The 115,343-nt window shown below is 50.2% G+C and carries 89 protein-coding genes; 52 read left to right on the top strand and 37 right to left on the bottom strand.

What is annotated here, in order from left to right; all coding sequences use genetic code 11:
* The first annotated feature begins 365 nt into the window (after positions 1–365).
* From HI950_RS17290 to HI950_RS17305, 4 genes are all read left to right on the top strand, one after another.
* Positions 366–794, top strand: a complete 429-nt coding sequence (locus tag HI950_RS17290; RefSeq protein WP_169084223.1) for an SRPBCC family protein — start codon at positions 366–368, stop codon at positions 792–794.
* Position 795: 1 nt separating this feature from the next.
* Entirely contained in the window at positions 796–1,179 is a 384-nt protein-coding gene (locus HI950_RS17295) for an ArsR/SmtB family transcription factor (protein WP_169084224.1), read from the top strand.
* A 586-nt stretch (positions 1,180–1,765) separates the two neighbouring features.
* On the top strand, positions 1,766–5,581 hold the full coding sequence (locus tag HI950_RS17300) for an S-layer homology domain-containing protein (protein ID WP_169084225.1): 3,816 nt from the start codon (positions 1,766–1,768) through the stop codon (positions 5,579–5,581).
* A gap of 324 nt (positions 5,582–5,905) precedes the next feature.
* A complete protein-coding gene (locus tag HI950_RS17305) occupies positions 5,906–6,184 on the top strand; it encodes a hypothetical protein (RefSeq protein WP_169084226.1) in 279 nt (92 codons plus the stop codon).
* A gap of 153 nt (positions 6,185–6,337) precedes the next feature.
* Here HI950_RS17305 and HI950_RS17310 read toward each other — a convergent pair whose 3' ends face one another.
* The 8 genes from HI950_RS17310 to HI950_RS17345 form a co-directional block, all read right to left on the bottom strand.
* Positions 6,338–7,180 carry a 1,4-dihydroxy-6-naphtoate synthase gene (locus HI950_RS17310; protein WP_169084227.1) on the bottom strand — a complete coding sequence of 281 codons (843 nt, stop codon included), beginning with the start codon at positions 7,178–7,180 and terminating at the stop codon, positions 6,338–6,340.
* Entirely contained in the window at positions 7,177–7,890 is a 714-nt protein-coding gene (locus HI950_RS17315) for a futalosine hydrolase (RefSeq protein ID WP_169084228.1), read from the bottom strand. Before HI950_RS17315 ends, HI950_RS17310 begins: the two co-directional genes overlap by 4 nt.
* A 90-nt stretch (positions 7,891–7,980) precedes the next feature.
* On the bottom strand, positions 7,981–9,348 hold the full coding sequence (locus tag HI950_RS17320; RefSeq protein ID WP_169084229.1) for a TrkH family potassium uptake protein: 1,368 nt from the start codon (positions 9,346–9,348) through the stop codon (positions 7,981–7,983).
* A 37-nt stretch (positions 9,349–9,385) separates the two neighbouring features.
* Positions 9,386–10,981: a histidine kinase N-terminal 7TM domain-containing diguanylate cyclase gene (locus HI950_RS17325; RefSeq protein ID WP_169084230.1), complete on the bottom strand. Its 1,596-nt coding sequence runs from the start codon at positions 10,979–10,981 to the stop codon at positions 9,386–9,388.
* A gap of 138 nt (positions 10,982–11,119) precedes the next feature.
* On the bottom strand, positions 11,120–13,387 hold the full coding sequence (locus HI950_RS17330) for a PAS domain S-box protein (RefSeq protein ID WP_169084232.1): 2,268 nt from the start codon (positions 13,385–13,387) through the stop codon (positions 11,120–11,122).
* Between the two features lie 155 nt (positions 13,388–13,542).
* Entirely contained in the window at positions 13,543–14,034 is a 492-nt protein-coding gene (locus HI950_RS17335; RefSeq protein WP_169084234.1) for a hypothetical protein, read from the bottom strand.
* Between the two features lie 118 nt (positions 14,035–14,152).
* Complete coding sequence (locus HI950_RS17340) at positions 14,153–14,656, bottom strand: hypothetical protein (protein ID WP_169084236.1); 504 nt, start codon at positions 14,654–14,656, stop codon at positions 14,153–14,155.
* A 115-nt stretch (positions 14,657–14,771) separates the two neighbouring features.
* On the bottom strand, positions 14,772–16,892 hold the full coding sequence (locus HI950_RS17345; protein ID WP_169084238.1) for a multicopper oxidase family protein: 2,121 nt from the start codon (positions 16,890–16,892) through the stop codon (positions 14,772–14,774).
* Between the two features lie 282 nt (positions 16,893–17,174).
* On the opposite strand from HI950_RS17345, the gene HI950_RS17350 reads away from it, so the two are divergent.
* The 5 genes from HI950_RS17350 (at position 17,175) to HI950_RS17370 (ending at position 24,274) form a co-directional block, all read left to right on the top strand.
* Positions 17,175–17,393, top strand: a complete 219-nt coding sequence (locus tag HI950_RS17350; protein WP_169084240.1) for a hypothetical protein — start codon at positions 17,175–17,177, stop codon at positions 17,391–17,393.
* 152 nt (positions 17,394–17,545) lie between these two features.
* Positions 17,546–19,000, top strand: a complete 1,455-nt coding sequence (locus tag HI950_RS17355) for an MATE family efflux transporter (RefSeq protein ID WP_169084242.1) — start codon at positions 17,546–17,548, stop codon at positions 18,998–19,000.
* A gap of 230 nt (positions 19,001–19,230) precedes the next feature.
* Positions 19,231–19,764 carry a YceI family protein gene (locus HI950_RS17360; RefSeq protein WP_169084245.1) on the top strand — a complete coding sequence of 178 codons (534 nt, stop codon included), beginning with the start codon at positions 19,231–19,233 and terminating at the stop codon, positions 19,762–19,764.
* Positions 19,765–19,888: 124 nt separating this feature from the next.
* On the top strand, positions 19,889–21,886 hold the full coding sequence (locus tag HI950_RS17365; protein ID WP_169084247.1) for a GTP-binding protein: 1,998 nt from the start codon (positions 19,889–19,891) through the stop codon (positions 21,884–21,886).
* Between the two features lie 330 nt (positions 21,887–22,216).
* Positions 22,217–24,274, top strand: a complete 2,058-nt coding sequence (locus tag HI950_RS17370; protein ID WP_169084248.1) for a GxGYxYP domain-containing protein — start codon at positions 22,217–22,219, stop codon at positions 24,272–24,274.
* A gap of 104 nt (positions 24,275–24,378) precedes the next feature.
* Here the strand turns inward: HI950_RS17370 and HI950_RS17375 are convergent, their stop codons facing one another.
* The 4 genes from HI950_RS17375 to HI950_RS17390 all read right to left on the bottom strand — a co-directional run bounded on the left by HI950_RS17375 (position 24,379) and on the right by HI950_RS17390 (position 28,252).
* Complete coding sequence (locus tag HI950_RS17375; RefSeq protein ID WP_169084250.1) at positions 24,379–24,945, bottom strand: hypothetical protein; 567 nt, start codon at positions 24,943–24,945, stop codon at positions 24,379–24,381.
* A gap of 268 nt (positions 24,946–25,213) precedes the next feature.
* The gene (locus HI950_RS17380) at positions 25,214–25,765 is read right to left on the bottom strand and encodes an NADPH-dependent FMN reductase (RefSeq protein ID WP_169084252.1); all 552 of its coding nucleotides are present in this window, start codon (positions 25,763–25,765) and stop codon (positions 25,214–25,216) included.
* A gap of 151 nt (positions 25,766–25,916) precedes the next feature.
* A complete protein-coding gene (locus tag HI950_RS17385) occupies positions 25,917–26,573 on the bottom strand; it encodes a response regulator (RefSeq protein WP_169084254.1) in 657 nt (218 codons plus the stop codon).
* Entirely contained in the window at positions 26,570–28,252 is a 1,683-nt protein-coding gene (locus HI950_RS17390; protein WP_317618393.1) for a GAF domain-containing sensor histidine kinase, read from the bottom strand. Before HI950_RS17390 ends, HI950_RS17385 begins: the two co-directional genes overlap by 4 nt.
* Before the next feature lie 404 nt (positions 28,253–28,656).
* On the opposite strand from HI950_RS17390, the gene serS reads away from it, so the two are divergent.
* Positions 28,657–29,937 carry a serine--tRNA ligase gene (gene serS, locus HI950_RS17395; protein WP_169084255.1) on the top strand — a complete coding sequence of 427 codons (1,281 nt, stop codon included), beginning with the start codon at positions 28,657–28,659 and terminating at the stop codon, positions 29,935–29,937.
* Between the two features lie 55 nt (positions 29,938–29,992).
* Here the strand turns inward: serS and HI950_RS17400 are convergent, their stop codons facing one another.
* From HI950_RS17400 to HI950_RS17410, 3 genes are all read right to left on the bottom strand, one after another.
* Positions 29,993–30,412 (bottom strand): DUF1284 domain-containing protein, encoded by a 420-nt coding sequence (locus HI950_RS17400; RefSeq protein WP_169084257.1) that lies wholly within the window; start codon positions 30,410–30,412, stop codon positions 29,993–29,995.
* Positions 30,413–30,518: 106 nt separating this feature from the next.
* Complete coding sequence (locus HI950_RS17405) at positions 30,519–31,037, bottom strand: DinB family protein (protein WP_169084259.1); 519 nt, start codon at positions 31,035–31,037, stop codon at positions 30,519–30,521.
* A 71-nt stretch (positions 31,038–31,108) separates the two neighbouring features.
* Positions 31,109–33,412 (bottom strand): AraC family transcriptional regulator, encoded by a 2,304-nt coding sequence (locus tag HI950_RS17410; protein WP_169084261.1) that lies wholly within the window; start codon positions 33,410–33,412, stop codon positions 31,109–31,111.
* A gap of 146 nt (positions 33,413–33,558) precedes the next feature.
* Between HI950_RS17410 and HI950_RS17415 the strand changes: the two genes are divergently transcribed.
* The 6 genes from HI950_RS17415 to HI950_RS17440 all read left to right on the top strand — a co-directional run bounded on the left by HI950_RS17415 (position 33,559) and on the right by HI950_RS17440 (position 40,635).
* Positions 33,559–35,076 carry an extracellular solute-binding protein gene (locus HI950_RS17415; protein ID WP_169084263.1) on the top strand — a complete coding sequence of 506 codons (1,518 nt, stop codon included), beginning with the start codon at positions 33,559–33,561 and terminating at the stop codon, positions 35,074–35,076.
* A 251-nt stretch (positions 35,077–35,327) separates the two neighbouring features.
* Positions 35,328–36,884 (top strand): extracellular solute-binding protein, encoded by a 1,557-nt coding sequence (locus HI950_RS17420; RefSeq protein WP_169084265.1) that lies wholly within the window; start codon positions 35,328–35,330, stop codon positions 36,882–36,884.
* 98 nt (positions 36,885–36,982) lie between these two features.
* Entirely contained in the window at positions 36,983–37,933 is a 951-nt protein-coding gene (locus HI950_RS17425; protein ID WP_169084267.1) for an ABC transporter permease, read from the top strand.
* Between the two features lie 40 nt (positions 37,934–37,973).
* Entirely contained in the window at positions 37,974–38,849 is an 876-nt protein-coding gene (locus HI950_RS17430) for a carbohydrate ABC transporter permease (RefSeq protein WP_169084269.1), read from the top strand.
* Between the two features lie 18 nt (positions 38,850–38,867).
* Positions 38,868–39,368, top strand: coding sequence for a hypothetical protein (locus HI950_RS17435; protein WP_187768119.1), 501 nt, complete (start codon positions 38,868–38,870; stop codon positions 39,366–39,368).
* Between the two features lie 103 nt (positions 39,369–39,471).
* A complete protein-coding gene (locus tag HI950_RS17440; RefSeq protein ID WP_223285344.1) occupies positions 39,472–40,635 on the top strand; it encodes a glycoside hydrolase family 88/105 protein in 1,164 nt (387 codons plus the stop codon).
* 301 nt (positions 40,636–40,936) lie between these two features.
* Here the strand turns inward: HI950_RS17440 and HI950_RS17445 are convergent, their stop codons facing one another.
* Positions 40,937–41,659, bottom strand: coding sequence for an amino acid ABC transporter ATP-binding protein (locus tag HI950_RS17445; RefSeq protein ID WP_169084273.1), 723 nt, complete (start codon positions 41,657–41,659; stop codon positions 40,937–40,939).
* On the bottom strand, positions 41,652–43,151 hold the full coding sequence (locus HI950_RS17450; protein ID WP_169084275.1) for an ABC transporter substrate-binding protein/permease: 1,500 nt from the start codon (positions 43,149–43,151) through the stop codon (positions 41,652–41,654). Before HI950_RS17450 ends, HI950_RS17445 begins: the two co-directional genes overlap by 8 nt.
* Positions 43,152–43,411: 260 nt before the next feature.
* Here HI950_RS17450 and HI950_RS17455 point away from each other — a divergent pair, with 260 nt between their 5' ends.
* From HI950_RS17455 to HI950_RS17465, 3 genes are read left to right on the top strand one after another with little or no spacing between them, the layout of a single operon-like run.
* Positions 43,412–43,735 (top strand): hypothetical protein, encoded by a 324-nt coding sequence (locus HI950_RS17455; protein WP_169084277.1) that lies wholly within the window; start codon positions 43,412–43,414, stop codon positions 43,733–43,735.
* A complete protein-coding gene (gene yidC, locus HI950_RS17460) occupies positions 43,705–44,529 on the top strand; it encodes a membrane protein insertase YidC (RefSeq protein WP_169084279.1) in 825 nt (274 codons plus the stop codon). Before HI950_RS17455 ends, yidC begins: the two co-directional genes overlap by 31 nt.
* A gap of 14 nt (positions 44,530–44,543) precedes the next feature.
* Positions 44,544–45,368, top strand: coding sequence for a sugar phosphate isomerase/epimerase family protein (locus HI950_RS17465; RefSeq protein ID WP_169084281.1), 825 nt, complete (start codon positions 44,544–44,546; stop codon positions 45,366–45,368).
* Positions 45,369–45,901: 533 nt separating this feature from the next.
* On the opposite strand, the gene chrA is transcribed toward HI950_RS17465, so the two are convergent.
* Genes chrA through chrS form a run of 3 tightly spaced genes read right to left on the bottom strand, consistent with a single transcriptional unit; the run spans position 45,902 to position 47,555 of the window.
* On the bottom strand, positions 45,902–46,447 hold the full coding sequence (chrA, locus tag HI950_RS17470; RefSeq protein WP_169084283.1) for a chromate efflux transporter ChrA: 546 nt from the start codon (positions 46,445–46,447) through the stop codon (positions 45,902–45,904).
* Positions 46,434–47,069 (bottom strand): chromate efflux transporter ChrB, encoded by a 636-nt coding sequence (chrB, locus tag HI950_RS17475; protein WP_223285345.1) that lies wholly within the window; start codon positions 47,067–47,069, stop codon positions 46,434–46,436. Before chrB ends, chrA begins: the two co-directional genes overlap by 14 nt.
* 3 nt (positions 47,070–47,072) lie before the next feature.
* Positions 47,073–47,555: a chromate efflux transcriptional regulator ChrS gene (gene chrS, locus HI950_RS17480; protein WP_169084286.1), complete on the bottom strand. Its 483-nt coding sequence runs from the start codon at positions 47,553–47,555 to the stop codon at positions 47,073–47,075.
* Between the two features lie 256 nt (positions 47,556–47,811).
* Here chrS and ggt point away from each other — a divergent pair, with 256 nt between their 5' ends.
* The 5 genes from ggt (at position 47,812) to HI950_RS17505 (ending at position 52,851) form a co-directional block, all read left to right on the top strand.
* Positions 47,812–49,392: a gamma-glutamyltransferase gene (gene ggt / locus HI950_RS17485; protein WP_169084288.1), complete on the top strand. Its 1,581-nt coding sequence runs from the start codon at positions 47,812–47,814 to the stop codon at positions 49,390–49,392.
* Positions 49,393–49,426: 34 nt separating this feature from the next.
* Positions 49,427–50,620, top strand: coding sequence for an amidase (locus HI950_RS17490; protein ID WP_169084290.1), 1,194 nt, complete (start codon positions 49,427–49,429; stop codon positions 50,618–50,620).
* Between the two features lie 16 nt (positions 50,621–50,636).
* A complete protein-coding gene (locus tag HI950_RS17495; RefSeq protein WP_169084292.1) occupies positions 50,637–51,497 on the top strand; it encodes a fumarylacetoacetate hydrolase family protein in 861 nt (286 codons plus the stop codon).
* 168 nt (positions 51,498–51,665) lie between these two features.
* Positions 51,666–52,364 (top strand): pirin family protein, encoded by a 699-nt coding sequence (locus tag HI950_RS17500; protein ID WP_169084294.1) that lies wholly within the window; start codon positions 51,666–51,668, stop codon positions 52,362–52,364.
* A gap of 160 nt (positions 52,365–52,524) precedes the next feature.
* Positions 52,525–52,851 (top strand): hypothetical protein, encoded by a 327-nt coding sequence (locus HI950_RS17505; RefSeq protein WP_169084296.1) that lies wholly within the window; start codon positions 52,525–52,527, stop codon positions 52,849–52,851.
* Between the two features lie 208 nt (positions 52,852–53,059).
* On the opposite strand, the gene HI950_RS17510 is transcribed toward HI950_RS17505, so the two are convergent.
* Positions 53,060–53,191: a DUF4023 domain-containing protein gene (locus tag HI950_RS17510; RefSeq protein WP_169084298.1), complete on the bottom strand. Its 132-nt coding sequence runs from the start codon at positions 53,189–53,191 to the stop codon at positions 53,060–53,062.
* A 269-nt stretch (positions 53,192–53,460) separates the two neighbouring features.
* Between HI950_RS17510 and HI950_RS17515 the strand changes: the two genes are divergently transcribed.
* Positions 53,461–54,135, top strand: a complete 675-nt coding sequence (locus HI950_RS17515) for a hypothetical protein (RefSeq protein ID WP_169084300.1) — start codon at positions 53,461–53,463, stop codon at positions 54,133–54,135.
* Positions 54,136–54,287: 152 nt separating this feature from the next.
* A complete protein-coding gene (locus HI950_RS17520) occupies positions 54,288–54,518 on the top strand; it encodes a cold-shock protein (protein WP_053373644.1) in 231 nt (76 codons plus the stop codon).
* An 86-nt stretch (positions 54,519–54,604) separates the two neighbouring features.
* On the opposite strand, the gene HI950_RS17525 is transcribed toward HI950_RS17520, so the two are convergent.
* Positions 54,605–56,227, bottom strand: a complete 1,623-nt coding sequence (locus HI950_RS17525) for a response regulator transcription factor (RefSeq protein WP_169084302.1) — start codon at positions 56,225–56,227, stop codon at positions 54,605–54,607.
* Positions 56,224–58,080 carry a sensor histidine kinase gene (locus tag HI950_RS17530; protein WP_169084304.1) on the bottom strand — a complete coding sequence of 619 codons (1,857 nt, stop codon included), beginning with the start codon at positions 58,078–58,080 and terminating at the stop codon, positions 56,224–56,226. Before HI950_RS17530 ends, HI950_RS17525 begins: the two co-directional genes overlap by 4 nt.
* 187 nt (positions 58,081–58,267) lie before the next feature.
* Here HI950_RS17530 and HI950_RS17535 point away from each other — a divergent pair, with 187 nt between their 5' ends.
* The 3 genes from HI950_RS17535 (at position 58,268) to HI950_RS17545 (ending at position 61,453) form a co-directional block, all read left to right on the top strand.
* The gene (locus HI950_RS17535) at positions 58,268–59,155 is read left to right on the top strand and encodes a carbohydrate ABC transporter permease (RefSeq protein WP_169084306.1); all 888 of its coding nucleotides are present in this window, start codon (positions 58,268–58,270) and stop codon (positions 59,153–59,155) included.
* Positions 59,155–59,988 (top strand): carbohydrate ABC transporter permease, encoded by an 834-nt coding sequence (locus tag HI950_RS17540; RefSeq protein ID WP_169084308.1) that lies wholly within the window; start codon positions 59,155–59,157, stop codon positions 59,986–59,988. Before HI950_RS17535 ends, HI950_RS17540 begins: the two co-directional genes overlap by 1 nt.
* Before the next feature lie 148 nt (positions 59,989–60,136).
* Positions 60,137–61,453 carry an ABC transporter substrate-binding protein gene (locus HI950_RS17545; RefSeq protein WP_169084310.1) on the top strand — a complete coding sequence of 439 codons (1,317 nt, stop codon included), beginning with the start codon at positions 60,137–60,139 and terminating at the stop codon, positions 61,451–61,453.
* Between the two features lie 82 nt (positions 61,454–61,535).
* On the opposite strand, the gene HI950_RS17550 is transcribed toward HI950_RS17545, so the two are convergent.
* Both HI950_RS17550 and HI950_RS17555 read right to left on the bottom strand, forming a co-directional pair.
* On the bottom strand, positions 61,536–62,816 hold the full coding sequence (locus tag HI950_RS17550; RefSeq protein WP_169084312.1) for a glycoside hydrolase family 125 protein: 1,281 nt from the start codon (positions 62,814–62,816) through the stop codon (positions 61,536–61,538).
* Positions 62,817–62,837: 21 nt separating this feature from the next.
* Positions 62,838–65,597 (bottom strand): alpha-mannosidase, encoded by a 2,760-nt coding sequence (locus tag HI950_RS17555; protein WP_317618394.1) that lies wholly within the window; start codon positions 65,595–65,597, stop codon positions 62,838–62,840.
* A gap of 429 nt (positions 65,598–66,026) precedes the next feature.
* On the opposite strand from HI950_RS17555, the gene HI950_RS17560 reads away from it, so the two are divergent.
* From HI950_RS17560 to HI950_RS17570, 3 genes are all read left to right on the top strand, one after another.
* Entirely contained in the window at positions 66,027–66,941 is a 915-nt protein-coding gene (locus HI950_RS17560) for an ABC transporter permease (RefSeq protein WP_223285361.1), read from the top strand.
* 19 nt (positions 66,942–66,960) lie between these two features.
* Positions 66,961–67,872: a carbohydrate ABC transporter permease gene (locus HI950_RS17565; RefSeq protein WP_169084318.1), complete on the top strand. Its 912-nt coding sequence runs from the start codon at positions 66,961–66,963 to the stop codon at positions 67,870–67,872.
* Positions 67,873–67,992: 120 nt separating this feature from the next.
* The gene (locus HI950_RS17570) at positions 67,993–69,603 is read left to right on the top strand and encodes an extracellular solute-binding protein (protein ID WP_169084320.1); all 1,611 of its coding nucleotides are present in this window, start codon (positions 67,993–67,995) and stop codon (positions 69,601–69,603) included.
* A gap of 104 nt (positions 69,604–69,707) precedes the next feature.
* On the opposite strand, the gene HI950_RS17575 is transcribed toward HI950_RS17570, so the two are convergent.
* On the bottom strand, positions 69,708–72,041 hold the full coding sequence (locus HI950_RS17575; protein WP_317618395.1) for a helix-turn-helix domain-containing protein: 2,334 nt from the start codon (positions 72,039–72,041) through the stop codon (positions 69,708–69,710).
* A gap of 133 nt (positions 72,042–72,174) precedes the next feature.
* On the opposite strand from HI950_RS17575, the gene HI950_RS17580 reads away from it, so the two are divergent.
* The 4 genes from HI950_RS17580 (at position 72,175) to HI950_RS17595 (ending at position 79,978) form a co-directional block, all read left to right on the top strand.
* The gene (locus HI950_RS17580; RefSeq protein WP_169084322.1) at positions 72,175–75,294 is read left to right on the top strand and encodes a beta-galactosidase; all 3,120 of its coding nucleotides are present in this window, start codon (positions 72,175–72,177) and stop codon (positions 75,292–75,294) included.
* 401 nt (positions 75,295–75,695) lie between these two features.
* A complete protein-coding gene (locus HI950_RS17585; protein ID WP_169084324.1) occupies positions 75,696–76,943 on the top strand; it encodes a PP2C family protein-serine/threonine phosphatase in 1,248 nt (415 codons plus the stop codon).
* A gap of 205 nt (positions 76,944–77,148) precedes the next feature.
* Positions 77,149–77,544, top strand: coding sequence for a hypothetical protein (locus HI950_RS17590; protein ID WP_169084326.1), 396 nt, complete (start codon positions 77,149–77,151; stop codon positions 77,542–77,544).
* 130 nt (positions 77,545–77,674) lie between these two features.
* Entirely contained in the window at positions 77,675–79,978 is a 2,304-nt protein-coding gene (locus HI950_RS17595; RefSeq protein WP_191296922.1) for an ATP-dependent DNA helicase, read from the top strand.
* A 10-nt stretch (positions 79,979–79,988) separates the two neighbouring features.
* On the opposite strand, the gene HI950_RS17600 is transcribed toward HI950_RS17595, so the two are convergent.
* Positions 79,989–80,471, bottom strand: coding sequence for an HPP family protein (locus tag HI950_RS17600; RefSeq protein ID WP_169084328.1), 483 nt, complete (start codon positions 80,469–80,471; stop codon positions 79,989–79,991).
* Positions 80,472–80,673: 202 nt separating this feature from the next.
* On the opposite strand from HI950_RS17600, the gene HI950_RS17605 reads away from it, so the two are divergent.
* Positions 80,674–81,180 (top strand): Crp/Fnr family transcriptional regulator, encoded by a 507-nt coding sequence (locus HI950_RS17605; RefSeq protein ID WP_169084330.1) that lies wholly within the window; start codon positions 80,674–80,676, stop codon positions 81,178–81,180.
* A 10-nt stretch (positions 81,181–81,190) separates the two neighbouring features.
* On the opposite strand, the gene hmpA is transcribed toward HI950_RS17605, so the two are convergent.
* Entirely contained in the window at positions 81,191–82,426 is a 1,236-nt protein-coding gene (gene hmpA, locus HI950_RS17610; RefSeq protein ID WP_169084332.1) for an NO-inducible flavohemoprotein, read from the bottom strand.
* 627 nt (positions 82,427–83,053) lie between these two features.
* Between hmpA and HI950_RS17615 the strand changes: the two genes are divergently transcribed.
* Positions 83,054–84,799 (top strand): ABC transporter ATP-binding protein, encoded by a 1,746-nt coding sequence (locus HI950_RS17615; protein WP_169084334.1) that lies wholly within the window; start codon positions 83,054–83,056, stop codon positions 84,797–84,799.
* A gap of 22 nt (positions 84,800–84,821) precedes the next feature.
* Entirely contained in the window at positions 84,822–86,849 is a 2,028-nt protein-coding gene (locus tag HI950_RS17620) for an ABC transporter ATP-binding protein (protein ID WP_169084336.1), read from the top strand.
* A 63-nt stretch (positions 86,850–86,912) separates the two neighbouring features.
* Here HI950_RS17620 and HI950_RS17625 read toward each other — a convergent pair whose 3' ends face one another.
* Positions 86,913–88,658, bottom strand: a complete 1,746-nt coding sequence (locus HI950_RS17625) for a methyl-accepting chemotaxis protein (RefSeq protein ID WP_169084338.1) — start codon at positions 88,656–88,658, stop codon at positions 86,913–86,915.
* A 309-nt stretch (positions 88,659–88,967) separates the two neighbouring features.
* Between HI950_RS17625 and HI950_RS17630 the strand changes: the two genes are divergently transcribed.
* A complete protein-coding gene (locus tag HI950_RS17630) occupies positions 88,968–90,122 on the top strand; it encodes an SHOCT domain-containing protein (protein WP_169084340.1) in 1,155 nt (384 codons plus the stop codon).
* 87 nt (positions 90,123–90,209) lie between these two features.
* Here the strand turns inward: HI950_RS17630 and HI950_RS36735 are convergent, their stop codons facing one another.
* Positions 90,210–92,846: an EAL domain-containing protein gene (locus HI950_RS36735; RefSeq protein ID WP_169084342.1), complete on the bottom strand. Its 2,637-nt coding sequence runs from the start codon at positions 92,844–92,846 to the stop codon at positions 90,210–90,212.
* 313 nt (positions 92,847–93,159) lie between these two features.
* Here HI950_RS36735 and HI950_RS17640 point away from each other — a divergent pair, with 313 nt between their 5' ends.
* Together HI950_RS17640 and HI950_RS17645 are read left to right on the top strand one after the other, a co-directional pair.
* Positions 93,160–93,600, top strand: a complete 441-nt coding sequence (locus HI950_RS17640; RefSeq protein ID WP_169084344.1) for a MarR family winged helix-turn-helix transcriptional regulator — start codon at positions 93,160–93,162, stop codon at positions 93,598–93,600.
* A 24-nt stretch (positions 93,601–93,624) separates the two neighbouring features.
* Positions 93,625–96,840, top strand: a complete 3,216-nt coding sequence (locus HI950_RS17645) for an MMPL family transporter (protein ID WP_169084346.1) — start codon at positions 93,625–93,627, stop codon at positions 96,838–96,840.
* Between the two features lie 104 nt (positions 96,841–96,944).
* Here the strand turns inward: HI950_RS17645 and HI950_RS17650 are convergent, their stop codons facing one another.
* Positions 96,945–97,517, bottom strand: a complete 573-nt coding sequence (locus HI950_RS17650) for a PadR family transcriptional regulator (protein ID WP_169084348.1) — start codon at positions 97,515–97,517, stop codon at positions 96,945–96,947.
* 196 nt (positions 97,518–97,713) lie between these two features.
* Here HI950_RS17650 and HI950_RS36740 point away from each other — a divergent pair, with 196 nt between their 5' ends.
* The 4 genes from HI950_RS36740 (at position 97,714) to bcp (ending at position 102,065) form a co-directional block, all read left to right on the top strand.
* Positions 97,714–99,270, top strand: coding sequence for a helix-turn-helix domain-containing protein (locus tag HI950_RS36740; protein WP_169084350.1), 1,557 nt, complete (start codon positions 97,714–97,716; stop codon positions 99,268–99,270).
* A gap of 148 nt (positions 99,271–99,418) precedes the next feature.
* Positions 99,419–100,744, top strand: a complete 1,326-nt coding sequence (locus tag HI950_RS17660) for an ABC transporter substrate-binding protein (RefSeq protein ID WP_169084352.1) — start codon at positions 99,419–99,421, stop codon at positions 100,742–100,744.
* A 156-nt stretch (positions 100,745–100,900) separates the two neighbouring features.
* A complete protein-coding gene (locus tag HI950_RS17665) occupies positions 100,901–101,581 on the top strand; it encodes a VOC family protein (RefSeq protein WP_169084354.1) in 681 nt (226 codons plus the stop codon).
* A gap of 13 nt (positions 101,582–101,594) precedes the next feature.
* Positions 101,595–102,065 carry a thioredoxin-dependent thiol peroxidase gene (bcp, locus tag HI950_RS17670; protein ID WP_169084356.1) on the top strand — a complete coding sequence of 157 codons (471 nt, stop codon included), beginning with the start codon at positions 101,595–101,597 and terminating at the stop codon, positions 102,063–102,065.
* Positions 102,066–102,140: 75 nt separating this feature from the next.
* Here the strand turns inward: bcp and HI950_RS17675 are convergent, their stop codons facing one another.
* Positions 102,141–104,003: an LTA synthase family protein gene (locus HI950_RS17675; protein ID WP_169084358.1), complete on the bottom strand. Its 1,863-nt coding sequence runs from the start codon at positions 104,001–104,003 to the stop codon at positions 102,141–102,143.
* Between the two features lie 341 nt (positions 104,004–104,344).
* Between HI950_RS17675 and HI950_RS17680 the strand changes: the two genes are divergently transcribed.
* Positions 104,345–105,247 (top strand): M15 family metallopeptidase, encoded by a 903-nt coding sequence (locus HI950_RS17680; RefSeq protein WP_169084360.1) that lies wholly within the window; start codon positions 104,345–104,347, stop codon positions 105,245–105,247.
* Positions 105,248–105,344: 97 nt separating this feature from the next.
* Here HI950_RS17680 and HI950_RS17685 read toward each other — a convergent pair whose 3' ends face one another.
* Entirely contained in the window at positions 105,345–105,500 is a 156-nt protein-coding gene (locus tag HI950_RS17685; RefSeq protein WP_169084362.1) for a DUF1540 domain-containing protein, read from the bottom strand.
* Between the two features lie 72 nt (positions 105,501–105,572).
* On the opposite strand from HI950_RS17685, the gene HI950_RS17690 reads away from it, so the two are divergent.
* Positions 105,573–106,544: a nucleoside hydrolase gene (locus HI950_RS17690; RefSeq protein WP_169084364.1), complete on the top strand. Its 972-nt coding sequence runs from the start codon at positions 105,573–105,575 to the stop codon at positions 106,542–106,544.
* 123 nt (positions 106,545–106,667) lie between these two features.
* Here HI950_RS17690 and HI950_RS17695 read toward each other — a convergent pair whose 3' ends face one another.
* The gene (locus HI950_RS17695; RefSeq protein WP_169084366.1) at positions 106,668–107,984 is read right to left on the bottom strand and encodes a deoxyguanosinetriphosphate triphosphohydrolase family protein; all 1,317 of its coding nucleotides are present in this window, start codon (positions 107,982–107,984) and stop codon (positions 106,668–106,670) included.
* Positions 107,985–108,222: 238 nt separating this feature from the next.
* Here HI950_RS17695 and cls point away from each other — a divergent pair, with 238 nt between their 5' ends.
* The 4 genes from cls (at position 108,223) to HI950_RS17715 (ending at position 113,120) form a co-directional block, all read left to right on the top strand.
* A complete protein-coding gene (cls, locus tag HI950_RS17700) occupies positions 108,223–109,671 on the top strand; it encodes a cardiolipin synthase (protein ID WP_169084368.1) in 1,449 nt (482 codons plus the stop codon).
* A 558-nt stretch (positions 109,672–110,229) separates the two neighbouring features.
* Entirely contained in the window at positions 110,230–110,622 is a 393-nt protein-coding gene (locus HI950_RS17705; RefSeq protein ID WP_169084370.1) for a Fur family transcriptional regulator, read from the top strand.
* Positions 110,601–111,494: a winged helix-turn-helix transcriptional regulator gene (locus HI950_RS17710; RefSeq protein WP_169084372.1), complete on the top strand. Its 894-nt coding sequence runs from the start codon at positions 110,601–110,603 to the stop codon at positions 111,492–111,494. The genes HI950_RS17705 and HI950_RS17710 overlap by 22 nt, the downstream gene beginning before the upstream one ends.
* Before the next feature lie 171 nt (positions 111,495–111,665).
* Positions 111,666–113,120: a catalase gene (locus tag HI950_RS17715; protein WP_169084375.1), complete on the top strand. Its 1,455-nt coding sequence runs from the start codon at positions 111,666–111,668 to the stop codon at positions 113,118–113,120.
* Positions 113,121–113,245: 125 nt separating this feature from the next.
* On the opposite strand, the gene HI950_RS17720 is transcribed toward HI950_RS17715, so the two are convergent.
* From HI950_RS17720 to HI950_RS17730, 3 genes are read right to left on the bottom strand one after another with little or no spacing between them, the layout of a single operon-like run.
* Positions 113,246–113,548, bottom strand: a complete 303-nt coding sequence (locus tag HI950_RS17720; RefSeq protein WP_169084378.1) for a putative quinol monooxygenase — start codon at positions 113,546–113,548, stop codon at positions 113,246–113,248.
* Positions 113,549–113,553: 5 nt separating this feature from the next.
* Positions 113,554–114,543, bottom strand: a complete 990-nt coding sequence (locus HI950_RS17725; RefSeq protein WP_169084380.1) for a helix-turn-helix transcriptional regulator — start codon at positions 114,541–114,543, stop codon at positions 113,554–113,556.
* 51 nt (positions 114,544–114,594) lie between these two features.
* Positions 114,595–115,296: a DinB family protein gene (locus HI950_RS17730; RefSeq protein ID WP_223285347.1), complete on the bottom strand. Its 702-nt coding sequence runs from the start codon at positions 115,294–115,296 to the stop codon at positions 114,595–114,597.
* Positions 115,297–115,343 lie beyond the last annotated feature (47 nt).

Raw genomic sequence — 115,343 nt, forward strand, 5'->3', positions numbered from 1 at the left:
GTAACAAGGGCCGCAGCTGATTCAGACCGGACATTCGTGCGTGCATAAGACGATATGTGAGGGCTGGCGTATGCCGGCCCTTTTTTATATTGCTGCAAAGCTAAAGAAACGATGCCATCTGTTCTATTATTTGTACTTGCTGCTGTTATTTTCGTCCTTCAAAGTGGGGAGCTAGCGCAGTTTCCAGGTTTTCAATAACGGATGAGCAAGGTGGCATAGGGTATCGGCAAAAGGGCAGACTAGCGGATGAACTGTACTTTCATTTGACATGAAACCTATGGGTGTCCTATAATGACGATACGAAACCAAATGGTTTCATATTATCGAAAATAGAAGTTATGGACAATATTGATGGAGGTCATCAAATGGGGAACAACAATACGCAAGGAGCTTTGCCCGATATTCGCCAAACGCTTGTACTTAACGCGCCAATTCAGAAGGTATGGGATGCGGTGGCAACGTCTGAAGGCATCGCGGCATGGTTTATGCCAAATAATTTTCAGCCCGAGATCGGCTATGAGTTTCATTTGGAAGCAGGGCCATTCGGTAAGTCGCCTTGCAAGGTAACGGTGCTTGATCCGCCGAATCGCCTTACGTTCGAATGGGGCAAAGACTGGTCACTAACATTTGAGCTTGTTGCTCTGGAGAGCAAAACGGAATTTACGCTTATTCATGCAGGCTGGGATGCAGATAAGGTTACTGAATTCGGACAGCCACATGATGTGGTTCGCGACACCATGTCGGGAGGCTGGGTCGGTATCGTACAAAAACTCAGCAAGTATGTAGAGGCTTAAGATGGCAGATGCCGCACCGAAGCATGATGTGTTCCAAGCGATTGCCGATCCGACCAGACGCAGGCTGCTGCATCTGCTAGGTGACGAGGAGCTGCCAGTCACCGTTTTAAGCGGCCATTTTACGATGAGCCGTACGGCTGTGTCGAAGCATTTGCGCGTATTGGCGGATGCCGGGCTCGTGAAGGAACGCAAGGTTGGACGGGAAACGCGCTATCGGCTGGACCCGGAGCCGCTGCTTGAGCTTAAGCGCTGGCTGGCCTATTACGAGCGCTATTGGGAAAATAAATTATTGGCGCTTAAACGTTTTGTTGAAGCCGATGGGGATAACGCTGCTGGGGAGACATTTGGCCCGCTTACATTGGCAGACCGGGATTCCGGCAAATAATCGGTTATAAAAGCAGGGGCTGTCTAACAAGGTTATTGACCTTGAAAGGCAGCCTCTGTTTTTTTCCTTTTGTCTTGAGTGTTGAGTCACCTAATCCGAATTCCGATCTGAGAGATGCTCCTCCCATACTTGCTCCATTTGCAAAAATAAGTCTAGGTAATAGATCTAATGCGGCATCGAAGTTCCGCCCAAATAACCTCTAGGCGCTGTGTGGTCAAATATGTCCCCTTTGCCTCATTTTTGAGCTGTAGCTGCGGCTTTCGGATTATTTTAGAGGCTGTTAGACAGGAAATATAGGTGCTTTTGTACGGTAAAAACGTTGTTTATCCGTCTACTCGTGTCGAGCAAGCTCGAAAGTCAAATAATCAGCTGATTTTAGAAGGAATAATTCAGGTAGTTTACGCATGCGGACTCGCTAATAATTAAAGCTAATCGCTTAGCTGCAGATTTTGGTAATCGCTTACACCGAAAAATGATAGCGATTACAAAGTCGGCGATTCGTCTAATGGTCGATCATCAAGCAGAGCAAAGGGGGACGGCGGCTGTCATCTGAATGCTACAAAAAATGATTAAAGGAGTATGAAGAATGATAAAGAAGCTATGTAGTTTAGTGCTTGCCGCTGCATTGGTAATGCCGGCAATAGGCGTCAACGCGACCGTATTTGCGGAAGCTCAGACTTCTGCGCAGGCCTCATCAAATCAAAGCTATGAATGGGGCAGAGCTAAGGTTGTAGGCGGTGGTTTTGTTCCAGGCATTATTTATAACGAGAGCGAGAAGGATTTGATCTATGCGCGTACCGATATGGGCGGCGCTTATCGTTGGGATCCGGAAACGAGCAAATGGATACAGCTAATGGATTTTGTAAGCTTTGACGAGTGGAATATGCTTGGGGTGGAGAGCTTAGCGACAGACCCTGTCGATCCTGATCGGGTTTATATCGCATCGGGAACGTATACGAATGATTGGACAGACATGAATGGCGTCATGCTGCGTTCAACCGACCGCGGAGATACGTGGCAGCGTACAGAGATGCCGTTCAAAATGGGCGGCAACATGCCGGGCCGCAACATGGGGGAGCGATTGTCCATCGATCCAAACGATAACCGTATTTTATACTTCGGAGCCCGAAGCGGCAACGGCCTATGGCGAAGCGCGGATTACGGGGAAACCTGGAGCAAAGTCGACAGCTTCACCGCTGCGGGCAATGTTGTTGATTATTACAACGACAAGGTTGGCGTGGCTTGGGTTGTTTTTGATAAATCGACAGGTACGGCAGGGCATGCCACGCAAACGATCTATGTCGGCGTGGCGGACACCGGCAATAGCATATATCGCAGCGTAGACGGAGGTGCAACGTGGGAAGCGGTGCCGGGCCAGCCAGCCGAGGGCTTCTTGCCAAACCATGGCGCGCTCTCTTCAACGGGCATGCTGTACGTCACCTATGCGAAGGAGCTTGGCCCATACAACGGCGGCGAGGGCTCCGTGCATAAATTAAATACGAAGACGGGCGAGTGGCAGGCGATAAGTCCGACTAAGGATACGGCCAATCCATACGGCGGCTTGGCGATTGATGCGCAGCATCCGGACACCATTATGGTTGCGACGATGAACAAATGGTGGCCAGACGAGTTTATTTATCGCAGCACCGATGGCGGCGCGACTTGGGAGGATATGTGGACGCTCGATTATGGAAGGAATCCGACGAGGGTCAACAACTACACCCTGAACTATGAAATTGCTCCATGGCTCGATTGGGGCGAGGAAAAAAGCTTGCCGGAATCATCTCCTAAGCTGGGTTGGATGATCGGCGATCTCGAGATCGATCCTTTTAATTCGGATCGTATCATGTACGGGACAGGCGCGACGCTGTATGGCTCGACGAATATGACGAATCTTGACCATGATGGCATCGTCGATATTGAGGTTTATGCCGACGGGATTGAAGAAACGGCCATACTTGGCCTTGTAAGCCCACCTTCCGGCGCGCCGCTGCTAAGCGCAATGGGGGACATTGGCGGCTTCCGTCATGAGGATTTGAATAAAGCGCCGGAGATGATCACGAATCCATATTTAGGCTCCAGCACGGATATTGATTTTGCGGAATTGAACCCGGATATCGTCGTGCGTGTGGGCAATCACGGCGGGGATGGCGCGGAGAGGCGAATGGGTGTATCGACCGACAATGGCAAGACGTGGACGCCTGCTGCGAATGCTTGGGCGCCGCTTGCGGGGGATCAAACGGACGGCGGCTGGGTAGCTGTCGGCGCTGACGGCTCATCGATTGTATGGAGCCCATCGAATGCGCCCGCTGCTTCGCCAAGACCAGTGAGCTACTCCAACGATTTGGGCGCAACCTGGACGGCTGCTGCAGGCATTCCTGATGGCGCGCTTGTCTCCTCTGATCGCGTGAACCCGAATAAGTTTTACGGTTTTGCGAAGGACAAATTCTACTATAGCGAGGATGGCGGAGCTACGTTCACGGAATCTGCAGCGACAGGTTTGCCGAGCGCTATTACGAGCAAATTCAAAGCAGTGCCCGGCAAGGAAGGCGACATTTGGCTCGGATCGGCTAAGGACAACAGCGATATCGAAAACGCTTATGGCCTTTTCCGTTCGACAGATTCCGGCAAAACCTTTGTAAAGGTCAGCAATGTGGAGGAAGCAGCTACGATAGGCTTTGGGAAAGCGAAGCCGGGCGAGGACTATATGGCTCTTTACTCTTACGCTAAAGTGAATGGCCAGTATGGCATTTATCGTTCCGATGATGAGGCTGAGTCATGGGTTAGGATCAATGATGACAAGCACCAATTTGGTGCGGCTAACCGTACCTTGACAGGCGATCCACGGGTTTATGGCCGAGTCTACGTTGGAACGAACGGCCTTGGTATCGTAATAGGAGAAGCCGCTGCTTTGCCTGATGAAGTAAGCAGTGCAAGCGTGACGGCTGGTGACAGCATGCTGAGCGTAGCGTGGGTCGATCCAAGCAACGATAATTTGGCTAAAATAAAGCTTACGACGTCGAGCCCATCGGTTGCGGAGTCTGTCTATTTCAGCCCTAAAGGCGCGCTGCAAGCCGTTCTATCAGGTTTAACGAACGGTACGGAGTACACGGTGAAAATTCAAACGATTGATACAAGCGGCAAAGAATCGGAAGGCATTCTCGTCAAAGGCACGCCTCAAAGAGCGAGCACAGGCAACAACGGAAATGAAGGCGGCAACGGAAGCGGGAGCATCTCGGTGCCAGGCTCTTCGGTCGTGAACAATACGATTACAATGCAAGCGGCGGCAAATGCACAAGGCGAGGCAAGTGTTACGATATCGTCCGATGATTTGCTTAAGGCGATTCGGCAGTCAAACGATCAATCGATCACTGTAACGATCAGTACAGACGCGGCTTCTAACAAAGTACAAGTCAATGTCCCGATTGCTCCATTTACGGGCAGTAAGGAGCAGCGGATTCAATCCATTCGGATCGATACGGGCTTTGCAGCTGTGAAAATGTCCTCGAGTCTCCTGCAAGACGGAAAGGATAGCTTCCGGCTCACGGTTGGGAAAACAGCTTCGGCAGCTCTGCCTGCTGATATTCAGCAAAAGCTGGGTGGGAGTATCGCTTATGCTTTTGAGCTTAATGTTGATGGAGAGAAGGCAGCGAAGCTGCTGGGCAAGAACGACCTAACGGTGGAGCTGCCATATACGCTCAAGGCTGGCGAGAAGCCGAATAAGGTCGTAATCTACGAGTTGGACGACACTGGAAAGCTGCAAATCGTTCGCAATGGAAAATATGATGCACTTACAGGCAAGGCAACGTTCAAGCCAAAGCATCTCGGTCAATATGCCGCTGCTTATGTAGAGGCTTCATTCAACGATCTTACTGATGCGCCATGGGCGGCGGAAGCGGTAGAAGCGCTTGCCGCAAGAGGCGCGGTCAATGGCGTTGGCAATGGCAGCTTTGCGCCAACAGGCGAGGTAACGCGTGCAGCGTTTATCACGATGCTGATGAATGCGTTTGAGCTTGCGCATAAAGAGGCTCAAAGCGCGCTGTCAGACGTGGAGCAGGGCACATGGTATTACGAGGCCATAGCGGCTGCGGAGCAGCTGGGCATTGCAACTGGAAAGCCAGGCGGCAGCTTCGGTGTTAATGACCCGATTACGAGACAGGATATGGCGGTTATTATAGCTAGGCTGGCGGATGTGCTGGATTTGGAGCTTGGCGATGCCGAACAGGCCGCAGCATTTACGGACGAAGCAGATACTTCGAGATATGCAGCAGAGGCGGTAGCTGCTATTCAGAAGGCAGGGCTCATCAACGGTCTTGGCGATGGCCGCTTTGGACCGAAGGAAATATCGACGCGCGCGCAGGCCGCGGTCATTATTTATCGATTATTCGAAAGAATGAGCTAGTCGAAAAAGCAGGAAGAAAGGGCTATTCCTAAAGGCTTATGACCTTTTGGAATGGTCCCTTTTTTTGTCTATGCACATATCGGCACTAATGCGGAAGCGAGGCGTTTTACGATTAAAGTTAGTCCATATGGACGGTTTAAGTTATTATATATACATCATAAAATTTAGTTCCTAAAAATGTTTAATTAACCCATTTGATGGATGATGAATCATTCAATTGAACTTCAAATTTCTTGTCTAATACGGAAAACAGTACTTATTTAAAGCTTCGGGATTTAAGTGAATAAAGGGGATTAGTAATGATAATCAGGGGTGCTTTAGAAGTTGAATCCAAAAAAGAGTCGTTTCATTGCAATCGGAGCAGTTATTTCAACCGTGATCTTGTTCACGCTGGATGGTTTTTTTGTTCATCATGGTCATTGGTTCGAAGGGCTTGGTATTTTATCATCTTTTATAATCCCACCCATAGGCGTCATATTTGCAGTTATTGCATTGAAAAAAACGGATGCTACGAGAGATATAATGCTTATCTTTCTTAATATTATTGCCTTCTTCCTCTTCTTTATTGTTATGTTCTTCGGTACATTGTTCTTCGGCCCTTAAATAGTGAAAGGGTTAAAAAACTTCGTTAGATACTAATGTTCTGGTGCTGTAACAGCAACAGTAATGATAGGATTTGAATTCCGAAATAAGAAGAGGAAGCCCCTGCAAGTAATGGGACTTCCTCTTGTTCTGTACGGGAAGAATGAGCACTCGTTATCGCAATAGCGAAAGGTCGAAGCTTGGCACGAGGCCTTCTTCTGCCGCGCGGCCAAGCAGGGCGGTTATCGCGGCGTATCCATCTTCGCCTAAGTTTGCAGTGAATTCATTGACGTAGAGATCGATGTGCGCTTGAGCGACATCTGTGGAAAGCTCTTGGGCATGCATCATAATATAGGCTTGCGAAGCCTCTGGGTGAGTCCAAGCGTAATCGACGGATGCGCGAATCCAATCGGTGATAGCATCGGTATCGAGCGAGCGCCGGGCAATGATAGCCCCGAGCGGAATAGGCAGTCCCGTATCGGATTCCCACCAGCTACCGAGATCCGTCAGCATGCTGAGCCCATAAGAGGGATAAGTAAATCTGGCTTCATGAATAACGAGTCCGGCGTCGATCTGGCCATCGCGGACGGCAGGCATAATTTCATGGAAGGGCATGACGACAATTTCGCCTACGCCGCCGGGAACGTGGCGGGCAGCCCACAGTCGAAAGAGAAGATAGGCGGTTGAGCGTTCGCTAGGAACCGCGACACGTTTGCCGGAAAGCGCGGCGGGATTATTCGCCTCATCCTCGCCGTTGCTGTTAGTTAATACGAGCGGGCCGCAGCCTCTGCCAAGAGCGCCTCCGCAAGGCAGCAGCTTATACTCGGACAATACCCAAGGCAGCGCCGCGTATGAGATTTTCATCACTTCCGGGCCTTTGGATTTGGCTGCCCAATTATTCGTTATATCGATATCTGCATAGGTCACGTCCAGTTCTGGCGCGCCGGGGATAAGACCGTGCGTCCAGGCGTGGAAGACAAATGTATCATTTGGGCATGGAGAAAATGCGATATTCATTGTAATACCTCCCGTATTGCTTTACTTGCTGCTTCTAAGGCAGCTAATGCTTCACCGATACGCCATGCGGCGCGGTCACGCGGACCAACTGCATTCGAGATGGCCCGAATTTCGGCAACCGGAATGCCAAGCTTGGAAGCGGCGACTGCAACGCCATGCCCCTCCATCCCTTCGGCCGCTGCGCCGTGGATCCGCTCAGCAAGCGCAGCAGTGGTCTCGGCGGTGCCAGTTGCAGTCGTAACGGTGAGAATAGCACCGCTGCAAACCGACAATCCAGCCGTTTCAACAGCAGCAATCAAACGTTTATTCCAATCTGCAGCTGCCTCAACGCGAGCCGAGCCGAAGCCGAGCTCGTCTACACTGAGAAAACCATCCTGCGTCTCGGCCCCTAAATCGGCCGCGACAATAAAATCTGCAACGACTAACGAGCCGATCGCTGCTCTTCGGGCAAAGCCGCCGCCTATTCCGGCGCTTATGACAAAGCGATAGTCGGCCGTTGCTGAAGCGAGCGCGAAGGCCGTACCAGCCGCCGCTGCTGCTGATCCTACTCCCGCCGCGATAACGTCAACGCCTGCCATTCCTTGCAGGCCGCGAAGCACGGCATCCCGCTCGGCATCAACGGCGGTTACAATCAGAACACGCTTTCCGCTTTCTAGCGGCTCATTTTCGAATGCTTGATCAGCATCGTTATGTGAATGTGATGATATCATTCTGTAATCTCCTTTAGCAGCCTATCATCTTGCCTTCTTGCTATCGTATCACTCGCTAGATTGCGGATGCAAATGCAAGGCAAATGCCACCTAGCCGATCGTGATTTTGCCTTCAGGGTAGCGATAGAGTTCCTTCTTCGAGCGTGTGTTGAGCGCGAAAGCTAGTGTAACCGGCCCAAGACGCCCAACAAACATCAGCAAAATGATAATGATTTTGCCAATGTCGCTTAGATGACTCGTTAATCCCGCCGACATGCCAACCGTACAATAGGCGGAAGTCGCCTCGAACAGGATAGCAAGAAATGAACCGGTCTCTGTTATGCTGAGAAGCATCGTCGCCCCGCAAATAATCGAGAAGGCAATCATCGTAAACATAATAGCCTGATGAATTTGCTGCTTCGCAATGCGGTAGCGGAACAGCACGACATCGTCTTTTCCGCGAATCATCGCAATGATCGCTCCGATCAGAATCGCAAAGGTTGTCACGCGTATGCCGCCGCCAGTTGAGCCGGGACCTGCGCCGATAAACATAAGCAGGATAATGAAAAACTGCGTAACCTCTCTAAGCAAGCCAGGATCGAGGGTGCTCAGACCAGCCGAACGTGCCGTAACCGATTGAAATAGCGAGCCTAAAATTTTACCCATGCCGGATAATGACTGAAGCGTATTCGGATTGGAGAGCTCAAGCGCAAAAATGACGACAGCCCCAAAGGCAGTTAGCCAGCCGGTAACCGTCAATACGACCTTGCTATGTAAGCTGAACTTTCTGTTTTTTGGATAGGTGACGAGCTCGGAGATGACGATAAAGCCAATTCCGCCGAAGAAAATAAGCAGCATGGAGACGATGTTAACGAACGGGTCCTCGACATAATGGATGAGACTGCTCGCCCGATCGGGAAATTGGGAGAACAAATCAAAGCCCGCATTGTTAAAGAACGAAATGCTGTGGAATATGCCGAAATAAATCGACTTTCCTACGGGCATTTCCAGCATGAAATAGCTGCTTAGCAGCAACGCTCCCGACAATTCAATGACTAGGGCGTAGAGCAATACTTTGCGGATTAGGCGTACGATCCCCTCTGTAGAGCCATAGTTCATCGATTCCTGGAGCACAAGGCGCTCGCGGAACGAAATGCGTTTCCGGAACAGCAGGGCAAACAAGGTGGCCATCGTCATAAATCCTAATCCCCCGATTTGGGCAAGCACGATAATAACGACTTGTCCAAAAGTGGAAAAATGCTCGCCTGTGTTAAGAACGGTCAACCCTGTCACGCATGTGGCGCTTGCAGACATAAATAAGGCGTCAAGATAGGAAATGGATCTGTCGCCGGTAAATGATATCGGCCTTGATAGGAGCTGGGCTCCAATCAAGATGATCAAAATAAAGCCGAAGGTCATCACTTGGGGCGGACTTGGTCGAAAACGCAGCTTGTCGCGTAGGGATGCTAGATTTGGCATTACGTCAACTCCACCTGTCTCTTTCGTGCTAGTATGGTTATTTTTCTTCGTTTGCATGTGCTTGCTCGGCATTTGCCAGATGAACGGCGTTTCGTCCGTAATGCTTGGAGCGATAGAGGGCGATGTCGGCTTCACTCAGCAGCGCTTCCAGAGGTACGTCAGCGGTTTTGGCCTGCGATACCCCGAAGCTGGCTGTGATCGTAATCGCTTTGGCTGAGCTATACATCGGATTCCCGGCTATTTCCTTGCGGAGCTGCTCAGCGGCTTGTCCGGCCTCGGCAAGAGTAGCACCCGGCAAGCCGATGGCGAACTCCTCGCCGCCGTAACGTCCAAGCAACGCGTCCTTAGGGAGCGTTTGCTGGCAAATCGAGACGATATGCTGAAGAGCAAAATCGCCGACGCTATGGCCATAGCGGTCATTGATTTGCTTGAAATAATCGATATCGAACAATATAAAGGAAATCGGCTGCCCGGTTTGATGGGCGGCGTTTAGCAGATGCCTGCTTTTCTCCATAAAAGAAGTACGATTATAAATAGACGTCAGCCCGTCGATCTCAGCGAGATGGCGCAGCTTGTTCTGAAGCAGCGTATGCTCCGTTACATCGATCATAACGATCGTTTTGCCTGCAAGCTGCCCATTGGGCTTCAATAGGTTCGATGCTCTTATCCGGTAATAGAACGTTTCTCCGCCGCGTATCCATTTGAGCTCCTGCTCATGCAATACCGAGGGGTCTACGCCAAATGAGAATGCGCCGGATTCGGCGCCTCGCTTCCAAATATCATCCAGCTTTTGGCCGATCGCCAATGGAGTTAGCGCTGGAATGATTTGCGTGGCGGCACCGTTAAAGTCCATAATCTGATTTTCTAAATTAAGCACCAGCACGCCGTCGCGCATACTCTCGAAGATATGCTCGCGTGCAATCGGTGCCACGGTTAACAGCGATGTCGAGAAGATGGACGCGAGGTACAGCGCCGACGTTATGCACATCAGAATCGGAACGGGATCCATCCCAAGCGGGGTGAGTCCCAGCACATAAGAGAGGGAGCCCAGTACTGGGAGTGATATGCCGATAGCGAGCGTAATCATTTGCTTGCGATAGATCGACTTCGTCTTCCTCCAAGAGCGTGCCAAAATAAATAGGCTTGCAAACAGAGATCCGGATGAATAGCTGCCATGCATGTAGTACCAGAGACCAGGTACTACATCAACCATTGGCGTTGGAGTATTCGGTCTCAAATAAAGCGCCTTATAGAACCAATGGTGATAATCATTGGTTATGACCATCAGCAGCGTGATGGCTGGAATGACGAACAACCCCCAAGTTTTTTTGGGAGTGATGAACTTATCGAGCCCTACGTAATGCATGACCATCAGCAGACAGCAAGGAGCGATAAACGGCATGCCAATATATTCAATATTTATCCAAAAACGAATTTCGCGAAGCGATTCGCTTGCTAACTCAAAGGCATAAGCAAAGGAATATACGGCCGACAAAATGGTCGACCACATAAATACTTTCATGCCTTTGAAATTTGTCTTGTTGTAGTAAGCATATATGGCAAGCAGCACGCTAAGAACGCCGGAAATAATGACAAAAATAATATATTGGGAAATAGGGGAATTAAACGTCATTGACATAAGTGGCTCCCGGGTGTAGCGGAATTAGTTGTTTCTTCTCGTCGTATAAGAACAATGGCTACGGACACATTTTACCATAGTAGCTTGTTCTTCTTCAAAATATTATGAAAGCAGGCAGCTTGGGTAATTTCCCTAGCTGCCCGTTGGTAGTGAAATTTCTACGCAGGTTCCTTTGCCAAGCTTGCTGCGAAAGACGATTGAGCCCTTATGTGCGGCAATAATTTGTTGGCTGACCATAAGGCCAAGACCGTTGCCGTTCGCTTTTTTCGTAAAGAAAGGCTCCCCTAAACGGTGAACGTCATCCTCGGCAATACCGCAGCCTTGATCAATAAATTGCAAAGAAAGCGTATTGTCCGCGGTATGCTCAAGCTTCACGGTAAGCACGCCGCCGCCATGCATCGCTTCAATGCCGTTTTTCATCACATTCACGAAAACCTGCTTTAACTGATTAGCCTCGCCAATAACCTCAGGAAGATTGGGACCAGCGATCAAGGCAAGCTGGACGTTGCTCATTTTAGCTTCTGAATCCAAAAGCATCATAATATCGCCAACGATGCCGAGCACGTTTATCGGCTGATGCTGGTTGGCTTGCGGCTTGGCGAACACGAGAAACTCGCTTACGATCATGTTGATTTGATCAAGCTCGCCAAGCATTACCTTGAGATGGTCGGCCGACAAAGAGCCGGTCTGCTGCTGCAGCTGCACGAAGCCGCGAAGCGTTGTGAGCGGATTGCGAACCTCGTGCGCGACGCCTGCCGCAATCTGGCCAACGACCGAAAGCTTCTCGGAGCGCCTAATAATCTCTTCGGTCTGCTTCCGGGATGTAATATTTCTAGAAATAGTGGCTATTGCAATAATCTCACCCTGTTCGTCCCGGATTGGCGAGATCGTGATGCTTAGATCGATGAGTTTGCCGCTCTTGCTGTACCGGACGGTCTCGAAATCGGTAACGGAGCCGCCTTGAAGCACAGTGGCTTGAAGCTCATAGTGAGAGCTGAGATAGTCGTCGGGCACATTTTCCAGCGGCTTGCCTAAAGCTTCTTCCTCCGTCCAGCCGTACATCGTCTCGAAGGCTCGATTGACCTGAATGACATCGCCCGTCAAATTCGCTACGTGAATCGCATCGGATGTGTGATTTACGAATGATTCCAAATACTGCTTCGTGCTTCTCAGCTCTTCGGCCGCATCCTTAAGCTGCGTCGTATAGCTGTGCAAATTGCTGCCCATCGTATCGATGCGCGACGCGAGCAAGCCGAATTCATCATTACTGCGAATCGTAATGGCTACACCAAAATTTCCGGCAGCGATCGCATTAACTTTGTTCAAAATTTGATTCAAGCCGCGGATCATGAAGCCTGCAATGAAATAGCTTGCGAACATCGTGACAAGAACGAGTCCGAGGGAGATGAGCGATTGCATAAGAAGCTGTCGATTGAGCGGCTTAAGAATTGAATTTTGATCAAAGCTTATACAGATAACATACGTTTTGTCGATCGTAATCGGGATAAACGTTTTCATAACACGCTTGCCCATTAGAGCGCTTTTTGCCGTAACGGCTTTGCCGCTTTCCAAGGCGTATTGGATGTTGACGGAATCGTTTTCCTGATCCTTATAGGTGTATTGTCCAAAGGGAATATCGCGAACGTCCAGGTTGTAAACGGGAATGCCTTTTTTAATTTTTATAATCGGGCTTTTGCCAAAAAATTGAGGATCAAAGCCGGTAATTTCAAGGATATCCTGTTGATCTGCAATGATTTTGTTAACGATGGCATCCGTCCCGATCGTATAGTCGAAATCAAGCAGCACCTGCGCGTTCACGTAGGGATTGATGATGTAGTTAGTCGTGCCGTCGTTATAGCTGCCCCATTTTCTAATCTTTTTGGGATCTGAAGTGGAGAAATTAAACGGGCCCGACCAATAGTTTTCAAGCTTCTGCCCCTCGGGAATGGTAACATTGTGGTTTTCGAAAAGCTGAAGAAACGCACGGTACCAATAATCCCATGTTTTGGAGCTCAGATTAATCTCGTTCGGATCGGATGATTTAAGAACGACTACGTCATCGCCGACCTTTTTCCAGAGCGTAATATGATCGACGCCAAGCTTATGGCTTATCTCCACCAGCTGCTCGTTTTTGACATTATCGATATCGGGATCAAGCTGCTCCTTTGCTGCGATCGCAGCCATCCGAAGTTTCTCGCCAATCGTATCCTCCATAGACTGCCGCGCACTCTCCGATGCTTCAAGCGTGAGGCTGATTTGCTTTGCTATATTGTTTACTTGCTGCTCAAGGCCAGATTGTACCTCGGCTTTGGATGAAACATAGTAAATCGATATATAGAGCGCCAGAATAATGGCGACAATAATGGAAATTGAAAAAGATAGTTTAACTTTTATGGACATCAGGATCCCCCCCAGAATCTATGGTGCACATACTACAATTTGACATGGGTCGACAAAATCCTGTATTTTTTTGCAATAAAAAAAGGAGAAACAGAAATATGTTTCCCCATCGGTATTTACTGTTTTTACACACAGCAAAGCAAAAATGATTCGTTTTACTCCGTTGCGCGTGAGAACTGCTCTTCTTCCAAGTACTGCTCCGCTTCCTCGTAAGTCTCGAAGGCAGATTCCAGATTAAGATCGGCATACAAATACCAGAGATCCTCTTCGAATAGAAGCGTTAGCACGGCATTATTTGGCCCGATCCAGCGTTCCTCTTTTGGGGCGCTGCGTTTTTTCTTTTTCTTCGATTCCGGCTTCTCCGGCGGTGCGATCGCAAGGGAACTGATCGATTTCTCGATAAGCGAGCGAAGCTCTTCCTCGCCGTAATCCCGGATATTGACTAGTCCTTTATCATCGGTTGCGACACCCTTCACCAAGCCGGCGAATACATAGCCATTGCCGTTCGGGTGAAGATGGTGCACGACCGATTTTTTCTCGTGGGCGCTCTCTTCATAATGGAAGTTCGTGCGGCCGAGAGAAACATCCTTTCGCTGCAATTCGGGAAAGGACTCGATTATAGCAAGCTTTTGTTCAAAAGATAGCATAGGTTGATTTTTTCCTCCTAAAAGTTTGCGATAGCAAACCACTTCGTAAGCATTCGCTTAGGTTTGCGCAGCAGTTGTTGCGATGCTTGTGATTATACCACACAGCAGGAGGGAGCTGCTAAATATCCTTCTTCTTCATCAGCAGCATGACGGCGCCGGCGAGAATGAACACGATGGCGAAGATCGGCTGGCTAAGCACGAACTTGTTGTAGATGGAGCCAAACGAGAATACTGCGAAGAAGAGAAGCGAGAGAACGGTCAAAATGTTGATCGGAATAAGCAGCCATTTGTTTCGGTTGCCGAACCAATAAAATTCGAACAAGCCGACAGCAACAGCAAGGATAAAGCCGGGCCACATGTATGACCAGCCATTGAAGAGCATAGCGATCTGGCTAACTAGGCCTGCCGTGAGCAAGATGCCCCCAGGTATTAAGACGCCAACTCCTTTTCTGCCGATCATGACGAAGTACAGCCAGTGGAAAAATAGTCCGAGCGGGATGACGAATATCGATGGCCAGAAGTAAGCAAATATTTTGCCTGGACCAAACGTTTCGCCTTGATTCAGAAATAAACAAGCTCCGAGCAGCAGGAGGACGAGCCCGCCAATTGTTCTTACATTCATTTTTTTTTACACTCCAATCGTCGTTTTATTAGCTGCTTTCAGCATAGCATACCATGAAAATAGCTGTCCTCCTGCTGTAGGTAAAAAGGGGAGCTAGACTAAAGTCCAGTTTCACCTACTCCGGATGATTGTGGGTAGCCGTGCCGACCTCGAAGGGCGATGTAACGCCTTCATACATAAGATGCATGGTCATGCCCGCAGACGCATGGACCAGGTTATGGCAATGATCCATCCAGATGCCGGGATTATCGGCGCGGAAGGCGACCTCATACACTTCGCCCGGTGCCACATCGAGCGTATCCGACCACCACAGGCTGCCGGTAACCGGCTCTTCGTTGCGGGATAAGACGAGCATATGGTGGCCGTGCAAATGCATCGGATGCTCAACGGAGCTGCGGTTGACGATCGTTGTTTTTACAAGCTCGCCCTCCTTCACGACGAACATTGGCGTATTCGGAAATACTTCTCCGTTAATGGTATCGTAGGCTGCAAACCCTCCATTATAGAAGGCGAAGCGATTATCGAGTATCATCACGAATGCCCGATCGAAATGGCTGTTTATGTCAAAGGGAGCTTTCGCTGTCGCTTTCCCGTAATGGGTGGGATCGAAGGTAGTCGTCGCAGGAAGCTCGGGGATATCTCCACTGCCATCCTTGCTCATCAAGATGCCTAAGGACTTGCCTTTCCCTACGCGAAGGAAGACGGGATGCTCAGGCATTATGAATTCCACATCATATCGTCCGCCAGTCAGCAGATCCAAGCTCGTATCTCGCAATTCAGTTGGCCCGGTAAGATCGGTACCGTCAATGGCCGTTACTTTAAAGGGTGCTCCGGTCAAAATATAAGATTGCCGTACCCAATCATCGGTATTAATCAGACGCAGCTTAACGAGTGTTCCGGGCGCAATAGCTCTCTGCTGCACCGTTTGATCGGCTCCGATTGACATGCCTGCTCCGCGCCAGTTATGCGTAATGACGGTAATGTCTTCGTAGGCTTGCGCCGCAGCTTCCTGAGGCTCAACGATAAGTGCGCCGAACAGCCCCTTTTCCACGGCTAGCTTGGAGCTTTGGTGAGAATGGTACCAGAAGGTGCCAACCTGCTCCGCTACAAAGCGGTATGTGAAGGATTCCCCGGGCATAACGGCATTTTGTGTTGCCCCGGCAACGCCGTCTTCCGCGTTTGGTACATCTAGCCCATGCCAGTGGAGCGTCGCGCCGCCTTCAATATCTTTGTTGATGAGTGTAACCTCAATAAGCTCTCCTTCCTTCATGCGAAGCTCAGGACCAGGGATTTCGCCATTGTATGTCCATGCCTCTAACTGCTTCCCAGAGCTCAAGGTAATGGACTTATGCTGCGCGGTTAGCGTGAATTTGCGGTCCGGCTCTCCGGCACGCGGGCCAGTTAACTCCGTGACGGGAGTCGAAGTAATCCCCTCTGACGTACTAGCTGGTTTTGCGATTTGGTTGTGCTGGTGCTGGTGGGCGATCAGCTTTTCGCGCTGCGATGCGTTTGCGGGCAAACCATAATCCGCTTTGCCTGCCATCATGCTCAAATGCTCAGGCAGCTTGCTGCTCTCCATTGCCGTGAGGAATGGGATGCTGAGGATAGCTGCGATAGCGAGAAGCAGGCCGGTATGCTGCAATCTGCGCCGCCATGGGCGATAAACGAGCGGAGCTTGTGCGGCAAGCTGGTTGCGGCGAGTTTGAAGCATCCAAAGCAAGCAGGCGATAAACAGAAGAACGGTTGTGGGCATCGTTACAGCTGTCCAGCGGAATGGAATAGGCGGAACAAACGCAAAGTAAAACAATGCCACTGCGCATAGAGCCGCAAGCTGAAACGGAACGATAAACGCGGGGTCGGAGGCTTGGCGGCGGCGGGCGGTATCTGGCGCTATTTCTGTGCGCCCATGTGTGCGGTGCAAAAGCTTGCGCATTCTAGGGAAGGAGCCGATCCAAATAAGGAGGACGGGAAGTATGGCAAGCGGTGTTCGAATGAGCAGCCGGTCCATCCAAAACAAAGGATGAGCGGTTGCGGCCAGCATCGTATCGGCCGTGGCCACCGCAGCGGCGAGCAAGCTGAGGCTGATCGTCCAAAAGAGGAGCTTGCGCGTTTTGCGGTAAAGCATTTTCTCTGTATCGAAATATACGAGCTTGGATGCTTTGCCGGCGGCTATAAATGAGAAAATAACAAAAAGCATTGTGGCGCCGAGCTCTAAATTAGTGAGTAGTGAATACATCGTATTAGCCTCCTGAGGGTGGAATTACCTATGCCTTGGAATCGGGATGAGAAACCGTTTACTAGTCGCTCTTCATCTTATCTAGTTCACTAGCTGCGCAAAACCGCCGTAAGTCGGAACGCAGTCCTAGACCTCTGACGGGGAGTATTAGTCGAATGAACGCGAATGAACGCGAACGCTACATAATACGAAAATAGTTCCTATGAAATGACATTTTACACCTCTTGTTTAGTTCTATGAAAGCGCTACAATTAAGGTATTAAGAAGTAGGAGGTGAATGATATGAGCCAAGAAGAAGAAGTCGTTCAAGAAGGTGCGGAAGAGTCTCTAGAACTGATTTCCGAAGAGGCTCCAGCGGAAGAAGCGGTAGAAGCTGTTGAGGCTGAATTGGAAGAGGAAGTAGAAGAAGCGGCTGCTGCAGTTGAGGAAGAAGCTGCAGAGGAAGCGGAAGAAGAGGCGGCTGAGGAAGAAGCTGCTGAAGAAGAGTCCGAAGAGCAATAATGATATCTATCATTTTAAATTATAAAAAGGGAAGACTGTTCTGAGATCGTTTGGGCGATCAGGGTACAGTCTTTTTTTATGCGTTTTCATAGAAACTGCCATCATTTTGTTCCTGTAAATAAGCAAAACATACGTGCAATAGATATCCTAATATGCTACGATACCTTGTGCTTTACTTTTCCTATTTAGAAGAAGGTGACATCATGACAACGGCAGAGGCCGGTAAGGAACAAGGGCAGCATGAGCAGAAAGGCATGAATCTATTTTTTCTGACGTGGCCTATTTTTTTAGAAATCTTTTTGTTTATGCTTATGGGGATTGCAGATACGCTGATGCTGAGCGCCATTTCGGATAATGCGGTATCCGGCGTCGGGGCATCCAATCAATATTTGCATATTGCGATTTTGCTGTTAGAGGTAATCGGCAACGGGGCATCGATCGTAGTCGCGCAATATATCGGTTCAAGGAAGTTTATTGAAGCGGCGAAAATATCAGCGCTGGCCGTTACGCTCAATCTCGTAGTCGGGCTGATGATCAGCTTAACGTTCGTGCTGTTTGGCGGACATTTGCTGCAGACGCTGAATTTGCAGGGCGAGATACTCGTTCATGCCAAAAGCTATCTATCCATTGTTGGCGGAATGATCTTCCTGCAGGCGATTATTAATTCCATTTCTGCCATCATTCGCGTGCATGGATTTACGAAGGAAGCGATGTACGTATCGCTCGGCATGAACGTCGTTCATATCGCGGGCAACTACCTGCTTATTTTTGGGAAGTTCGGCTTTCCGGAGATGGGCGTTCAAGGCGCGGCAATTTCTTCGGTTATCAGCCGTGCGCTGGCGCTGGTCGTCTTCTTCTGGCTGCTGTACCGGATTATGTCGGTGAGAGTAGAGCTGCGCTACTATATCTCGCTGTCGAAGGAGTATATCTCCAAAATTTTAAAAATCGGCATTCCGTCTGCGCTCGAGCAGGTCATGTATCAGGCATGCCAAATCGTCTTCCTCTATTATGCGACCTATCTTGGCGCTGCTTCCCTGGCAGCCAAAAACTATGCGAACAACATTTCGATGTTTACGTATTTATTCGCCTTCGCAATCGGCATGGGAACGTCGATCATCGTCGGCAGACTTGTTGGTGCAGGCGAGCAAACGCCAGCCTACCATCGCGTATGGAAAAGCGTACGGTGGGCAAGCGGCGTAACGTTGTTCGCGGTTTTGCTCGTTATTGCATTCCGCGAGCCGCTTATGCACATGTTCACGGATGATGAGGAGATTATTCGGCTAGGGGTAAACGTGCTGCTGCTTAGTATCGTGCTGGAGACCGGGCGAACGATCAATATCGTGCTCGTTAACTCGCTGCGGGCGACAGGCGATGCGAAATATCCGCTCTGGGTCGGCATGGGCTCGATGGTGGCGATGAGCTTGCCGCTCGGCTACTTTTTTATTTTTACGCTCGATATGGGCTTGGCGGGCATTTGGCTTGCGATTGCAGCAGACGAATGGCTGCGCGCGTTTATTATGTTTTTCCGTTGGAAGAGCAGAGCGTGGGAGAAGCATGCGCTGGTCAAGCGCGAGAGCAAGGAAAAGGCGGCTGTCCTGCATTCCTAATTGGATGACAAGTATTTTAGCGTAAATAAAAGGATGTTTAAGAAGTTATTTTTACTTCTTGGACATCCTTTTTATTATCTTTGCATCCGGGTATATTATCCAAATTATTTTTCGGAATGCAATTGACAGAAACAGGTCTGAACCATAAAATATAAACATACATAATATAAGTTAGTACATTGTAAAAAGTAAGTAAATAATAAATTGGACATTCATAGGAGGCATTTAGAATGGCAAAATCACAATGGACGGTTGACTCGACGCACAGCAGCATTGATTTTTCAGTAAAGCATATGATGATCGCTAAGGTAAAAGGAACTTTTCACTCATTTGAAGCCAATGTGGTCGCTGACGCGAATGACCTGACTTCAGCAGACATTCAGCTCACGATTGATCTAAACAGCGTGGATACGCGCAACAAAGACCGCGACGCACATCTTCGCACCGCTGATTTCTTCGATATCGAAAAATATCCATCACTCGTTTTCACATCGACGGCGATTACGAAAACAGACGATGGCGAATATTCCGTTGTCGGCGATGTGAGCCTGCATGGCGTGACGCGTTCCGAGAAATTTGCCGTTAGCTTCGAAGGCGCTGGCAAAGACCCATGGGGCAATGAAAAAGTCGGCTTTAGCGCAACGGGCAGCTTGAAACGCAGCGATTATGGTTTAACTTACAATGCTGTACTGGAGACAGGCGGCGTTCTTATTGGCGATGAAGTAAAAGTAACCATCGATATCGAAGCGATTCAACAAGGCTAATTTTGAATAGCGCTCCTATGATACGGCTTACCGTGCACTTGCCGCGGTTAGCCGTTTTTTGTTGCTGTTATGCGCTTTCAGAGGTACGATAAGGAAAGGAACAGCAAGTAAGGAGACATGTAAGATGGAGTCTATTGCTTCAAAAAATATACGGAATATCGGCATATTCGCCCATGTCGACGCAGGGAAGACGACGACGACGGAGCAGATCTTATTTCGCAGCGGACGCATCCGGTCGCTTGGCAGCGTGGATGCGGGCACGGCGCAGACGGATTTTCTGGAGGTTGAACGCTCCAGAGGGATTTCGGTACGTGCAGCAGCGACACGTTTTAATTGGCAAGGCGCTACGATCAATTTGGTCGATACGCCGGGACATGTCGATTTTCTCTCAGAGGTTGAGCGGTCGCTGCGCGTGATGGATGGAGCGGTGCTTATTCTTTCGGCGGTCGAGGGCGTGCAGGCGCAGACGGAGATCATTTGGCATGCCTTGCGGGAGCGAAATATTCCGACGATTATTTACGTGAATAAGATGGACCGTATCGGAGCCGATCCGCTTGGCACGATAAAGCAAATTCGCCGTTTGCTTTCGCCTCAAGCAGCGCCGGTACAGGCTCCGATTGGCGTGGAGGATAGCTTTAGCGGCCAGGTGGGCATGCTGGATGATGCTGCTGGCGATTTCGGAGAGGCGCAGACCTATTTGCAGCTGCTGGAGGAAACGGTGGCAGAGCAGGATGAGTCGCTGCTGCTGCATTATTTGGACAGCGGGACGCTGCCGAAGGCGGAGCTGAATCAAATGCTGGCGCCGCTCACGCAAAGCGGAGAGCTGTTTCCGATTCTATTCGGCGCGTCGAATAGAGGAATTGGCATCGAGCCGCTCATGCAAGCGATGGTTGGGCTGCTTCCCCCGCCAGCGGTCGTGGAGGACGGACCAGTATCGGGCGTCGTCTTCCGCATTGAGCGTGATCCGGTGATGGGGCGAATCGCTTATGTGCGCTTATACAGCGGCGTCATTCGCAACCGCGACTCCGTACGGAATGAGACGCAGCAAATCGAAGAGAAGGTTACGCAAATCCGCAAAATCGATGGGCAGAAGGCCGAGGATGTTGGGCTGCTGGCGGCTGGCGACATTGCAGCCGTTTGCGGCTGGAATCAGGCGCGCATTGGCGATATTGTCGGCTGCGGCGATTATGTTCCCGGCGAGACGAGGCTGGCTGTGCCGCTTCTGACGGTGCAGGTGCGATGGGGCAACGAGGCTGAGTATCCGGCTGTCGTTGCGGCGCTGCAGGAGCTGGCGGATGAGGACCCGCTGCTTGATTTGCAATGGCTGCAGGAGCAGCGCGAGCTGCATCTCAAGGTCATGGGTCCGATACAGATCGAGGTGCTGACCCATGTTCTGCACAATCGCTACGGCTTGAAGGCTGATTTTGGCGAGCCGTCGGTTATTTATAAAGAGACGCCGGCACAGGCAGGCGAGGGCTTCATCGCGTATACGATGCCGAAGCCTTGCTGGGCGATACTGCGGTTTCATATCGAGCCTGGGGAACGCGGAAGCGGAATCACTTTTAGCTCCGTTGTACGCTCGGAGCGGCTGCTCGACCGCTATCAGAATGAAGTAGCCAGAAGCGTTCCCGAGGCGCTGCAGCAAGGGCTTTTTGGCTGGGAAGTAACGGATTTGAAGGTGACGCTGGTTGAAGGTGAGCATCATGTGTGGCATACGCATCCGCTTGATTTTGCGGTCGCTACCCCAATGGGTATCATGGACGGCTTATCTCGGATAGGGGTTAAGCTGCTGGAGCCGATGCTGTCGTTCCGTATATCCGTCCCGGAGGAGACGGGCGGCAAGCTGATGAATGAGCTCATTCTCATGCGCGGGGAGTTCGATACGCCGGTTGTCAGGCAGGAGCGGATGGAGCTTGAAGGTACGCTTCCGGTAGCCACCTCGCTCGATTTTCCCGCACGATTCGGCTCGCTGACGAAGGGGAGAGGCGCCTTGGCAACCTTTTTCGCGGGCTATCGCGAATGCCCGCCTGATGTGAAGGCGGAGCGGGTACGCCGAGGCGTTAATCCGCTTGATCAATCCAAATATATTTTATCTGTTCGCAAGGCGCTTGCCGGCTCATAGCCGCAAGTGCTTTTTTTTGTCTTTATGGCACGGACTACGACATATATTTGTTATGTATAATATATACGATTTTTAAAGATTAGACCTGTAGCACGTCCTACAGGACGTAGGATATTGTAACTATGTTTAAGGATGATGTGTACACAAGGAGACTCAAATTGATAGGGGAAGATAGGAGCTTTTGTCGAAGTGGTTGTAATTATATTATCAATATAATAAATATATATTTGTGAGGAAGTGAAATGATGCTGCCGAGTAAAGGAGGTATAGGAGAAAACGCGCGCGTCAAGAGGCTGTCCTCCAAACCACTATTAAACTGAGGTGTAGACCATGTTACGTAAGCTTACCGTTATCGGACTTGCGGTCGTTTGTACGCTGTCCATGTCATTTGGCGCATCTGCCGCTGAATCCATGGAGAAGGCGCAGGCAAGCACGATTGCTTGGCCAGAAAAGCAAGCGCTTCCAAGTTTTAAGAAGATTAAGCAATTGGACGTGGCGGATATATATGATGCGCCAGGCGATATAAAGATTCTAATGGCAACCCTGCAAGGTATTGTTAATCGTGTCGAGCCACGCATTTATTTGCTGGAGAACAAGGAGGAAGGAAAGTACACTTGGCTGAATGACTTGAATGTGGCTTACAAGGAGTGGGACGACTATTGGCAGATCGTCCGTACTTACAAAAAGGAAATAAACGGTATTATTATATACGATCCGAACGTGCCGGACTCCGTCAACGTGGCTACAACGTTAGCCGGTTTGAAGGGCGGCGTGGTTGCAAGCCCTGAGCTGGCGGAGAAGCTGCAGGCCGAGCCGTACAGCTTGAAAGTGCTGGACGATCTTCAAGGGAAATTCAAGGATAGGCTGGACGCTTACACTTGGCAGTACGACAATCTATGGAGCCAGACGACGCATCGGATGCTTGTCGGTCTTAGTCCGGACACGTCGATCAGGCTTCCGGAAGGCCAAGAGGATCTGTTCAAAGTCATTGCGCAGGATACAACGCAGGAGCGTGACGGTGCCAATCGGAAGGTATATGATCTTGATCTAAGTTCGAGCCTTGGCAAGTCGGACGTATATCTGCGCTTCGACGATGCGTTCTCGCAGGACGGCTGGGGAACCGCTGTGCATGAGGTAACGATCACGGCGGATGGCAAGGCCATTGCGAAATTTATCCCGGGTACACCGGAAGAGGAGCCTTTCTTGTATGATCGGCAGAGCTCGCAAGTATCTGAAGGCAACGGCGGGCATCGGTTCGCCGACAACAACCGTTACTTCATCTACAAATTTACTCCGCCGGCTGGTACGAAACAGCTGACGGCTTCCGTAGATATGTGGAATCAGTATAAGGTTTCCGTTGGCAATGAACAGCCGGTATCCTCCGAGCAGAAGGAGCCATACGGCTACTTGCGTGATTATGCCGTAGCGAATAAAGCGATGGTGTTCTGGCTCGATTCCAACGTGCCTGAACAGAAGGCGCTCTTCGAGAAAATTTTATCGGACGTGAAGCCGGGCACGCCATACCTAGGCTGGTTCAGCAATGACGTAGACGGTGAGTTCAGCGGTGTTGAGATTACATCCAATCACGGCGTCTATGTGCTTGCAGCCGATTGGTTCAGCAACCTGACGGTATTCTCCGGAACCAAGGCGAATACGGTCAAAGCAAAAGCGGCAAAGACGCCGAAGCTGGAGAACAAAATTTATGTAACGTATACATTCAGTGAAGGCGACAACTTCCAATACAATCAGCATAGAATGCGCATTCTGTGGGATGATCCAAGCCGCGGTAAAGTGCCGCTGAACTGGACATCCAGTCCGCTGCTCTATGATGGCGCACCAGCGATGCTGAATTATTTCCAAGAGACTGCCACAGATAATGACCTGCTTATTGCAGGACCATCCGGCGCAGGCTACTTCTATCCAAACGCATGGCCTGCGGAATCGTTTGCCGCTTTCCTGAAGCAATCGTATTCGTACATGGTGAAGACAGGCATGACGATTCCTTACGTCTTAAACCGCGTCGACAGTAAAAATGTACCGCTGAGTGACGAGCATGCAGCAGCTTATATCAAAGAGTACAAAGCTCAAGGGCTGTTCCTAAGCTGGGAAGATCGATATGGTGTAGAAATTGTTGACGGCAAGCTTCCTGTCTCGACGATTCAAGGCATCAGCACTGTACAGGACGGACAGAAGATTCTTGCCGACGCCAAGGCTAAGTGGGACGGAAAATCGCCGTTGTTCGTTTCCTTAGGTCTGCTTGCGTGGAGCCTCACCCCTTCTGACATTGCCGAGCTGCAAGCTTCGCTTGGACCTGAGTATGTTCCCGTTCTCGCCGATCAGTATTTCTCGCTGATTCGCAGCGCGAATGGACTGCCTTCTAAGCCATAAAGAAAAAGGACGCCAGCAGTCGCTGGTGTCCTTTTTTGTGGGATGGATCTAAGCGAATAACATTTAGTTAAATGAAGATACGATTTTCCGTTTTGGTCCAGCGGTTAACTCGTTGCTGGAGCGACATCGGGATTAACGGCAATGATGCCGTACACTTGAGGTTCTTCTGCGGATGCGCCGAACCAAAGCTGACCGTTTCCGACCATAACGCCTTGGTCTCTAACAAAGAGATCATCAACCTGCTGCGCGGCCAGCGCGTCTTTTACAGGCTTCGTCATAATCTGGTCATATTTCTCTATAAATTCCTCTTTGGACTTAATCTTCATAGGTGTCTCTCCATTGACCTGGAGCGGGAGCAGGATCAGCTCTGCGACAGCGGCTTTCTCGTCTGCGGCAACGGCTGCCTTGGCAAGCTCGAACATTTGGATAAACGCTTTGGGATCGTTAATGCCGGCAGCCTCGAAAGGGTTATCCTCCTTGCTCATCGCATTCGTGGCTTCAGCCTGATTCGTAGGCGCAGTTGTTGCTTTGTTCGCGCCAGCGCCCATATTGCTTGTCCCCGTTTGTCCGCAGCCGGACAATAAGGACAGGGCTATGCCAAATGCCGCAAAAGCAGCAAAACCCTTCTTCTTGCGTTTAGCGTAAGGTAAAGCTGTCATGCTGTTCAACATGTGGAACCTCCTATAGGATTGGCGGGTAACGTCCGACCCATCGATAATTCTCTTTCATATTTTAAACCTATCGTAATGTTTTCAATCATGGCCGGTATAGATTGCTCAATGGCAGCTTTTAAGCAATCACATAGAAGCATAAAGCAAAACATGCCCCTATCGCTCGCTTATCAGAGAGACGCAGGAAGCGTCCGTCTGACCGAGCCGAATAGGGACATGTTTATCGCTGATTGCAATTTTGCAGTTTGCTGCTAGGCAATGTACGGCGTTACTTTCCTTTTACCAGCTCAGCTAGCTCTAAAAATGCTAATGTTGAGTGATGGATGCGATCGTGAATATCGCTGCCGCTGCCTTCGTAGGCTGCAAGTCCGTCCGCAAGCAGGTTCCGCTGGGCACCTCCGATAGAGATCCATTCCGGCGAGTTGATCCCGTGAAGATTGCGGACGATGGCTTGGAGCTGCTGCAGCGAGCTTGTGCCGACGGCTCCACCCGAGGAGCTTAACGAGAGCACAGCTTTCCCGCGAAAATGATCCTGGCCGAGGTAGTCCAGCGCGTTTTTGAGCACGCCGGAGATACTGCCGTGGTACTCAGGTGATGCCAGTACTATTGCGTCAGCTTGGCGCATTGCTTGCTGCAGCTGCTGGACAGCTGCATGGTCATGGCCGACGCCTTCAGGCGAGTAGAAGGGAAGCGGCGTTTGGAATAGATCGTGGACCAGTACGGTATGCCCTTTCTGTGAAATCAATTGCCCCACATGGACGGCTAAACGTGTGCTGGTTGCAGAGTCTCGGTTGCTTCCTGTTAAAATGGTAATTTTCATCGTTATCTTCCTTTCGCCTTGCGATTTGGTTGGTTTAATCGTATCACTTCAGCATGGACATGACTTCCGCAATAGGAATGATTTTAAATCAATAAAAGCATTCAACCATTGGCTGAATGCTCTACGACTTTAGTCTGATAAATGAACCGTACTAAAGATCAAGACCATGCTTCACAGCATAGATGGCAGCCTGCGTTCGATCGGTCATCCCGAGCTTGCTTAATACGTGGCTAACATGGCTTTTCACCGTTTTTTCAGAGATAAACAGCTCCTCCGCAATCGTTCGGTTGCTTTTGCCCGATGCAATAAGCTTTAGGACGTCCTGCTCCCTTGCTGTCAGCTCGGAGATGCCGTGATCAACAGCGCTAGGGGACGCCTCTTGCTCTGCATCGGCAAACTGGCTCATGAGCTGGCCGGCTACGTCGGGATGCAGCTCAACCTTGCCGCTATACACATTTATGATGGCTCTTACGAGATCTTCCGGCTCGATATCCTTAAGCAGGTAGCCCTTGGCACCGGCTCGAATCGCGGGCAGCGCATGCTCCTGGTCGGAAAAGGAAGTAAGAATGATCACTTTAACCTCTGGATGAGAAAGCTTGATTTGTTTCGTTGCTTCAATGCCGCTCATGCCGGGCATATTGATATCCATTAATACGACATCAGGCTGCAGCGCTGCAACTTGAGCCAACGTTTCTTGTCCGGTAGCCGCTTCGCCGATCAGCTTAATATCATTTTGCGTCGATAAAAAAACCTGCAAGCCTCTTCGTACCATCGCGTGATCATCGGCCAATAGCAATTTAATCGTCATTTTTTCGGCACCTTCCCTATGGAATCCGCAGAAAGAGGCAGCCTCACCTCTATCGAGGTCCCCTTGCCCGTTCTGCTTGTAAGTTGAAAGCGGCCGCCAACCATTTCGGCGCGTTCCCGCATATTGGATAAGCCAAATGACTCCTGCCCAGTGGAGGGGCTGCCCGTCTTCATGCCGCGGCCATAGTCGGTAACGGTGAGCGAAATTTCGTCCGTCTGCGCGACGAGCGCCACGCTGACCTTGGAGGTGCCGGCATGCTTAGAAACGTTGTTCAGCGCCTCTTGGCCAATTCGCCATAGCGCTTCCTCAGCGACATGCGGCAGTGACGCTTGGCCGGTCGTTTGCCCGTTTACCTGCAGGCCAAGGCGAGTGCCGTATTCAGCTAAAGCGGCAACGATCCCTTTCTCTACGCCCGCTGGCCGAAGCTGAACGATGAGCGCACGCATTTCCTTTAAGGCGTCACGGGACAATGCTTGCATATCCTTTACGGCGTTTTTGGCTGAATCCAATTGCTCGCTGCCTAGCAATGATTCGACGCCTTTGGCAGTCATACTGATCGAAAATAACAATTGGGATACGGAGTCATGCAAATCGCGCGCCAATCGGTTCCGTTCTTCCAAACGGGCGAGGTCGAGGCGAACCTCCTCTAGCCGAGCATTTTCGAGTGCGATAGCCATATGCTCTGCGACTGCCTCGAGTACGGCGCCGTCCACTTGATTAAGCCCGCAGCTTCCGGGATGCCCAATGACCAAGATGCCGCAGGCCTCGGTTCCGCCAAACGTAACGGGAGCCGCAATGACGGATTGAAGCGCCTTAAACAGCTGAGGCTGCACATCGCTGCGGGTAAGGACGGAGATGTTAGCGACATCTACAGCTTGATAGCCCTGCGCGCGGCCGACCTGATCAAGCCAAGGCGCCTCAGCAGCCGATATACGTGAATTAGGCGTCAGCTGCACATGGTCGAAATGCAGGCTGCGGACAATAAAATAATCTCCTACACGCTCCAGCAATGCCGCGAACGGCCAATCAAAATGAGTGCCTACGAGCTGCATGGCGTGCAAGTTCAATTGTCCGCCAGCATCTTCCCCGCTAAGCGTGATCGTTAAAGCACGGCTGAACTCGCCAAGCCGGGAAAAAAGCTCAGCTCGCCGCTCCTTTTCCTCATGCAGCCTCATTCGCTCGACAGCAACCCCGATCTGGAACGCGACTGCTTGCAGCAGCGCCAGCTCCTCGTCCGTAAAATGCGCCTTGCCGGGAGATCCCACATTTAAGACGCCAAATAATCGTTCGCCGATGCGAAGGGGGACCGTGGCATGATGCGTGAACCCGCAGGTATCTCCCGTGTTTGCCTTTCGGGCATTATTGAGCCTTTTGCAGCTCAAAATGTTGACCGCGTTTTTTAGCTGCCCGCCTTGATAGCGATCCAAGCACCAACAAGAGCCGCATTTCATGAACCGCTTCTCTTCGAATAGCAGGGCAGGAGGCAAATTGCGGTCTGCCACGCATGTATATGCTTGGTCGGCATCTACAAAGAAGATCCAACCGAAGGAGAGGCCCGTTACCTCTAGCAGCCTGCCTAGCACGGTGTCCAGCATGAAAGCGAGATCGTTGGATTGATTTAACGTTTCTGCAATCGTTTTGAGCGTGGTCAGCTCCTGTACATGAAGATCATTCGTCACGTTTTCCGTTCCTCCGATCTATCCTTTATGGTATTTGTACTATTCGTGAATGAGCGGTGCAAAACCTTTTAAACCGCTTCAGAAAGCAATCCGCTCCGGCAATAAGTTGTTTTTCTCCAAATAAGCACACTTGTATTTCTTATGATGAATATGTTATATTACTACAAAATTAATTATCGGATCACGCCAGTGAAGAGAATCCAACTCGGAGGCGTTCTCGTCAAGGGGAGGGAAACGCCTTCCCCCTAAGTTTACCGGGCCCGCCCGTTATCGCGGAACAAAGAGGATCAGGCAGTGCGTCTGTCTGGTCAATTTGGGTGGCACCGCGAGTAAAAAACGCTCCTCGTCCCATATGGGATGAGGGCGTTTTTTGTGTTTTTCTAAACGAAAAGGAGCGCGGTGACATGTTGGACATGAGATGGTTGAGGCAAAATGACGAGCAGGTACAGACGGTGGCAAATCAGAAAGGGATCAACGTTTCCATTGCTGAGCTGCTATCGTGGGATGAGAAGAAGCGGCGGCTGCTGCAGGATACGGAGGCTTTGCGAGAAATTCGCAATAAGCTCTCGCATCATATTGGAACTCTTCTGAGTCAGGGCGCTAAGCATCAAGCAGAGCAAACGAAGCAAAGCGTAAAGGAAACGAATGAGAAGCTGAATGTTCTAGAAGCGCAGCTTGCAGAGGTGGAGCGGCATATTGCAGAGCTGATGGCGCTCGTTCCTAATATCGTATCGCCAGACACGCCGGATGGCCGTTCGGATGCTGATAATGTGGAGCTGAGACGTTTTGGCGAAGCGCCAAGCTTTGCTTTCGAGCTGAAGGATCATATGGCGCTCGGCGAGCTGCATGATATGGTGGATATACAACGAGGCGTGAAGGCCGCGGGCAGCCGCAACTATTTCTTGAAGGGAGCGGGCGTCCTGCTCCATCGCGCTGTACAGCAGCTTGCCCTTGATTTGCTTTTGCAAAAGGGTTATACGCCGCTGGACGTTCCACTGATGGTCCGTACCGACGCGATGAGCAATACCGGATTTTTCCCGCTTGGCGAGGATCAGAGCTACCGGCTTACAGGCGACGATAAATGGCTGGTCGGCACCTCGGAGGTGCCGATGATCACCTACTACGCGAACGAAATCGTAGACGCAGAGAGGCCGATCAAGCTTGCAGCCGCATCGGTCTGCTTCCGCAGCGAGGTCGGCTCGGCAGGCAAAGACGTTCATGGGCTATACCGGGTTCACCAGTTCGCTAAGGTCGAGCAGGTTATTCTATGTAAGGCTGATCCCGAGCTGTCGGAAGCTCTGCTGCAGGAAATAACGGCGAACGCCGAGGAGCTGCTGCAATGCCTGGAGCTGCCTTACCGGGTTATGGCGGTATGCACAGGAGATATGTCGCAAAAAACGTATAAGCAATACGATATTGAGACATGGATGCCAAGCCGCCTTGCATACGGGGAGACGCATTCGTCGTCGAACCTGCATGATTTTCAGGCGCGCCGCTCGAATATCAGATATCGTGCCGAGGACGGCGCATTAAGGTTCTGTCACACGCTTAACAACACGGCTGTGGCAAGCCCGCGCATCCTCATACCGCTTCTCGAAAATCATCAAGAGGAGGACGGCTCGATTCGCATTCCGGCAGCGCTTCAGCCCTACATGAACGGAATGAAGCGGCTAGCTATTACGTAAAAGCAAAAATGCGGTAAGGAGCAATGCCAGGGCATCTCCTTGCCGCTTTTGCCTGTTATGCGCCTACCTTAGGCAGCGGCTTGCCTTCAACAATCAGTCCGACTCCCTCTGCGCAAACGCCATACTTCTCCCATGGGCAGGTTAAGCAAAGATGGCTAATGTCTTCCGGCACCATGGTCTTGGCTACACGGTCACAGATGGCTTGCCAGCTGCCGCGCTCGCCTGCTTTCAGACCAAGCTTGGCGAGTACGTTCGCATCCAATCCGTACACAGTGCCCACGCAATGATTGGTTTTGTCCGGCGGATAGGCTTTGCATACGTCGTCGGGACCTATTATAATCTCAACGTCGGTTTCAGGCTCCGAGCGAAGCTTTTCATATATCGCAGTCATATTGACGCAAAAATCGTCCGAATACCCCATGCCTCGGTAGCCGAGCAAACAAAGCAGATGGTGACCGCGCAAACGAATTGTCATCGCATTACCTCTCCTTCTACTAAAAAATCATGTGTGTTAACCATATTATCACATCAATAGGTTTACATACATGATTTTATGGGAGAAAGGCATAAGCGATAATTGCCTACTTCACTAAATATTTATCTTGAATGATGTTCAAATGATGAATCTCATGCCCTGCAATAATATAGGCAAGCGCCCGAGCTGAGATGTCTGCTTCGTTGGCAACACCGAGGCGAAGCCATGCCGCTTCAGACAAGCCGCGCAGCAAGGTAAGTGTAGCTCGTCTCACGGAAATGTAATCCTCGATAATTTGCGAGAAGGTCCAGTCTTGAAACGAAGCGCCGCTCATGAATTCATCCTGATCGTAGCCGGCAAGCGGCGTCTTGTCGCCACGCGCTATTCGCAGCAGGCGGTAGCTCATCACGCGTTCATTGTCCGTAATATGGCCGACAACCTCCTTGAGCGACCATTTTCCTTCTGCATAACGGTAATCGGCCCTCGCTTCGGGAATATCCGAGAGCAATTCGGTCGTGCTCGCCAGTTGTTTTTCGAGTATTTCCGTTACAGAACCCTCGCCAACCAATCCAATATATTGCTCATAATAGGGCATGTATTCTTCCTTCAATGGTCGTTGCAGCATGCACATAGCCTCCTTCTTATTTTGAAGATTATAGCACAGCTTCTTCCAAAAAAGATGGCTTTTATTTCCATCTATACGATGCGCTTCTTCTCGCGATATTGGCCGGGCGTAATGCCCTCCTGCTTGCGGAAGGATCGAATAAAGTTTTGCGGGTTGTTATAGCGAAGCTTGGCTGCGATGTCCTTGATCGGCAGCTCGCTGTCAGCAAGCCATTGTTTAGCCATTTTGAAGCGGTACATCGACAAATATTCACTAAACGAGTAGCTCGTTTCCTTGCGGAACACGCTGCTCAAATAGTTGGCATTATAGTGAAGACGCGACGCGCATTCCTCAAGCGTCAGGTCGGTATCATACTGGTGCTGCACGATATCGATGATTTTCTCCGAAATGTTATGATACTGCGCTTCCTGCCGGTCCTTGAAAATTTTGATCATCGGATAGACGACGCCGCTCCAGAACCAGTCCTCGATCTCGGCAGCGGTATGCAGCTCAAGCAGCTCCTCCAGCAGAGAGCCCTTAGACTTGTGAATCTGGCTCAAGCTTACCCCGGATTCCTGCATGACAATCAGCAGGTTGTTCAGCAGCCGGGCAAGCGGGATTTGATATTCCTGAGGGGAGATCTCAACTGCGAACACCGCCTGCAAAAAAGCTTTAAGCAGCTCTTTCGCTTTATCTTTCTCTGCCAGCTTAATGGCATCCATAAGCTCGTTCTCGATATGCGCAGGATAGTTGAGATTCAAGTAATGCTTGCCCGCGTTGACATTCTCGTATTGAATGATGATGCCTTCGCCTAATTTAATCCGGTGCTTCAGCGCCTCGAGCCCTTCCCTGTATGCGATCGCAAGCGAGGCGAAGGAGCTGAAAGGCAGGCTCATGCCGATGCTGACCTGCACGTGAAGGAAGCTGGCAATTTGCTGCTGGAGATGCTCTGTCAACGCGTATTTGGCATTATGGAAAGCTTCGAGGTCAGACTCCGTGCTGCCGATAATCGTGACGATCGTTTGATCCATTATGACCGGAGCAAGCCGCTGCTCAAAGGGGACAAGCTCCTCAACCATGTTATGGACAGCGAATAGAAGCAGCTCCAGATCGCTCTTCGAGTAACGGCTGTTATCTGAAAAATCAATTTGCAGCGTAATGGCGGCCATCGTCTTCCATTCACTCAGCTGCGTTCCGTAGCCGAATTGGATGAGCTTCCCATGGATTTCGCTCTGCTTGATATTTCCTTGAAAGGCTTTCATGAAGAAGAAGGTGCGCACCTGTGAAATATGCTGCCGAACCTCCTTCTCCAGCTCTGATTTGGATTGGAATAGATGCGAGACGCGCTCGCCAATGACTTGAAATTCATTGGTTTTTCGCTTCTGTACATCGGTTAACCGTTCGCCGACCTGATTCAGCAGGAGCTGGATCGGCGAATACATGCGGCGCGAGCCGAGCCAAGCGAGCAGCATCGACAGCGTTAGCATGAACAGGCAAACGTACAGCGTATAGGTGCCGATTTTGTTCGATTCCTTCGTCATGCTTGCGATGGAGGTCGCCGACAAATAGATCCAGCCATTGAGCTCGGAGCGATAATAGGTGATGGAGTAATCCTTCTGCTCGATGGACGCCGTGAATTGGCCGGAGGGCTCTGTCAGCTGTCCCGTATGCAGCCCGCTCACTGCCGCCGGCTTGCCGATGAGCGACTGGTTTTGATGCACCAATATGCGATATTGATCGTCCAAAATCATAATATTCGAGAAGTGCCCTTCATCGCGCTCAAGCAGCTCCTGCAGGCTGCAGGCCGGAATGTTGGCGAGCGCCAGGCCGTATTTTTCAAGTCCGTTCGTCGGAAGCTTCTTCACCAGACTGATGCTGTAGCTGCAGGCGGCGCTGCCCGCCGCCTCTTCGCTATAAAACCAGCTGGACGGGTTAAGCATCCAAGAGGTGCCTTCGGGTACTTGCGTCAGACGGGACAGCTCCTCATAATGAGCGTATTGCTCGAACGCATAGAGGCCGGAATTTTTAATCATCCAGTTATGCCGCTCGTTAATCAGCACAACATCCTCCAGCTTCGTATCGAAGGATTGCATATGACGAATTTCGCCCCGCAAGTCGTCGTACATAACAAAATCGCCCACCGTCAGCGGCTGATTCATTGCTTTTTTTAATACGGTTGAGTTAATGACCTGATTTAGCGTATGGTTGACAGTCGTCAATTTCTGCTCTACATTTGAGTTAATTTGCATAATAAGCTGCATTTTTCCTGCATTTACATTTTCCTGGATTTCCTTGGAAGATGTTGCGTAAGAGAACGCGCCGATAAAAATGACCGGAAGCGTGCCGAGCAGAAAGCCGAAGATCGTCATCTTGCTCAAAAAGGTTAAGGATCGCACAGCTATCAACACCTTGTCTAGGAATAAGAGAGCATTAGCTTTATTTTAGTAAACGCATACATTTAGAGCAATAATCATCTGGCCAGCCGATAATCATTTCCTTAGATTATGGGCGGAAAAGGCTGATATGACAAGGGGGCTGCATCATGGGCAACGGTTCGAAGATCGCTGGGCTGCGAATAAGCTGTCGCTTTTTTATAGCATGTCTGGTCCTTATCACATGCGCTTCCTGCGCGACATCCCCAGCACCAAGCAAGAGGAATGACGATAATGCAATGCCAACGATCTCGATTATGGCGCCGCTGCATTTTCCCCATCCCCCCAGCGGGGAAATCATTACAATGCTCGAGGGCTTAACGAATGTGAAGCTTGATATCAACTGGGTGCCGGACGGCATTTATACCGATAAAATGAACACGGCGCTCTCCACGAACTCGCTCAAGAAGGCAACCTTCGTGAAGCATACCGATTATATTTTTGTAAAAAATGCGATTCGCTCCGGCTCGTTCTGGGAAATCGGGCCATACCTGGAGCAATTCCCGAATTTGCGGCATTTGGATGCCGGCATTCTGGGGCAAGCGGCCATCGATGGCCGTATATATGGTCTGTACACGGAGCGTCCTTCTTCTAGGCAGGGCGTCATATTACGAGAGGACTGGCTGGATAATTTAGGGCTAGGTAAGCCGGGGACGATCGAGGAGCTGTACGAGGTGATCAAGCAGTTTACGTTGGGCGACCCGGACCGCAATGGGCAAAAGGATACCGTTGGTCTGGCTGATCGCAATGACCTTGTGTTCGGCGCCTTTAAGACGTTAAGCTCGTATTTCGGCACGCCGAACAATTGGGGCATTAAGGATAAGAAGATCGTGCCTGAATTCGAAACAGCGCCTTATATGGATACGATGAATTTCATGAAGCGACTGTACGACGAGCAGCTGATGAACGCGGATTTTGCCGTTACGAGCAAGGAAATGCAGCGGGATATTATCATACGGGGCGGGGCAGGCGTTTATATTGGCAGCATGACTGACGTGCAGCGGCTGTCGGACGAAGCGAAGCAGATCAATCCCGAGGCGCGCTTCACGCTGGTGAACCGGATCCAAGGGCCGGAGGGCTACCGCGTCTGGTCGATTCCGAACTACAACGGCCTCTATTTATTTTCGAAAAAAGCCATTCGGACCGAGGAGGAGCTGCTGGAGCAGCTTGCCTTCTTCGATCGCACGATGGATAAGGATGTTGCCAATCTTATGCGCTACGGCATAGAAGGCAAGCATTATAATATGGCTGGCAATCAGGTTCAGCTGCCTGAGGAGACCTCGCAGCTTCGCGTTACAGAGGTAAATGCGCTTTATGCGCTCATGATTGCCGACCTGAGCAATCCGAACGTGCTGAAGGCAGCGGAGAAAGAGACGATGTGGGAGATGGCGGAGCGGCTTAGCGCGGACAACGATAAATTTATCGTGAAGGACCCTACGATCGGCCTTGAATCGAAGACGTATGACGAGAAGAGCATGGAGCTGTACAAAATCATCTCCGATGCGACGTACCAATATATGCTCGGACAGATTAGCGCACAAGGCTTCTATGAGGAGGTTGACCGCTGGAAGCGCAGCGGCGGCAGCTTGATGATGAGCGAGTATACGGATGCTTATTTTCAGAGGTAGCAAGCGGACCTGGAAGAACGATAGAGAGAGCAGGGTGGAGCGTATGCTTCGCTCTGCTCTTTTTTATGCGCATAAAAATCGTTCGACCAAGCCGGTCTCGGCTTACGTGTCATCTGCAAGGGCAATAATCATTTGCTCAGATGCTCCGTAACCTGCTCGCCATATGTGCAAATGATTGTTTCGGCACTCGAATCGCGGATGCTAGCTTGAAGGGGTAGCAACCCAAAACGATATATGGAGGTCAACGCAGTATGAAGAAAAAATCGTATTCGATTCTGATGGGCGTGGTTTTGACGTTTAGCTTATTGCTCGCAGCCTGCTCAGGCGGGAATGGCGGCAGCAATAAGACAACGCCGGCACCAAGCAATGACAGCGGGGCCAAGACAGAAGAAACGGCGAAGCCAGCGGAGCCGGAGAAACCGACCGAAATTACGATTATGCTTCCTCTTAACATCGCGGAGACACCGCCGGATACGATCAAGAATGAGCTGGAAAAGCTGACGAACACGAAGCTGACGTACCAGTTTTTCCCGGCAGACACGTACGAGGAGAAGCTGAACGCCTCCTTCGCAACAGGCTCGCTGCCGCAGGTTACTTATTTGAAAAACCAAGCGACCTTCGTCCAAATGAAGGAAGCGATCCGTGACGGCCAATTCTGGGAAATCGGGCCTTATCTTAGCGAATTTCCGAACCTCGGCAAGCTGAAGGAAGAGATTTTGAACAATACGAAGGTGGATGGCAAGCTGTACTCGGTATACATCGGCAGGCCGCTAGCCCGCCAAGGCATTATTTACCGCAAGGACTGGGCGGATAAGCTTGGCCTTGCCGCGCCGGCTAATGTGGATGAGCTATATGCGATGATGGAGAAATTTACGACAGGCGACCCGGATGGCAATGGCAAGCCCGACACGATCGGCTTAGCCGATCGGAACGATCTTATTTATGGCGCATTCAAAACCGTCTCCGCATGGTTTGGCACACCGAACAACTGGGGCGAGAAGGACGGCCAGCTCGTACCTGAATTCGCGACAGCGGAGTATGCGGCAACGATGGATTTTATCAAAAAAATTCGTGATGCGAAGGCGATGAACGTAGATTTTGCCGCAACGAGCAAGACCGACCAAGTCAACATGTTTACGAGCGGCAAGGCTGGCGTATATATCGGCTCGATGCAGGATGTGGACTCTCTGGTAAAGGATCTGGTCAAAAACGTGCCGACGGCAGTCGTTGATACGCACAGCATGGTTGCCGGTCCAGACGGGAAAATGGCTTCTTGGTCCATTCCGGGCTATAACAACGTAGCCCTATTCCCTAAGTCCGCCATCAAGGATGAGGCGGAGCTAAAGGACATTTTGGCCTTCTTCGATAAGCTGATGACGCCGGAAGTGGCGAACATGATGTACTGGGGAATTGAAGGCACTCATTATACGGTAGTGGATGGCAAAGCAAAAGCATCGGCGGACAAAGAACTGACCGAGCGCGAGGTCAAGGGCTTTAAGGACAGCGTTATCGGCGAGCCGGAAACGAACGGCATGCTGGAGGGCTTCCATGAGCTCCCTGCGCGGATTCATGCGGAGCAGCTCATCGTAGAGAACGAGAAGATCGCGGTTGCCGATCCTACAGCGCCGCTAGATTCGCCAACATATACGGAGAAGGGTACGGAGCTTCAAGAAATCATTAAGGACGCAACGTACAAATATATTTACGGAGCAATCGATAAGGCTGGTTTCGACAAGGCGGTTGAGGAGTGGAAGAAGCGCGGCGGGGCTCAAATTATCGAGGAATACAATGCAGCGTACAAAAAATAACGACTAGCCGAGCTTAACAAGTTTGACACCCGCAGCACTAGAGACTGTCCGGACGACCGGGCAGTCTCCCAAACCTCCCGTGGAAAGGAAGAACCCCTATGCAGGAAACGGTCATTCAGCAGGCAAGAGTGCCTCAGCCTAGAACAAGCGAGCTCAAAAAGCGTCTTTGGAAAAACAAATGGCTCTATGTCATGCTGCTGCCGGGCGTATTTTATTTTATTATTTTCAAATATATTCCGATGTTTGGCCTTGCGATCGCCTTTCAAGACTATAAGCCGTTCAAGGGAATCGGCGGAAGCGAATGGGTTGGCTTCAAGCATTTTGAGCGATTGTTTACGGAGCCTGATTTTTTGAACATTTTGACGAATACGCTGCTGCTGTTTGGCATGAATATCCTTTTCTTTTTTCCGGTACCCATTATATTGGCACTCATGCTTAACGAGGTTCGATTGTCGTTTTTCAAAAGAACGTTTCAGACGCTTATCTATTTGCCTCACTTTATGTCTTGGGTCATTATCGTGTCGATCGGCTTCGTCATGCTAACGTCGGACGGCGGCATCGTGAACGAGCTGCTTGCGTATTTTGGATTCGAAAAAGTCAATTTCCTGCTCAGTCCCGAGTGGTTCAGACCAACGTATATCATTCAGGTCATCTGGCGGGAAGCGGGTTGGGGAACGATCATATATTTGGCGGCCATCGCCTCCGTAGATCCTGGCCTCTATGAAGCGGCGCGCATGGATGGCGCCGGGCGCCTGAGACAGGTGTGGCATATTACGCTGCCTGCGATTCGAAGCGTCATTATCATTCTGCTTATTTTGAAAATCGGCGATGTGCTTGAGCTTGGCTTCGAGCATGTGTATCTGCTGCTGAATTCGATGAATCGGGATGTTGCCGAAATTATTGATACGTATGTATATACGGCAGGGCTGAGGCAGGGGCAGTTCAGCTACAGCACCGCGATCGGCTTCTTCAAATCGTTTATCGGACTCGTGCTTGTCATGGCGGCGAATAGGCTGGCGAAGAAGATGGGTGAGGAAGGCGTTTATTAAGGCAGGGCGTTTTGAGTAAAAAACTTTAGGAGGGTTCAGCATGGTAGAGGATAAAACGCTCGGTGGCCGGCTTTTCCAGATCGTGAACTTTACGCTGCTCGCCATTATCGCGCTCGTTACGGTGCTCCCGTTCCTGCATGTCGTTGCCGGATCGTTCACGACAAGTGCCGAGATGGCGATGAAGAAATTCATTCTTGTGCCAACGATTTGGAGCTTTGATGCCTATACATTTATATTTTCGACCGATACGATTTTCCGAGCGATGGCGGTTTCGACTGGCGTTACGTTATTTGGCACGCTGTTCAGCATGTTCACGACTGCCTTGATGGCGTATGGCTTGTCGCGGAGAGACCTCGATGGGCGCAAGGCCATCATGTTTCTCGTTGTATTCACGATGCTGTTCAGCGGCGGGTTGATCCCGACGTTTCTTGTGGTGCGTGAGATGGGGCTGATCGACAGCTACTTGGCGCTTATTATTCCGTCAGCGATCAGTGCGTTTAACCTGATTATTTTGAAAAACTTTTTTCAAAATATTCCCGAAGGGCTTGAGGAATCGGCAAAAATAGACGGGTGCACCGACTTCGGCATTTTGTTCCGTATCGTGCTTCCGCTCTCCATGCCCGCTATCGCGACGATTTCATTGTTCTATGCGGTGACGTATTGGAACACGTATTTGAGCGCCATTCTGTATTTGGATGACAGCGCCAAATGGCCGATTCAAGTGCTGCTCCGCCAAATCGTCGTGCTTGCCAGCGGTCTGGATTACAGCTCCGATCTGGACGCAGCCGTGCCGCCGCCAGATCAGACGGTGAAGATGGCCGTTATCGTGGTGGCAACACTGCCCATTCTGGTCGTATATCCGTTCTTGCAAAAGCATTTCGCCAAAGGGGCTATGCTGGGATCGATTAAAGGCTAACGTCGGGAGGGTGCCTTAATGTCATTAAGTCAGAACGAGGTTCAGCAGCTGCTGACCGATATGGATGGGCTTTTCGCCGAGCTAGCGGCTTGGCAAGCAGGCCAGTACGATCCGCCGAGCGAAGGCTTTTATTACGCAAAAAGCTCTCGTTGCTCCAGTGGGCGCAAGCCGGATATTGAATCGACGGGTCAAGCGCTAAATATGCTGGAGCGTCCCGGCCTGCTGGAATCGATGACGGAGGAGGAGCTGCAGTTCATCCTCCAGACGACACTCCATAACATGAGCAGACTGCTTCGTTCAGACGGGGGCTTCTCGCGCGAGCTGGCTCACTCGCCATCCGCTCCGAATGTTGCGCAGGTGAAGGAGGGGGAGCATTATCAAGGAATGCCAAGGCCTGTCTATTTAAGCGAAGGAAAAATAGAGGGCGATATGAATGCGGCTACGCAGGCGCTGTTAATCCGCTCCTTATGCTACGAGCTTGCTGGGGTGGAGGAGCCGCTTTTAAAGCAGGAGCCTTAGGTGCTTTGTACGATTTGTTCAAATAAGCATGTGTTTCTCATGCTTTAGGCGCGTGCGCGGCTTATCGAAATATAGTTGAACAATCGAGAGGGGACTAATGACGATGCTGACTGAACGGATAACGACACCGATTGGATGGGCAAGAGCCGCTTGCGATTCTTTAATGAGCGCATATTTGCCGGAGGAGCTTCCTCCTGCGGGCCGTTGGCATTATCATCAGGGCGTATTTCTTTGCGGCATGGAGCTGCTGTGGCGGGCGGAGAGGGATGACCGCTATGATGCCTACATAAAACGTTACGTGGATAAGCTGGTCGACGATTACGGCAATTTTGATTTTGCCCGCGATGAGCTGGATGCGATACAGGCAGGCCTGCTGCTGTTCCGGCTTGATGAACGGAGCGGTTTGACTGGTCATGCAGGCGGAAATGAAAAGGGAATTGCAAACGGCGATAAAGGCAGTAATAAATACGGGAATAAAAGCAAATACCGAGCGGCGGCAGATAAGCTGCGCAGTCTGTTCGACACGCTCCACCGCACCTCTGAGGGCGGCTTCTGGCATAAGGACAAATACGCCTACAACATGTGGCTGGACGGTCTATATATGGGCGGTGTATTTGCGCTAAAATATGCGAATGCCTATGGGGACAAGGGACTGCGTGATATGGTGCTTCACCAGGAGCAGCTGATGCGCCGTTACATGAGGGATGAGAAGACCGGGCTGCTGTATCATGCATGGGATGAGAGCAGGCAGATGCCTTGGGCTGATCCTGAGACAGGCTGCTCGCCGGAATTTTGGGGACGATCCCTCGGGTGGTACGGGCTCGCCGCAGCTCAGTTTTTGGATGAAATAGCGGAGGGAGAAGCGGGGCGCGCCGAGCTTGAAGCAGTGCTCGCTGATTTCTCGCGGGCGCTAATTAAGTATCAGGATGCGAAGAGCGGGCTATGGTACCAGGTAGTAGATAAAGGGCATTTGGCGGATAATTGGCTAGAAACCTCCTGCACCTGCTTGTTCGTTTACACGCTCGCTAGAGCCTATAAGCTTGGCCTGGTCGGGGAAGATTGCTTGGAAGCGGCAAAGCTAGGGTTTGAGGGACTCGTGCGCGTGGTGCAGTATGACGAGCAAGGTCGCTTCATCCTGCCGGATATTTGCATTGGCACCTCAGCCGGCGATTACGAGAACTATGTCACACGTCCAACTAGCCAGAACGATTTGCATGGCGTCGGCGCGTTCGTTATGGCCTGCGTCGAGATGGAGTCGCTTATGTAAAAAAGAAAGCTCTGCGGCTGTTGCAGCCGCAGAGCTTTCTTTTGAATGATGGGGCTTGGCGGAAGGACAAAGTCTGTGCCTACACTGCACTTTGTGCAATTGAATCGTCCAAAGGGCGGTCTCATGGGTCAAAGACCTTTCAATCTGCTGCATAAAGTGCAATGTAGCTTAACGAGTTTAGTTCCATGTAACGTATCTGTTGCAGAAACTACAACGCACCAAGGATTCCAGTCAACTCATTGGCTAGTTGATGCAAATTAGTCCTTACGAAATTCTCTCTATCCTGCTAGGAAGAAACGATCTAAAGCACCTGCTCCAGAAATCGCGCGGCGCGCTCGCTTTGCGGCTTCGTGAAAAACTGCTCCGGATTCGTCCGTTCAACCAGCTTGCCGTCATCGAGGAAATAGATCGTATCCGCTGCTTCGCGGGCGAACTTCATCTCATGCGTCACGATCAGCATCGTCATGCCGCTGTCTGCGAGACTGCGAATGACGTTCAGCACTTCCTTCACCATCTCGGGGTCAAGCGCCGAGGTGGGCTCGTCGAACAGCATAATGTCGGGCTCCATCGCAAGGCTTCTTGCGATAGCCACCCGCTGCTTCTGTCCGCCGGACAAGCGCGAGGGATAGCTGTCCGCTTTGTCTGATAGACCAACGCGCGCAAGCAGCTCGGTAGCTTTGGAACGGGCTTCCTCAGCGGACATTCCCTTAACCTGAATCGGAGCAAATGTAATGTTATCGATGACCGTCATATGCGGAAATAGATGAAAATGCTGGAACACCATGCCGATCCGCTGGCGAACGCGGGCAATATCGGTTTTTGGGTCGGTAATTGCCGTGCCGTCAATCGTAATCGTTCCGCTAGTTGGCGTCTCGAGCATATTCAAGCAGCGAAGGAAGGTGGATTTGCCTGAGCCGGATGGTCCGATCAGCGCCACGACCTCCCCTTTTTCTACTGTAGTTGTAATGCCTTTTAGCACTTGGTTTTTGCCGAAGGCTTTCGTTAAGTCGGTTACATTAATCACTGCGGCGCAGCCTCCTTTCGAGCATACGGGCAAACGAAGTTAAGATAAGAACGAGCACATAGTAAATGGCGGCAATAAATAAAAGCACTTCAAAGGATTTGAATGTGTCGGAGCGCACAACGTCTGCTCGGCGCATCAAATCGGTTACACCAATGATAGAAACGAGTGACGATTCCTTAAGCAAAGCGACGCATTCGTTCACGAGCGCCGGCAAAATCGTGCGCAGCGCCTGTGGGAAAATGATGCGCAGCATCATCGTCCGGTAAGGGATGCCGAGTGCGATTGCAGCCTCGCGCTGCCCTTTGTCGACAGCCATAATGCCGCCGCGAATCGTTTCGGATAAATATGCCGCCGAGTTGAGACCAAATGCCAGGCCGGCAGCCATAAGCGCAGGAATCTTATAATCGAATATTTGCGGGATCGCATAATAAATGAGCGTAAGCTGAACGAGCAGCGGGGTGCCGCGGAATACGGATGTATAAGCGGTCGCGAACCATTCGAGCGGCTTAATGCCGGATATTTTGAACAACGACAATATCGTACCCCACACAAGCCCGAATAACGCCGAGACAAGCGTAAAGAGCAAGGTGACGTAAACGCCTTTTAGAATATAGGGAATGTAGCCCTTAAGAATGCTAAAGTCGATGTTGAGCAGATTATTGGACGCTTCCTTTCCTTCAGGAAACCAAGTCTGCACAATTTCATCAAGCTTGCCGTTTTCTTTCATTTCCGCTAGGATGCCATTAAATTCGTCTACAAGGGGAGATTGCTTCGGAAATGCTAGGGAATAGCCGTTTTCTGCAGATTCGGCAGGCAGGAAATTCATCACTAATTCCGAATTTAGGTTGGTCATCTCGATAGCTACTGCGTCCTCAACGATAGCTGCATCGATGCGGTCGGAGTTAAGCTCTTGAATGAGATCAGGAATTTTATTAAGCTTTTTGAGCACCGCGCCTTCAATGGTTTCCGCATATAGATCCTGCGTGGAGCCAAGCTGAGTGCCAATTTTTTTGCCGATGAGCGACTCTTCCGTCTCCAGTGGCGCTGATTTCTTAGATACAATCGTATTGCGCGCAGCATAATAGTTGTCAGAAAAATCGACGCTCTGCCTTCGCTCGTCTGTAGCGGACATTGCGGACATGACAAAGTCGACTCGGCCGCTTTGGAGCCCGGCAATAAGCCCATTGAAATCCATGTTCGCGATTTCCAGTTCATAACCGAGTTGGCTGGTGATATACTTGGCTATATCGATATCTAAGCCGACGATTTCGCCGTTGTTCTTAGCGTCTACGCTCTCATACGGCGGATAATCCGCTGAGGTGCCCATCACAAGCGTCTTTTTCTGTCCGGCACTCGTCGTATCAGATGCGCTTTCTGCGCTTACGGTACTAGAGCCGCCTTTTCCCATGGGAAAGACTTGCCCAATGGCCAGAAACAGAATCGTTGCGGTTATGAGTGATAAATAAATGATTTTCAGCTTTTTTTGATTCATGTTGTCCTCTTTCTTCTTCATTTATTGTCTTCGGGTGACTGCAACATTAGAAAGTATAGGGTGTTCGCTATCCTTTGTAAATAACCAATAAGAAGCGATTCGTAACATTTTTGTAATTTGGGAATTCGTACTAGCATGAGAATTACTGTTATAATATCCAGATAGAATGAAATCTATTTAGATGAATGCAGCTTCAGGGCGAAACGGTGCCCTTCATAAGCCGTAATGGAAGATACGAATAAGGAAGGGAGGTGAATACATTGTTTGAGCTAGAGCTGCATGACGTCATACCGTATTTGATTTCGATCAGTCTGCTTTGTTCCTTGGCTTATGCTTACGCTTCACATTTGCATACGGGAGCTTATGAGTATTGGGAACGGGATCAAGTGATCAATATATTATATATTTCACTGCCACAGGTTCTGATTCATACGGTTCCGCTGCATCATTGGTTAGCCAGAAAGGTGAAGCGGAAGGAATCACCCGATGACGACATAGCAGATTGCTCCGCCTCGTTTGCTCAGAAACTTTCAAACAAACGAGGAGGATTTTTATGCAAAAGAGCAATGTATTCCCTTCATTAAAAAATGGACGTCTGTTTTTGGCCGGCATGATGCTGGCAGTTTTACTTCTGGTGAGCGGCTGCAGTACGGCTAGCGGAACGATTGACGGCAATACGCCGGGGATATTTAACCACTACGTGATTTATCCGCTGTCGGCTGTTCTCCAATATCTCGCCGATATGTTCGGCGGCAATTACGGTTTTGCGATTATCGGCATTACGCTTATTATCAGGCTTGTTCTTCTGCCGCTCATGATGCGCCAATATCGCTCGCAAAATCAAATGAAAACGAAGATGGCGGCGCTTCAGCCAGAGCTTAACCAGCTCAAAGAGAAGTACAAGAACAAAACGGATGCCGATTCCAAGCAGAAGCTGCAGCAGGAAACGATGCAGCTGTACCAGAAGCATCAGGTTAATCCGCTTGCTATCGGCTGCTTGCCGATGCTCATTCAAATGCCGATACTGATGGGACTCTATTCAGCGATCAAGCTGACGCCCGAGCTGGCGGATCATTCCTTCCTCTGGTTTAAGCTGGGCTCGCCTGATATTGTGCTTCCGATTATCGCGGCGCTCGTTTATTTTGTACAGTTCAAAGTGTCGCAGACAGCGCAGCCGAACGCAAATGATGCTCAAATGAAGCAGCTTGCGTTCATGGGCTATCTATCTCCGATTTTAATGGGCGTTTTCGCATTGTCAGCGCCTGCCGCTATCTCGCTATATTGGGTAACTGGCGGCTTGTTCATGATTGCACAATCCTATCTAGCCAAGAGAGTGTACACTCCGAAGGTGGAGGTTGCACTTAAAGGCAGCGTATAAAAGGGGACGATCAGATGTCAGTCGGTGTATTAGCTCATTTATTCGGAAGCCTGCCCTACAGGGAGCTTGCTCCAAAAGTAGCGGAGAGCGGCTTCAGCCATGTGCAGCTTGCTTTATGGAAATCGATTAGCGATGTTGATTTCAGCAAGCCCGGCAATATAAGTCCGGGCCTTGCGAATGCAATCGGCGAGCAATTCGATAAGAACGGCGTAGCGATCTCGGTGCTTGGCTGCTACGTGCATTTGTTCGATCGCAACGAGGAGGTTCGCCGTGCTAACGTGAATCGCTTCAAGGAGCTGCTGCGCTATGCAAAATTTTTTGGAGCGCCAATGGTAGCTGCGGAGACCGGACGAAATGAGGACGGGAATTACACTGACCGCGACTGGTCAATTATGAAATCGACGCTTGAAGAGCTGGTCGAGGAAGCCGAGAAGTGGGGCGTCTTTGTCGGGCTTGAAGCGGCCCACGGCCACTTGATTGGAACGGCTCCCGAGCTTGCTCGAATGCTGGAGGAGGTTCCATCCTCTAATATTGGTGTCGTAATTGATCCCGGCAACCTGCTGACGGCTGCTAATTTTGCGAAGCAGGATCAAGTGATCGAAGAAGCGTTCGAGCTGCTGGGCAACCGCATTATTGCGGCTCATGCTAAGGATCGCATCCTGCTGGATAGCGGCGAATTGGCGACCGTAACGGCCGGCCTCGGACAGATGAATTATGAGCTGTATATGAAGCTACTTAATCAATACAAGCCGCATGTGCACATCATTATGGAGGAAGCGAAAGAACATCAGATGGCGCAATCAAAGGCTTATATGGATGGGATACGCGGACGGGTATAGGGATGAGAAAAACAGTAGTCTTGGGGCGATTCCTGGGCTGCTGTTTTTTTTATGCTTTACTTGAAATATTTTGGAGTAAATCAAGTAGTTTTTGTTTTCACATCAGCGGGGAAAATTCCTCATAAAACCTTACGTTTTGTATGTACTTCTAATATGAAATTGTTTTTGAAACGATCAGACTCCTTCAAAACATAAAGAACAATATCCGTCCAAGAATCTATAACGTTGCTTCTTCTATTTATATTGATTTTATTTTTTCTAAAGCTTGTTTTGAGGTTCGAACATTCATCTTTTTCAAAATACGGCTTACTTGCGTATAAGCATATCAGGAAAAAAGTGATTCTTAAGAAGTCAGCATCAGATAATGAAAATATTAGTGCGAATTTGAGCTTTGGGATATTTGAGGAAAAGCAAGTATTGGCCCAAAAAGGAATTTTGTTAACGACAACGCCGTAATAGTGGATCGGCAATAAATAGGACAGTCCTTCCCGCAAAGAAACTTAACGGGCAGTACTGTCCTGTTTGCTCATAAATTACAGCACATTCAAATGAGGAATCACAAGTCCGCCATAAGCGAATGCGATCACAATGACAATGGCTGGGTGGATCTTGCGGAATTGCATCGCCCAGAAGGCAACGGCAGCAATGATAAGCGATTGAATAATGCCGATAGATTCGACGGAGCTCTGAGCCATTTGCCAAGTCAGCAGCAGCATCATCATGGCGATGACGGGCTGTACGAGCAGGGTCATCCCTTTTACGACGGATGATTGGCGATGCTTCTGAAGCACCTTGAGCAGTAGAATAAGCGCTACGGCTGAGGGTACGATGGTTGCCGCCAAGGCGATAATAGAGCCGATCCAGCCGCCAACATCGTAGCCGACAAATGCGGCGATCTTTGTTGCGATTGGGCCTGGGAGTGCGTTGCCTAGGGCGAGTATGTTCGAGAACTCGACCGGCGTCGTCCACTCATGGTTGGTCACGATTTCCCGGTACATGAGCGGGATGGATGCGGGGCCGCCGCCGTAGCCAAGGACGTTAGCTATAAAGAAACCAATGACTAAATTAATCCATTCCACGCGTTACACCCTCCTTCTGCCGTGCGCTGCGCTGCTGCTTCTGTTGTTTTCTTCGCTGAAGGGCAGCGACCGTTCTTAGATGAAAGGCGCCATAACCAAGAAATAATACGATAACGATAGCGGGATGAATATGAATACCCTGCAGAAGTCCGAATGCCAAAGCAAAGAAACCGAAACCGACATATTTGCCGAGCCCTTTGACGGCCCGTTCACCGAATTCATAGGCCATCATGCCAAGCATGACGGCGATAACAGGTGTGACTGCGCCGATCATGCCCTGAATGAAGGCGGCGCTGCTTAGAAATTGAACGGTCGTTAATAGCAATATCATCGCTATACCTGACGGGACAATGTGAGCCAGAACGGATACGATGGCGCCTAAAGTCCCTTTTTCGCGATAGCCAAGATAAGCGGCGATCTTCGTTGCGATAGGTCCAGGCAAAGCATTGGCAAGAGCAAGAATTTCACCAAATTCCTCATCTTCGATCCATTTGTAATTCGTAACCGCCTCGTAGCGAATAAGCGGAATAACAGACGGACCGCCGCCGTAGCCGATAATGCCTGTTTTCATCATAGCCCACGATAGCTGCATATAACGGTTGCTCATTATTTTGCTCGCCATCCGTTACAACCTCATTCCCATACGGCTCTTATAACGATTAATGAGGACCTGACAGTCTACGCTCATAATGCCGGGCAGCGTGTACAGCTTATCCTTTAGAAAATGCTCCATCTCCTGATTGTTGCGGAATAGACCGTGCATATGTAATTTGCTCGGACCGGTCATATGGTAAAGGCTCGTTACAAATGGTTCAGTTGAAAGCTGATCGGCAACGGCATGCAGATGCTTCGGCTCAACCTCAACGTTAAAAAAGGCCGAAACGTGAATGCCGATTCGCTCTGGGTTAATAACGGCTGTAAATCGTTCGATTACGCCGCCATCCATCAGCGCATTAATGCGGGACTGAACGGCTACTCGCGACAAACCGATCTCTTTTGCGAGGTCTGTGTAAGATATTCTTCCGTTAATGTTGAGTTCAGCTATGATTTTACGATCAATATCATCGATTTCCATCGTAGTGGTTTCATCGACTGGTTTCGTTTGCATATTTATATCAGCTCCAATTTCATTTGGTTACATTTCAATATGTCTTGTAATATCACCATTCAATTACCATATGTATAAATATATACACAAGTTCATTCGTTTTCAATACAATATATTAAAAGTGATTACATTTTAGTTGCCTATCATCTATTAAGATGGTATTTTAAAATCATAAACGATGTTATATTATCTATCATAATAAATAATCGTATTGCGAGATCCATTCAATAGGAAATTATTTTTGGGAGTGGTAGCTGTGAATCAGTCCGTAATCGGTACAAAAGCAATGGTCGTAAGTCCACATTATCTAGCTACTGCGGCTGGCGCTCGTATTTTAGAGCAGGGCGGCAATGCGTTTGACGCCGCTGTCGCTGTCAGTGCATGCCTTGCAGTCGTTTACCCGCATATGACGAGTCTCGGAGGAGATTCTTTTTGGCTGAGCTACCAGCATACGGAAGGCAAGGTGCGCGGTTATAACGCAAGCGGCAGATCAGGCTATAACGCGAGCATCAGCGCATATGCAGGGGTGGCGGCGATTCCGAATCGAGGCATTGGCAGCATCGTAACGGTGCCCGGAATGGTAGACGGCTGGGATGCGGTTCACCGCGAGTACGGTCGCTTGGAGTGGGCGAAGGTGCTTGCTCCCGCGATTGAATATGCCGAGAACGGTTTTCCGATGACGAAGGATCAATATAACAATACCGTTCATAACGAAGCTGTGCTTGCGAGGACGCTTGAGACGGCGGATATTTACTTGCCTGGGGGCCAACCGGTTAAGACGGGGGAGCGCTTCAAGCAGGACGCCCTTGCAAAGACGCTGCGCCGCTTAGCCGAGTTTGGACGCGATGAATTTTATAAAGGCGAGACCGCGAAGGAGATTACGAATTTCCTTGGGAAGCATGATGGACTCCTGACAGCAGATGATTTTGCCGATCACCATGGTGATTGGGTAACGCCGATCGAGGGGTCATACCGAGGCTACACGCTTCATCAAATGCCGCCGAACTCGCAGGGCTTCTCCGGCATTATGGCGCTTCATATATTGGAGCAGTTCAAGCTGGGCGAAATCGCGCATGGCTCGCATGACTATTATCAGCTTTGCATTGAGGCGCTTAAGCTGAGCTTCCGTGACCGGAATAAATATCTAACCGATCCAGCCTTTACGAAGGTGCCGCTTGAGCGGCTGCTGGACAAAAGCTATGCAGCAAGCTTAGCTGCTTCTATTGAATTAAACCGTGCTTCAACGGAAAAATCAGAGGTGCTTGGCAGCGACACTGCTTATGCAGCCGTCGTGGACGAGGAGGGGAATTCGGTCTCCTTTATCCAAAGCTTGTATTTCGAGTTTGGATCTGGTGTCGTAGCAGGCAATACGGGTGTTTTATTGCAAAATCGCGGCTCGTTCTTCTCGCTGGACCCGGGGCATGTGAACAGTTTGAAACCAGCCAAAAGAACGTTCCACACGCTTATGCCGGCAATGGCTTGCCGAGATGGCAAGCCTGCAGTGCTATATGGCACGCAAGGCGGGGAAGGGCAGCCGCAAACACAGACGGCGATTTTTACGCGAATGATTGATTACGGCATGAACCCGCAGCAAGCGATTAACGAGCCTAGGTGGGTATGGGGCCGAACATGGGGAGAGGCTACACAGGAGCTGAAAATAGAAGGACGCGTCTCCGCCGAGGTATTGGAGTCTCTGGCGCTAGCAGGCCATATCGTGCGGAAGGTGAATGATTTTGACGGCATTATGGGGCATGCCCATGCGATTATGCGTGACGAGCAGGGCTTCCTGCAAGGCGGCTCGGACCCGCGCAGCGATGGCGCGGCTATAGGTTGGTAGAGCGATGATGAGCGATGTGGAGGCAGAGATATAGATGAAGCGTAACTGGAACGCATATGCGAATGAGCAGGTGGTTGCTCTGCCTCTGAGCGAAGGCAGCTTGAGCGGCAAGACGTTTGCAGTTAAGGATGTGTTCGATATTGCAGGCCACACGCCGGGCGCAGGCAATCCGGATTGGCTTCGAACACATGAACCGTCAGACAGACACGCAGCAGTTGTAGATAAGCTGCTTGGCAGCGGCGCTAAGCTTATGGGAACGACGATTACCGATGAGATCATGTACAGCATTAATGGCGAGAATGCGCATTATGGCACGCCAGTGAATCCGAAAGCGATAGGACGCATTCCTGGAGGCTCCTCAAGCGGCTCGGCGGTTGCGGTATCGGCTGGCTTGGCTGATTTTGCAATAGGCACCGACACAGGTGGCTCGGTTCGCGTTCCGTCCGCTTACTGCGGCATTTACGGCATCCGGCCTACTCATGGAGCTATTGATGTGAGCGGGCTTATCCCGCTTGCGCCAAGCTTCGATACGGTGGGCTGGATGGCCCGCGATGCGCAGACGCTGCTCGATGTGGGACGTGTGCTGCTGGGTTCGCAAGCGTGCAAAGACGGCGCTTTTCCGCGGATGGCATTTGCAGATGATTTATGGTCATTAACCGATGAGCATTCATTCGCCGCTGCGTCGCGTTATTTTCCGGTCTTGCGCGAATTAGCCGATCAGCAGGAGGCTGTCGTAGTTGCTCCGAACGGATTACGGGAATGGATGAACGCTTTTCGCACGATTCAAGGGCTTGAAATTTGGCGAGAGCACCAGGAATGGATTACACGCGAGAAGCCTTCCTTCGGGCCGGGCATCGCCGAGCGGTTTGCTTGGGCAAGCACGCTTAAGCTGGAGGAAAGTGGAGCGGCTTATATTCTTCGAGAAGAGATACGCATGAGGATGGAGGAGCTGCTTGGCGAGGATACTGTGCTTGTTGCGCCGACTGTGCCTGCAATAGCCCCGCCGCTCAATATGACAGGCTCCGAGGTTGAGCGACGAAGGGTGCAAACGCTCGAAATGAGCTGCGTGGCCGGACTTGCGGGGCTGCCTCAGGTGACGGTTCCGATTGCGGGCGAGCAGGGCTGCCCGATTGGCATTTCTTTTATCGCTGGCCGCAACCAAGACATGAGGCTGCTGGAGTGGGTAGCTGACCGAGTGTCTGCACAAATATTTCTGTTAAGCGAATGAAAAGGAGCATAAACCGATGAAGTTATCATCCATCAAAGTGAATGGTAGGGAGCTTGCCGCTCTTCCGAGCGCGAATGGGCTTGTTCTATTAGAGACGATTAATGAAGTTGAAGGAACGAGCTGGAGCAGAGAGATGTTTGAGTTAATTCGTCTTGGCGAGCTGGAGCCTCTCACCAACTGGTATGAGGGGGGCGGAAAGGAAAAGCTGGGTCATTTAGCGGCCATTCCTTATGAGCAGGCGGAATACGCGCCATTATATCGCCATCCGCGCAAAATTTGGGGAATCGGCCTGAACTATGTGCAGGATGCCGAGGAGCTTGCGGCCGTTGACCCAACTGAAGAGCCGGTTAGCTTCATGAAGCCGGATACGACGCTTATCGGACAGCTTGATACCATTCGTATTCCCGGGGATGCGGGAACCATTACGGCGGAAGCTGAGCTAGGGCTCATAATCGGCAAGACATGCAAAAATATAACGGAGGCCGAGGTATATGATGTCATTGCGGGCTATACGACGACGATCGACGTAACGGCATCCGATATCCATGCCCGAAATCAACGTTACTTAACGAGAGCGAAGAGTTTTGATACCTTCTTCAGCTTCGGGTCGCAGTTGATTACGAAGGACGAATTTCCTGAACCGTTAGCCATTCAAGTCGAGACGGCTATTAACGGCGAGGTCGCGCATCGGAACAAGGTATTCAACATGAAGTTCCGGCCTTATTTTGCCGTTGCCTTTCATTCGAAGGTCATGACGCTGCTGCCAGGCGATATTATTATGACAGGTACGCCGGGCGCTGTCGTTATTCGTGACGGCGATATTGTAGAGTGCCGTATCGATGGCTTCGAGCCGCTGCTTAATCCTGTTAGGAACTGAGCTCAAGGATGACTCTGTATAGTAAAAGAAGCAGGTTATTTCTCTACTCGGGATTCGGCTGCTCTTTTTGCGTTGCTTTGGGTGATTGTCCGCTCGAGAGCCTTGCTAGCTTGACGGAAAACTGCTATAAATAAGTAAGTAAATAAATAGTTGTTTGGAGGAGACGCAATGATCAACGTATTTCCCGCTGCTACGCGGCATTTTGCAGATCTCGGCTGGCTGCGCAGCCATCCAAGCTTCTCATTCGGTGCCTATTATGATCCGGATCGAACGGGCTTTAGTGTCATGCGAGTATGCAATGACGATTATTTAACTCCGGGAAAAGGCTTTGGCGCTCACCCGCACAGCGATATGGAGATTGTGTCTATCGTATTAGCGGGCCTGATTAGACATGAAGATAATTTAGGCAACTCGGTCGTATCCTCGTTTGGCGAGGTTCAGCGCATGTCGGCAGGTACCGGCGTTATTCATACCGAATTTAACGCATCGGAGGAAGAGGAGCTTCGTTTGCTTCAGCTTTGGTTCATGCCTAAGGAACGAGGCTTGGCGCCATCCTATGAGGCAAGCCGGTTCGACGTGGATAAGCTGCATAACGCGCTGCTCCCTGTCGTATCCGATAAAGCTTTGGAGCAGGGAGCTTCCATTGGCCAAAACATGACGATCTATTTGAGCAAGCTAGAGAAGGGAAAGCAGCTTGACTACGCAGTTGAACAGGGACGCAAGCAATTTATATATATGATTGAGGGGCAGCTTCAGACGCACGGCGAAACGTTGGCGGCAGGCGACACGGCGCAGATTGAAGCTGCGGACGAGCTTATTTTTACAGCGATTGAGCCGGCCTTTTTTATGCTCGTCGATTTGCCATAAGCCTGTGATGGGCGTTTGCATCGGTTTAAGTTGAGGTCGGAGTAAGTTTGTATCGGCAAAAGTAGAGCCTACACTATTGGAGTAGGTTTGTGCAGTTAAACGAAAAGTCTACGCTTTCGAAGTAAGTTTGCATTCGCAAACTTTGAAGGAGGATATCGGGATGAAACAGACGTTTCTTGTTAAGCATGCGGTTGGCGGGCGAATGTTTATTGATTCGAATAAGCAGGATGTTCCGTATACGCTCGTTCCGCAGGGCGAAGGCTGGAGGTTCACGGTCAGCGTCCCATGGAGCGCGGAGGTCGAGGAGCTGCTGTCGCATAAGGAAGAGCTGAACGTGTTTGTTTTCAAGGAGTATGACGATCAGCCCACGCTAAAAACGTGGTATTACATCAAAGACGGTCAGGTCGAATACGACGCCGATCAGTGCACTCTGACGATTGTAGCAGATTCGTGTATTGACTATTACCCTCATGAATTTTCCGTTTAAACGAACGAGGTAAGAAAATAGTGGTAATGCCACGATCAGCAGGCATAAGAATGTATGAGGAGACCCTTTGTGGCCCAGTAATGCATGTCTATCAAAGTTCCATTCCATACTGCACTTTAGCTCATTACCGTAATGTTCGAGTGTTGAAGTCTATATGAGACAGACCCTTAGCAGGAAGCTCGCTAGGGGTCTGTTTTTGCTTTCGCTGCTATTTATTGGTGCCGTGCTGTTTAGTGCTAAGTTTTTCTGCTGGATTACCATTGCCTCTGTTTCTTTTGTTAAGCTCAGCCTTATGCTGCGTAGCTTTTACCTTTGCGACAAACTCGCTAGTGCTTTCCAAAACAATCATCCTCCTCTATTTTGAGCATAGCTTCACAACTTCATTAATTAGAATATCCAACAACAAAAAAAATCTGACGCTCAGCCCGTATATTTGTAAAATAACGATTGAAAGCGGTGCTTGTCCTCCCTTATGATAGCGATATGTGCCGAGCTCATTTAGGTTATGGTGGGTTTCAGCTGCTTTATACCCAATAACCTATTCACCTGTCACAATTTAAGTGTTACCAAATAACACTTAACCATCCTACCAAGCGAAGCGAGGTACTTATGTTCAGAGTAATGGCGCGGGCACACATAAAAGAAGGCTTTGAAGAGGAAGCGATAGAAGCGGCGAAGCAGGGAACAGCCGTGCATCAGCTTATGGAGCAAGGCGAGATCATGACGGCAGGCTGCTTCAAGTGGGAGCGCAACGTGTTTGCCTACTGCGAATGCGTGGACCGATTAATCGAGCCGGAGGAGCTGCTGCCGGAAATGGACGCTTTTCTTGCGATCTGGCCAGGTCAGGCGACAGCCCGGAAGTGGGTGCCGATGATCGACGTTTTTCATTTTAACGAGCCGGCTAGTTACGAGCATTGGCTCCGCAAGGAGCCGGTGGAGCGACGGGTAGGCAGAGTGGCGCATTTGAAGCCGGAAATGGCGGCAAGCTACATTTATTATCATTTCCAGCTTCAGGAGGAGCGGGCTTTCCTTGGGCCAAAATACGAAATAATCGCCATGCACGAAAATTTGCTGTTTGGCTATCAGGAATTTCCGGCAGTCGTGGAGGAACCTTTGCTGCCCGGCAAATTAAGCACTTCCGGGACGCCAGCCCATTGGCCGGACTCGAGAATGGACTTGCATTTCCAGCCTTGGGAGGACGGACATCTGTATTTCAAGCCCGTAGAGCAGTTATTTGCTTATTACAGCGATTTTCCAAAAAAAAGGCACAAAACCATGGGCTGAGATTTGCCTTTATTGGACGAAATATGGTACAATGAAATCAATTGCAAGTTTGAAGCAAATATTCACAATACACTGCTGTTTATAAATGATAACTGCCCCTTACTCATAAGTTCGAGGCAGTTTTTCCTTTTTTAGCGCGAAGGGGGCTGACCATGTACAATCGTAAAAAACCGCTTGAAGAGATTCCGGAAGAAAACACGAAGGTATGGACATGTGAGACGGAAGGGTGCAACAGTTGGATGCGCGATAACTTTGCTTTTGATCACGTGCCTACTTGCTTGATCTGCCATGAACCGATGGTCAGCGGCGAGAAAATGCTGCCCGCGCTCAATAACTCCAATAGTGATATGAAGACGCTCAAGAAGGGTACACCGATCATGTAGGTGGCTCTTAATCGCAGAGAGAAGCCAAGCTTCGCACGAATGGCAGCAGTCGTTCATGCCGAGCTTGGCTTCTTTTCTGTTCCATCTTACATATCCCCGCTGTAATGGTGCTTGCGGTAATCGTTGGGCGAGCAATTCGTCCGTTTTTTAAATACGCGGCTAAAATACTTCTCATCCTGAAAGCCGACAAGCTCGGCGACCTGTGAAATTTTTAATTGCCCGTTCGCAAGCAGCTCCTTGGCACGCTTCATGCGAACCTCCGCAATAAAATCGGATAGGTTTTCGTTTGTCTCCTGCTTGAATTTGCGCGATATATATTCCCTGCTCAGAAAGAAACGCTCCGATATGTCCTGCAGTGTAATATCCTCATGCGGATGCTGCTCAATGTATTTCGCAATTTCCGCTATGACGCTTCGCTCCTTGTCATGCTCCGTAATGCGTTTTGCAATCTCGCAGGCCTCTGCCAATAGAGATTGCTTCCACTGCTCATAATCAAAAAATCCGCTTGCATCCACAGGAATTGACGCTTGCTCCTCCGCACGGCTTTCTTGATTGCCATCACCGCCGCGTTCGTTATTGTATTCCCAAATAGACTTAGCGACCTCGAATTGCTGCCGCCAAAGCATAAGCTGCTCCAGCGAAATATATCCGCCCTGGTCGAGCCGATCGAACCAAGGCTGCAGGGCGCGGCGTATTTGGTCCTTGTTCCCGCCCTGCACCGCAAAGCGCACTCTTTCCTCATGCTCGCTGAATAGCAGCAGCGTGTTTTTGTGGCTGGAACCGGCTGCCGTGATCGGATGGCAGTACCTATCGCGAACCAGCAAATTACGGCGCAGCAGCGCTTGTTTCGCTTGCTGATAAGCAGTCGCTGCTGCAGCTGGGAAGGCGGCGGATTGTCCGAGTCCGATGTGGAACCGCGTCTTCAGCGCTAAGAAAAACGCATCGTTTATTTCCGCAATCAGCTCCTGCGCCTGCTCGCCATCACCCCAGAAGAGAAGCAGCAGTTCATGCTCCTGGCCCCAGTGGCGAAGCGCAAAGCCCAGTTCCTTTGCCTTCAGAAATTCATTGCAAATATTCGTCATCGAGAACAGCAGCAAATCCATTCCGGAGGCGAACTTCTCTCTAACGGCAGGGGAGGTAAGCTCCAGCCTGACAAGAGCCATTCGCGCCCGAGCAATAGGTGCAGCGATGCCAAGCTCCTGCCTGATCGTATCGGCAAAGCCGGGATAGGAGCCAGGCTCGCTAATAAATGCCGAGAAATATTGCTCCAGGTACATAGGCTTAAGCTGATTGAGCTCGATATTCATGCTGCGCTTGCGGCAGCGCTCCTGCTCCTCTGCCATCCAGCTGCTCACGGCCTTCGTTAGTGCGCCTACAAGCTGATCCGCATCAATCGGCTTCAAAATATAATCGACACCGCCGTATTTGACCGCATGGCGAACGAAGCTGAAGTCGTCATGGCCGCTGATGACGATGATTTTGCTGGCAGGCGCGTGCTCGGCTACCCATTGCAGCAGCTCCGTGCCGTCCATGTTCGGCATCATCATATCAGTAAAAATAATTTCTGGCCGTTCCGAGCGAATGAGGCTGGTAGCCGCGATGCCATCTTGTGCTTCAAGGATCGTATCTATGCCAAAGTCTTTCCAAGGCACGAGGAGACGAATCGCTTCCCTTACATGCTTCTCATCGTCAATGATTAAAGCCTTCATCCTTCATTCTCCTTCACCAGCGGAATATGAATCGTAACGGAAAAGCCGTGCGGCTGCACATGGCGCAGCTCCATTTCGGCAGACGGATCAAAGTGCAGCCGCAGCCGTGAGAGAACGTTAGGCAGTCCGATGCCGCCATTATCCTGTTCATTGTCCTGCGAGCCGCCGAGCGGTGGCGCCTTCTTCATTTGCGCCAGCACCTCCTGCAGCCGCTCCTCCGATAAGCCGCAGCCGTTATCCTGCACCTCGACGGTAAGCCGCTTACCATCATCGGATAAGAAACTGCTAATGATCAGCTCCGAAGGTTCTTCGAACGATTGGACAAAGCCGTGTTTGAAGAAATTTTCGAGCAGCGGCTGCAAAATCATTTTCGGAACCAGAATGCCTTTCGTCTGTTCGTCTATGTGAAGCTGGATATGCAGGGCCGTATCGAAGCGCTGCTTCTGCAAATCAAGATAAGCCTGCACGTAATCAAGCTCCCGCCTGAGCTCCACGACAGCGTCCATCGTGTTCATGTTGTAGCGCATCATTTTGCCAAGTGACGTTATAAGCGAGTAGGCTTTGGTGTCGCCATGCTGAAGCGAAACGGTTCCGATCGACTGCAGCGCATTGTACAAAAAGTGCGGATTTACTTGGGCTTGAAGCGCTTTCAGCTCATTGGTCTTATTAGCGATCTCAAGCCGGTATTCGGTCAAAATCAAGTTATTGATCGTCTGCATCATCGAACGGAAACGCCTAGCGAGCAAACCGATTTCATCATTGCTGTGAATGTCGATCGATACATTCAAATTACCCGTTTCAATTTTGTTTACGTAGCCGATTAGACGGAGCAGCGGCTTCGTAAACCGGATGGATATAAACAGCGTAGCCAGCACCACGACCGCCAAAAAGGCGATTCCGACTGCGATGTTAATGCGGGCGATACGATCGGCAGCGCTGTAGAGATGCTTGTATGGCGTCTGCTTAATCAAATACCAGTCCATGTACGGCGTCTTAATCCGATCATAAAAAATCATGCCGTCGAACGCCTCCGCCTTCCAATCGAAATGCCCGCTGTCTTGCCCGGATTGCAAAATCGTTCCGAGCCAGCTTTGCCGCGCTTCGGTACCGATCTCTTCCGTATTGGAGGATAGCACGATATGGCCATCCGCGTCGGCGATATAGAAGCTTTCCTCCCCGCTGTCATAGAGCTGGCGGTTCAAATCCTCCAGCACCTGCAGCCGCACGTCGATGGAGAGCTCGGCCAGCAGCTCCTCGCTTGGCGCTAGGAAGATCGGACGGTGAAGCGTAAACACCATCTCCTCGGTTGCGGCTGATTTGAGATCGACGAGCCCATAATTATGGCTCTGATGCGAGGGCTCTATGTACGCTTTCTTCGCGGTTTGCGGGACGGCGGCATCATTTTGACCCACCTTAATGTCGTCGTTCCAGAGCAGATAGGTCGCGTTCTGGTTTACGACATAGAGCCTTACTTTATGAAATTCGCTTACGCTTTGATAAATGTTGTACAGATGGTCCTTCAGCAAATTGCGATTGCGGATGACGTCGGTAATATCGTTCGGGAACACCTCGTCCTCCATGCTGTGCTCTAAAATATAGTACAAGGAGCGGGGCACGTTCATCGCGTTATAGACGGCGAGCGACTTTTGGTTGATGTTGTTCGTGTAGTTCATAATGTTGGTTTTGCCAAGCGACAGCAGCCGATAATTTTTGGCAATGGCATCCTCTTTGATCGATTTGGTCGTCGCGTTATAGGAAATAATCATCGAGGTCGCGATTGGCAAAATCGTTGCCGCAAGCAGCAGAAGCATGAGCTTTTTACGAATTGTGTTAAATGGCTTTACTGTATTCATGGACACCATCCGCCCGCTTTCTGGTCATCTTGCTCTTGCATACACAGTAACCGATCATGCAACGGATGGTCAATATAGTCCACCTACCTTATCATGATCCTCTGTGGTTTGGCGGAGGGCTCGGTTTTATACTGTGAATAGCAAGCAGAACGATTCCGGCACAGGAAAGAGAAAGGGGACGAGACTAATGTCCAAACGAATCAAATGGAACGAATGGGTGCAGCAAACCGTGTTTGTCGGCCCGGGACTGATAGCATTTATACTGATTGTACTCGCACCGTTCGTGATGGGCTTTTACTACACATTTACGGAATGGAATGGGATGGACCTTGGCAACGCCAAATGGGTCGGCATGAAAAATATTACGAAAATTTTCACTGATGATGAACGTTTCTGGAACGCCTTTTGGTTCACGACCAAATTTACGGCAGCCGCAGTCGTAGTCACCAACGTCGCAGCATTTCTGCTGTCGCTTTTGCTGACGCGCAACCTGAAGAGCCGAAACTTTTTGCGGACGGTGTTCTTTCTGCCTAACGTAATTGGAGGCTTGCTGCTCGGCTACATCTGGTATTTCATTTTTGTACGGGGCTTTCGGGCAATCGGGGAAGCAACGGACATCGGCTTTTTTAACCTACAGTGGCTTGGCACGCCGAATACGGCATTTTGGGGCATCGTGATCGTATTTGTATGGCAAACGGCAGGTTACATGATGATTATTTATATCGCGGCGATGATCAGCGTGCCTAAGGATTTGATTGAGGCTGCGAGAATCGATGGTGCAGGGGCTTGGCAGCTGCTGCGCTCGGTTACGGTACCGCTAATCATGCCGGCGATTACGATCTGCTTGTTTCTAACGACATCCAACTCGTTCAAAATGTTCGATCTTAACCTGTCGCTTACCGCAGGCGGCCCTGGCAATGCGACCGAATCAATAGCGCTTAACGTCTACCGCGAAGGCTTGGTCAACAACCGCTATGGACTTGGAACGGCGAAGGCGATGATTTTCTTCTTCGGCGTCGCGCTTATTACGGTGACACAGGTATGGATCACGAAGAAGAAGGAGGTGGAGGCATAATGGAAAACAGACAGCGTTATACGCCTCTTATTTTGCTGCTGGAGCTTGTTGGCATCGCGGTTGCGCTCGTTTTTCTTGCGCCGTTCTACTTTCTGCTCGTCAACTCGTTCAAGGAGCTCAAATATATTTTGCTCAATGCCGCGTCTTTGCCTGAGAAGCTGGGGCTGGATAACTTCAAGCGCGCTTGGGTAGCCATCGATTTTCCGACGGTATTCCTCAACTCGTTCATGGTGACTTCGATCAGCGTATTGATGCTTGTCGTGATCAGCTCGATGATGGCTTACCGCTTGGTGCGCCGCCCGACGGCTTTTAACAAGATGCTGCTGACGGTGCTCATCGCCGCGATGATCATTCCGTTCCAGTCGGTCATGCTGCCGCTTATGCGCATTACTTCGATGTTCGAGCTGCGCGGGCATTTGTATGGTATCGTTATTTGCTATATGGGCTTTGGCATTTCGTTATCGATGTTTCTGTACCATGGGTTCATCAAGTCGGTTCCGCTTGAGGTGGAAGAGGCGGCGGTGGTGGACGGCTGCTCGCCTTACGGGGTGTTCTGGCGAATTGTATTTCCGCTGCTGAAGCCGATTACGGTGACGGTCATCATTTTGAACGTGCTGTGGATTTGGAACGATTACTTGCTTCCGGTGCTGGTCATTAACGACAATCTGACGACGATTCCGCTCGCGGTACAGAAGTTTTTCGGCCAATATTTGCGCAAATGGGATCTCGCCATGGCGGCGCTCACGCTGAGTACGATTCCGATCATTCTGTTTTTCTTATTTTTGCAAAAGCATATCATTGAGGGCATTACGGCCGGATCGGTAAAAGGTTAAACTTATAACTTGAATATATGGAAGTTATCAACATATTACACCTAGAAGTACAATATATTCGGTGTTGTGCCATGTTGTTGCACAATTATAATGACGATGTAAGCGTTACAAAATAGAATTATATATAAAATTTGCGGGAGGTCATAAGATGAAAAAGATTTCTTTACTTATGCTAGCTGCTATTATGCTCATCGTTCTGGCAAGCGGCTGCGGAAGCAACAACAATAATGGCGCAGCGGCTACCAATGCTCCAAAGGAAACGACAGACGCTGCCAAGACAGATCCTACGGAAGCGCCTAAGAAGGACGTTACGATTAAGGTGTTTCAATTCAAGGTAGAGATTGCAGATGCGCTTGGCAAAATGGCAGCTGAGTACGAGAAGGAAACGGGCGTTAAGGTTGAAATCGAGACGCATGGCGGCGGCGAGGATTACAGCGCTTTGCTCAAAGCAGAGCTTGCGGCTGGCGAAGAGCCGGAAATCTTCAACTCCAGCGGCTGGGCAGGCTTCGAGCCTTATGTGGATCGCGCGACGGATCTGACTGGCGAGGCTTGGGCGAAGGATTTGGTCGAAGCGTCGAAAGCGCAAATTACGCGTGACGGCAAGCTGCTCGGCATGCCGATGAACCTTGAAGCTTATGGCTTCACGTACAATAAGGATCTATTTGCGAAAGCGGGCATCACTGACCTTCCGCAAACGCTTGAGGATCTTGAGGCGGCGGCCAAAAAGCTGAAGGATGCCGGCATCATTCCGTTCGCGCTTACTTCCGAGTGGTGGTCGATGGGTATTCATACGCTCAACATCGCATTCGCGAACCAAGCTGATCCGGCAACGTTTATTGAGGATGTAAAAGCGGGCAAAGTGAAGCTGAAGGATGATCCGATCATGAAGCAGTGGATTCGCCTCGTGGACATTATGTTCGCTAACGGCCAAGACAACGCTTTGACGACGGACTATAATACGCAGGTAGCGGAATTCGCGGCAGGCAAATATGCCATGATTCAGCACGGCAACTGGATTCAAGGCATGATCGACGAAATCGACCCGGCGCTTAACCTGGGGATGATGGCAGTGCCGCTTCAAGGCAAACCAAACGTGTTTACCGGCGTGCCGAACAACTGGATCGTCAACAGCAAATCCGATCAAGTGGAAGAAGCGAAAGCGTTCTTGAACTGGATGGTTACATCGGAAACGGGCAAAAAATTCATCTCCACCGACTTTAAATTTGTGCCGGCTTTGTCCTCCATCGAGCCGAATCCGGAAGCGGTTGGCAAAATCGGCGGCGACTTCGCAACCTTCGCGAATGCGAACCCGGATCAAGTGAAAAGCTGGAACTGGGATCGCTTCCCGGATGGCATCACGCAGCAATGGGGCGCGGCTATGCAGGAGTACCTCGGCAAGCAAATTACGAGCGACCAGCTGCTTGAGAAATTCGACAAAGCGGTAAAGGATATCGTGAAGAAGTAAGACGCTATGCGAGAAGGGGATGCCCACAAGGTCAATGACCTCGTAGGCATCCCCTTTTAATGTGAGAATGAGCCCGTTACGATTACACGATGCCTTTATCCATCGCTTTGCAAATCAACATGGCGAACAGGCTGTTGGACCATGCAAACCATTCGCGTGAGAAAATAGTTGGATCATCGGGATGAAAGCCTTCGTGCATAAAGCCGGTATCGGCATCGGTAGCGACAAGCATATCGATAAGCTCTTTGATTTCCTCGTCATTATCGGCCGTCAGCGCTTGCATCGACAGCGCCATATGCCACACATGGCCGGCCGGCGTATGAGGACTGCCTATGCCCTTGGCAAACTTGCCTTCAAAGTAGAAAGGATTCTCACTGCTGAGCGCAAACCGCCGAGTATTTTGATAAGTAGGATCATCCACAGGCGCGTATCCGAAATAAGGAATAGACAGCAGTCCTGGCGTACCTGCATCATCCATCAGGCAGTAATTGCCGTATCCGTCGGTTTCATAAGCGTAGATTTTGCCGAAAACAGGGTGGTTGACGATGCCATAAGCTCGAATCCCGAAGTCGATCTCCTGACGAAGCTTCTCCGCTCTTCCCGCCAATTCCTTGTCCCCGTACACTTGCTCTGCAATGTCCCGAATATATCCAAGAATAACGACGGCAAACATATTGGAAGGAATGTTGTAGCCGAATAAGCAGGCATCATCGCTTGGACGGAAGCCCGACCACGTCATGCCCGTGTAGTTGACAGGCAAGCCTAACCCGTCATTTTGCAGCGTTTCGGTTTCTTTGAAGCCCGGGCGCACGAAGCGGTAGGGCGATTTTTCCTCATGGCGCTGCTCGGTTTTGATGACATGCACGATTGCATTCAGCGCTTGATAGCAGGCGTCGTCGAAAATATCGGTTTTGCCCGTTTCCTGCCAGTACATGTAGGCAAGCTGCGTCGGGAAACACAAGGAGTCGAGCTCGTATTTGCGCTCCCACATCCAAGCCGTCATGTCGGATTGATCGCCAGCGTTATAATGCTTGCCGCTTGCCGTCTCATTAAACGCGTTCGTATACGGATCGATATTAATGTAGAGCATTTGGCGCCGAATCACGCCGCTGATGATGCGCTGCAGCTCAGCGTCCTTCTTGGCGTAGGGGATGTAATGGCGGACCTGCTCTGTGGAATCCCGCAGCCACATCGCCGGAATATCACCTGTAATAACAAAGGTAGTGCCGTCGTCCATCAGCTTAATGGTCGTTTCCAGCGTATTTGGAAAGGTGTTTTTGAATAGCTTTTGCAGCTTGGGATGATGCGCGAGACGCTGATCCGCTTCTGCTAAGACGTTCGTAATGGAATCTGGTAATTTCATGAGAGATGCCTCCTGCTTCGTTTAATTTCCTGCTTCGTTTAATTTAACGGAATAAGTCATTATTTTTGCGGTTCCAATCGTTTCATGAACCTGTCCGCCCTGCATGCTCGCTGCCTCTTCGCGGCGCTCCAAAATATCGCTTTGATAAATACGGTCTGTACCAAAATCAGCCTCGAATGCCAGCTCGCGCGGCTCCCCGGCAAGGTTATACCAACGAACGATTATATCGCCGCTAGGCTGCGATACTTTAAAGGCAGACAGCGCGAGCCCTTTGCCTTCCCAATTCAGAGGCGCATAGGTGGTTGGCAGTGAGCCCTGTTGATTGCCGGTTTGCAGATGGAACCAAGGCGCTTGGAATTGGTAAGCTTCAATAAAGGCTTCAGACGTAATGGCATCCCCGGCATGCGGGTAAATGGCGAACTCAACCGTTTGCTCGCCAAGGCACTGCGCTTCCGGCGTCGGAAATACGCCCCAATCCCCAAGCTCGGAAACGGATCGAAGAAGCGTTACGGCAATCGTATTTGATTCCTCGCGCAGCACCTCGTATTCGTTCAGCCCTTTGTTGGCAACGGTTAAGCCGTGCTCGCCATCCGACACACTGATAAATGCCTGCTGATGCTGCGCATTGCTTGGATTTATCCACTCCTTCGCGGGAGTCGTATCCCGGGCAGCAACCTCAAAGATGGAGTCAGCCAAATGTGTATCAGACTTCAGCCCTGTTGGAAACAGGACCCGGAGGCGATGATCCTTGGCCTGATTATTAAAGGACGCTTGCATTTGCAGTCCTTTTCCGGAATGCTCAAGACTGACGCGCGTAACGATACGCAGCGGCACCTGAATGTCCACCCGTTGTGCCTTGCGATCACGGAAACGGACCATTTTACGCTTTTCTTCGGTAAAGGTATCGTCAGCCCGCGCAGGGATAGCCCATTCATGAACGATTTCGTACGTCATCCGGTACGCTTCATTCTCGACCAGCGTTATCATTGCTGGAATATCTTTTGTCGTTAGAGGCTGTTCACCTTCAGGCTGTCTAAATACATACTCATTGCCGAGGTCGCCGCAATTCTCATAGACGCCAAGTCCTTCGAACGTCACCCCAGTTGCTTTATCCGTTAAATTGATGGAGCCGTCCGCTTGAAAGCTTACGGCGATATATTCATTTTCCATGCCATTTGGACTGGCGCTCAGTGAAGTCACGGGCGTTGGCGCGGAGGCAGCGGAGGATGCAGGCCAAGCATAGGTTTTGAAGCCAAGCGCCGGAACTCGGCTTGCTTCGAAGGTCAGCCGGATTTTGCGTGCCATGTAAGGCTGGCGGAATTTATCCTTCGGCAGGTCATAACCAAAATGAACGCCTAAATCCTCAGCTTTGGCAGCAATAGCACAGCCCTTATCATCAAGCAGCACTCCGCGCTCTGTATCCAGCGGAAGCTTCTCCAGCCGCTCGGCAATCGCAGCCGGGTTTGGCCCTTCCTTGAAATAAGCTTTGGCAACGACGATCTCCACACTCACCGTACCGCTGCGTTCCCAGCCTGTCATGTTGAATATCGTGACCGGCATGCTTTCCTTCTCCCATGCTGCAACCTTATCCGTGTCAATTTGTCCCGCGATAGCACTTAGGCTTTCGGTAATGATGGATTCCGCCGTATGCCGGCTCTTATCGAAACGGGTAACCATTTCCTGATGCACTTCATCCACGCTGCAGCCGCAAATGCTGTCATGAGGATGATTTTGCATGAGCGTCTTCCATGCATAGGTCAACAGCTGATGCGGATAGGCTTGGCCGGCAGCCAGATGAGCAAGTGCTGCAAGCGGCTCAGCGCCCTTCTCCAGCAGCGTTTGTCCGCGCTGATTCAACTGCTTCAAGTAAACCCGCGCCGAAGCTGTATTGACGAGCGTGCTCCATCCATCGGTATGCTGACTGCGCAGCTCTCCTTTGACCGTGGTCAAATTCGCGGGAAGCTGCCCTTTTAGCGCCTCTAAATATTGCTCAAAGCTAGAGTGGATAAAGTTTATATCAGGAAACAGCTCGCGTGCTGTGCGGATTCCTTCTGTTAAATTCGTTTGGACAGGCTGATGGTCGCAGCCATTCATAAATAGAAGCTCTGGCGTAGACGCATATTTACTGGCGTCCTCAAGCCTTTTGGTCCAGTACGCTTTCGCTTCATCCGGATCGGTGGGAACCTCCATGCCGTTGTTGTACCAATTGGCAAACAGCAGCCCCAGCACAGTCGAGCCGTCGGGCGAGGACCAGTGCATTTCCGAAAAAGGCGATTCGTAGCTTGCGCTGGCCGATTCCCCAACCATATTATCGAAGCCGGTCGGCTTTACTCCGCGTCCGAATACGGCGGTATCGATATCCGCCTGCTTCAGCATTTGCGGAGCTTGTCCCATATTGCCAAAGGAGTCGGGGAAATAACCGAGCTTGGAAATGACGCCATAATGAGCCGCGTCTTGATGTCCAATCAATAGGTTGCGGACATTTGCCTCGGAGCTCGTCAGAAACTCGTCCTGCAGCACGTACCAGGGGCCAATAATAATGCGTCCCTCGCGAATATATTTCTCCAGCGCTTCTCTTTTCTCGGGATGGATCTGAAGATAGTCTTCCATAATGATCGTCTGTCCGTCCAGATGGAAGCTGCGGAATTCGTCATCCTCTTCCAAAGTGCGGAGCAAATCGTTCATTAGCTCAGTGAGCAGCGTATGGTGGTATTCGTAAGGCATATACCATTCTCGGTCCCAGTGGGTATGGGAGATGAGATGGGCGGTTTTGTTTGTCACGGTCAAAAGCCTCCTGAATTGTATTAGGTTTGTATGCGCGTTCAAGATTAGTGCCGAGAGCTGCTGTACAACAACAGGCATTCGTAAGAAAGGTTCACACATTTATCTGCAAAGCACAATATGTATCACTTGCACCACATTTACGCAGAGCATATCCAACATATTAGGGGCGCAATGGTCAGTGGAATAATGACAACGATCACCATGAAAACGCTATAAAACCTTACGGTTACAGCCTTTATGAATGACAATGCAGATCATACATATTTACCGGACCAGGCAATAATGTCTACAATTTGGAATGTAAGCGTTAGTCATTTGCAATGCCGAGAGCCGGCAAAGTGAAAGCTGCGAATAACAAAATAGAGAGAGGAGGATTCGAGAGAGATGAAAGGAAACGAACAGCAAGCGCTCCCTTTAAACCCAAAAATGCGAGGGAACAAACCGCTCGCCAAAAAGATGCTGCAAAACTGGGAGCTCTACTTATTTATGACTCCTGTCATGCTGTATTTTCTTATTTTTCACTACGGGCCCATGTACGGTATCCAGATTGCTTTTAAAAACTTCATACCGACAAAAGGCATTATGGGAAGCCCTTGGGTAGGCTTCGAGCATTTCGAGAGATTCTTTAATTCCTATTATTTTTGGGATCTACTATGGAATACGTTCAGCATCAGCCTATATGAGCTAGCCATCGGATTTCCGCTGCCGATTATATTGGCTCTTGCTTTTAACGAAATTAAAAACGGCTATTTTAAGAAAACAGTGCAAACGGTTACTTATGCACCGCATTTTATTTCAGTCGTCGTGATGGCCGGGATGATTATTACCTTCCTGTCACCATCGTCAGGGATGCTTGTTAAGCTCATCGAGTTGCTGGGCATGGAGCCGGCAGCCTATCTTACGGATCCTAAATGGTTTAAGACGGTGTACGTCTTGTCAGGAGTATGGCAAAGCGCGGGCTGGGGGACGATCATTTACCTGGCGGCATTGTCCGGCGTAGATCCACAGCTGCATGAAGCTGCTATCGTCGATGGCGCGAGCCGATTCAAGCGTGTGCTGCACATTAACTTGCCGACGATTGTGCCTACCATTACGATCCTATTGATTTTGAACATGGGCAACATCCTGGGCGTTGGCTTCGAGAAAATTTTGCTGCTTCAAAATCCGCTCAATATGGGGTCATCCGATGTTATTTCTACATTTGTGTACCGTTCCGGGTTAGTGGACGCGCAGTATAGCTTTTCTACGGCAGTTGGCTTATTCAATTCAGTAGTAAATGCTCTCTTGCTCATTATGGTCAATAAAATTGCGAAGCGCACAAGCGAGACAAGTCTTTGGTAGGAAGGAGGAACAGAAACGTATGGTTACAGCTGTAAAAGAATCAAAGGGCGATAAGCTGTTTCTGATTTTGAACTATATTTATTTGCTGCTTGCACTAATCGTTGTGCTGTATCCGGTGCTTTATATGGTCAGCGCTTCGATAAGCGATCCCAAGCTCGTAAATTCAGGCGAAATGTGGCTGTTTCCGAAGGGCATTACTTGGGAAGGGTACAAGCTGGTATTCGATAACGCCAAGATTTGGAACGGGTACCTCAATACGATTATTTATACGGTTCTCGGCACCTTGCTTAACCTAGCCGTTACGCTGCCTGCCGCCTATGCGCTGAGCAGAACCGATTTCATCGGACGCAAGCTGTTTATGGGCATCATTCTGGTCACCATGTTCTTTAGCGGGGGGCTTGTTCCGAGCTACCTGTTAATTAAGAATCTAGGCCTAATTAATAGCATGGGTGCGCTTATTTTGCCGGTTGCCGCCTCTGTGTGGAACATCATCGTGGCGAGAACCTTCTTCCAGTCTACGATTCCGAAGGAGCTGCAGGAGGCTGCGCATATGGACGGATGTACGAATATGAAGCTGTTTGTCCGGATCATTTTGCCGCTATCGTCTCCGATTATTGCCGTTATGGCTCTGTTTTATGGAGTAGGGCATTGGAATAGCTATTTTTCAGCTTTGATTTACTTGAATGACGAGGCAAAATACCCGCTTCAGATGATTTTGCGCCAAATTCTCGTGCTTCAGGAGATGACGGCAGAGACTACCGGAGCTGCGGTTAGCGGAGAGGTTGCTATGGCAATGAACTCCAAGGCGGATGCTGCTTCTTTGGTTAAATATGCAGTCATCATCGTATCAACGCTTCCGATTATTGCCGTTTACCCGTTTTTGCAGCGCTATTTCGTGCAAGGCGTAATGATTGGCTCCGTAAAAGGCTAGTTGCCGCATTCGGGACTCTTCGGCAAGACTTTGTGAGATAATGGACGAGGGAATTCATTTCTTCGCTTATTATATAGCATGACCAAATACATTAGAGGGAAAAAAAGGGAGGATTTAAGCATGCACAAATCAAGAAAGGCTTGGACGCTGCTGCTGGCGGGAGTGATGACGGTTACATTGCTGGCTGGCTGCGGCTCGTCCGGCGACAAGGAAAAAGGAAATACGGCAGGAGAAGGGGCAGCTGCTGAAAGTGTGAATAAAGAAGGCTTCCCGATTGTTAAGGAGAGCATTACCTTATCGCTAATGGCGCCGGACATCGGTATTCAGAACTGGAAGGACATGCCGGTTATGGCGGAGATGGAGAAGCTGACAGGCATTAAATTCGAATATTTGAATGCGCCTAGAGACAGCTTCGATACGAAGAAAAACTTGGTGTTTGCAAGCGGCGATTATCCCGATGTATTTTTCGGGGCTAAGCTGACGCAAGCGGAGGAGCTTAACTACGGCGGACAAGGGATTCTTATTCCGCTGGAAGGCCTTATTGATGAATATGCGCCTAATGTGAAAAAGCTGCTTGAGGATTACCCGGATATCCGCAAATCGATCACAGCACCGGACGGGCATATTTATTCACTGCCGCGGATCGAGTTCAACCAGCCATGGTATCGCAACCCGCTTTGGTATAACGGCGATTTTCTGAAAGCGCTTGATATAAAGAAGCTTCCTGAAACGACGGAAGAATTGTACACCTATTTGAAGCGGGTAAAAGAGGAAGATCCAAACGGCAACGGGCAAAAGGACGAAATTCCGCTCGCTTCCTCCTCCAAGATGAGAGATCTACGGACATGGATCCTCGGTGCCTTTGGCGCATATGAGGAAGAGATTTATGCCGATGAAAAGGATGTTGTTCACTATACACCGATGGAAGAGCCATACAAGGCGTACCTCGAATATATGAATCGCCTCTGGAGCGAGGAATTGCTTGATCATGAGTCCTTCTCCCAAACGGATGATCAGAAAAAAGCGAAAGCGAAAAACAATCAAATCGGGCTGTTCTCGGATTGGCATGCATACTTCACACATGGAGGCGAGCCGACTACGGCAGATGTCATGTTCAGCCCAGTGAAGAGCGACATGGTAGAGACGCCTGCGATTGCGAAAAATAAAGGCTACGCTACCGGAGCATTCGCTATCTCGAGCAGCAATAAAGCGCCGGAAGCATCGATGCGTTGGGTCGATTATTTGTACTCCTATGATGGCGCGATGCTGTTCGATAAAGGCCCTGAAGGCACATTGTGGAAGTATACGGACAAGGCTTCCATGACGAAGGAATGGCTGCCTGTTCCTGGCGGCGGCGATCGTGAGGAATTCCGCTCCACGCTGACGCCTAACTATGGGATTTCCGCGCCGATGGTCATTAGCGATGATCTCACGATTGGCCTGAAAACAGAATTTGATGAGTGGGTAACGAAAGAATCAAAGGAAAAGCTTCTGGACCGCGGCGCAAAAGTGCCATTCCCGGCGTTGTTCCTGACTGCGGAAGAGTCGGCTGAGGTAACGAAGCTGCGCTCGGACCTGAGCACTTACGTGATGCAAATGGAAGCCAAATTCATCACTGGCCAAGATTCGATTAGCAGCTGGGATAAATATGTGGATACGATCAAGAAAATGGGCGGAGAACGGATAGCTGAGATTTATCAAACGGCATACGACCGCTGGAAAACGAGCTAACATCCATCTAAATAAGCCAACTCTTTGCACCGAATCAGGTGCTTAAGAGTTGGCTTTGATTATGGGCTTTATGGCGAAGACGGGCTTTATAACTATAGCGACCTTTACTTCACGGTAGAGGCTTCGGGAGCATTAAGCTTGCGGTACTGCCCCGGGGTAAAGCCTGTCTCTTTCTTGAATTTGCGGATAAAGTTTGGCGTATCCAAATATCCAACGCGTTCAATAATGTCTTTGAGCGGAGCATCGGTGGACAGCAGCAAGCGAATGACCTCTTCCATACGGCAGCGCGATATATATTGTGAAAAGTTGAGCCCCGTTTTTTCTTTGAAGCTGCGGCTCAAATAAGAAGTCGAGATCGAGTACTTCAAGGCGATATGCTCCAGGCTGAGCGTATAGTCGGCATATTGCTGATCGACGTAAGCTACAATATCGTCCATCAAAGAATGCTGCTCGGTTTCGGTATTTCGTTCCACCTGCGCGCAGATTTGCTCAGCAAGCCCGTTCAGCTTTTGCTCGGTTTCGTCCAGTGTGTCGAACGAAGCCAAGGCGGCAATGTGCTGAATGACGCTGTGCATGCCCATTTCGGAAGCTACACGAAGCATGGCATTTAGGAGATCGTAGCAAATGCAGCGCAGCAGCGGAACGGATAATGATTCATTTTTGATATCGTGAATGATGCTGCTGAGCATTTGTCTGGTGACGGATTCATTTCCTTGCTTGAGACTTTGCTCCAGCTTGAGCAGCGACTTCTTGGAGATCCAGAAGGTCTCGGCACCCGGCGAGCTAAGCTCTGCCAAATGCTCGAAATAGGTCACATGGCCATTGCCGCCTGCCAATCGGAATTCCAGTGCCGTTGCCGCCTCGATAAAGGATTGGTTAAGCTCAGCCAGGTTCTCGTATGGCGTCCCTACCCCTATAGAAGGCATTAGCTGCGAGTTTTCGATGACCATGCGCTTTACGGTCTCAACGATTTGCTCGACCTGCTGCTGCTGGGTTACAGCTTCTGACGGTACTACACTAACCATGAGGGCAAATTGCTCTGACGGAGAGAACTCAATGCCATAGACCTGTGCGTGAAGACCAGGAAGCGCTAGTTCATGGAGCATTTCCTGCATCTGCTGGCGCTCCTGCCGGGCATTCTCGCCCGCATAGGAAGCGTTCCAAGCCAAAATAACGGAAAAATAATAGCCCTGTCCCTGCGGAAGCTCAAGTCCCGCGCCCAAGATAAGCTGCTCGATCTCAGGATCGTCAGGCTTGCCGTGCTTAAGCAGAAGCAGCAAGCATTGGTTGCGCACATAAGGCTCCTGTATATCGATCCGGGCATTGTAATCGTGGATAGTCTGCTTGATCCAATCCCATTCATTGCTGATTTTTGCGGAATCCAAGGCTGTGCTATTGCTTCTTAACTTCGCGAACTCCATCAAATCCTTGATCGGGTGGTATTGGCGCTTGGCTAGCAGCATGGCTGCGGCAATTCCCGTTAACACTACGATGCTGAAGACAAACAGAATTAACGTTTGAATATGAACGACACGGCTGAAAAATTGATGGCTCGGCATCGCGGTGACGTAAGTCCAGCCATTCTCCTGCGACAGCACGGCGACGACGGACTGCTTTTCATTATTAAGCGTCAGGTTGTGAATGCCGGGCTGCAAAGAGGAGAGGACAGATAATTCATCCTTCGGCATGCTTGCTCCGTGATTATTGGAGGTTAGCATTTTGCCGTCCTGGTCAAAAATATAGCTGCTGCCGGAAAACTCGTTAAGAATGGAATCCATAACTCCGGTCAGCTTGGACTCTTCCATTAAGTAGACAACGGTTCCATAGGGAAACGGATCGTTAGGCATAATCGGAACGAGCAGGGTAAGCATCGATTCCTTGCGGTAGTTTACGTTCACCTGCTCAGCAGGACGCATAATAGGATGGGTAGCTTCATTTAGATCGCGAAGCAAATCCACTTTGCTCTCATTTTTAAATTGATAGGTTTGGTTGAATATGACGTCCACATTGGTGAGGCCGCGAGATGAGTAAATGGTAGGATCGTCATGGAAATATAAAAATAAATCTTCCAGAATGCTGCTGTTTGCTTTGTAGGTAGAAAGCTGACGGATGGCCTCCCAGCCGTAATAGGGGTGACGTACCATATAAGGCGTAAGATGCTCGTCATAGGCTATTTTGCTGGCGATTTCCTGAAGCTCTCTCATGCGGTCGTCAATCGTCATTTTAACCTGATTCAATTGATTCACATTGGACTGCTCTATCTCGGAACGGAGGCTATTGACTGCGTTTTCATAGACGAATACAGTGACTCCGGTTAGCGGAATAAGAAAGATTAGTATATAGGATAAGGCGTATTTCAGAAGCAAGCTTGACTTCAAAATACTCCAATTTTTTTTGGCTCGTGGCAATGAAGTTGACTTGTAAGTAAGCTTTGACACGACTGTATTCGCCTCCAGTGCGTAATTGTAATGCGAGAGCAATCATAATGCTTAGTCTTTCATTATGCAATAAATAGCGAATCAAGGAAAGCAAAGATCGATAAACGATAGATAAAGAATAGGAGCGAGAACCATGAAAGCAGTACTATTTTATGACCCGTCATTTCCGTTGAACGGCTGTGCGCCAGATGCGGAATCGCTAGAGAAGCTGAATAGCCTGTTCAGAGTTACGGATGCGGAGGGACTGTCTCATGCGCTTAAAGAAGACGGGGTTGATTGTCTGGTTCATCTGCACGGGCCTTATTTTCCGAAAGCGGCTTGGCCGGATATAGCGGCATTTCTACAGCGGGGAGGGGGGCTCATTCATACAGGGGGAGCACCTTTCAAACAGCCGGTGAGCCGGGAAGGCGGAGAATGGGATATTGAGCAGGAGCTGACCGCATACCATCAGGAAATTTTTATTCATGAGGCGCTGCCCGTGGATCATACGCGCTCGACCGTATTAGGCCACAATCAGGAGCTGCCGCTGCTTCAGGGCAAGGAGCATTTGTTTACGATCGAACCGACATATGGCCTTATTTTGCATGTTACGCATGAGCGGGATCAGCTGAATCAGGCTACGGGTTCGGCGGGACCAATGAATGCACACATACGTCCGCTTCTGAAGGGCATGTCTGCAGACGAAAGGGAAGTATCCGCTCCTGTCGTGCTGATGGAGCACACGAGAGGGCAATTTGCGGGCGGGCGCTGGTTATTTGTCAATCAGCAGCTGGCGGATTGTTTCTGGTCAGGCGGGGGCGCGGATGCACTAGCGGAATGGGCGGCATTTTGTGCTGGGGGCGTTACCGAGCTTTGGATAAAGCCGAGCTATGCCGTTTATTATGAAGCAGAGAGGCCGCATCTTACGCTGCAAGCGCAGCAGATTCTATCAGCCAATAGCTGTGGGCAAGGCAGTAAGCACGAGAGCTGGACGATCGCTATTTCGATTTATAAGCAAGGAGAGGCAAAGGCGGTATGGCAGCATCGCTTGAGTCTGAGCGTCGGAAGCGAGATCGAATACATGACGTTCAGCGTGCCACATGCCGTTGAGCCGGGCATGTATGAGATCGTTTGCGAAGCGGAAGCCGAAAGCGGGGAAAGGCGTATTTTGCGGCAGGGCTTCTGGGGCTATGACCGCGAATTGCTGGAGAAGGGTACGCCGCTCGCTGTGGGACGCGATTATTTCGAGAAAAATGGCGCCCCTTTCCCAGTCGTTGGGATGACCTATATGACCTCGGACGTAGGGCGGAAATTTGTGTTTTTGCCAAACATCGCGATTTGGGATCAGGATATGGCGACGATGAAAGAAGCGGGAATCAACCTGATCCGTACCGGCCTATGGACGGCTTGGCGCCATCTTATGTTCGAGGATGGGCATGCGTCGGAAGAGCTGCTGCGGGCGATTGATGCTTTTATTTTGACGGCGGCTAAGCATGAGATTGAGATGACCTTCAGCTTCTTTGCTTTCGCTCCGGAAGCTTGGGAAGGCAAAAATCCATATCTCGATCCGAGAAGCGTGCAAGCGCAAAAACGGTTTATTGCGGCGATCGTATCCCGGCATAAGCACACAACGAATGTGCAGTGGGATTTGATCAACGAGCCTTCTTTGTTTGATAATATGCGCATATTCTCGGGTCCACGCTCCATGCATGATCCTTACGAAAAAACGGCTTATGTCAATTGGCTGAAGCAGCGGCATGAGTCGATCGGCCAACTGCAGGCGCGGTGGAATATGACAAGTACGGAATTGCCCGATTTCGATGCGGCGACTCTCCCGGAGCAAACGGATATTGCCTTTGATATCCAAGACGTGAAGAAGCTTAAAAAAAATACGCGTTGGCTGGACTACACGCGGTTTACGATAGATATGCATAACCGCTGGGTGGGGGAGCTAACGGCCACGATTCATGCGATTCAGCCTAAGCAGCTGGTGACCGTTGGCCAGGACGAAGCGCTTGGGATGGGGCCGCGGCCTTCGCCGCTGATGTATGCAGAAAGCGTCGACTATACGACTGTGCACACTTGGTGGCTAAATGACAGGCTGCTATGGGACAGCGTGTATGGCAAAGACCCTAGCAAGCCGACACTGATTCAGGAAACGGGCATTATGTACGTGGAAATGCCGGATAACCGGGCGAAGCGTTCGGAGGAAGAGCTTCGGAACATCTTGGAGCGCAAATATGCCTACTCTTTTGCCGCAGGCGGCGCGGGAGCGGTGCAATGGCTGTGGAATACGAACTACTTCATGGATAACGTTTGCGAGTCGAACATTGGAGCGCTGCGCGCTGACGGGACTCAGAAGCCGGAAGCGGATGTATCGTATGACTTTGGCAAGTTTATTGGCCGTATTTCGAGCCTGTTTGAGGAGCGCGAGCTGGAGGAGATCGCCGTTGTTTTCCCTTACTCGAATGATTTCTCCAGCCGCCGCTTTGCTTGTGAGGCGACAGGCAGCTTAACCCGCGTGCTTGGTTACGAAATGAAGCTTCCGCATCGCGGCATAGGAGAGTTCCATCTGGAAACGCTGCAGCGGGATATGCCGAAGCTTATTATCGTACCTAGCGCCCACAATTTCAGCAATGCTGCGCTGGCAGAGCTGCTGGCGCATATTGACGCTAATGGAGGTACGCTGTTATTCACAGGCCCGATTGGGCTTGATGAATATTGGAAGCCGTCGTCGCGCGCGGAATCTATCGTGGGACCTTATCGCTTAAGCAATTTGTCGCGTGAGGAAACCCTGCAAATTGGCGAGCATTCCTACAAAGCATCGTTCGGCGGCAAGAAGATCGGCGAGCTGAACAAAGAGATAGCGCTGGATAGCGGAGGCGGTATGCCGGATGGCATTTCAACCGTTCGCACAATCGCCCACGGAAAAGGGAAGGTGATGTGGTGCCCGCTGCCGCTTGAGCTTAACGAGCGCACAGATACATTGAGGGCGCTATATGAGGCTGCGCTGAAAGAAGCGGAGGATCTGAAGCCCGGCATGATATGGGAAACGGGCGGAGATCACCCGGGCATCTTCGGAAGCAGGCTGCAGTTTAAGCAGGGATTCCTATATACTTTTGTATCGGAGGCTGGCATGGACTGCCCCGTTACCGTGCGGGATGAAGCGAGCAATAAGTGCTACAGCTTCGTGCTTGAGAGCGAGCGCTCAGTATTATTTGCGACGGATTTGGAAGGCAATGTGCTGGCATCTTACAGGGATATCATCGTTTAAACGGACAATGCCGCGGCAATACTGCCGCGAGAGCAAATGCTGAAGCAGCTCCGCCTCTGTGCGGAGCTGCGTTTTTGATTTGCGGCATGTTTTGTACTGCCATTGCTGGGTATTTTCTCGTAGCTGCTCACCAAGCAGGGTGCTAGATGCATGATTGTGAAGCGGGTGCTTCGCATCAAGATGCGTTCTTCGTTGTTACGCTGTAGTTTGTGCAATGTAGAGGCCATTCGGTCTGCATCAGGCGAGCTACGTTGCAGTTCGTGCTGCAGAATTCCCAACTATGATGACGCTGTTAGATTAGCTACTCTTTTCTCTAATAAGAATGGTTTCGGCATAAATCGAGGCGCCGAGAAATAAAAATGTAGATGATGAGTGACAAGCTGAGGCGAGGCGGGGATCGTATGATCAGAAAGTGGATAAACAGGGGTTTGGCAGTTATTTTATTGCTGCTCGTAATGGCGTTTATCGGAATCAAGGCTATACCGGCTGAGCAGCTTGATCAGCTATGGACCGAGCAGCAAGTTGAGTTTATCGAGAGGGGACTCGTAGGCACCATGATCGGCTTTGGGGCATTGCTGGCTGTATTCGTATTCGAGCTGCCTTCAGGTCAGAGACGCACAAGTAATCAAAGAGATGCCTTGGTGCAAGCAGCTCATCCTAAACCAATGCCAAAAGTGGAGCTTGCCATAGCAACGTACAATACGCATACAGCCGTTCCTACTGATGGGGATGCATCCTCTGCCATACAAAGATTTAATGATGAAGACGCAGTCTCTGCTGGACAAAGATCCGATGATGGAGACACAGTCTCTGTAGAACAATTATCCAATGATGGCCTCCCAGCCTCTGATGAACAAAACGCCAACACTGGAGCCGCAACCGCCGCAATCAAAATCATAACCGGCTATGCGCAGCATATCGGCGAGCGCGAGGAGCAGCAGGATTCATTTGGGTTAGCGGACTTGGCTAATTCGTTTGAAATAGAGAGCAAGGGTGTGTTTGCCGTGTTGGCTGACGGGATGGGCGGCTATGAGATGGGCAAGGAGGCTGGCGAGCTGGCGGTGCAGACGATGCTAAGCGAGTTTGCAAGCATAGCGGAAGAGGAGGATTCCATTCCACGGGCATTGGAGCAGTCGCTGCATTTGGCGAACAAAGCGGTCTATGAGCTGGCGCTGGATCATGAGCTGGAATGGAGCGTAGGAACGACGCTTATTGCCGTCGTTATGCAGGAGGGGCAGCTGCACTGGATTTCCGCAGGCGATAGCCGCATTTATTTGTACCGAGGCGGCGTGCTTATACCTTTGACGCGGGACCATGTGTATGCGAATCGGCTGAATGAGCTGGTTCTGGCAGGCAAGCTCACCCAAGAGGAAGCCGATTCGCATCCAGAGCGTCATTTATTGACGAGCTATCTCGGCATTCCACGCATAAGCGAGATCGATGCTAACCAATTGCCGCTGCAACTGACGGCAGGTGATTGGGTTTTACTCTGCAGTGATGGCCTTTATGATGATATAACGGTGCCTTTACTGGAGGAAGCGATGCGTCAATCCCCCCAAGATGCCGCAGCCTTTATTTTGGAGCATGTCCTCGCGCAGCAAAGGCCTTATCAGGATAATGCGACCATCGTGATAGCAGCCTGTACTTGACGATTGAGCATGTTAGATGGAACAGAACAGCTTCAGCTATTGATCCAAAATGATCAATAGCTGAAGCTGGTTGTTATAAATGGGTTATTAATTGTGGAATGCCATTCACATTCTTTCCCCAAGCGATAGCGTTAGCAATTTTTTTGGTTAGAACAGTCCAGATTGTGGGTACTATAGGGTAGAAACGACTGAGGAGGTAATCGAAATGGCAAACGGACATGATCGCGATAACCATACATCTAACAACCTAGTGACGGAGAAGGACATCGATCCTTCCTTTGGATTATTTACAGAAGAGGTGCAGGGCGGCGTGGTCTCTGACGCATCGGAGCTGCTGCAGAAGCAGCATCCGCATGAGAACGCGCATGTGCATGAGTCGCATATTCCTGCTGCAATAGCATCTGGAGATGAGCTAAGCTATGATGAGGTCGATACAGCAGAGGAGATTTCGGAGGAGCTGGCTGCCGTGCCCGATGCGGATGCCGTTGCGAAGGGAAGCCCGATTGACCCTGCATCGCCAAGCGAGGAGTTTCACGGCACTGACTTATTGAACGGCGTCGGCAATCATCCGGAGGATGAGACGGATGAGGAGGAGCTCTAATAGGGCTAAGTAAATGTAGGAAGGGACGCAGCTGCGTCCCTTTTTTATGCATGGGATAACGTTGCAGAGCGGCGGCTTGTGGTACAATTGAAGAACAAATGTTCTTTATGGGAGCGGGAATTGAAACGTTATGCAAATCCATGATACGGTCACGATATCGGTGAGACACTTAGTCGAATATGTATTTCTTAGCGGAAGCATCGACGTCAGGCTTAATGCGATCGATACGATGCATGAAGGCACGAAGGCGCATCAGAGAGTGCAGCGCACCTACGGCGAGCAAGATCAGAAGGAGGTCTACGTCAAAGCGGACATCGCGGTAGATGATCTGTTATTTGTTGTGGATGGACGCTGTGACGGGCTGCTAGGAACGGAGCCGCTTCTTACCGTTGACGAGATTAAATCGACCGGCGGCGATTTGGATCGAATAACCGAGGATGGTTATCCCGTTCACTGGGCGCAGGCTTTGTTCTATGCCTATATGTACGCTAAGGAGCATGAGCAGGCGGCGATGCGCGTGCAGCTTACCTATGTCCAGACGGCGACAGAGGAGGAGCGGCGATTCGCGAGAGAGGTCAGCTTCGCGGAGCTGGAACAGTATGTGCATGAGGTTATTGCGCGTTATGCGCCTTATGCGCAGCTGCGCCGCAGGCATGAACAGGCTAGAAACGAAAGCATTCGCGAGCTGGCATTTCCGTTTGAAACCTATCGAGCCGGGCAGCGGAAGCTTGCAGGGGCAGTCTACAAATCAATCGAGGAGGGCGTTCGTTTATTTGCGAAAGCTCCCACCGGCATCGGCAAAACGATTTCGACGACCTATCCGACCCTCAAAGCGATGGGCGCGGGCATGCTGCAGCGCTTTTATTATTTGACGGCACGAACGACGACGAGGGCGGCAGCCGAGGATGCTCTGCTGTTGATGCGCGACAAAGGGCTGCACCTGCATGCCGTCACGATAACGGCGAAAGATAAAATTTGCTTTCAAGAGGAAGTACGCTGCGAGAAGGACCATTGTCCATATGCGGACGGCTATTATGATCGTATCAATGGAGCGGTGCTTGATATTTTGGAAAATGAGACGGTCATGACCCGATCGGTGATCGAGGCCTATGCGCATAAGCATCGCGTATGTCCGTTCGAATATTCGCTTGATTTGGCTTACGCGGCAGATGCGGTCGTGTGCGATTACAATTATATTTTTGACCCGCGCATTTCGTTTAAGCGACAGTATGCAGAGATGAAGAAGCGGACGGCGCTCCTTGTGGATGAGGCGCATAACCTTGTCGACCGGGCGCGGGAGATGTTCTCCGCGGAACTGACGAAGGCTCCTTTCCTTGCCCTGCAGCGCGAGCTGAAGGGCGTGCATAACGAGGGCTATCGCACGGCAAAGGCGATCAACGATTATTTTATCGCGCTGCGCAAAAGCAGCGACGGCGTTCCGCATTTGGTAGAGCGCCAGCTGCCGGAGGAGCTGGTTGCGCTGGCGGATGCCTTCGCTTCGGCTGCGGAGCAAGCGCTGGCCGCTGGCATTTCCGGAAGCGGAACGCTTTTGGATGCTTATTTTAACGCGCAAAACTTTATCCGAACGGCGAAGCTGTTTGATGAGCGCTATGTCGTCTATATAGAGCTATCGAAAAACGAGGTACGGCTGAAGCTGTTTTGCCTAGATCCTTCGCAATTGCTGCAGCAGATGGGCAAAGGCTACCGCTCGCATATTTATTTCTCTGCGACGCTCTCGCCAGTCTCGTATTATATGGACATGCTGGGAGCGGGAGAGGACGATTATACGCTCGCGGTGCCGTCTCCTTTTGCGAGGGAGCAGCTTGATGTCATCATTAATCCTCTTTCTACCAGATATCATGACCGGGATGAATCGAAGCTGCCAATCGCGAAGCTGATTATAAAGCTGATGGGCGAACGGCCGGGAAATTATTTCGTGTTTTTCCCTTCCTACGCCTATATGAACGCGGTTTATGAGACGTATATGGAGCTGAAGGAGTGGTCGACTCCTGCCGGCGACGACTCGGATGCAGAGGTGCTGCTGCAAAGACCCGATATGTCGGAGGAAGAGCGCGACCGCTTCTTGGACACCTTTCAGGCTGGGAGCGGGAGGTCTTTGATTGGCTTTGCGGTGATGGGCGGCGTGTTCTCGGAGGGCGTTGATTTGGCTGGAGACCGATTAATCTGCGTTATCGTCGTTGGCGTTGGGCTGCCGCAGCTGGGCGTAGAGCGGAATATGCTGAAGGAGTATTTTAACGAGCAGGGCAAGAGCGGCTATGATTATGCTTACGTCTTCCCGGGGATGAACAAGGTGCTGCAGGCTGGAGGGCGTCTCATTCGCTCGGAAACCGATCGCGGAACGCTCGTGCTCATAGACGATCGGTATTTGCAATCGCATTACCAGCGGCTGCTGCCGGAGGAATGGAAGGGGTAATACGGCTCGGTTACATCGCGGTGTCGGATTTTGCTTTGGCCGATCTTTTGATAAATAGCGGCGCTTCTCCGAATTTCTTCTCAACGTAAGCGGAAACGGATAGCGTAATCATCAATCCGATCATTGCCCCGCAGACGGACAAAGGAATGACCCACAATATCGAGGATTGGGCAAAAAAGGGAATAAGCGAAACGGCTAATATCGGCGGCGAATTCCATTTGAACTTATTGATCAAGTAAATGACGATCAGCAGTGTCAGAAACAGGGACAAGGCGCCAGCATTCCAATAGACAAATAATGAGCCGATAATGGAGGCTATGACAGCTCCGAAGGAGATTTTGCGAACCTCCGCTTTCTCGAAAGGGCGCGAGATGAAGAGCAGGCTGAACGATCCCAATGTAGGGAAGAACAAGGCATGCATATTCGGAATATGCAGGGAAATCCAATAGATCAAGATAATATACAAGCAGATTGCATAGGTTCTTATACGCATATTAATGGAACGCCTTCTTTCAAAAGTTAAATGAACCGGTAAGTGGGTTAGGATGATCATGTAACATTTTACTCCTCGTTTTCTTGTACCGTCAATCACCTATATATGACATGCTGCGACAGGATGTATGCCGGCTTGCCGCGCCAAAATAAAAAAAGCCCAACCGAAAAACCGGATGGGCTCGCTAAAAAAGGGGAATACGATGCTGCTGCATAAAGGAGAAACGTTGTTCCATCAAGGGGAGAGCGGCTCGCTCTTTCACCTGAGGAGCGGACTGCTGAAGATCGTACGCGTACATGAGGACGGCAATCCGATCCTTGTAAATATTATCGTTCCAGATGAAATCATCCCGCATCATTCGTTGATCAGCCCGATGCCCTATCACGGAACGGCAATAGCACTCGTCACAAGCGAGGTCGATACGGTAGCGCCCCAGCAATGGTACGAGGAGCTCAAGCAAAGCGCTGAGAAAAGCCGCGATGTCGCGCTGCTCCTCCAAAGCAAGCTGAGAATGATGCAGCAGCGAATCGACCAGCTGACGCAGGTTACGCCTGCTGATAAACTGAGCAAGCTGCAGCAATGGTTCGCGGCTTACATTGGGCCTGCCGTAATTACAGATGTGCTCACACAGGATGAGATTGGACAGCTCATCGGCCTCCGCCGCGAAACGGTTAATCGGCTGCTGCGCGCACAGTCAAAGCAAGGATAGCCTAAGCCTTCTAGGCTGTTGCCGCACCTTGCTCCAGACTAGCTGCAGGGCCAAAAAATTCGTAATGAACATCCGATTCCGGGATGCCCCACTGGCGAAGTGAATGATTGATCGCCGCCATGAACGGTGTCGGACCACAGAAATAAAAGGCAGCATTCTTCTCCGAAATGACCGATTGCAGCCAAGGCAAATCGATATAGCCCTCCTTATGGAAATGCTGCTGAATGTAGTCGTTTTGGGTCGGTTTTCCGTAGCAATAGTAGACAGAAAGCTGTTTATGCTTGCTTGCAAGCTGGTTCAATTGCTGTCTCATGGCATGGACATCCCCGTTCTGGACGGCATGAATGAACGTGACCGGTCGCTCAGGATAGCGCTCAACGAGCGTATTCACCATGCTGAGCATAGGCGTCAAGCCGACGCCCCCGCTAAGCAGCACCACCGGTCGTTCGTCTGCCGTATTCAGCGTAAAATCACCAGCCGGGGCCGACAGCCATAATGTCGAGCCTTCGTTTATATGGTTATGCAAATAGGTGGACACTTGGCCAGCGCTTCGATCTGATGCAGCATCCTCGCGTTTCACCGAAATCCGGTAATAGGACCTTCCAGAAGCATCGGATAAGCTATACTGACGGATTTGCGTATGCTCCGCGCCTTCTTGATCGACCTTGATACTCACGTACTGGCCCGGCTCAAAGCCTGCAAGTGCACCGCCATCCTCTGGCACCAAATAGAAAGAAGAAATGACATCGCTCTCCTTTTCCTTCCGTTCCACACGAAACGCGCGAAAGCCCTCCCATCCGCCTGCTTGCGTGTGCGCCTCCGCATACATCTCTGTCTCGATGCTGATAAAAGCGTCCGCAATGATACCGTATGCCTCTGCCCATGCATTTAAAATGTCTTCGGTAGCTGCTTCGCCCAGCACTTCCTTGATGGCCATCAGCAAATACTTGCCGACAATGGGGTAATGCTCGGGCTTTACGCCTAGACTGCGATGCTTATGCCCGATTTGCTTCACGACGGGAATAATAGCCGCTAGGTTGTCGATATGGAGCGCTGCCGCATATACAGCGTTGGCAAGCGCGGTCTGTTGTCTGCCCTGCTTCTGGTTAGCGTGATTGAATAGGTTCAGCAGCTCGGGATGATTGGTGAACAGCAGCTGGTAAAAGCGTTTTGTAATCGTTACGCCGTGAACTTCTAGCATGGGCACCGTTGATTTAATGATTTGAACCGATTGCGCGCTTAACATGTTTAACCCCTCCAGCGTCTATTTGAATAAACCAAGTATAGTCGCAGCGATCGCCTTGCCTTGTGATCAAGATCACAGCAATCCGCAACAATTTGTGACAGCAGAATGGCTTTTGTAAGAGGCCGTATGAAGCAACTTATAAATCGGAGTTGGAAAAAAAGCACATTTCAGTATTGACAGTATTTTGAACCGATGGTAAAGTGACTAATATATTTTATCGAGAGGAGGATTGCGTTCCATGAACATTCACATTCATTTTCACCTAACTGCAGCAATGAACAATCGTTTGAACATGAATAACGTAATCCATCCGCGCGTCGTTTCTCTTTGATTAAGGATATTCCGATCATTAGAGGCGCATGGTTACGTCACCGTAATCATGCGCCTTTTTTATGTGTGCGGGACCCGGCCGTTTTCTAAGCCGCGTTCTGCAAGATGAAGAAGCGTGCCGTTACGGCGACACGCTTCTTTTTTTTGCAATAGAGGTGGTGATAAGCACTTGTCCCTCTATTTCAACGCAAAGCTCGTCTTAGGCCGTTTAAGGCAACAGAGACAACGCGCTTGCTTCGGAAATAAGTTAAAGGTAAACGATGTATGGATGGATAGCGGAAGGTGTGGTAGAGAAGCATGTTTAGTGTACTCAAAAAATTAAGCTGGTTTTTCAAATTGAATTGGAAGCGTTATACGGTTGCCGTTTCGCTCCTTATTTTTACAGGCTTTATCGATGTTATTCCCCCATGGCTGATCGGCTATACCATTGACGGGATTCATCAGGATTTGCTGGGGCAGGCCGAGTTTAACCGAATCCTGTACAGCTGGATCGCGCTTACGGTGGTCGGCTATGGCATCACGTACATATGGCATTATAAGCTGTTTGGCGGAGCATTTGTGCTGGAGAAGCTGCTGAGATCGCGGCTAATGGGACATTTTCTGCGAATGACCCCGACGTTCTATGAGCGTAATCGAACGGGCGATCTTATGGCGCGCTCAACCAATGACCTGGGAGCGGTAGCGCAAACGGCAGGCTTTGGAATTTTGACTTTGATCGATTCGACCTTGTTTATGATTACGATTCTAATCGTCATGGCGGGGCTCATTAGCGTGAAGCTCACGCTTGCCGCCTTGCTGCCGCTGCCGCTTATGGCACTGGCGATGAAGCATTATGGCAAAAAGATTCACGAGCGGTTCATGGATGCGCAGGATGCATTCGGCGATTTGAACGATCAGGTGCTGGAATCGGTTTCCGGCGTTCGGGTTATTAGAGCCTTCGTGCAGGAAGAAGCAAGCGAGGCGCGCTTTAGCGCCAAAACAGATGAGGTGCTGAGCAAAAATATCGCGGTAGCGCGCATCGACGCCTTATTTGAGCCGACGATGAAAATACTCGTCGGAATGAGCTATCTGATCGGTCTTTGCTATGGCGGCTACCTCGTGTTCCACAACGAAATTACGCTTGGCGAGTTGGTATCCTTTAACGTATTTCTTGGGATGCTGATCTGGCCGATGTTCGCCATCGGCGAGCTCATTAACATTATGCAGCGGGGCAATGCTTCCTTGGATCGTGTTAGCGAGACGCTTGGCTACAAGCCGGATGTGGCAGATGCCAGTGCGACGGTGCGGGTGGAGGAGCCGTCGTCACTGCAATTCCGCAATGTGACGTTCCGATATCCTTCGTCTACAACGGATAACCTCGGCAACGTATCCTTTTCGCTGCGCCAAGGGCAAACGCTTGGCATCGTAGGAAGAACCGGCAGCGGCAAGACGACGCTTCTGAAGCAGCTGCTGCGGGAGTACCCGCTCGGAAGAGGCGACATCAGCATCTCCGGCACACCTCTTAGCAGCTTGAAGATTGACGATCTGCTTGGCTGGATCGGCTATGTGCCGCAGCAGCCCATTTTGTTCTCGAAGACGATTCGCGAAAATATATTTTTTGGACTCAAAGAAGGGACAGACGAAGATTTGCAGCGCGCGCTTGAGCGGGCCTCGTTCGCGAAGGACATTAAGTTTCTGCCTGATGGGCTGGAAACGATGGTTGGCGAGAGAGGCGTCGCTCTGTCCGGCGGGCAGAAGCAGCGCGTCAGCATCGCGCGCGCACTTATTGCCGATCCGGAAATATTGCTGATGGACGATGCTTTATCAGCCGTTGACGGGAAGACGGAAGCCGAAATTATTGAGGGCATCCGTACGGAAAGAGCAGGCAAGACGACGCTTATTACAACGCATCGCTTGTCGGCGGTGCAGCATGCCGACTGGATCATCGTCCTCGATGAAGGACGGATCGTGCAGGAAGGCACGCATGAGCAATTGCTGGAGATAGGCGGCTGGTATCGCGAGCAGTATGATCGCCAGCAGCTGGAAGCCATTATTGAAACGTAATAAAATGGAGGCGTGAAGGACAATGGGCAATACAGGAAAACGATTGTTTCAATACGCCATGCTTTATAAAAAACCGATTCTGATTGCGCTGCTGCTGCTAGTGCTTGCGGTATGCGCAGAGCTTGCAGGACCATTGATTGCAAAACGGATGATTGACCAAAACATTCTCGGTATCGAGAAAAAGTGGCATGAGGTCGAGGCAAAGCAAGACTTTGCGGTTCTTTATAAAGATAAATGGTATAAGCGAGAGGATCACTTTGCCGCTGGCGCTGGGGAGCAGAAGGGCAAAGAGGTTCGCGTGCTTCAGGTCGGACGCCAATTTTATTGGCTGGACGGGGCGCTTAAGTCCGAGGATGGCAAACGTGTCGTAGAGGGGAATACCCTCCATGTGACGAACAAGGATACGGGAGAAATCGTTTCTTACCCGGTCACGAAGCTGAGCAAGCAGGAGCTATATTCCTTCTATAAGCCGGAGTTTCCTTCATTAATGAAGCTGGCGTTTATGTATTTCGGATTTTTGCTGCTCGTTGCGGTATTCACTTATGGACAGCGGCTTATGCTGCAAACGTCGGCCAACCGCATCGTTCGCAAGATGCGTACCGATATTTTCGCGCATACGCAGCGGCTGCCTGTGAACTATTACGACAATTTGTCGGCAGGGCAGGTTGTCTCGCGCGTAACTAACGATACGGAAGCGATTCGCGAGCTTTATGTCGCGGTGCTGGCTAATTTTTTCACAGGCATCATTTATATGGTTGCGATTTATGGAGCGTTGTTCCTATTGGATGTGCGCTTAGCGCTTATCGCGCTGCCGCTGGTGCCTATACTGATCGTTTGGATTATTGTTTACCGGAAATTTGCTGCGCGGTACAACCGGATTATTCGGTCGAAGCTGAGTGAAATTAACGGCATGATTAATGAGTCGATTCAAGGGATGACGATCATTCAGGCGTTCCGCCGCCAGAAGGAGACGACGAAGGAATTCGAGGAAATGAACGAGTATTATTACAAGTATCAAAATAAGCTCCTCAGCCTTAATTCGATTACGTCGCATAATCTGGTAAACGTTATCCGAAACATTTTGTTTCTTATCGTCATTTGGATGTTCTGGGGCGATTCGCTCCGCGCGGCCGTATCGGTCGGCGTGCTCTACGCATTCGTGGATTATATGAACCGGATGTTTGCGCCAATTGTCGGAATCGTGAACCAGCTGTCCAATTTGGAGACGGCCCGCGTATCCGCAGAGCGCGTATTCAAGCTGATGGATGAGGAAGGAATCGATGTTGTGCCGGGCAAGATGGAGCGCTATAAGGGCGATGTCAAGTTCGAGGACGTTTCGTTTGCTTACAAAAAGGATGAATACGTGCTGAAGCATATTTCCTTCCACGCTCGACAAGGCCAGACCGTAGCGCTAGTCGGCCATACCGGCTCCGGCAAGAGCTCCATTCTCAATCTGCTGTTCCGTTTCTATGATTCGAACGAGGGCAAGATCATCGTAGACGGCACGGATGTGCAGGATATTCCGAAGCAGCTGCTTCGTCAGCATATGGGTATCGTGCTGCAGGATCCGTTCCTGTTCACCGGAACGATCGCATCCAACATTAGCTTGGATAATCCGGCGATTAGCCGGGAGAAGATCGAGCAGTCGCTCCGTGATGTAGGAGCCTATGAAATGTTCAGCCAGTTGACTGGCGGCATCGATGCGCCTGTTATCGAGAAGGGAAGCACGTTGTCTGCCGGCCAGCGGCAGCTGATCTCGTTCGCGAGAGCGCTCGCTTATGATCCGGCGATCCTGATTCTCGATGAAGCGACAGCAAGCATCGATACCGAGACGGAAGCGATTATTCAAAAGGCGCTTGATGTGCTGAAGAAGGGCCGCACGACATTCGTTATCGCGCATCGTCTGTCGACGATCCGAAATGCCGATCAGATACTCGTGCTTGATCGCGGCGTCATAGTGGAACGCGGCAACCATGATGAGCTAATGGAGCATAAGGGCAAGTATTACGCCATGTACCAGCTGCAATTAGGCGCAGCTTTACCGGCATAGAAATAAATAAAACGGCTAAGCGGGAGTGATTCCTGCTTAGCCGTTTTATGCTTTAAAGAGGCGTTAGGTTTTGAAGCGGCCGACAGCCTCGTTCAAGCTTGCTGCCAAATTGCGCAGCTGCTCGGAGGAGCTGGCGACCTCCTGCATGGAGGCAAGCTGCTCTTCGGATGCGGCAGCGACGCGCTGCGAATTGCCTGAGGCGCTTGCCGTTATCGTCTCCAGCTCGTCCAGCGAGGCTGCGATTTGCTCACTGCCAGCCGACATTTGCTCCGAAGCGGCCGATACCTCCTGGACCTGGCTGGATACTTCGCGGATGGACGAGACAATGGCGCGGAATGACTCGCCGGCTTGGCTCGAAATAGTTGAACCGACCCGTGCGGCTTCAACCGATTGCTCCATGGATGATACTGCCGATGATGTATGGCTTCCGATGCTGTAAAGAATCTCGCCTATTTGTTCCGATGATTCCTTCGAGCGCTCAGCAAGCTTGCGAATTTCATGGGCGACGACTGCGAAGCCTTTGCCATGCTCGCCTGCGCGCGCCGCTTCAATGGAGGCGTTTAGCGCAAGCAGGTTCGTCTGGTTTGCGACATCGCCAATCATGGCTAGAATGGAGCCGATATTGTCGCTTTGCTCCTTCAACTCATGCAAGGTGGTTACGGTAGCTGCTACATTGGATTCAATAGACTGCATCTGCTGCAGCGTCTGATCAATGACGGCCTCGCCTTCAGAAGCGAGCGCTGTCGTATCAGCAGCAAGCTCGGATACAGAGGAGGAGGATTCGGCAATCCGTTGAATGCCGATCGTCATTTCGGTCATAGCGCGCTGGCATTCCTGGAAGCTTTGAAGCTGCGTTTCGGAGCCGGAAGCAACCTCTTGGATAGCCTCGGTTACCTCTTCAGTCGCCCGCGAGGTTTGCTCCGCGCTTTGTTGCATATTGGAAGCCGAGTCTGCAAGCTCGCCTGATGTGGTGCGGATATTGCCCGTAAGCAGGCGCAGGCTTGCGATCATATCGTTAAAAGCGGATGAGACCTGGGCAATCTCGTTGCCGCCTTTGACGGGAACGGAGAGCGTCAAATCGCCTTTCGCCGCGAGCGATGATACTTCAGCCAGACGCTTGAGCGGCTTTAGCGTCATTCGAATCAGTACGACGATAATAAGAATGGCGATAACGGAAAGAAGAGATGAAATTCCAATGCTTTTCCAGAGCATAGCATCCAAAGCCTTATTGATCTGCCCGTATTCGACATCGACGCCGAACAAGCCAATCACCTTGCCGCTCGGATCTTTAAGTCTAGCTAAATAGGAGATCCATTGACCATATTCATCTACGACTACATCAGTCAAAGCCGAGCCTTTCTCGAATGCCTCATCCACTTTAGCGGCAAATGCGGGATCCATTTCGTATTCAGCGCCAGGTCCGAGACCCGCGGCAAAGAGATCCTCGTTGCTTTGCATGATGACTAGGCTTTTTTTGCCTTCCCGTTCTACCACATCAGGCATATATACATAAGCGTTGGCGATGATGTCGTTTTTAATCATGACGTCCAACTGCAGCTTGAGCAGCTCGAACGTTTCATTTGTTGCGGTATTGCCTGCGGATACCTCATTATAGCCATACGTAAGCAGATCGTGGCCCGCCTCTATTTGATAGCTGAGCGTTTCGCCTATCCGTTCGATTTCGGCCAAGTACGATTTTTTCTGCGTGTTGTAAGATAAATACTGTGTAACGCCAATAACAATAACTAAAAGAAGCGCTAATACAATCGAACTGGTTAGGACTAAGCTTTTGTCTTTGATTCGCAACATTCAGGTACACCTCTTTTTAATATGTTATGTTGTATATCGTCGAATACTGTCGAAAAATGTAGATGAATCAAATAATCCAAATCCATACAATTTCAACTGAATAATCCTCATTAAGAATAACAAACATCTATTAGAAAAATACTTGGCCGGGTGTTAGAAAAGTATTCAAATAAAGAATCTAATAAAAGGGAAATAACCACATTAATCCAACATTCAGCCAACTTTCAGCGGGCGTTAAAGGAGGCTTAAGCAATCCAGGCTATGATAGGTCTTGTAACAACAAATCGAAATTGAAAGGTGGAAGACACAATGAAGAAAACAAAAGCAATGACAGCAGGTGCAATCGCACTAACGCTGGCACTTGGTGGTGGAGGCCTTTGGGCGAGCCAATATGTAAATGCCGCAACGGCTAGCAGCAGCGACAAGCAGCTGGTGCAGGGCACGCAAGCAGAGAATGCTTCAGCTAAGAAGGATCGCGCTGGCAAGCGTGGCGGATTCGGACACGGCTTTGCACAAATACAGCAGCAGCTCCTGACGTACTTAGGATTAGAAGAAGAAGCGCTTCAGACTAAGCTCAAAACGTTGACACTCGCGGAGGTTGCGGCGGAGCAAGGGAAGACAAGAGCGGAGCTGAAGGCGAAGCTTGTAGAGTGGCTGGAAGCGACAGAAGAGAACACGGACAAGCAGTTGGATTCCGAGGCAGAGCTAACGAAGCCGGATTCGTCCACGACAGCGGAGAAGCTGCTTGATTCCAAAGGCTTTGGCGTAGGAAAGCATGACGGCGGCGGGAATAGAGGGTTTGGCAAAAATCTTGATGCTGCGGCTGCGGCGCTCGGTCTAACTGAGGACGCGCTGAGGACAGAGCAAGAGGCAGGCAAGACGCTAGCCGCTATTGCAGCTGAGAAGGGCGTTAATGTACAAGTTGTTATTGATGCACTTGTAAGTGATCGGAAGACGAAGCTGGCTGAAGAGCTGGCAGCCGGAGAGATCACGCAGGAGCAGTATGATTCAGCGTTTGCGGAAGCGGTCGACCGGGCGACTCAGCATGTGAACGGCGTGCTGCCACTGCGCGGCGAAGGCGGTAGAGGAGGCGGATTCGGCCGAAGCTTGGACGCGATTGCTGAGGCACTTAGCTTGACAGCGGATGCGCTAAAGGTTGAGCTTCAAGCAGGCAAGACGATCGCAGCCATCGCAACAGAGAAGGGTGTAGCGGTTCAGACGCTTATCGATTTGCAAATTAAGGATCATAAGGCGAAGCTGGCTGAGCAGCTTGCTGCTGGAACAATCACACAGGAGCAGTACGACACAAGGCTGGCTGAAGCAGTCGAGCATGCGACAAAGCATGTGAACGGCGAGCTGCCAGTTCCAGGCGAGGGCGGCAAAGGCTCGCGCGGCGATCGTGACGCTTCCAAGGAGCAGTCTGCAGCAGAAAAAACAGCTGATTCGTCAGCTGAAACAGCATAACTACTACGGAAAAGTAAAAAAAGGAGCTGCCCCCAGGTTTATGACCTTGGAGGGCAGCTCCTTTTTGCATGTAGCCTGATTTCTGTATCAGCCGGTTTTTTTGAGCATAAGCGCAAGCTCCTGCGGCGGCAGCGGCTTGCTGAATAAATAGCCCTGCAGCTCATCGCAGTTCAGATCGGTACAGAACTTCGACTCGGCTGCGGTCTCAACACCTTCCGCTACTACCCGCATGTTCATGCTATGCACGAGCTCGATAATCGCTTTGACGATAGACGATTTTTTCTCATCGTCCACAATGCCTTGAATAAAGGAGCGATCGAGCTTCACGTCAGAAATCGGCAAACGCTGGAGCTGATTCAAGGAGGAGTAGCCCGTACCGAAATCATCAATCGAAATTTGGATGCCAAGCCCTCGCAGATACAGAATCGTCTCGATGACTTGATCCAGGTTTCGCATGAATACGCCCTCCGTAATTTCTAAACTGACGTATTGCGGCTCCAGACCGGTATCCTTTAGTGCCCCAACAATCATTTCTGACAATTGGCCTTGGTAAAAATGTCTCGCTGATATATTTACAGAAACGCATATGCGCTGCAAGCCTGCATCCTGCCACGCTTTGTTTTGGCGGCATGCCTCTCGGAACACCCAGCTGTCAATATCCAGGATAAAGCCGGACTGCTCCGCGAGCGGAATAAACTTATCCGGCGGGATCATCCCAAGCTCCGGATGCTTCCAGCGTATAAGCGCCTCGATGCCGCAAAGCTCGCCGGTAGCAGCATTTATTTTCGGCTGGTAGTGCAGGGAGATTTGATTTTCTTTAAGCGCATTGTATAAGCCGTTTTCAAGCTGCATTCGCTCTATCATAGCAGAGACGAGCGTTGGCATAAAGAAACGATAGCAGCCGTCGCCTTGCTCCTTGGCATTGTACATCGCGATATCGGCATTGCGGATAATGGTGTCCATATCGTCGCCATCCTGCGGATATACGCTAATGCCAACACTTACGGTCAAGTAGAGCAAGGCTCCATCGATGGCAAAGGGCTCATTGAACGAATCAACGACCGCTTGAGCGTAAGCAGCAAGCTCGGCCTCATCCTCATAATAGCCTGCAATGACGAACTCGTCGCCGCCCAGTCGGAATACGGAGCAATTGCCGATGACGGCACCCTCGAAGCGATTGGCTGCCTTTTGCAGCAAAATATCCCCAAAGGCATGGCCGAGCGTATCATTAATTTGCTTAAAGCGATTGATATCCGTGTACATAACGGCGATCGATTTATGTATGTTGGCGTGATTGGCGAACATATCTTGAATATTATTCGAGAACTGCAAACGATTCGGCAGACCGGTCAGCATGTCAAAATAGGCCAGCTGATGCAGCCGCTCCTCCGATTGTTGGAGCATGAAGGCCTGCGCTTCAAGCCGCTCGTTATTTTTTTGCGATTCCTGGAACATATGAACAAGGTTGGTCGACATATGCTTGAAATTCGTAATTAACGAGTGAACTTCAACGATACTGCTGGCGGGCCATTCTATCGTATTCATATGCTTTAGCTTCAGCGGCAAATTCGTTGTCGCTGCCGCTAGCTGCGTTAAGCCGCGCGAGAGCCAGCGATTAATCAAAAAGGCTACGATTGCGGTAAAGACGGCGAGCCCGATCAAATAAACAAAATGAGTAAAATATTTGGAAAACAAATAGTTTTGATAATTTTTGATCGGAATCTGAACGTATATGAGCCATTGGCCAGAAGCTATCGTATCCGTGTATACGAATTTTCCATCATGCCACGTTTGGCAATGCAGCGAATCCTTATTTACGTAAGGCATGGCTAAATCTAATTTTGGACTAACCGGCGTGACCTTACTGTCTTTGGAAATGTTCAGTATTTGACCGATATCGCTCAAATGGGTGGATGCAACGATTTTACGCGCTGAATTTGTCACCGATATCTGCATGTCCTCGGGCGTGCTTTCGAGCATGTATTGAAAGAAGGTAATATGCTCCCGCTCGAGCATGTGTGTGCTCAGCAACGACCAATTGTCCCATGCCTCTAAGACGCGTCCTGCTTCAGCCGCGGATAGCCGCTCGGCATACAGGCTAACTTCCTTAAAGGAGCTTAAGCTGTTCATGAATATATTGAGTAAAAATGAAACGAAAACGATTCCGATTGAGAAATGGAACAGCACTCTGCTGAATGAGTTAGGACGGCGCATTTCGAAGGAGATGCCGCTCCATTTTGGCAAAGGCAAATATTGATAGATCATCTCGGCAAACAAAGCATTAATCAGGCCATTCATAGCGATGATGCTTGCTATAAGCAGCAAATCCTTGGAGGCGAGCGTAGATTCGGTGATGTAGAACCAATAGAGGGATGGAATTCCGACTAGGAGCCAGAACATGACATCAAACCCGAGCAGATGATTCTTAAATTTATGAAGGAGCAGTCCGACTACGGCTGCTTCAAGAAATAGGATGAGATGGGAAGGAAGCTGTTCATGCAGAAGCGTACCAAAGGCGAGGACAACTGCAGCGTTCAAAAGACCTGGCCAATAGCCAAAAAGGCGCATGCCAAGAAGCACGAGCAGGCTCGTGAAGGAATAAGTGATGCCATATAAAAAATGAAAATGGTTCGATTCGGCCGCTAATGCAAGAAGCATGCATATGGCAAATGCGAAAACAATCGTCATTTGTTTGTTGCGTGGCTGATCGAATGGTTTGCGCACCTGCGGCCTCCTGAAAGTGTGACAAAAACGATTAATAGTAGGCGTGGACATTCTCTCTTTCTCAAAAGTTGCGGTGTACCGCCTATTTTCCCTAATATTCGACAACATCAGCAATAATCCTTTTTTTCCCTAAGGCAGATACCGCATAGAGCGCTTTTTTGCCGCATATATTTCCAAAATATGTTCACGAACTATTCATAATTGATGCGTTGTTTTGGGCATATTTGTTTGATATAGTTCTATTGTGAAACTATTCTATAATAGAATTAATTTAGCGGTCATTTGATGACTGCGCTTGAAGGAGGACACCCGTGTGGATCGAGCGTTATTAAAACAAATCATCGATCGCTATGAAGCCGCCAATTTTGTCGTTAATCGTAGACTAAACGCGATGATCCGTGAGTTGATGCCGCAAGATCTGACCGTTGACCAATTTACAGTCATTCGTTATTTGCGAACGCGAGAAAAGAGCACCTCTTCCGAGCTAGCAGATATATTTTGCGTAGGCAAGAGCTCGATTACTGCGATCATTAATCGGTTATTTAGCAAAAACTTGATCCAAAGGCTGCCTGACGAAAAGGATCGCCGCGTCATTTATTTGGCGCTTACCGATGAAGGCTACCGGGTATGTGACGGGATGGAGGACAAGATTCACGTGCTGCTAGCCAAATATATAACACATTTTGACGAGCAAGAAGCGCTTGATTTTATTACGACATTCGAGAGGCTTGCAAGGGAAATGATGAAATCTTAGTACTATTTTATTGGAGGGAAAGAGATGAGAACCGTACTGAAGTTAAGATGGCTCGTACTTGCATTATGGCTGGTTGCTGCGGCAGGCTTGATGCTCAGCGCGCCAAACATGGAGGAGCTTGTTCGCACGAAGGGGCAAATTAATGTTCCTGACGGTTATTCCTCGACTATGGCAAGTGAATTGGAGGAGGCCATCGGAGGGAACGACGGCGCCAGCGCGAGCAGCGGTATGGCGACCGTGCTTGTGTTTCACAAAGAAGGCGGCTTATCAGACGCTGATTTAACCGCCGTGAAGAGCGGCATCGATAAGCTGAAAAGCGAAGGTGAGGCCATCGGCGTTCTTTCGGTCACCACTCACTTTGATACCAAAGAGCTGGAGGAACAGATGGTATCGGAGGATGGCAGCACGGTCCTCGCGCTGGTCAATGTCGAGGCAGGAGACCGGGAGCTTGCTGAGCTGCGTGACGGTCTTTATGAGGCGATTTCCGATGTAAAGGTGGAGCATTATTACACTGGCAATTGGATCATTTCGGAGGATGTCGTGCAGAGCTCTCAGGAAGGGCTTAAGAAAACGGAATTCATTACGCTTGGCTTTATTCTAGTTATCCTGTTCGTCGTTTTCCGTTCGGCCGTCGCGCCGCTCGTACCGCTTGTTGCGGTTGGTTTTACTTACTTAATCTCGCAATCGTTGATTGCGTATTTAGTCGAATATTTGGACTTTCCGCTCTCAAACTTTACGCAAATCTTTCTCGTTGCCGTATTGTTCGGGATTGGAACGGACTATTGCATCCTGCTCATAAGCCGCTTTAAAGAAGAGCTTACTCATCGCGGCGGCAACAAGACGGAAGCGATTATCCAGACCTACCGAACAGCGGGCAAAACCGTATTATTTTCCGGTTTAGCGGTGCTAGTCGGCTTTGCGGCTATTGGCTTCTCGACGTTTATGCTGTACCGCTCGGCGGTCGCGGTTGCCGTGGGAGTAGCGGTCCTGCTTATCGCGTTGTTTACGATCGTGCCGTTTTTTATGGCGGTGCTTGGCACGAAGCTGTTTTGGCCGGCGAAGGGCTCATTGGAGCACAAGCCTAGCAAGCTATGGGGCACGGTCGGCAAGTTTTCATTGAAACGCCCCGTGTGGGCACTCATCATATTGGCGGTTATCATCGTTCCTTTCCTGACCGCTTACAAAGGCACAATCTCCTTTAACTCGCTTGATGAGATCGGCGACAAGTACGATTCGGTCAAGGCGTTTAATATTATCTCGGATAGCTTCGGTCCTGGCGATTCATTGCCGACAACGGTCATTGTCAAAACCGACAAGCCGCTGGATACGCCTGAGGGGCTGGCAACCTTGGAGCAAGTGAGCCGCGAGCTTGCGAATACGACTGGCGTTAAGGCAGTCCGCAGCGCCACTCGTCCGACAGGCGATGTGATGGAGCAATTTCTCGTATCCGATCAAGTCGTTACGCTTGAGGACGGACTTGGCCAGAGCGGAGAAGGGTTAGGCAAAATCGGGGACGGTCTCTCCGAGGCAAGCAGCGCGCTAAGCGAAAATGCGCCGAAGCTGAACGAAGCGGTGGATGGAGCTGGTCAGCTTGTCGAAGGCACGAATGAGCTTAAAGTGGGTATCGTACAGCTAGGGGCAGGCCTGAAGCAAATTCAGCAGGGGCTGAACGATGGTTCAGCAGGTGCCGGGGAGCTTAGCGAAGGCCTGAAGCAGGCACAAGCTAGCGCAGAGCAGTTAGCCGGCGCAAGCCGCAAATTGCTAAGCAGCTATGAGCAGCTAGGCGGAGGCCTTGGTCAGTTGACGGGCGCTTATAGCGCCATCGCATCCGAGCAAGCGAAGCTGGCTGACGGTTTATCCGGCGTAGAGCAGAGCCTATCCGGCCTGCAAGAGAGCTATCCTGAGCTGCAAGATGATGAGAACTTCAAGCAAGCGCTTAGTGCGCTTGGACAGCTGCAAGCGGGGGCAGCAGGCATTAGCGGGCAGCTGTCGCAGCTGAATGAACAGCTTTCAGGGCTATCCGCAGGCATGACCCAAGCCAACGCCGGATTATTGCAAGCAACGGAAGGGCAATCCGCGCTAGCAGCAGGTCTAGGCAAGCTGGCAGCTGGGCTTGCTGAGCTCCAGAAGGGGATCGCGCAGGCAGCCGCAGGCCAAGGTCAAATCGTCTCGAAGCTGCCAAGCGTAACGCAGGGCTTTAATGAGCTGTCGGATGGCCAGAAGGAGCTGCAGGCTGGCTTCGCATCGCTAAATGATCAGCTCGGTGAGCTTACGAGCGGGCTTGATCAAAGCGTAGACGGCTTATCGCAGGTAACGGAAGGGCTGACATCAGCCGGCGGTTACTTGAACGGTCTTGCCGGATCGCCAAATAAGCAAATGACTGGCTGGTATATTCCAGAGGAAGCGATAGCGAACGAGGAATTCCAAACTGCGCTTAATGTGTATATGTCTGAAGACCGCCAAACGGCTAAATTTGATGTCGTATTTAGCGGCAACCCGTATTCCCAGGAAACGATGGCTCAAATCGATGGGCTAGAAGCAGCAGTGAATCGTGCCATTCAAGGCACGGAGTACAAAGGTGCGCAGGTTGCCATCGGCGGCGTAACGAGCATGAACCATGATTTAAGCAACATCTCAAACGCCGATTACTCGCGTACAGTTATTCTGATGCTGATCGGGATATCGATCATTCTGATCATCCTGTTCCGTTCAATCGTAATGCCGCTGTATATGATCGCATCGCTACTTGTGACGTTCTACTCCTCGATGGCGATCGCGGAGGTTATATTCGTAAGGCTGCTTGGACAATCGGGCATAAGCTGGGCAGTGCCGTTCTTCGGTTTTGTCATGCTGGTTGCCCTCGGAATCGACTACAGTATTTTCTTGATGGACCGCTTTAAGGAATACCGTCATCTGTCGCCGCAGGAAGCCATACTGGAAGCGATGAAAAACATGGGTACGGTCATCATGTCGGCTGCTGTTATTCTTGGCGGGACGTTCGCAGCCATGCTGCCTTCAGGCGTCATGTCGCTCTTGCAAATCGCGACGATCGTGCTGTGCGGGCTGTTCATGTACGCGCTCCTGATGCTTCCATTGTTTATTCCTGTCATGGTGCGCACGTTCGGACCAGCCAACTGGTGGCCGTTCATGCAGAGTAAGCAGGGCGCTGAGCAAGATAATCGGGTTCATGACGGTCAAACGCTTAAGGGCCAGCTTGTCTCGCATGATTCAACGCATTAATCGTTCATTTAAAAGAGAGGGATCGCCTTAAGTCTTAACAAAGACTTTAAAGGCGATCCCTTTTGTCCTATTGCACGTATAACCAAGTAGAGGCTAATCCAAATTCATTTTTCTGTAAGTATCGCCTCGCGCGCTGCTGCCCCTTCTTGCTCGCGCGAAGCTAAAAACGCGTTTAGCTGCTGATGCTGATCGCATAGCAGACGCTGCAGCTTCTCCTTGCGCTCCATGCTGGCGGATGCTTCCTGCTCGGCTTGTTTCACCAATTTAAGCAGACGATAAGATTCATTCGACAGTCCCAGCTTGAGGCGAATTTTATCATTTTGAAACGGCTCGGCCTTAGGCGCATAACGGCTATTCTGAGCGGCATCCGTTTTCGTTGCAGGAGGAAGCAACGGTAAGGCGGTGCGGCCTTGTTCGGTAATCATATACACCTTTTTCCCGCTGTCCTCGTCCTTTACAGCTGCTAAGCCGCGTTCTACGAGCAATTGCAGCGTGGGATATATGGAGCCTGCGCTTGGGATGTACATGCCGCCTGATTGCTCCTCTATTGCCTTCATCATCTGATAGCCGTGCATAGGCTCTTGCTCCAGCAGCTTCAGCAGAGCATATTTGACACCGCCTCGGCTGAAATATCGCTTGCCGAAGTCACGGCGCTCATCTTCGTTGGCTTGATCCATCCTTAGAGTCACCTCGGTCTTTATTATATCGAGTAACGCAAGCTAGATCATGCCTAATCGGCTGATCTAAGCGTTGCACTCATGTATCGTTTGCAATACTTAACAATCGTTTGTTTCTTTAACAGCATTGACAATGATTATTATTATTATTTACAATTTACAAAATAATATGAAAAAACGAAGGATGTGAGCGAGCGTGTCGCAGCAGCCGAATTCAGCAAGCTACAGAATTATGTCATACAAAGGCACGGAAGAAGCGAAGCTCTCGGCAGGACAGCAGCTGCAACTGCTGAATAGGCGCGAGCACTGCTTCGCGTTTGTGCTTCAACAGAAAGTAAAGGTTACGCTAGTGAAGCAAGATTTGCGCATCTCAAATAAAGCAGTTGGCGGAGAGCTGTTTCTCATTCCGCCGAATTGCGAATGCACGCTGCATAATACGGGTATCCAGCAAGCGGAAGTTGTGCTTATCCGTTTCCGCTGCGAGGGCAGCGAGGAAGCAGAAGATATTACGGAGCTCCTTCCTTATAAAGACAGTAAAGGCCTAAAGCTGCTAAGAATGCCCCAAGCGAGAAGTTGGATTCAGGATTTCCAAAGCGATTGCGGCTTAAGTGACGCAGCCTTGTATTATCAGCTGCAATCACAGCTTTATGCGATGGTCGCTGCGCTGATTCAAGTTGTGCAGCAGCCGAGAGAGACAGAGGCTGACTTAATCAGCTTCGTCGAGCAGACGAAGCAGTTTATGATCGAGCAATTCAACCTCCCGCTCGACATGGAGGAGCTGGCTAGATCCTCAGGGTTGAGCTCAAGCCGGTTTTATCAAGCATTCCGAAGCTATACGGGTTTAAGCCCGCTCAAATATATGACTAAGCTAAGGCTGGATGCTTCGATGCGCCTGCTCTCAGGCACGTCCTCCTCGATCGTTGATGTCGCTCATTCCGTGGGGTATCCGGATGAGTATTACTTTAGCAGGCTCTTCAAGAAGCAAATGGGGCTAGCGCCAACGGAATATGCTTTGCTGGCGAAGAGACGGGTAGCGACGCTCGTATCCGTCTTTAATGGGGATCTATCAGCCTTAGGCATGACGGCATGTGCATCCTTTGTCAAAATGGGCAACCTTCAGCGGGAGAAAGTGCTGCAGCAACTGCGCGAAGCAAAGCCCGAGCTCATATTGGCGGGGCCGCTGGAGTCGGACATGCATGCGGCATGCTCCGCGATTGCGCCGGTTTTGGTGCTCGATTGGAAATCCTACTCATGGAAGGAGCGGCTGATCGACATTGGCGAGGCGCTTGGGCTATCCTCAGTGGCGGAACGCTGGCTTTCCTACTATGACATGAAGGTTCAAAACGCGCGCGTTCAGCTCAAAAGCAGTCTAGGCGATGAGCCAATCCTGCTCGTGCATGCAGGACAGACAAGCTTCCGCATGTTCGGCCCGCGCCGTCGCAAGATGAAGGACTTCTTTTATGACGATTTGCAAATGGCATCGCCGAAGTCGGCGCATCAGATCGGCTTTCTCGATACGACCTCGCTTAGCGATATTGCTGAATTAGGCTGCAGCAGCGTTCTGTTTCTCGTACCTGCAGATGCGACTCAAGCCTATTGTGATCAGCTGGAGGAAAGCTGGCGGCGGCTCAGACAAGTGGATCAGCAAAAAAGATGTATTTTCATCAGCTATCATGACCGTTTGAATTATAATCCGACCGTGCACGACAGCCTCATCGACGAGACGGTACGTCATTTGCTAAATGCGCAATAGATCCCACTAGGCTCAATCATGGAATCCGTCCTATTTTGTGCAATGCAAAAATAAATCAAAATCGTTATTGTTTACGGAGCTCGAAGCCGATAAATAAAGTAATGGCAATGTACGCTTATTCGCCTTTACTTTGAATCGGGGGGATTTGATGATGCTCATTCTAATTGGAAAAGCACTTTACCCGCTATCGTTGATAATCATGGTCTCTTTTTTAAGCGGCTGTATGCAAATAGGAATGAGGTCGGAGGAGACAGAGCCGACAACCGCTCCGAGCAAAGTCACTCTAAAGGTTGTTCAAAGCTTGGCTACTCCGCTGCGAACAGAACAGCTTGAAAAATTAATCGAACATTTCGAAAAGGAGCATCCTGAGATCAATATCATGCTTGTATCGCCGGATTATGATTCGGCTGACGAGACGATACTAACCATGCTCAAAAATAAAGAAATAGTCGACATTGTAGAAGCGCGGGACATTACGGTGCACGAATACGTATCCCAGGGCCTTCTTGCAAGCTTAGAGAGCTATATCGCAAAATGGAGCAATTTTACGCTGCTCAGCGAGAATGCCAGGATGATGGCAAGGGATGTCGCAAATCATGTCTACTATATCCCGAGCAGCCTCTATCAGATGCAGCTATACTATCGTAAGGATTGGTTTGATGCGAAAGCGCTTCAAACGCCGGAAACATGGGAACAGCTTTTTTTTGTTGGCAAGCAGCTTACGAGACCGGAAGTGGAACAATACGGCTTTGCCTTTCGTGGCGGCTTAGGTGCGGCGAACATGCTGTCGAGCATTATACAGGACTATAATGGGAATCAAGTTAGCAGCGACGATTCCATGTTCAATGCGGACGGGTCAACGATCTTTGCAGGCGAGCGCTCTCCAGAGGCGCTTGAGCTGTATCGTAAAATCTATGTGGAGACCTCGCATCCCTCCTCGATCGATTGGGGCTTCCGTGAGCAGGTCAAAGCGTTCGTGGACGGCAAAGCGGCCATGCTTATTCAGGATTCGGACGTTATTGCCATGATTCAAGAGAAGCTAAAGGAAAGCGAATGGGCAACAGCGCCTTTGCCTACAGGCCCCCAAGGCGTTTCGCATTATAATGTCGGTGCGGCTGGCTGGGGAATCGCGCAGCATTCGAGGCATAAGGAGGAGGCGTGGACGTTCATCTCCTACCTGTCATCGCTAGAGAATAACCGTGCCTTCACCGATGCCACAGGGGTCGTATCCATCTATAGTGACGCTCCAGGTGCAGAGAAGTACTCGGTCGGGCCCTATGCGCCTTACATGCTGATGGCTAACAACCCTATTCGGTATCGAGGCGTGAAAAGGCCAAGCCAATATACGAAATATAGCGAATACTATAAAATGAGTACAATAGCTGGCCGTCAATTTTTGCAGGATACGATATCGGCAGAGACGCTGCTGAAGCAGTTCGATGATTTTTGGCTGCGACAAAGAGAGCATCGCTAAGACTGTTTCAAGCAGGGCAAGCGTGAACGTCAAGCTGGCATGTTGAAGCTGCTCTTACCCAGTTCATGCTGGCATATAGATGCTAGGATGACAAATAAGAGGACAAAGCATTTGTATCGCAATCCTCTTTGTATTTTGAACATAACGAGGTGTAAAATGATTATTGAAAAGCTAGTGCTAGTAACTGCGAACGCGGCAAGCCTCCAGCCCTTCTACCGTGACATTCTCGGGTTTCCGGTTATTCGATCCGAGGAGGGCAGCTTTACGGTACAGGCCGGCTGGAGCGAGCTGACCTTCCAGGAGACGGACGATCAAAGTGAAGGGGAACATTATTATCACTTTGCTTTTACGATCCCGGAGAACAAGCTGCCGGAAGCTAAAGCATGGATCGAGGCGATGGTTCCTATCGGCACGGAGGCAGGAGAGGACGTGTCGTACAGCGACTCGTGGAACTCGCATTCTGTTTATTTTGAAGACCCGGCGGGTAATATTTTGGAGCTGATCGCTCGCCATACGATGAACAATCGCGTAGAGCGGCCATTTGATCCTAAGCAGGACATCATTTGCATTAGCGAGATTGGCGTTCCAACTTCGGACATCCCGGCAGCGGCGGGGCATTTGGCTAAGCTTGGCTTGATGTCTTATAAGACGACCAATGAAAGCTTTAATCCGATCGGAGACGATAATGGCTTGCTATTGGTCGTATCGACGGGGAGAAGATGGCACTTCACGAACAAAACGGCAGAGAGCTTCCCGGTGCGGGTGACCGTACGCGAGGCTGGAGAGCTGTATTTCAGCAAGAATGAACAAGGCTTGACGATTGAAAATATAAATTAGAGGAGCATGCATAATGGGTGAGCAACTAAAAATAGGTGATCTCGTTCCAAATTTCAAGCTGCAAGCATCAAACGGCAAGGATGTTGAGCTGGCTGATTATGCAGGCAAGAAGCTCGTTATTTATTTTTACCCGCGCGATATGACGCCTGGCTGCACAACGGAATCCTGCGATTTCCGCGACTTTAACGGTGAATTCGGAACAAATAATGCTGCGGTTATCGGCATAAGCCCCGATGATTTGGCTTCCCATGAGGAGTTCGTGGGTATGCATGAGCTGCCGTTTCTGCTGCTGTCAGATACGGAGCATACCGTTTCCGAGCTGTTTGGCGTATGGAAGCTTCGCAGCTGGAACGGCGAGGAGTTTATGGGAATCGAGCGCTCCACCTTCCTGATTGATGAGCAGGGCAAGCTTGCAAAGGAATGGCGCAGCGTAAGCGTAGACGGGCATGTCAAGGAAGTGCTTGAGGCGGTAAAAAGCATTTAAATGATTAAGATATAATAAAAGAAGGCTCACCCTGAAGCAGCATATTGCGCTTCAAGGTGAGCCTTTTATCGTTGCTTATTCCTTCTTCCAGCTTGGCAATTGGCTTACGTAGCTGTCGGAGAGGTTGAGCAGCTCCAGCGCACGCTGGTACTCATCCTCGGTTGCCTCCTGCTCCTTAATGCCATCGCCGGCTAACGAGTAATGCTTGCCGTCCTCGTAGCCGCTGCCCGACATAAACAGCTCTTTGCTGCTTAAGAATGAGCCGGATGGGAGATAATAACGCTGTGGGAGCACGTTATAGGATTGATTGAACAAATCTTGGCCAAAGTGGATATGATCGTCCAAGGAAATACCGAGCATATTCGCAATCGTTGGCAAAATATCGACTTGACCGCCGAGCTGATCAAATACTTTTCCTTCTGTTATGCCTGTCGATGCGACAACAAGCGGGATGTTGATCATATCGGTATAGCTGTATTCATGGCCGTAAATTTCAGCCATAAGCTCTTTGTCATCGCGGTCCAGCGAGTATATCGGAAGGCCGAGATGATCGCCGTAGAGCAAAATCAGACTGTTATCCCAAATGCCGCGTTCTTTCAAATCGGCAATGAACTGGCCTAGCGCGAAGTCGGCATAGTTTTGGGCGCGGATATAATCGCCGACAAAAGTATTCTCGTAACGTTCCGGAAGCGTCATTTTGTATTTATCCGCTGGAATCGTAAACGGATGATGCGCAGTCATTGAAATAACGTGCGAGTAGAACGGTTTGCCGTTTTGGCTCATGCGGTCCATCTCGGCTGCTGTTTTCTTGTAAAGCTGCTCGTCAGAGGCTCCGAAGAACACGGCATCTTCATTGCCAAAAAACTTCTGATCGTAATAACGGTCGAAACCAAGCGCCTTGTAAAGCTCGCCGCGGTTCCAGAACTCGACGACATTCGTATGGAAGGTTGTCGTGTCATAGCCATTGGCCTTCAGCATCTTCGGCAAGCTTGGAAGCTCTTTATCGGCGTAGATCATCGTTGCCGCGCCGCGCGGCGGAATGTAGAAAGATGTGTTGACGACAAATTCAGCGTCGGAGGTGTTGCCTTGGCCGACCTGCTGGTAGAAATGTTTGAAATAATAGTTTTCGTTCACGAGCTTATTAATGTTCGGCGTAATTTCTGTCCCGTCGATTTTCAGGTTGACGAGGAAGTTTTGGAATGATTCCATTTGAATGATAATGACGTTTTTACCGGATGCCGTCTTCCAAAGCTGCGGTGCCGCCGGCTGCCCGATTTTTTTGACGCTATCGATTTTGGCTTGAGTGATATGGTTTGGATCGACGAAGTCGATATCTTTATTCGAGAAAATCATATAAGCCTCGTAATTGAGAATACCCATTTGTTCCGCTTTAACGATCTCATTCATGCTGGCGCGGTTTGGCAAAATGTTGAATAAGCAAAGCGCGATTGAAATGGTAAACAGCGCAACGACAAGTCGTTTGCTCTCTTTGCGGGAGCTTTCCTTCTTCCAATTAATCGCCTTCTTTGGACGAAACAATATAACCGACATAATAATAATATCAATAAAGATGAGCAGGTAGTAAGGGTCCATCAACGAGAATACGCTGTTTTTGACCGCCGTTACCTGATTGACCTGTTCTAGCGCGAGATAAGTCACGATTACGCCGTAATACTTATAATACATAATGACGGCGAATAGGATCAGAGTCATTAATAGGTTCGCTATCAAATAGTAGATAAGCTTGCGCTTGGATGCAAAATACTCAATGAGGCAGTACACGATCAGAACAAACGGAATTTCTTTTAAAATTGTTGTCCAAGAAAACCCATCCTCGAAAATGACCATCCATGCTAGGTAGCTCTTGAGCAGCATGATAAACGAGAAAAACAGGATGGGACGAGTGCTTAGCAGTCGTTTGGGAGTTAAAAATGTCATATAACCGCCTACCTTTCACAGCAAAAACAGGCCGTCTCACTGAGGCAGCCAGCCCGCTCATAATAATATATATGCGTTCTGTAAATTCTTATCCCATTATGCTCCTAATTATAGTCGAATGTCAAAAGGCAAAAGGCTCCTCCATGCCCAATCTTATAATAATCAAAATTGCAGTTCATACATGTTTTTGTTCTATTTCTATTTGGTTACATGATTACCAAGCTATTAGATTGAAACATTGCTGCGGTTTTAGTAGTCTATTAGGTAGCTGCTATTAGAGATAGCATGAATACAAGTATAATTACATGAAATATATGTAAAATATTAGCTGGAGGCTTAACATGAAAAAAAGAAGAAAAAGGCTGCTTTTGTTCGTTATGGTATGCGCCGCCATGGTCATCGGTTACTCTTTTCTGAAAACCGGTGATTCGGAAACGCTGCCGGCGAAGCAGGCTGCCGGGAATGGAGCGGTCGAAAGCGGCGGGGAAGTGTCGGGCAATGCCGGTTCAGAGCCAGATGGCGATGCGACTGCTGAGGGAAATGCGGCTATTGGCGACTCGGACACGAATGCGGGTACCGCTACTTCGCCGACAGATAAGCCGAGTCAAGACGCTGGAGCGGGAGAAGGCGGGCAGACAGAGGATGGAATGGCTGTTATCGCAAAGCCTGAGGAAATGGCGGTGCTCGTCAACAAGCAGCATAAGCTCCCTGAGGAATATAACCCATCAGATTTAGTATATCCCGATGTGCGTTTTATATTTTCCGAAAAAGCGGACAAGCGCAAAATGAGGCAAGAGGCGGCAACGGCGCTTGAGAAGATGTTTGGAGCAGCGGAGAGTGACAACATTCTGCTGGCTGGCGTTTCCGCTTATCGCTCGCACAGTACGCAAAAAACGCTGTTTGATCGTTATGTGAAGAGAGACGGTCTAGAGAAGGCGAGAACATACAGCGCTTTTCCTGGGACGAGCGAGCATGAGACGGGTCTGGCGATCGATGTGTCCGGCAGTGACGGCAAATGCGCGGCGGCTGATTGCTTTGCGGATACGAAGGAAGCGCTGTGGCTGGAGCAGCATGCGCATGATTACGGATTTATCATCCGTTATCCGGAGGGCAAGGAAGAAATAACGGGCTATCAATACGAGCCGTGGCATCTACGTTATGTAGGCAAGGATCTGGCTGCCGAGATTGCGGAGAGCGGAGAGACGCTTGAGGAGTATTTTGATGCGGTTCCGGTTACAAAATAAGGAGCAATAGCAGCAGCGCAAGCGACATCTGTAACTGACGAATGAGGTCAATTAGCTTCATGCGCTCGCGCTGCTGTTCTATTGGTAAGACATTCGTTTAGATCTTTGGTTCAAACGTTTTGCAATCTGTTTCCTCGGAGTTGCTGGCTTGCTTGCCACGGTTGCTGACAACATAAATCGAAGAGGCTGCGCAGTGATTTCCTGCTGCCCAGTACTTGCATGAATTCACTTCGCAAAGCACATCCTTAGCCATTGACCAATCACCTCCTTATTTATAGGATGGACAAACGATATATCGTTTTATACGCAGAGAGGACGGATTCATATGGGAGTTAAACTTTATTTTAATCATGATGCTGGCGTAGATGATCTAGTATCGTTATTTCTTTTGCTGCAAATGAAAGACGTAGAGCTGCTTGGCGTATCGGTTATTCCCGCTGACGGCTATTTGGAGCCTGGCGAGAAGGCTAGCCGCAAAATCATCGATCGCTTCGGCAATCCGGCGAAGACGGGGGCGATCGAGGTCGCGAGGTCGAATTCGCGCGGCGTGAATCCGTTTCCGGCTGAATGGCGGATGCATACGTTTTTTGTAGACGCGCTTCCGATTCTGAATGAGTCGGGTACGATCCGCACAAAGGTTGCGGCGCTGCCGGCGCATCAGCATATGATCGAGCAGCTTCGCCGCTCTGACGAGAAGGTGACCTTGCTGTTTACGGGTCCGCTTACCGATCTGGCAAGAGCTTTGGATGAAGCGCCGGACGTAGAAGCGAAGATTGAGAAGCTCGTCTGGATGGGCGGCACGTTTAATGAACGGGGCAACGTCCAAGAGCCTGAGCATGACGGTACAGCGGAATGGAACGCCTTCTGGGACCCGGAGGCTGTGCACCGGGTATGGGCAAGCAGCATACCTATCCTGCTTGTTGCGCTGGAGAGCACGAATAAGGTTCCGCTTACGATGGACGTTCGCAACAGATGGGCTTCGCTTCGGAAGCATGAGGGTCTGGACTTTGTTGGGCAATGCTATGCGGCATGTCCTCCGCTTGTCTACATGGAAACCAACTCGACCTATTATCTATGGGATGTGCTTACGACGGCTGTTGTCGGCAACCCGGATCTGGTAGAGATCAAGACCGTACACAGCGGCGTCATCAAGGATGGTCCTAGCCAAGGCCGTACGGTAGAGCGTTCGGATGGTCGTCCGGTTAGCCTTGTCTATGACGTTGATCCGGTTCGTTTCTTTGATTACATTACGGATTTGTCCGCAGGTGCGGTTAGCGCAAATGCTGGACGGGACTAAGAGCGAATGACAGCAGGGGCTGCGGTTAAAAGTGTTCTTGCTGGTCAGCTTATGAATGTCCTTTTCTCAAAAAAAGCGCAGCCCCGAATGAGATCAACTCATTCGAAGCTGCGCTTTCTCTTGTTAATCCATCTCGTAAATCGAGCCGGACTTGCTAGCATAGAGCTCGGCGTAGACCTTCTCCGCGTACGCGTCAGTCATGCCTGAAATATAATCCGCGACAAAGCGCGGCCAGCTCCACTTGCTCTTGTGGAGCTCATAATTCTCGATCCAATCCGGCGGAATGATGAGACGGCCGGAGTCAGGCACCTTAAAGCTGTCCCAAAGCCTGCGGACCATAATCTCGCTGCGCATTTGCAGCCGCTGTACGCGGAAATCCTTGATGAGCGTCACCCAAGCGAGCTTCTTCAGTATTTCCATCGTCCGCAGCAATTCGATATCCTGCTGTCCGTTGTTGACGAACGTAACCTTCTTCCAACCGCGAGAAGTATCGTCAATAATGCCAACCTTGCCTGCGAATAGACTGACCCAGCGCGCTTTCATTTCCCGTCTCGTGCGGGAAGGCTCGCGTTCACAGCTGACGTACAGCGACTCCCATTGCTCGAAATAAGAGACGAGAACGCGTTTGACCATGGCGGGAATATCGACCCCGCCCCAGCCGATGCCGTTATTGACCTTGTCCTCTACGATTTCTTGAACGACGTGGTCAATGAGCCTGTTGTCCTCGAAGAAGGTGCGGTTCATTTGAATTTTGCCGGCACGAATGCCGTCCTCGATGTCATGTGTCGAATATGCGATGTCATCGCAAAGATCCATAAGCTGGGCTTCCAGCGTCGAGCAGCCGATCGGCATTTTCCAAGACTGGCGAATTTGCTCGATCTCACCCCATTCGGAGCCGTATAAGCCTTTGAGCCGTCCGGGCTCATCAAGGCTGAACGGATATTTGTTAACGGCGAGCAAGACGGCGGCGGTCAAATCAAGGCCGCTTCCGCTTCCTGCGCGCTTCTCCAGAAACATCAATACCCGAAAGTTTTGGGCATTGCCCTCGTAAGGAATGCCGTATTCCTCCATAAGCAGATGATTAAGCACTTCCTCGCCTTTATGTCCAAACGGCGGATGGCCGAGATCATGGGCAAGCGCGGCAATCTCAACGACCGCAGGGTCCAATACGAGCCCCGGATGCTCCTTGCGCGATAGGAAGCTATATTGCTTGCCTAGCCTGCGTGCAACCTCTCGCGCGATTTGGGACACTTCAAGCGAATGGGTCAATCTAGTCCGGTAATAGTCGCCCGTACCTGCGCCAAAAACCTGCGATTTGCCTTGCAGGCGGCGAAAGGCGGGGGATTGTATGAGCCTTGCATAATCGCGCTCATATTCGTCGCGCTCTTCACTATAGGTACTGAGCGCTTTCTCGTCGAGTCTAAATTTGCGTATGTCCATCGTAGTTCCTCCAGTATCAATTCTGCGGGGTCTTATAGTTTTATTGATAAGAAATGAGGCTATGGTTTCAGCCTTTTGCTTTTGGCTTATATTTAAAGTAGGGTGAACCTTTATTCTCTTTAATGAAGCGTTAGGCGTTTCTGCTTGAATTGTAGCATATAATGAGGCTTGAACATACATCGTGCTTGGAGTATGATCGCATTAGCTTTTACATCAGATCGAGGTGCTTATTATACGAATGGCCATTATGCAAAACACTTACGCGATTATTATGATTCTTAACATTTTTTTGGCGGTTACCGTCATTTTTCTCGAAAGACGCAATGCGAGTACGACATGGGCGTGGCTAATGGTGCTTTTCTTTATCCCCGTTATCGGGTTTGTCATGTATTTGATATTGGGGCAGAAGGTACGCAAAAGAAAGCTGTATAAGCTTCTCGGCGACAGCCAGCGCATCATCGAGCATACGATAGAGAGGCAGATGCGCCAGCTCCGCGACGGTGAAATCTCATTTCATGACCCGGCGATGCACAACTATCAGGATATGATCTATATGAGCCTGAAAACGAGCTATGCGGTATTCACAAGCAACAATGCGGTTGAGATCTACACTGAGGGCAATCAGAAGTTCGACGCGCTGCTGAAGGATATCGAGGCCGCTCGGCATCACATCCATCTCGTTTATTATATTGTCCGCGACGATGAGCTTGGCAGAAGGCTGGTGAAGGCGCTAGCCAAAAAAGCGGCAGAAGGCGTTGAGGTTAAGTTTTTGTATGACCATATTGGAAGCTCCAGCTTGCCGAAGCGGTATTTTCAAGAGCTGATCGCGGCCGGAGGCCAGGAAGCGGCTTTTTTCCCGTCGCGAATTCCTTACCTGAATTTGAAAATCAATTATCGCAATCATCGCAAGCTCGTTATTATTGATGGTCAGATCGGATATATCGGCGGCTTTAATATCGGTGACGAATATTTGGGGTTGAACGAGCATTTCGGCGAGTGGAGAGATACGCATTTGAGGGTGCAGGGCAATGCGGTGCTGCAAATGCAGGCGCAGTTTCTAATGGACTGGAATCTGGCTGCCTCCGGCAAAATTATTTTGAATGATTTGTATTTTCCGATTATGAGCGAAGATATTGGCACGATTGGCATGCAGCTGGTCGCAAGCGGGCCGGATACCGAATATCAGCAAATCAAGGATGCATATATCAAAATGATCTATGCCGCCAAAAAGACAATTTGCCTGCAAACGCCTTATTTTGTGCCGGATGAAAGCTTAATGACTGCGCTCAAGATTGCCTCCTTATCCGGAGTCGATGTGCGCATCATGCTGCCAAGCAAACCGGATCATTTCTTCGTGTATTGGGCGACACATTCGTATTTGGGCGAGCTTCTCGCAGGCGGGGTCAAATGCTATTTATACGAGAAAGGGTTCCTTCACGCGAAAACGCTGGTCATCGATGGCAAGATCGCATCCGTTGGGACAGCCAATCTCGATATCCGCAGCTTCAAGCTGAACTTTGAGATGAACGCATTTATCTATGATACGCAGACATCGGCTAAGCTGCAACGGATTTTTGAGACGGATATGGAAAATTGCACGAAGCTTACGGTTGAAATTTATGGGAAGCGTCCGCTTATGAACCGTTTCAAGGAATCGATCTCCAGACTGCTCAGTCCAATCCTGTAGACAGACGTAAGAAGGGCTTCTGCTTATCTATGATAACCAGAAGCCCTTCACCTGCTTGGGAAACTACTATTCAATTTATTCAAACGCTCCAATCCGCTGCTTGCCTTAATTCTTCTTTGTCCTTTCGAATTTGTTACAAACCCTATCGACTTCGATCCTATCCTTCTTGACCTCGATCAACATCCTTTCGATTTGTTTCAAATCCTTTCCTTCCATAAGTACCTGTCATCCAAATGGTCGTTTGCATCACTTTCGCTATTGTCCCCGCATGTCCAAAATTCGCTTCGGTACTCCTTCCCGATTTAATGAGACATGCTTCGCTAACCTACTTCAATGGGCTATCCCCTCTCGCTTAAGATAGGCTTAGTATACATCATTATTAGAATTTTGTAAATATTCAGATTATTTATTTCGACAAAAAAATTGCGACGCTTTCACAGCCTAGCTAATGGACGGTTCAGAGCGATCAGAGCACGCAAAGAGACCATTGAGGTTGACCATTTATGCATATGAATTTATACTTAGTCTAAAGTCATTAATAGAAGGATTGATGTTCTAATGAACAAAATTAACTTAACGATACAGCGTAAAGCGATATTGGAAGTGGTGCAGCATGCTGCAGATCACCCAACGGCGGCGGACGTCATCGATCGGCTGCGCGCGAAAGGCTTCAACTTTGCTTACGGTACCGTGTACAATTCGCTGCGCTATTTGACCGATGCAGGACTTATTAGCGAGCTCAAGCTAGGCGAGGCGGTAAGCCGGTATGATGCGCGGACCGACGAGCATCAGCACATTGTGTGCATGGTATGCGGCCGGGTGGATGAGGTGCTTGTCGAATTGCCAAACGAATGGCTGCAACATGTAGCGCTGGAAACGAAGTATAAGATTGAACATGCACAGGTCGTATTAGAGGGGGTTTGCGAATCATGCGCGACGAAGCAATCATAAAGGACGAGGCTTCAAGAGATAGGCTGGCTTCCTTAGAGCAGAGCGATGCAACCATCATAGAAGACGAGTCCGCCTTGAGTGCAGGAACTTCATCAAATAATAGCGATGCAGCAAGCCTTTCCGAGGAGGAGCTGCTTCAAAACGGAATGCTTTGCTCGCTCACCCAGCGAGTCATGATTATTAGTCCGCTGCCCGAACGGGTCAAGAGCTTACTCGTGGCGTTGTCGTCCGAGTGCTTCGATGTGTTTTCGCTGCATGATTTCAACAAAAGCATGCTGCAAAGCCTGCAGCCGGAGCTGCTTGTTTATGATGCGATTCCAGTTGTGCACGCGTCAAGCGGCAATACGCTGCAGGCAGGGGCGGAATTGCTGGAATCTGCCGATATGCATGCCGTTCCTGTCCTGATTTTATTGGATCAGAAGTCATATGATACGCGCGGTACCTTCGCCCTTGGAGCGGCGGAGCTGCTTGTGTGGCCGGCTAAGCCGGAGCAAGCGATCAAGCAAATCAACCGCATGCTGCTGAATCGGCCGAATGGCGCTGCGAAGGCAGCAATGGACGATATTCGCTCGTTCAAGGATATTACGGTCGATCTGAAGAAAATGACAGTGGATCGCGACGGCCAGCGCATCGAGCTCACGAAGACGGAATATGATTTGCTGCTCCATTTCATGTCCTCGGACGGCTCTGTCCTTACGCGGGAGTCTTTGCTTGATACGGTATGGGGCTTGCAATTCTATGGCGGCAGCAACTTGGTTGACGCGCATATTAAGAGCTTGCGCAAAAAACTAAAGGACAGCGCCGTATCTCCAAAATATATTGTGACGGTACGCGGCACAGGCTACCGGCTTGCGGATCATCGCGACCGATAAGTATATGGAGCTCTTTCCTGCTGCTTGATGCGGCAGGGAGGCTGGCTGCTCTTCATGAAATGTTCATCGAGTATTCATAGTGTTTTCATGACAGTCCATCACAGATTCGATATGATTAGTTTAAAGATTTAGACCAAGTCTAAATATACAAACTATCGATGAGGTGCTATCATGGAAAACTATTTAACGACCAATCTAGGAACGCCAGTAGGCGATAATCAAAGCTCTCGAACGGCAGGACAGCGCGGACCCGCATTATTAGAGGATTACCATCTGCTTGAGAAGCTGGCGCATTTTGATCGGGAGCGCATACCAGAGCGCGTCGTGCATGCAAGAGGAGCAGGTGCACACGGCGTGTTCCGTACAGAGGTCAGCATGAAGGCTCACACGAGGGCTCATTTTATGCATGAAGCTGGCGTGGAAACACCGGTGTTCGTACGGTTTTCGACCGTTATCAACGGAACGGGCTCACCGGAGACGGCGCGTGATCCGCGCGGCTTCGCAGTTAAATTTTACACACAGGAAGGCAATTACGACATTGTAGGCAACCATTTGCCCGTATTTTTTATCCGCGATGCAATGAAGTTCCCTGATATGGTTCATTCCTTGAAGCCTGCGCCAAATACGAATTTACAAGATCCAGCGCGCTACTGGGATTTCATGACGCTATCGCCGGAATCTACTCATATGCTGACTTGGCTGTTTTCGGATGACGGGACGCCTGCCACTTACCGCGAAATGGATGGCTTTGGCGTACATGCCTTCAAATGGATAAACGATGCGGGCAAGCCAACCTTTGTCAAATATAAATGGAAGTCGCTGCAAGGGGTGCGCAACTTTACGGCGGCAGAGGCAAGCGAGATGCAGGGCAAAGATTTTAATCACGCAACCCGCGACCTTCATGATGCGATCGAGCTTGGCAACTTCCCAGAGTGGGAGCTTCACGTGCAGCTGATGCCGGTTGATCATGTAGAGCGGTATGCGTTTGATCCGCTTGATCCCACGAAGGTATGGCCGGAGGATATGTATCCGCTGCAAAAGATAGGAACGATGACATTAAATCGTAATCCGGTCAACTATTTTGCAGAGGTGGAGCAGTCGGCCTTCTCGCCTAGCGCGTTAGTGCCGGGCATCGAACCGTCTGAGGACAAGCTGCTGCAGGGCCGTTTGTTCTCCTATCCGGACACGCAGCGTTACCGCTTGGGCGCGAACTACCTGCATATTCCGGTGAATTGTCCTTATGCGCCTGTGCGCAACTATCAGCGGGATGGCGCGATGACGATGCAGGCTAACCCGTCTTCAGTCAATTACGAGCCTAACAGCTCGTCGGAGAGCCCGAAGGAGGCACCAGCATACGCCGATTCCTATGTTCCCCTTCAAGGCTCGGCTGGCCGCCAAAAGATCGACAAAACCGACGACTTCACCCAAGCTGGCGAGCGCTACCGCTCTTTGCCGGAGGAGCAGCAGGCGAATCTTATCGCCAACGTGGTTGGCGAGCTGAAGCAAACAAATGACGATATTAGGCTCCGCGCCATCTGCAACTTTTTCCGTGCCGACCGGACGTTTGGCATGAAGCTATCGCAGGCGCTCGACGTTGATATCAGCAAGTTTATCCCGAGGGGATAATGCAATTAGGGGAGGCATGCCTTGTGCCTCCCCTTTTATGCGTTTATTTGGTTATTTGGCAGAGCTCAGTGAAATTTTTTGGGCTTGTTATAGGGTAAAGACTTTTTCATTGTGAATAAGCAATTTTAAAGACCCTTTCCGCCGATAGGCTTTAGCCGTAACGGCTCTACACCTGCAATAAGCGGCCGTGCCTGTTGAATCAACGCTATAGTTTGTTCATCCTTCAGCGAAGCGGCATGGGCATCTGCGTCTTTCCATAGCTCGGTTACCCAGATCGCATCAGGGTCGTCTTCGGAGACGTTGACGATGTAGAGCTCGCAGCTTGGGTTGGACTGAAGTCCTTCTGCCGCGTGGAGCAGCATTTGTGCAAGCTCTTCCCGTTTGCCCGGCTGAGCGATTAATTTTCCGTACATCGTAAATTTGGTCATTGGTTTCATCCTTTCGATTCTGTTGTTGGGTTCAACATAGCTCCATAATGCGCGGCGAGACTGCTGCTTATCTCTGCCAATTTTTCAATGAGATTGCTCGGCTCAAGGATGGTCAGCGCTTTGCCATATGGGAGTAGAAAGTAAGGGACGTAGGATAGGAGGGAGGAGGCGCCTAGTTGGAACAAAGCTTCCTCCTCCGATCGCTCCACTAAGGCATGTCCGAATAGCCAGTGTCGCTGCAGCTCATTCAGCACTTGCTCGTGCGCGCGCACCCTAAACGCAATAAGTTTTTCCGTCCCAAGAGAATCAGGCAGCAGCTGCCCCATCAGGAAGTCTTTGGAGGAGAAATCAGCAGGGCGTTCAAATCGGTTTCCAGCCTCCATGATGCGCAAAATTCGATCCACCCGGAAGCTGCGCAAGGATTGCCGCAGCCGGCAGAAGCCAACCGTGTACCAGCTGCCCTTCCAGTGAATGATGCCATAAGGATCGTATTCTCTTAAGACGGCAGACCCTCTTCCTTTGTCATAATCAATCATAATGGATTGACCTCGCGCACAAGCCTCCTCCAGCTCCTGAAGGATAGATGCCTTGTGGCTTGCGACCGGGGGAGAGATGACGGAGAGGCCGTGGCTGTGGCGATGAAGATACTCCGATTGTTCTTCGTTCGTATACAGCTTGAGCTTGTCGATGGCCCGGCTTAAAGCCTCTGTGAAGGGATAACCGGCTGCTTCGGCGAAGACGGACGCTTGCATCAATGCTTTCTGCTCCTCCGAATCGAACATAAGAGGGGTGTCGGCGAAGCGGCCAATGATCTGAAAGCCGCCGTTTGGCCCGGATTCCGCCATGATCGGCGCACCGCTTGCGCATAGGGAATCGATGCAGCGGTAGACGGTTCGAATATGAATCTCGAGTTCATCAGACAACTGTCTCGCCGTCATCTTTCTGCCGGACCGGAGCAGCCATAGGATGGACAGCATCGAGTCTGCTTTGGACATATTGGTTCATACCTTCTTTTTTGATGATGAGTTGTAGTTATCATAACGATTCTACACGAGCGGCTCCATTCCTTTTTGGAGCCAGCTTTCGTAGGTGGGACCATAAATCTCCGGAACCAATAGCCCGGCTTGCCGCATAAGCACGGTCATCTGTCCGCGATGATGCGCTTGATGCAGGACGGCAAAGTGCAAGGAGGCTCCGTTGCTCCATTCCTCGCCCATGACGGTTTGTGTAGCGGCAAGGGTATCCTCGTTCCACTGCGACTGCACGGCATCCAGCAAGGAACGTGCGATTTTGCTATAGGCTTTCGCGATTTCAGCTGCTGAGTCAGGCGCTGAGTTGTTCTGCGGTTGCGATTCTAGCTCTAGACCGAGTGTAGATATGAATCCGATCGACGTGACAAGATGCCAAGCCAGCGTTCCTAGCGTCCTGCGGCCGCTCATGATGGCTTGCGCCAGCGAATCATCCGTCAATGTCTTCAGTACATTCTCCGTCCTGCGCGTTTCTTGTTCCCATTCCGTTGCGAATTGCTCCAGCGTTGTGTACACAATCATTCCTCCAATGGCATTTTTGTCGTTCCTATTGCCAAGTATACCTAACGATTGCTGACAGTTACGGTCAGTGATTATTCTAGCCAAGCGAATAAATTGAGGGAACGATAATAGCATATTCATCTGCTTGGCGCGGCTGGAGCAGCGCTGTGACCTGGTATCGTACCAATAACGGACACCTTCTGCTGGTATAAATAACAATAGAACCTCCCTGTCAAACCGTATCTGAGACCCGATCCCGATACTTA

Origin of the sequence: Paenibacillus sp. PL91 (assembly GCF_012935325.2) — a bacterium.
GTDB lineage: Bacteria > Bacillota > Bacilli > Paenibacillales > Paenibacillaceae > Pristimantibacillus.

Excerpts from the sequence above, each read along its gene's own strand:
- HI950_RS17540 (WP_169084308.1), top strand. The coding sequence starts at position 59,155 with ATGGAAAACAGACAGCGTTATACGCCTCTTATTTTGCTGCTGGAGCTT.
- HI950_RS17615 (WP_169084334.1), top strand. The coding sequence starts at position 83,054 with ATGTTTAGTGTACTCAAAAAATTAAGCTGGTTTTTCAAATTGAATTGG.
- HI950_RS17570 (WP_169084320.1), top strand. The coding sequence starts at position 67,993 with ATGCACAAATCAAGAAAGGCTTGGACGCTGCTGCTGGCGGGAGTGATG.
- HI950_RS17370 (WP_169084248.1), top strand. The coding sequence starts at position 22,217 with ATGTTACGTAAGCTTACCGTTATCGGACTTGCGGTCGTTTGTACGCTG.
- HI950_RS17340 (WP_169084236.1), bottom strand. The coding sequence starts at position 14,656 with ATGAATGTAAGAACAATTGGCGGGCTCGTCCTCCTGCTGCTCGGAGCT.
- HI950_RS17435 (WP_187768119.1), top strand. The coding sequence starts at position 38,868 with ATGTCATTAAGTCAGAACGAGGTTCAGCAGCTGCTGACCGATATGGAT.
- HI950_RS17415 (WP_169084263.1), top strand. The coding sequence starts at position 33,559 with ATGGGCAACGGTTCGAAGATCGCTGGGCTGCGAATAAGCTGTCGCTTT.
- HI950_RS17325 (WP_169084230.1), bottom strand. The coding sequence starts at position 10,981 with ATGACGTTTAATTCCCCTATTTCCCAATATATTATTTTTGTCATTATT.
- HI950_RS17605 (WP_169084330.1), top strand. The coding sequence starts at position 80,674 with ATGCTGCTGCATAAAGGAGAAACGTTGTTCCATCAAGGGGAGAGCGGC.
- HI950_RS17590 (WP_169084326.1), top strand. The coding sequence starts at position 77,149 with ATGGCAAACGGACATGATCGCGATAACCATACATCTAACAACCTAGTG.
- HI950_RS17580 (WP_169084322.1), top strand. The coding sequence starts at position 72,175 with ATGAAAGCAGTACTATTTTATGACCCGTCATTTCCGTTGAACGGCTGT.
- HI950_RS17315 (WP_169084228.1), bottom strand. The coding sequence starts at position 7,890 with ATGATATCATCACATTCACATAACGATGCTGATCAAGCATTCGAAAAT.
- HI950_RS17360 (WP_169084245.1), top strand. The coding sequence starts at position 19,231 with ATGGCAAAATCACAATGGACGGTTGACTCGACGCACAGCAGCATTGAT.
- HI950_RS17310 (WP_169084227.1), bottom strand. The coding sequence starts at position 7,180 with ATGAATATCGCATTTTCTCCATGCCCAAATGATACATTTGTCTTCCAC.
- HI950_RS17495 (WP_169084292.1), top strand. The coding sequence starts at position 50,637 with ATGAAGTTATCATCCATCAAAGTGAATGGTAGGGAGCTTGCCGCTCTT.
- HI950_RS17300 (WP_169084225.1), top strand. The coding sequence starts at position 1,766 with ATGATAAAGAAGCTATGTAGTTTAGTGCTTGCCGCTGCATTGGTAATG.
- HI950_RS17600 (WP_169084328.1), bottom strand. The coding sequence starts at position 80,471 with ATGCGTATAAGAACCTATGCAATCTGCTTGTATATTATCTTGATCTAT.
- HI950_RS17425 (WP_169084267.1), top strand. The coding sequence starts at position 36,983 with ATGCAGGAAACGGTCATTCAGCAGGCAAGAGTGCCTCAGCCTAGAACA.
- HI950_RS17685 (WP_169084362.1), bottom strand. The coding sequence starts at position 105,500 with ATGGCTAAGGATGTGCTTTGCGAAGTGAATTCATGCAAGTACTGGGCA.
- HI950_RS17375 (WP_169084250.1), bottom strand. The coding sequence starts at position 24,945 with ATGTTGAACAGCATGACAGCTTTACCTTACGCTAAACGCAAGAAGAAG.
- HI950_RS17560 (WP_223285361.1), top strand. The coding sequence starts at position 66,027 with ATGCGAGGGAACAAACCGCTCGCCAAAAAGATGCTGCAAAACTGGGAG.
- HI950_RS17490 (WP_169084290.1), top strand. The coding sequence starts at position 49,427 with ATGAAGCGTAACTGGAACGCATATGCGAATGAGCAGGTGGTTGCTCTG.
- HI950_RS17595 (WP_191296922.1), top strand. The coding sequence starts at position 77,675 with ATGCAAATCCATGATACGGTCACGATATCGGTGAGACACTTAGTCGAA.
- HI950_RS17525 (WP_169084302.1), bottom strand. The coding sequence starts at position 56,227 with ATGAAGGCTTTAATCATTGACGATGAGAAGCATGTAAGGGAAGCGATT.
- HI950_RS17465 (WP_169084281.1), top strand. The coding sequence starts at position 44,544 with ATGTCAGTCGGTGTATTAGCTCATTTATTCGGAAGCCTGCCCTACAGG.
- HI950_RS17400 (WP_169084257.1), bottom strand. The coding sequence starts at position 30,412 with ATGACAATTCGTTTGCGCGGTCACCATCTGCTTTGTTTGCTCGGCTAC.
- HI950_RS17380 (WP_169084252.1), bottom strand. The coding sequence starts at position 25,765 with ATGAAAATTACCATTTTAACAGGAAGCAACCGAGACTCTGCAACCAGC.
- HI950_RS17520 (WP_053373644.1), top strand. The coding sequence starts at position 54,288 with ATGTACAATCGTAAAAAACCGCTTGAAGAGATTCCGGAAGAAAACACG.
- chrB (WP_223285345.1), bottom strand. The coding sequence starts at position 47,069 with ATGGCGAGCAAAATAATGAGCAACCGTTATATGCAGCTATCGTGGGCT.
- HI950_RS17440 (WP_223285344.1), top strand. The coding sequence starts at position 39,472 with ATGCTGACTGAACGGATAACGACACCGATTGGATGGGCAAGAGCCGCT.
- HI950_RS17535 (WP_169084306.1), top strand. The coding sequence starts at position 58,268 with ATGTCCAAACGAATCAAATGGAACGAATGGGTGCAGCAAACCGTGTTT.
- HI950_RS17335 (WP_169084234.1), bottom strand. The coding sequence starts at position 14,034 with ATGCTATCTTTTGAACAAAAGCTTGCTATAATCGAGTCCTTTCCCGAA.
- chrS (WP_169084286.1), bottom strand. The coding sequence starts at position 47,555 with ATGCAAACGAAACCAGTCGATGAAACCACTACGATGGAAATCGATGAT.
- cls (WP_169084368.1), top strand. The coding sequence starts at position 108,223 with ATGGCCATTATGCAAAACACTTACGCGATTATTATGATTCTTAACATT.
- HI950_RS17665 (WP_169084354.1), top strand. The coding sequence starts at position 100,901 with ATGATTATTGAAAAGCTAGTGCTAGTAACTGCGAACGCGGCAAGCCTC.
- HI950_RS17365 (WP_169084247.1), top strand. The coding sequence starts at position 19,889 with ATGGAGTCTATTGCTTCAAAAAATATACGGAATATCGGCATATTCGCC.
- HI950_RS17725 (WP_169084380.1), bottom strand. The coding sequence starts at position 114,543 with ATGTCCAAAGCAGACTCGATGCTGTCCATCCTATGGCTGCTCCGGTCC.
- HI950_RS17650 (WP_169084348.1), bottom strand. The coding sequence starts at position 97,517 with ATGGATCAAGCCAACGAAGATGAGCGCCGTGACTTCGGCAAGCGATAT.
- HI950_RS17405 (WP_169084259.1), bottom strand. The coding sequence starts at position 31,037 with ATGCTGCAACGACCATTGAAGGAAGAATACATGCCCTATTATGAGCAA.
- HI950_RS17550 (WP_169084312.1), bottom strand. The coding sequence starts at position 62,816 with ATGAAATTACCAGATTCCATTACGAACGTCTTAGCAGAAGCGGATCAG.
- HI950_RS17350 (WP_169084240.1), top strand. The coding sequence starts at position 17,175 with ATGAGCCAAGAAGAAGAAGTCGTTCAAGAAGGTGCGGAAGAGTCTCTA.
- HI950_RS17430 (WP_169084269.1), top strand. The coding sequence starts at position 37,974 with ATGGTAGAGGATAAAACGCTCGGTGGCCGGCTTTTCCAGATCGTGAAC.
- HI950_RS17710 (WP_169084372.1), top strand. The coding sequence starts at position 110,601 with ATGCGCGACGAAGCAATCATAAAGGACGAGGCTTCAAGAGATAGGCTG.
- hmpA (WP_169084332.1), bottom strand. The coding sequence starts at position 82,426 with ATGTTAAGCGCGCAATCGGTTCAAATCATTAAATCAACGGTGCCCATG.
- yidC (WP_169084279.1), top strand. The coding sequence starts at position 43,705 with ATGCAAAAGAGCAATGTATTCCCTTCATTAAAAAATGGACGTCTGTTT.
- HI950_RS17705 (WP_169084370.1), top strand. The coding sequence starts at position 110,230 with ATGAACAAAATTAACTTAACGATACAGCGTAAAGCGATATTGGAAGTG.
- HI950_RS17695 (WP_169084366.1), bottom strand. The coding sequence starts at position 107,984 with ATGGACATACGCAAATTTAGACTCGACGAGAAAGCGCTCAGTACCTAT.
- HI950_RS17450 (WP_169084275.1), bottom strand. The coding sequence starts at position 43,151 with ATGAATCAAAAAAAGCTGAAAATCATTTATTTATCACTCATAACCGCA.
- HI950_RS17290 (WP_169084223.1), top strand. The coding sequence starts at position 366 with ATGGGGAACAACAATACGCAAGGAGCTTTGCCCGATATTCGCCAAACG.
- HI950_RS17715 (WP_169084375.1), top strand. The coding sequence starts at position 111,666 with ATGGAAAACTATTTAACGACCAATCTAGGAACGCCAGTAGGCGATAAT.
- bcp (WP_169084356.1), top strand. The coding sequence starts at position 101,595 with ATGGGTGAGCAACTAAAAATAGGTGATCTCGTTCCAAATTTCAAGCTG.
- HI950_RS17675 (WP_169084358.1), bottom strand. The coding sequence starts at position 104,003 with ATGACATTTTTAACTCCCAAACGACTGCTAAGCACTCGTCCCATCCTG.
- HI950_RS17500 (WP_169084294.1), top strand. The coding sequence starts at position 51,666 with ATGATCAACGTATTTCCCGCTGCTACGCGGCATTTTGCAGATCTCGGC.
- HI950_RS17625 (WP_169084338.1), bottom strand. The coding sequence starts at position 88,658 with ATGTTGCGAATCAAAGACAAAAGCTTAGTCCTAACCAGTTCGATTGTA.
- HI950_RS17420 (WP_169084265.1), top strand. The coding sequence starts at position 35,328 with ATGAAGAAAAAATCGTATTCGATTCTGATGGGCGTGGTTTTGACGTTT.
- HI950_RS17505 (WP_169084296.1), top strand. The coding sequence starts at position 52,525 with ATGAAACAGACGTTTCTTGTTAAGCATGCGGTTGGCGGGCGAATGTTT.
- HI950_RS17585 (WP_169084324.1), top strand. The coding sequence starts at position 75,696 with ATGATCAGAAAGTGGATAAACAGGGGTTTGGCAGTTATTTTATTGCTG.
- HI950_RS17645 (WP_169084346.1), top strand. The coding sequence starts at position 93,625 with ATGAGAACCGTACTGAAGTTAAGATGGCTCGTACTTGCATTATGGCTG.
- HI950_RS17345 (WP_169084238.1), bottom strand. The coding sequence starts at position 16,892 with ATGTATTCACTACTCACTAATTTAGAGCTCGGCGCCACAATGCTTTTT.
- HI950_RS17565 (WP_169084318.1), top strand. The coding sequence starts at position 66,961 with ATGGTTACAGCTGTAAAAGAATCAAAGGGCGATAAGCTGTTTCTGATT.
- HI950_RS17515 (WP_169084300.1), top strand. The coding sequence starts at position 53,461 with ATGTTCAGAGTAATGGCGCGGGCACACATAAAAGAAGGCTTTGAAGAG.
- HI950_RS17545 (WP_169084310.1), top strand. The coding sequence starts at position 60,137 with ATGAAAAAGATTTCTTTACTTATGCTAGCTGCTATTATGCTCATCGTT.
- serS (WP_169084255.1), top strand. The coding sequence starts at position 28,657 with ATGTTGGACATGAGATGGTTGAGGCAAAATGACGAGCAGGTACAGACG.
- HI950_RS17660 (WP_169084352.1), top strand. The coding sequence starts at position 99,419 with ATGATGCTCATTCTAATTGGAAAAGCACTTTACCCGCTATCGTTGATA.
- HI950_RS17355 (WP_169084242.1), top strand. The coding sequence starts at position 17,546 with ATGCTACGATACCTTGTGCTTTACTTTTCCTATTTAGAAGAAGGTGAC.
- HI950_RS17630 (WP_169084340.1), top strand. The coding sequence starts at position 88,968 with ATGAAGAAAACAAAAGCAATGACAGCAGGTGCAATCGCACTAACGCTG.
- HI950_RS17680 (WP_169084360.1), top strand. The coding sequence starts at position 104,345 with ATGAAAAAAAGAAGAAAAAGGCTGCTTTTGTTCGTTATGGTATGCGCC.
- HI950_RS17330 (WP_169084232.1), bottom strand. The coding sequence starts at position 13,387 with ATGTCCATAAAAGTTAAACTATCTTTTTCAATTTCCATTATTGTCGCC.
- HI950_RS17530 (WP_169084304.1), bottom strand. The coding sequence starts at position 58,080 with ATGAATACAGTAAAGCCATTTAACACAATTCGTAAAAAGCTCATGCTT.
- HI950_RS17690 (WP_169084364.1), top strand. The coding sequence starts at position 105,573 with ATGGGAGTTAAACTTTATTTTAATCATGATGCTGGCGTAGATGATCTA.
- HI950_RS17295 (WP_169084224.1), top strand. The coding sequence starts at position 796 with ATGGCAGATGCCGCACCGAAGCATGATGTGTTCCAAGCGATTGCCGAT.
- HI950_RS17385 (WP_169084254.1), bottom strand. The coding sequence starts at position 26,573 with ATGACGATTAAATTGCTATTGGCCGATGATCACGCGATGGTACGAAGA.
- HI950_RS17620 (WP_169084336.1), top strand. The coding sequence starts at position 84,822 with ATGGGCAATACAGGAAAACGATTGTTTCAATACGCCATGCTTTATAAA.
- HI950_RS17720 (WP_169084378.1), bottom strand. The coding sequence starts at position 113,548 with ATGACCAAATTTACGATGTACGGAAAATTAATCGCTCAGCCGGGCAAA.
- HI950_RS17320 (WP_169084229.1), bottom strand. The coding sequence starts at position 9,348 with ATGCCAAATCTAGCATCCCTACGCGACAAGCTGCGTTTTCGACCAAGT.